Genomic DNA, 113400 nt, shown 5'->3' with positions numbered 1-113400 from the left:
CGGGCGGGGAGCCGGTGGTGCGGCTCGCCTCGGGGCGCGAGATCGACGTGGTGGGCGCCGGGACCGAGTGGGCGGCGAGCGGAACGCCCGAGCTGTCCCAGATCTACGCGGAGGCCGCGGAGATCTGACGGGCCGACCGTCCCCTAACCCAAAATACGGTTTATGTCCTGTTCGTGCGTGTCGAGGTGAAGTCCCTTTCCGGGCTGGATAGTTTGCGCTGACCTCGACACAGCGATGAGTGGGCAGGACAGCGTATGGCCGTCGATCCCTTGATCGAGCTGCGTGACGTCAACAAGCACTACGGGAAGTTGCACGTCCTCCAGGACATCAACCTCACCGTCGGACGCGGGGAGGTGGTGGTCGTCATCGGCCCGTCCGGCTCGGGCAAGTCGACGCTCTGCCGGACGATGAACCGCCTGGAGACCATCGAGTCGGGCACCATCTCCATCGACGGGCAGCCGCTGCCCGAGGAGGGCAAGGGGCTCGCCGCGCTGCGCGCCGAAGTCGGCATGGTCTTCCAGTCCTTCAACCTCTTCGCCCACCGGACCGTCCTCGCCAACGTCTCGCTCGCCCAGATCAAGGTCCGGGGCCGCAAGAAGGAGGAGGCCGACCGGCGCTCGCGCGAACTCCTCGACCGGGTCGGCCTCGCCTCCCAGGCCGACAAGCTGCCCGCGCAGCTCTCCGGCGGCCAGCAGCAGCGCGTCGCCATCGCCCGCGCGCTCGCCATGAGCCCCAAGGTCATGCTCTTCGACGAGCCCACCTCCGCGCTCGACCCGGAGATGATCAACGAGGTCCTGGAAGTCATGCAGCAGCTGGCGCGCGACGGCATGACCATGGTCGTCGTCACCCATGAGATGGGCTTCGCCCGCTCCGCCGCCAACCGCGTCGTCTTCATGGCCGACGGCAGGATCGTCGAGGACCGCACTCCCGACGACTTCTTCACCAACCCGCACAGCGACCGGGCCAAGGACTTCCTCTCCAAGATCCTCAAGCACTGAACGGGGAGTGGACGCAACCATGACGCGTACGCGACGCGCGCTGGCCGCCCTCGCACTGGTCCTGGCCGCCGCCGGGTGCGGCAAGTCGGGCAGCCCGCCGGTCAAGGGCCCCAAGGCCGACCTGCTGCCCCACTACCAGGTCATGACGGGCTTCTCACTGCCCGACTCCCCGGTGTGGCGGCGGGCGAAGAACCGCGGTCACCTGGTCGTCGGCGCCAAGGAGGACCAGCCGTACATGGGCGAGAAGGACCCGGCCACCGGCGTCTACTCGGGCTTCGACATCGAGATCGCCAAGATGATGTCCGCCTCGCTCGGCTTCGACCCCAAGACCATCGCCTTCAAGACCATCGCCTCCGCCAACCGCGAGACCGCGCTGCAGAACGGCCAGGTCGACTACTACGTCGGCACCTACACCATCAACGACAACCGCAAGAAGCTGGTCGGCTTCGCCGGGCCGTACTACCTGGCCGGCCAGGGCCTGCTGGTGCGCACCGACGAGGACGACATCAACGGGCCGCAGGACCTGAACGGCAAGCGCGTCTGCTCGGCCGCGGGCTCCACCCCGTACCAGCGGATCCAGAAGGACTACCCGAAGGCCGAACTCGTCGCGTACGACACGTACTCCGTCTGTGTGGACAACCTGCTCACCTTCCAGGTCGCCGCCGTCACCACCGACGACACCATCCTCAGCGGGTACGCGGCCAAGGTGCCCGACGAGCTGAAGGTGGTCGGCAAGCCGTTCTCCAAGGAGCCGTACGGCGTCGGCGTGCCGCGCGGCGACAACGCCCTGCGGTTCGCCCTCGACAACGCCATCGAGACCCACGAGAAGAACGGCGACTGGCAGAAGGCGTACGACGCCACGCTCGGCCTGTCGGGACGCAAGGCCGCGCCCGCCCCGCCCATCGACCGCTACCCGGCGAGCTGAGGCCCCGCATGGACGTACTGACCAAGAACTTCTCGCTGTACGGCAAGGGCTTCCTCGGCACCGTCGAGCTCACCTTCTACGCCTCGGCCGTGGCCCTCGTGCTCGGCTTCCTGATGGCCTCCTTCCGGGTCTCGCCGGTCGGCTCGTTCCGGGCGCTCGGCACCGTCTGGGTGAACGTGCTCCGCAACACCCCGCTCACGCTGCTCTTCTTCGCGGTGCTGCTCGGGCTGCCGCGCTTCGGCCTGGTGCTCCCCTTCAAGCTGTTCGCGGTGATCGCGCTCGGCTGCTACACCTCGGCGTTCATCTGCGAGGCGCTGCGCTCGGGCATCAACACCGTGCCCACCGGCCAGGGAGAGGCGGCCCGGAGCCTGGGGATGACCTTCAACCAGACCCTGTCGGCCGTGGTCCTGCCGCAGGCCTTCCGCTCGGTCATCCCGCCGGTCGGCTCCACGCTGATCGCCCTCGCCAAGAACTCCGCCATCGCGGGCGCGTTCAGCGTCACCGAGCTGCTCGGCACGTACAAGACGCTCAGCGAGCTCGGCTACGACATCATCTGGACGTTCATCTGGATCGCCCTCGGTTATCTGATCATCACGCTCACCATCAGCGCCGTCTTCAACCTCCTGGAGAAGTACTGGGGAGTCGCCCGATGACCGCACAGCTGTCCAGAGAAGCCACCGCCCTCTACGACATCCCCGGGCCCAAGACGCAGCAGCGGCACCTGCTCTACGGGATCGTCTCCACGGCCCTGATCCTCGCCCTGCTCGGCTGGATCGTCTACCTCCTGTTCGACACCGACCAGTTCACCTCCACCAAGTGGACGCCCTTCGAGTACGAGGGGATCCAGCGGCTGCTGCTGCGCGGGCTCGGCAACACGCTCAAGGCGTTCGGGTTCGCGGCCCTGTTCTCGCTGGTGCTCGGCGCGGTCCTGGCGACCGGGCGGCTCTCCGACCACCGTCCGGTCCGCTGGCTCGCCACGCTGGTGGTCGAGTTCTTCCGCGCCATGCCCGTCCTGGTCATGATCTTCTTCATCTTCGTGGCGCTGAAGGTGCAGCCGTTGCCGGCGCTGGTGGCCGGGCTGACGCTCTACAACGGCTCGGTGCTCGCCGAGGTGTTCCGCTCCGGCGTCAACTCCGTGGAACGCGGCCAGAAGGAGGCGGCATTCTCACTCGGGATGCGCAAGACGCAGGTCATGACGTACGTGCTGGTCCCCCAGGGGATCCGGGCGATGCTGCCGACCATCATCAGCCAGCTGGTGGTCGCGCTGAAGGACACCTCGCTCGGCTATCTGATCACCTATGAGGAGTTCCTGCACGCGGGGAAGCTCATCGCTTCGAATCTCGACTACGATTTGCCGTTCATCCCCGTGGTGATGGTGATCTCGCCGATCTACATCGGGATGTGCATGCTGCTCTCCTGGTTCGCCACCTGGATGGCCAGGAGACAGAAGCGCAATCCCAAGACGGAGGCCGTGGAAGTCGCCCCGGCCGAACCAGGGACGCTGCTGCCGGGAGTGCAGTAGCTAGGGGGCAAGCCCTCCCGGCAGCAGCCGGTGATCACTCTTCGCGGAGAGGGACCGTCAGATACGACGGGTCTGACGCGGGCGAGGAGAAGGTCAGCTGTGCGCCGGTCGGGTTGTGCTCGATGTAGAGCGGGTCGACGGTGTCCACCACCAGTGCCGGACGGTGGCCGGCCGGTACGTCGTACGACGTGGAGAACAGCTCCAGGTCGACGGGGAACGGCCGGCCGGGCGTTTGGCCGTGGAAGGTGTAGGGGGCGTTGCTGACCAGCTTGCCGAGGCCGAGCGGGCCCACGTCGTACAGATATGCGACGAGGGTGCCGCTCTCCTTGGTGGGAGTGACGGTGGTGTGCAGCGCGGCCGTGCCCCGGATGCGGCGCGGCGTGTCGTACCGCTCCGACTGCCAGACCGCCGCGAGCGCGCGCGGCAGCAGCGGGATCGAGGCCATCGGCGGGAGCTTGGTGAACTGGTCCAGGATGTTCGACGGGAACAGGATGCCGCCGTCGGCGCCCGAGTCGACGTTGGCGTTGCCCAGCATGACGGCGGCGCCGTTGCGGTTGATGTCGTCCGGATAGGTGAGCGGCGAGCGCTTGCGGCCCCACTCGATCATGTCCTGCTCCTTGGCCAGGTCCGAGCCGAGGAAGTCCTTGAGGGTCTGCTGGAGTTCGGCGCCGGGGCGGCCGGTGAGGGCGCCGCTGACGCCCAGCATCGCGGCGGCCTGGAGGGGCTGGGTGCGGCCGCTGTAGATCGACTGGATGAGGTCGGCCCAGCCGCTCATCGCGACGACGGCCGAGACGTCGGCGGTGTCCGGCGGGCCCGCGACCTCGATCTCGCCGCCGGAGAGCCAGAAGCCCCGGGAGGTGTAACCGACCACGGTGTGGCCCGCGTCGGCGAGCTTCTGGGCCTGGGCGATGTACTCGATCTGCGGCGAGGCCGAAGGCGACACCGGCGAAGAGGGCCGCAGCCGTGACGGTTCGGGCTGGACCGCAACCCTTGGGTTGGAAGCCCCCCACCTTGAGGTGGGGGAGCGGAGTCACGAGTGGCTCCCCGTTGCGTCGTTGCAAAGTGAACTGACGCCAACCGGGAGCCCTTACCGGAAGTAACTGGTCGGTAAGTTATGTGCGGGTAGCGATCGCTGGACGAGCTGTCAGCTGCTCGCGGTGCCCGAGGTGCCGGAGGAGGAAGCGCCGCTCAAGGCGCTCTTCTGCTGCCACTGCTCCCAGCTGAGGTTCCACTCGCCGTAGCCGTTGTTGAGCGCCTGGGGGCCCTTGGTGTCGTCGCCGACGATCTCGAACGGGTCGCCGACCTGCACCGTGCCGTACAGCTCCTTGGCGTTGGCGTCGCTCATGCCGATGCAGCCGGAGCTGTGGTTGGTGTTGCCGAAGTACGAGGCGTTCCAGGGCGCGGCGTGCGCGTACATCCCGGACCAGGTGAGGCGCATCGAGTAGTCGACCATCTTGTTGTAGGCGTTGCCGAGGCCGACCGTCTCGGAGTTCATGTTGATCGTGCCCTCCTTCGCCATCAGGACGGCCTTGCCGCGCCAGGACCGCTTGTCGCCGCCGGGCGTGCCTCCCGACACCGGGATGTCCTTGACCACGGCGCCGTCGCGGTACAGCTTGAGGCGGTGGTTGTCGAGGTCGACCTTGACGACCTGGTTCCTGCCGACGGTGAAGCCGGTCTTGTAGTCCTTGACGAACCAGCCGCTGCCCGAGTCGACGCCGTTGAGGTCCGCTTCGAGGGTGACCTTCGTCCCGGACTTCCAGTACTCCTTGGGCCGCCAGTCGACGCGGGACTTGCCCGAGTAGTCCTCCATCCAGCCCCAGGACCCCGCGGTGTTGTCCGAGGTGGTCACCTTGAGCTGCTTCTCCACCGCCGCCTTGTTCTTCACCGGGTGGTCGAAGACGATCGACAGCGGCTGGGCGACGCCGACCGTGGTGTCCTTGCCGGGCGCGAGCGACAGCTTGTTCACCTTGTCGGCGGCGGCGGTCGTGAAGCCGGCCTTGGCGGTGGAGCCCTTCTCGTCCTTCGCCTCGACCGCGTACGTGGTGCCGGGCGCGGCGACCCGGTCCGAGGTCCAGGTCCTGCCGTCGGCGGCCGTCTTCCCCGCCAGCTTCCCGCCCTTGCCGTCGGTGACCGTGACCTGCTGGAGCTTGCCGGCGGCCAGGGTGACCTTCACCGGCTCGCCCGCCTTCGCCTGCTGCCCCGTCAGATTCACCGATATCTCGGCCTTCTTGCCCGCGCCCGCCAGATCGGCGGCGCCCCCCTTGCCGTCGCCGGACCCGCCCGAGCCACCGGAGCAGGCGGTGAGGGCCGCGGCGAGGACAGCGGTGCCGACGATCGCGGCGTTACGGACCGGGCGGCGGCGGAGCGGGGTGTGGCGGCGTATGCGGCTCAACTGGAAAACCTCCGTAGCAATGCTTCTCCATAGGAGAGAGTCGGTAACTCGACTCTAGGTTGCGGAAAGTGCGGGGAATCTCGGGAATTCGTTTGTGACGGGGACCGCAGAGGAACCGTCACCGTCCGGTCACATGCGCCGCGCGGCCCGGTCACGGTCCGCTGTGAGCATCCTGTGCATCCCCGCGGCACCGACGGCGGGGCGCACTTGGGAGGTCACTCACGTGTCCGCACTGCTCGTGACCGGCGACCGCGACCAGGACCTGCGGGTGCACGGTCTCTCCGTCGCCGAGTACCGGTCCTATCTGGCGGGCCGCACCGGCGTGAGTTTTCTGCAGTACCCCTCGTGGGCCGAGGTGAAGGACCAATGGTCCGCGGAAAGGGTCGGCTGGCACCTTGACACGGGTGAATTGAAGGGTGCGGCCCTCGTGCTCTACCGGCAATTCCCGGGCACCCGGAAGTACTTCGCCTACCTCCCCGAGGGGCCGGTCGCGGACTGGGCCGATCCCGACATCGACCGCTGGCTGGGGCCGTTGCTGCGCCATCTGCGCAAGGCGGGCGCCTTCGCCGCGCGCATCGGGCCCTCGCCCGCCTACCGGCGCTGGGACGCCGCCCTGCTGAAGTCCGCGACCGGGCCCGGCCGCAAGGTCGGCGATGTGCTCGCCACCGAGGTGGACCCGCTCGGCTCGGCCGTCGCCGAGCGGCTGCGGGCGCGCGGCTGGCGGCGCTGCGGGGGCGACGACGGCGACGCCGACGCCCAGCCGCGCCACGTCTTCCAGGTCGGGCTGGCCGGGCGCACTCCCGATCAGCTCTGGTCCGGGCTCAACCAGGAGTGGCGCCGCAACGTGCGCACCGCCAAGAAGGCGGGCGTCGAGGTCGTCACCGCGGGCGCGGCCGATCTGCCCGAGTTCTACCGGTTGCTGCGGATCACCGAGGAGCGCGACGGCTTCCGGCTGGGCCGGTCGCTTGCGTACTACGAGCGCCAGTACGCGGTGCTCAACGCCGAGCAGCCGGGCCGGATGCGCCTCTACCTCGCCGTCCACGGCGGCGAGGTGCTCGCCGCCCACACCATGATCACGGCCGGGCGGCGGGTCTGGTACCAGACCGGCGCCTCCGCCGACCACCGCCGCGAGGTGCGGCCCAGCAACGCCCTGCAGTGGCAGATGATGCTCGATGCCCACGCCCTCGGCGCCGACGTCTACGACATGCGCGGGGTACCCTCCACCCTTGATCCACAAGATCGCCCGTTCGGCCTGCTGCGCTGGAAACTCGGCACCGGCGGACAGGTGGTCGAGACGCTGGGGGAGTGGGAGACACCGATGAGCGGCACCGCCAACCACGCGCTGTACCGCGCGTTCCAGGCCTATCTGGCCCGCCGGTGACGGCCCCCGTCCACGCCGGGCCCCGCCACGCGGCCAAGGCGTCGGTGGCGCGCAGCGGCGCGGTGATGGCCGCCGGGTCGATCGTCTCGCGGGCGACCGGGTTCGTACGCTCCGCCGTGGTGGTCGCGGCCCTCGGCACCGGGCTCGTCGGCGACGGTTTCACGGTCGCCAACACCATCCCCAACATCCTCTACACCCTGCTCATCGGCGGCACCCTCAACGCGGTCTTCGTGCCCGAACTGGTCCGCGCCGCCAAGGAGCACGCCGACGGGGGCAAGGCCTACACCGACCGGCTGCTCACCGCGTGCACCGCGGCCCTGGTGGCCATGACGGTCCTCGCGGTGCTCGCCGCACCGCGGATCGTCGACTTCTACACCGACTACACCGGCGCCCAGCGGGACCTCACGGTCGCCTTCGCCCGCTACTGCCTGCCGCAGATCCTCTTCTACGGCCTGTTCACGCTCTTCGGGCAAGTGCTCAACGCGCGCGGCCGGTTCGGCGCGATGATGTGGACGCCGGTCCTCAACAACCTCGTCGTCATCGCGGTGTTCGGGCTCTACCTGTGGACCGCCGGGACGTCCGGCTCGACGCTCGGTGCCACCGACACCCGCGTCCTGGGCTGGGGCACCACCGCCGGGATCGTGGTGCAGGCGCTCGCCCTGTTCCCGGCGCTGACCGCGGCCCGGTTCCGCTGGCGGCCGCGGTTCGACTGGCGCGGCAGCGGCATCACCCGCCCGCTGCGCTCGGCGGGCTGGCTGGTGCTGCTCGTCCTGACCAACCAGGCCGCGTACTGGGTGGTGACCCGGCTCTCCACCACCGCCGGGCAGCACGCCCACGACCAGGGCGTCGCCGGCGGCGCGGGCTACACCGCGTACACCAACGCGTACATGCTCTGGGTGGTGCCGCACGGCATCGTCACCGTCTCCATACTCACCGCGCTGATGCCCCGGATGAGCCGGGCGGCCGCCGAGGCGGACCCGGCGGCGGTGCGGCGCGACCTCTCCCACGGGCTGCGCACCAGCGCCGCGATGATCGTTCCGGCCGCCTGCGCGCTGCTCGCGCTCGCACCCTGGCTGATGGGCGCGGTCTTCGGGTACGGCAGGACGTCTCCGGCCGATGTGACGGTGATGGCGGGGATGCTGATGGCGTTCGCGCCCGGGCTCATCGCCTTCTCCGGGCAGTACGTGCTCTCGCGCGGGTTCTACGCGCTGAGCGACACCCGCACCCCGTTCGTCCTCAACCTGGTGATCGCCGGGTGCAACGCGGGTCTGTCCGCCCTCGCCTATGTGCTGCTGCCCGCGCGCTGGGCGGTCACCGGGATGGCCGGGGCGTACTCGCTCGCCCTGTTCGCCGGGTGGGCGGTCACCGCGTACACCCTCGACCGCAGGCTCGGCGGCGGCGGGCTGCTGCGCTCGCCCTCGCTCGCCGCCCACGGCCGACTGCTGGTCGGCTGCGTGCCCGCCGCGCTGATCGGGTACGCGACGGCCCGCGCGGCCGAGGGGCTCGGCGACATCGCGGCGACCGGGGCCGGGACGGCCGCGCTGCTCGTGGTGCTCGCACTGCTCGCGCGGCCGCTGCGGCTCGACGGCATCAACGACATGATCGGCAAACTGCGGGGCGGCCGGGGCCGCTGACCGGCCCCCGGCCGCCCGGCCGTACGAGACCTCTGCGGCACCTGAGACCACTGCGCCATCCGAGACCCCTGAGACTGCTGGGATACTGACGCTCATGCCACGCGTGCTGCTCATAGAGGACGACCCCTCCGTACGGGAAGGGGTCGAGCTCGGTCTGCGCCGGCGCGGCCACGAGGTGCGCGCGGCCGAGACCGGTGAGGCGGGTCTCGCGGCGCTCAAGACCTTCCAGCCCGAGCTGGTCCTGCTCGACCTGATGCTGCCCGGCATCAACGGCGTGCAGGTCTGCACCCGCATCCGGGAGACCAGCCAGCTGCCGATCATCATGCTCACCGCGCGCGGCGACGACTTCGACGTGGTGGTGGGCCTGGAGGCGGGCGCCGACGACTACATCGTCAAACCCGCCCGCACCGAGGTCATCGAGGCCCGCATCCGGGCCGTGCTGCGCCGCCTCGCCGACCCCGGGGTCCGGCCCGGCCTTGAGTTCCACGGCGAACTGGCTCTGGACCGGGCCGGCCTCACCGCCGCCAAGTCGGGCGAGCGGCTTCAGCTCGCCCCCTCCGAGCTGAAGCTGCTGCTGCACCTCGCGGCCTCGCCCGAGCAGGTCTTCAGCCGCCAGCAGCTCCTGGAGTCGGTGTGGGAGCACAGCTACCACGGCGACGCGCGCCTGGTGGACGCGTGCGTGCGGCGGCTGCGGAACAAGATCGAGGACGCGTCGGGGAGCCCCCGCTACATCCAGACCGTCCGCGGCTTCGGCTACCGCTTCGGACCGCTGCGGTGATACGCGCGCTCAAGCGGCTCGGGCGGATCGGCCTGCGGGCCCGGCTGGTGGCCGCCTTCCTCCTGGTCGCCGTGATCGCCGCGGGCACCACCGCCACCCTCATCTACCAGGAGGCCCGCTCGGCGATCCTCAAACAGGCCCAGGACACCGCGGTCGACCAGCTGCGCGAGCAGATCGGCGCCCAGAAGGTCACGCTGCCGATGAACCGCGACTCCCTGCGCAAGCTGAGCCTCACCGTGGGCCGCCAGGGCAAGCCGCACCCCTGGTCCGTGTACGCCGAGTACGGCACGCTGCGCGCCTCCAACGTCAGCAAGCCCACGTCCGCCGTCCTCACCGAGGAGCTGCGCCGCCGCGCCCGCGCCAATCCGCACGGCACCTTCCAGCGGGTGGTGAAGGACGGCAGGCCCTGGCTGACCATGGGCATGCCGGTGAGGCTCGGCGTGGAAGGAGTGCAGCCGACGCAGCCCAGCGGGATCATGATCTACGCGGTGATGCCGCTCGGCCCCGAGGAGGACACCGTCCAGGCGATGGTCAGCGCCGCCCGCGACGGCGCGCTGCCCGCGCTCGCCGTCGCGCTGGTGCCCGCGCTGCTCGCCGCGCGCAGCGTGCTGCGGCCGGTGCGCGATCTGCGCCGGGCCGCGAGCAGCATGGGCAAGGGGCGCCTCGACACCCGTATCGAGGTGAAGGGATCGGACGAACTGGCCGATCTGGCCTGGACGTTCAACGAGTCGGCCAAGGAGCTGGAGCGGTCCGTCGAGGAGCTCCAGAAGGCCGAGGCCAGGGCCCGCCGGTTCGCCGCCGACGTCTCGCACGAGCTGCGCACCCCGCTCGCCGGGATGCTCGCCGTCACGGAGGTGCTCGACGAGGACGCCGACCGGCTCGACCCCGACACGGCCGCCGCCGTGCGGCTCGTCTCCGCCGAGACCGGCAAGCTCGCCACGCTCGTCGACGACCTGATGGAGATCTCCCGCTTCGACGCCAAGGCCGCCGCGCTCAACCTCGACGAGGTGGACGTCGCCGAGACCATCGCCAAGACGCTCCAGCGCAGGCGGTGGGAGGAGGAGGTCGTCGTCGAACTCCCCGGCGGGATACGGGCGATGCTCGACCCCAGGCGCTTCGACATCGTCGTCGCCAACCTCGTCGGCAACGCGCTGCGGCACGGTGCCGCGCCGGTCCGGGTGACCCTGCGCACCGAGGAGCTCCCCGAGGGCCCGCGGGTGGTGACCGAGGTCCACGACAGCGGCCCCGGACTCGCCCCGGACGTGCTGCCGCACATCTTCGACCGCTTCTTCAAGGCCGACGCCGCCCGGACCCGCTCGGTGGGCAGCGGCCTCGGCCTCGCCATCACCCTGGAGAACGTCCGGCTGCACGGCGGCACGGTCCGGGCGGCCAACCGTCCCGGCGGCGGCGCCGTGTTCACCGTGGCGCTGCCGCCGCGCCCGCCGGTCGCGGAGCCGGTGCCATTGTCGGCGGAGCCGGTGTCATGAGGCGGTCGAGGGCCGGCGCGATCGCGCTGCTGCTGCCCGCCGTGCTGGCGCCGGCCGGGTGCGGGGTGCGGCCCTCCGGGGTCGTGGAGGTGGGCGACCCGGCGATCGTGCAGACGGTGCCGGACTCCGCCCTGGGCGGCGCGGCCGTCTACCTCAAGGGCCCCGACGGAGTGCTGCCCGTCATCCGGGCCACCGGCGAGAAGGCGACCCCGGGCGCGGCGATCATGAGGCTCCTCGACGGCCCCACGGACGCCGACCGGGCGGCAGGACTGACCTCCGACGTGCCCAACTACTACGGCGGAGTCGCGATCAACGTGGAGGACACGACCGTACGGGTCACGCTGACCCGCCCCGTACGCGACTTCTCCGCCGTGGCCCGGCAGCAGCTGGCGTGCACCGCGGCCCACGCGACGGCGGACAGCGGCGCGGTCACGGTGGTCCTGCGGGGCAGCGACACCACCCTCGCCCCCGAGCACTGCCCCTTCTGACCCGGGCACTCTTGTCGCGGGCCTCCGGTTGCCGTCACCTTGGTGCGATGAGTGATCTGCCGGACGTCTTCGACCCGCGCCGGTACGCCGCCGGGCCGCCCCACGACGACTACCGGGAGCTGCGCGAGCGGCACCCGGTGGCCTGGCAGGAGGAGTACGAGGTGCTGGGCTGGCCCGCCGGGCCCGGCTTCTGGGCGGTCACCCGCCACGCCGACGTCGTACGGGTGCTGAAGGACCCGGTCACCTACTCCTCCACGCTCGGCGCCACCCAGATCCGCGACCCCGACCCCGACGACCTGCCGTTCATCCGCCGCATGATGCTCAACCAGGACCCCCCGCACCACGGCAGACTGCGCCGCCTGGTCAGCCGCGCCTTCACGCCCGGCCGCACCGACCGGTTCGCGGCGGCGGTACGGGCCCGGGCGCGCACCCTGCTCGGCGCGGCCCGCGACGGCGCCGAGGACGGGGTCTTCGACCTGGTCACCGAGGTCACCGACGACTACGCGCTGCTCAACCTCGCGGATCTGCTCGGGGTGCCCGGCAGCGACCGGGGGCTGCTCCTCGACTGGACCGAGCGGGTCATCGGCTACCAGGACCCGGACGAGCCGCCGGTGCTCGGCCCCGACGGGCGGCCGGTCAACCCGCGCTCGCCCGCGATGCTGCGCGAGATGTTCGCGTACGCCCAGGAGCTCGCCGCGTACAAGCGGCGCGAGCCCGCCGACGACATCATGACCTCGCTGGCGCACTCCGAACTGGCCGACGCCGAGCTGGAGATGTTCTTCTTCCTGCTGACCGTGGCGGGCAACGACACCGTGCGCAGCGCCGCGCCCGGCGGCTTCCTGGCCCTGGCCGAGCACCCGGACCAGCGGCGGGCGCTGTACGAGGGCGAGGCGTCCCTGGACACGGCCGTGGACGAGCTGCTGCGGTGGCACCCGCCCGTCCTCACCTTCCGCCGCACCGCCGCCCGGGACACCGTGCTCGCCGGTCAGCGGGTGCGCGCGGGCGACAAGGTGGTGGTCTTCCACGCCTCGGCCAACCACGACGAGCGCGTCTTCACCCGCCCCCAGCAGCTGGACCTCACCCGCACGCCCAACCCCCACGTCTCGTTCGGGGACGGCCCGCACGTCTGCCTCGGCGCCCACTTCGCCCGGCTCCAACTGCGCGTGCTGCACGAGGAGGCGCTGCGGCTGCTGCCCGGCCCGGAGCTCGCCGGGCCGCCGCGCCGACTGGTCTCCAACTTCATCAACGGGGTCAAATCGCTGCCGCTCCGGCTGCCGGGGCCGGGGTCAGGGCCGCGCGGGTGACGTCGGCGACGACCTCCACCACGTCCGGGCCGTACGCCAGGGAGTTGACGACCTTCAGGAGCAGGCAGAAGGTGCCGTTGCCGTGCTTGCGGGCCAGCTTCTGGTGGTTGCGGGCGAGGTAGCGGGTGGCCGCCTGGTTGGTTATCGCGCGCTGGCCGCAGAACAGGAACACCGGCCGCTGACCCTGGCCCGCGGTGACCCGGGCGAGGATCACGTACTCGGTGACCCCGCCCTCCACCCGGTACTTCTCGCCGCCGATGGTGAACGCGCCCCGGTCCGGAACGGGCTCGGTGTCCACGTTCATCGTCACGCCCGGCAGCAGCGCGGAGAGGTGCGCCGCCATACGGCGATTCGAGTACGGGCCGCCCAGGCAGAACTCCGTGCGCTCCCCGAAGCCCTGCTGGGTCAGATCGTGCTGGACGATCCGTGCGTGGGCCCCGCAGTCCTTGATGAGCGAGGCGAGTTCGAGGAGCGCGAACACGTCGAACCGGTGCACCGCGCCCTCCGCCCCCGCGTCGCGGTTGACGACGAGCAGGCACTCGGAGTGGGTCGGCAGCCCGAAGAACGCCTGCTTGCGGCGGAGCCTGCGGTTCCAGAGAGAGGTGCGGGTGAGCCAGCCCAGGGCGGCGCTGATGCCCGCGGCGACCACTCCCAGCACGATGTTGCGCACGTCGTCGTTCATGGGCGGGCATGTTAGCGGGAGTTCGATGTCGTGTTCGTGTCGCGTGCGATGACGGTCCTGACGCGACGGCGGGTGCGGCGCTACGCTGCGCGGACGTTCGCACCCAGGAGGTACGCATGCGTCGCTCCGCCGTCCGCAGTCTCTCGTTACTGGCCGTCGCCGCGGCCGTGGCGACCTCGGTCGCGGCCGCCCCGCCGAGCACCGCGCCCCCGCCCGCCAAGACGCCCGAGGCGATCGGCTACGGGGGCGCCGTCGCCAGCGTCGACGCGGACGCCACCGCCGCCGGCATCGAGGTCCTCAAGCACGGCGGCAACGCGGTGGACGCCGCCGTCGCCACGGCCGCCGCCCTCGGCGTCACCGAGCCGTACTCGTCGGGCATCGGCGGCGGCGGATTCTTCGTCTACTACGACGCCAAGTCCCGCACCGTGCACACCATCGACGGCCGCGAGACCGCGCCGCACTCCGCGACCTCGTCCCTGTTCCTGGAGAACGGCAAGCCGCTCCCGTTCCCGGACGCGGTGACCAGCGGGCTCGGCGTCGGCACCCCCGGCACCCCGGCCACCTGGGACGCGGCCGTCGACGCCTGGGGCTCCAAGCCGCTGCGCCGGCTCCTCGAACCCGCCGAGCGGATCGCGCGCGACGGCTTCACCGTCGACGACACCTTCCGCCAGCAGACCGCCGACAACCAGGCGCGGTTCGCCGACTTCCCGGACACCGCGAAGCTCTTCCTGCCCGGCGGACAGCTCCCGGTGGTCGGCTCGAAGCTGAAGAACCCCGATCTCGCCCGCACCTACGAGGAGTTGGGGCGCGCGGGCGTGGACGCCGTCTACCGCGGCGACCTGGGACGCGACATCGTACGGACCGTCCGCAAGCCCCCCGTCGCCTCCGGCTCGACCCGCATCGCGCGCCCCGGCGACCTCACCGAGAAGGACCTGCGCTCCTACGCGGTCAAGCGCCAGGCCCCGACGAAGGTGGACTACCGGGGACTGAAGGTCTACGGCATGGCGCCCTCGTCCTCGGGCGGCACCACGGTCGGCGAGGCGCTCAACATCCTGGAGCACACCGACCTGTCGAAGGCGTCCGACGTCCAGTATCTGCACCGCTACATCGAGGCGACCCGGGTGGCCTTCGCGGACCGGGGCCGCTGGGTGGGCGACCCGGCCTTCGAGGACGTACCGACCAAGGGGCTGCTCTCGCAGCGGTTCGCGGACTCGCGGGCCTGCCTCATCAGCGACACCAAGGCCCTGACCAGCCCGCTGGCGCCCGGCGACCCCCGCCACCCGGCGCCGTGCGCCACCTCCGGCCAGGCCTCGCCCACCACGTACGAGGGCGAGAACACCACGCATCTGACGGTGGCCGACAAGTGGGGCGACATCGTCTCGTACACGCTCACCATCGAGCAGACCGGCGGCAGCGGCATCACGGTGCCCGGTCGTGGCTTCCTGCTCAACAACGAGCTGACGGACTTCTCGTTCGCCCCGGCGAACCCGGCCGTCCACGACCCGAACCTGCCGGGTCCGGGCAAGCGGCCGCGCTCCTCCATGTCGCCGACGATCGTCCTCGACGGTCACGGCAGGCCGGTGCTCGCGCTCGGCTCGCCGGGCGGCGCGACCATCATCACCACGGTGCTCCAGTCCCTCGTCGGGCACCTCGACCGGGGCCTGTCGCTGGTCGACGCCATCGCGGCCCCGCGCGCCAGCCAGCGCAACGCGGCGACCACGGAGCTGGAGCCCGGGCTCTACAGCAGCCCGCTGAAGGCCCAACTGGAGGCGCTGGGGCAGAAGTTCACGCTCAACCCGATGATCGGCGCGGCGACCGGCGTGGAGCGGCTCGGTGACGGCCGCTGGGTGGCGGCGGCCGAGAAGGTCCGGCGCGGCGGCGGTTCGGCGATGGTGGTGCGCCCAGCCGGGTGACACTTCGCCAGAACCGTCCGCCGGGCGGGTGAAGCGGGCGCGGCCCTCGTCCCTGTGGGGACGGGGGCCGCGTTTCATTTGATGGGCCAAGGTTGACGCGCTCATGTAAACGGGTCAGATGTGTTTGGGTCGGGTAAGGAAACTTGCCTAACAGAAGGGTCCCCACGTGCGCACTCGAACGCTCGCCGTCGCCGCCGCTTCCGGTGCCGCCCTGCTCGCCGCGGCGGCCCTCCCCGCCACCGCGCAGAACACGGCCCGCGCCGCCGACGCCCCCACCCCTACCGGGGAGGGCTCGGTCGGCGCGGCCGAGCTGCTGGCCAAGGTGAAGACCTGTTCGCAGATCTCCAGCGGCAAGTACAGGACCGACAGCGCGAAAGCCGCGACGGTCCCGGTCTGCGGCAAGAACGGCGCCGTGTTCTGGAAGGCCGACCTGGACGTCGACTGCGACGGCCAGACCACCACCGCCTGCAACCGTGACACCGACCCGTGGTTCCAGGGCGACACCGCCTTCCACCAGTCCAACGGCAGACCGCTGAACGCCGAGAAACTGCCCTACGTCGTCGTGCCGGGCTCCAGCTCGATCTGGAACTACTCCTCGGCCGGGATGAAGGGCGGTGGTGTGGTGGCCGTCATCTACGACAACAAGGTCGAGTACGCGGTGGTGGGCGACACCGGCCCCTCCAGGATCATCGGCGAGGCGTCCTACGCCACCGCCAAGGCGCTGGGGATGGACCCCGACCCGGAGACCGGCGGCGCCGAGTCCGGCGTCACGTACATCCTCTTCAGGGACTCGCAGGCGAAGCCGATCGAGAGCCACAGCGCGGCGGTCGCGCTCGGCGACGAGCTCGCCAAGCGGTTCGTCGCCGACAACTGACGGGGTGCCGGGCGGCCCGCGTGCGCGCTACTTCGGCGGGCACACCTTCCACGAGAAGTGGTAGACGGTGTTGATGCTGGCGTCGGTCGAGTCCATGCTGATGAAGCTGGTGGTGTTGACCGTGTCGGAGGTGCCGGCCCCGGCCCGCAGTTCGGTGTTGATGTTCAGATAGCGCTCCTCGCCGCAGGGCTTGTAGACGAGGGCGGAGACGTCCGTGGTGTCGTTGGTCTGCCAGTCGTCGGAGAACGGCCCCTTGAACGGGTGCGTGATGGAGGCCGTCTGGGGCATGCCCTGGAAGTAGTAGTTCGCCCGCTCCTGCGCGGTGGCGCCCTGCGCCAGATGGGCGAAGCCGCGGTAGTCGGCCGAGGCGATCGCGTAGGTGAAGCCCTGCGGCACGTGGACGTTCAGCGCGAGCTGGCAGTTCTTCCTGATGTCGGTCGGCGCGGAACCCTTGCCGACCTGTGCCAGGTAGGTGCTGTACGTGACGGTGAACGCGGTGTTGTCGGGTGAGACAGCGACGGCCGCCGTACCGGCCGGACACCCCGAGCCGTTGACGGTCACGAGGTCGATCACGATCTTGTCGGGCGGCGGGGTGCCCCAACCGCCGGGGGCATGGGCGGAGGCGCTGAGCGGGGCGGCCAGCAGGACGGCGGACGCGCCGCCGATGGCCAGTGCGTTGAACATGACGCTCCCTTCGGTCATGTCGCCAGCCCGGGTTCTCCTGTGGGGGGTTGGCGGGACCATGACAGCAGAACGTTACGTTCCGGGACAGGTACGGACCAGCCAGCGTAGGGCCGTTCCGGGCCCGTACCGGTGGCCCGAAGCGGGCGTCGACTTCCGGCCACGGGGCGGAAGTCAACGCCCTCCGTCAACGCCTAGAGCCGGGTCAGGATCCGCGGGCCCGCGTCCGTCACGGCGACCGTGTGCTCGGTGTGTGCCGCGCGGACGCCGGTGACCGTGCGCAGCGTCCAGCCGTCCCGGGCCGGGTAGTACCCGTCGGTGCCGTCCGCGATCAGCATCGGCTCGATCGCCAGGACCATGCCGTGCCGCAGCACCATGCCCCGGCCCGGGCGGCCCTCGTTGGGCACCCCCGGGTCCTCGTGCATCCGGCGGCCGATGCCGTGGCCGCCGAAGTCCTCCGGGATGCCGTATCCGGCGCCCCGGCACACCGTGCCGATCGCGTGCGCGATGTCGCCGATGCGGTTGCCCACGGTCGCGGCCGCGATGCCCGCCTCCAGAGCCTCGTACGCCGTGGAGATCAGCCGGACGTCCTCGGCCCGCGCCCGGCCCACCGTGAAGCTGATCGCCGAGTCCCCGGCCCAGCCGTCCAGGACCGCGCCGAAGTCGACGCTGACCAGGTCGCCGTCGCGCAGCCGGTAGCCGTCCGGGACGCCGTGCACGATGGCGTCGTTGACGGAGACGCAGGCGACGGCCGGGAACGGCACCGGCGCGAAGCCCGGGTGGTAGCCGAGGAACGGTGAGGAGGCGCCCGCCGCGCGCAGCACCTCGTGGGCCGCCGCGTCGATGTCCAGCAGGCTCACGCCCACGTCCGCCGCGTCCCGCGCCGCGGCGAGCGCCCGCGCGACCACCCGCCCGGCCTCCCGCATCGCATCCATCTGTGGGTCCGTCTTGATCTCTACCATTCCAATTACTATACCGGTCGGGTGGAGCGGTCGCGCAGACGGCCGTACGGGTGACACGGGCTGAGGAGACGTCAGAGGGCTTCCAGGACCGTGGCGTTGGCGAGTCCTCCCGCCTCGCACATGGTCTGGAGGGCGTACCGCGCCCCGCGCTGCCGCATCGTGTGCACCAGCGTGGTCATCAGCCGGGTGCCGCTGGCGCCCAGCGGGTGGCCGAGCGCGATCGCGCCGCCCCGCACGTTGACCTTCGCGGGGTCGGCGCCGGTCTCCTGCTGCCAGGCGAGCACCACGCTCGCGAAGGCCTCGTTGACCTCGAAGAGGTCGATGTCGGAGAGGCCGAGTCCCGCTTTGCGCAGCACCTTTTCCGTCGCCGGGATGACTCCGGTGAGCATCAGGATCGGGTCGGAGCCGGTCACCGCGAAGCTGTGCAGCCGGGCGAGCGGGCGCAGCCCGAGCTTCGCCGCGGTCTCGCTGGAGGTGATCAGGACGGCGGAGGCGCCGTCGTTGGTGGGGCTGCTGTTGCCCGCCGTCACCGACCAGTCGATCTGCGGGAACCGCTCGGCGAAGTTCGGGTCCACGAAGGACGGCTTCAGCCCGGCGAGGATCTCCGGGGTCGTCGTCGGACGCACGGACTCGTCCCGCGTCAGCCCCGCGATCGGCGCGGTCTCGGCGTCGAAGAGTCCGGCGTCCCAGGCCGCGGCGGCCTTCTGGTGCGAGGCGGTGGCGAATTCGTCCATCCGCTCGCGCCCGATCGACCACTTCGCCGCGATCAGCTCGGCGCTGATGCCCTGCGGGACGAGGCCCTCCGGGAAGCGGGCGGCCACGCCCGGGCCGAACGGGTCCTTGCCGGCCGGCACGTTGGACCACATCGGCACCCGGCTCATCGACTCGACCCCGCACGCCACGACCAGGTCGTACGCCCCCGAGATCACGCCCTGGGCGGCGAAGTGCACGGCCTGCTGCGAGGAGCCGCACTGGCGGTCCACGGTCGTCGCGGGGACGGTGTCGGGGAACCCGGCGGAGAGCCAGGCGTACCGGGTGGTGTTCATGGCCTGCTCGCCGACCTGGTCGACGGTGCCGCCGATCACGTCGTCGACCAGCGCCGGGTCGACACCGCTGCGCTCGACGAGGGCGCGCAGGGTGTGGGCGAGCAGTTCGACGGGGTGCGTCTGGGAGAGCGCCCCGCCCGGCTTTCCCTTTCCTATCGGGGTACGGACGGCTTCCACGATCACGGCGTCACGCATCGCGTGCTCCTCGGTTCCGCTCGGGTCCCACCCGCGCTACCGGCGAGTAGGTTGGAAAACTGGATCTACTGTAGCCCGATGGGTTGGAAAATCCAATGCACTGCCGTTCCTGGCTTACCGTGGAGCCATGACGACGTCGCAGAAGAACTCCCGGCCCTGCTCGATCGCCGACGCGCTGGCGGTCGTGGGGGAGAAGTACGCGCTGCTCGTCCTGCGCGAGGTCTTCTTCGGTGTGCACCGCTTCGACGCGATCGCCCGCAACGTGGGTGCCCCCCGCGACATCCTCACCGCCCGGCTGCGCCGGCTCGTCGACGCGGGCGTCCTGGAGAAGGTGCTCTACAACGAGCGCCCGGCGCGGTACGAGTACCGGGCCACCGAGGCGGGGCAGGAGCTGCGCCCGGTGCTGCTGATGCTGATGCGCTGGGGCGACCGCCACCTGGCGGACGTGCCGCCGACGGTGTGGCGGCACGCGTGCGGGGCGGACCTGGACCCGGCGATCATGTGCCGCTCCTGCGGCGAGGAGGTCCATCGCCGGGATGTGACCCCGCGGTTCCAGGTGCCGGGGTGGGGCGCGGAGGGGGCGGAGGCCCCGTAGGGGGGCGAGCTTGGTGGAGTGGGGTGCGCATGGCCCCCTCGGGGCGGGCCTCGCGGAGTGGGGTAGGCACGGCCCCCTAGGGGCGCGGGGAACTGCGCGACCGGCCACGCACGGTCCGCAGACGAACCGCCACCGGCGAAGTGCTTACGCCGCCAGCGGCGTGCAGTGCCCCGCGACCTCGTCCAGCGAGAGGCCGAGCACGGAGGCGAGCGCGGCCACGGTGAAGAACGCCGGGGTCGGCGCGCGGCCGGTCTCGATCTTGCGCAGGGTCTCGGCGGAGAGACCGGCGGCCGCGGCGACCTCGCTCATGCTGCGCCCGTCCCGCGCGGCCCGCAGCAACCGGCCGAGCCGTTCGCCGCGCTCGCGCTCTTCGGGGGTGAGAGGGGTCCGGACCATGGGGCGAGTCTAGTCCCGTACCCCCTTCGTTCGTCTGCGGACCGTGCGTGGCTGGTCGCGCCCACGCGGCGGAGCCGCAAAATGTCACAGCCCCGCGCCCCTAGGAGGCCGTGCGCACCCCACTTCGAGAACGCCTCCCAGGCGTACAGCCGGTCGGCCCAACAGATCCTGCGGGCGGCCGGGGGCGGCGCCACCGTGGAAGCGTGCTCAAGCCGTCCACCCCGAAGTGGCCCCGCCGCGCCGCCACCCTCGCCGCCTGGGGCGCCCTCGCCCTCGCCGCCTGCACCCCCGCCTCCCGCGTCTCCGCCACCGCCGACCACGACACCGTCACCGCCTTCCACCACCCCGGCGTGGTGATCGGCAGGAGTCAGCTGGACGCCGTACGGACGCGGGTCCGGGCCGGGCGGGAGCCGTGGCACTCGGCGTACGAGAAGATGCGCACCAGCCGGTACGGCTCGCTCGCGTACACCCCGCACCCCGCCGAGACCGTCCCCTGTCCGCCGAACGCCGGGCCGCCCTCCTGTCTGGCCGAGCGCGAGGACGCGATCGCCGCGTACACCCAGGCGCTGCTCTGGTCCGTCGACGGCGACGAGGCGCACGCCCGCAAGGCCGTCGAGATCATGGACGGCTGGTCGAAGGTGATGAAGGAGCACACCGAGGGCAACGCGGGCCTGCAGACCGCCTGGGCGGGCTCCTCCTGGGCGCGCGCCGCCGACATCGTGCACGCGGGCTATCCGAAGTGGGGCGCCGCGGACGTCCAGCGCTTCAAGTGGATGCTGCGCAAGGCCTATCTGCCCGCCGTGACCGCCAAGGTCCCCGACTACAACGGCAACTGGGAACTGGCGATGACCGACGCGGCCATCGGGATCGCGGTGTTCCTGGAGGACCGCGAGCTGTTCACCGAGTCCCTGGGCCGCTACCGGGCGCGGGTCCCCGCGTACTTCTACCTCGGCTCCGACGGGAAGCTGCCCGTGCCGCCGCCCGGCGGCACGATGAACACCCCGGAGAAGCTGGCCGCGTACTGGTTCGGGCAGCGCACCTACGCCGACGGGCTCGGCCAGGAGACCTGCCGCAACTTCATGCACATCGGCTATTCGCTGGCCGCCTCCGCGCACATCGCGGAGACCGCCTGGCAGCAGGGCGTCGACCTGTACGGGCCGACGGCCGAGCGGCTGCGGGCCGCCCTGGAGTTCCACGCCCGCTACCAACTGGGTGAGGCGGCCCCGCCGTGGTTGTGCGGCGGCAAGGTGGAGCGCACGATGGGTCCGGACGTGGAGGTCGCACTCAACCATCTGCGCAACCGGATGCACCTGAAGCTCCCCGAGACCGAGAAGCTCGCCGAGCGGCAGCGCCCGGCAGGGACCGACGACCTGTTCGTGGCCTGGGAGACGCTGACGCACGCGGACAACCCGGGTCGGGGTGCGGCGGTGTGACGGGAGCGGGGCGCGCGAGGGGCGCCGCTCGGGGGCGCGCGACTTCTTTCATCACCACCCCGTTCGGCGCGCGGCCACACGCCGGTATCGCGGCGAAGACCTCGGCGTAACACGGGCGCAATACGGCGGGTATCGAATGCCCACGGACCGTGGGGGTTCAGTCGAGCGGTTGGGGGATCGCGCCATGACGGTGAATCAACTCCCGGTGGACATCGGGGTGTTCGTGCAGTACATGGGCCGGATGACGGCCCTGCTCGACCGGTACGGCGGCTGGTACGGGGTCTTCTCGCAGCGCGACCCCGACGGCATGGCGGCCTGTCTCGACGGCAGCGAGGTCCCGCCCTGGGACGTGGTCGAATCGCTGCTCCAGGACCTCGCGCCGACGCACGGCCCGGAGGCGGTGGCCCGCGAGGCGGTACGGGCGCGGGCGCTGCACACCGCGGCCGCCGCCGCGTACGACACCCGCCCGGGCGGCCGCGAGGCGCTGCACGAACGGCTCGCCCTGATGCTCCGCGAGCAGGCGTACGCGGCCGACCGGCTGCCCGGCGCCGCCCCGGACGAACTGGCCTGGATCCAGGACGACCTGGCCCGGGCGACGGCGCGCTGCGCCGAACTGCGCGCCCGCATCGCCGCGTTGGGCCCGGAGGTCCCGAGGGGCTGGTTCAGCGAGCGGGCGGTGGCGCGGCCCAGGGAGGCGGCCGAGGGGGAGGGCGGCCCGGTTGGGCGGGGCGGACCCGACGGTCCCGGCCGACCGGGCGCGTCCGGTGAACCCGGCGGGCCCAGTGGATCCAGTGGACCCGGGGGACCCGGTGGACCGGCTGCCGACCCGGCGCCCCGCGTCCCCGCGCCCCGGCCCGCCGCGCGGCGCATCTCGCGCGGGGCCCGGTTCGCCGGGATCGAGGCCGACGCGGACGGGGCGGAGGACGGCGGGCCCTTACTGCCGCCGGTCGTCGCCGCCGCGCCCACCGGGGCCCGGTTCGGCGGCGGTTGGCACACCCGCAGGCAGCCCGGGCACGCCCGGGGGAAGAACGAGCAGCGGCAGGACCGGGCGGACGACCGCGACCAGCGCCGGAGCGTCCGCGAGGCCGTCGTCCGGCTGGTGCGGCTGCGCGCCCGGGGCCGCACCGGCGAGGCGCACGCCGTGCTGTGCGAGGCGGCCGCAGGACCCGCCGCCCTGCTGCCGCTGTTCGCGGGCGAGCTGCACCGCGCGGGACTGGGCGCCGACTGGGCCACCCTGCTGTGGGAGGCGGCCTCGCTGCCGCCCGACCGGCTGGCCGCCGCGGCCGACGCGCTCGCCGCTGCCGGGCAGGGCGCCGACTGCCACCGGCTGCTGCGCCAGGGCGTGAGCCGGCCCGCCGAGCAGATCGCGGACGCGGTGCTCGCGCTGGGTGACGCCGGGCGCGAGCGCGAGGCGGACGCGCTGCTGAGCGCCTTCGTCCGGGTCCGCACGCCGGAGGACGCGGCGCATCTGGCCGCGCACGCCCCGGCGCGCCTCGGGCCGCAGCTCCTCGCCGCCGCCGGTGCGGTCTCCGAGGGACGACGACGGGACGTCATCCACGCCTTCCGGGTGGCCAGAATTGCAACAGAACGTTGAAAATTCTGGATTGAGGTGAGGGCGCGGCTGGGCAGGGTCCGTACCGATGGACATGGACTCCCGCGCAGCCCGCCCGCGTACGCCCCGGCTCCGTACGCCCACCGCCGCCGCGTTCTTCGACGTCGAGGGCACGCTCCTGGCCGTGCCCGAGCTGCCCGAGCCGCACCGCGACGGCCCCGGGCCGCCGCTCGGCCGCCTCTGGCACGCGCCGGTCCTCGCGGCCCTGCACGACCACGCCGCCCGGGGACACCTGGTGGTCCTGGTGACGCAGGCGTCCGCCGGGGCCGTCGCGCCCCTCGCCCGCGAGCTGGGCGCCGACGCCGTGCTCTGCGCCCGGCCGAGGGCCCCGATGAGGGGCCAGGGCAAGGGATACGCGGCCCGCGCCCTGCTGCGCGAGCACGCCCTGCTCGCCGCCGACTGCTACGCCTACGCGGACGAGGCGGCCGACCTCCCGCTGCTCGCCGAGGTGGGCCATCCGGTGGTCGTCGGCGACGACCCGGTGCTGCTGAGGCACGCCCGGCGGGGCAACTGGGCCCGGCTGCCCGCCCCCGTACCGAGGGAAACGTGATCGACTTCGTGGCGTAACGGCGATGGTCTTGCCACGGTGCGTGACGGGCTCTACGGTCTCTCCACACGCGGTCTACGCGTGTGGATGCCTGGCTGACGGCCCGTCTAAGGAGCAGCTCATGGCCACTGTTGTCCGCGCCGCACTGGTCCAGGCCAGTTGGACCGGCGATACCGAATCCATGATCGCCAAACATGAGGAACACGCCCGCGAGGCGGCCCGGCAGGGCGCGAAGATCATCGGATTCCAGGAGGTCTTCAACGCCCCGTACTTCTGCCAGGTGCAGGAGCCCGAGCACTACCGGTGGGCGGAGCCGGTGCCGGACGGGCCGACCGTGCGGCGGATGCAGGAGCTCGCCCGCGAGACCGGGATGGTGATCGTCGTCCCGGTCTTCGAGATCGAGGGCTCCGGTTTCTACTACAACACCGCGGCCGTGATCGACGCCGACGGCAGCTACCTGGGCAAGTACCGCAAGCACCACATCCCCCAGGTGAAGGGGTTCTGGGAGAAGTACTACTTCAAACCGGGCAACCTGGGATGGCCGGTCTTCGACACCGCCGTGGGCCGGGTCGGCGTCTACATCTGCTACGACCGCCACTTCCCCGAAGGCTGGCGGCAGTTGGGCCTCAACGGTGCCCAGCTCGTCTACAATCCGTCGGCCACCTCGCGTGGACTTTCGGCCTATCTGTGGCAGCTGGAACAGCCCGCTTCGGCGGTGGCCAACGAGTACTTCGTGGCCGCCATCAACCGGGTCGGCCGCGAGGAGTACGGCGACAACGACTTCTACGGCACCAGCTACTTCGTGGACCCGCGCGGCCAGTTCGTCGGCGAGCCCGCCAGCGACAAGGAGGAGGAACTCCTCGTCCGGGACCTCGACTTCGGCCTCATCGACGAGGTGCGCCAGCAGTGGGCGTTCTACCGCGACCGGCGGCCGGACGCCTACGAAGGGCTGGTGAAGCCGTGACCGCCCTCTTCGACCGCCACCGCGCGGTCCTGCCCGACTGGCTCGCGCTCTACTACCGGCACCCGATCGAGATCACCCACGGCGAGGGCCGCCACGTCTGGGACGCCGAGGGCAACCGGTACCTCGACTTCTTCGGCGGCATCCTCACCACGATGACCGCCCACGCCCTGCCCGAGGTCACCAAGGCCGTCTCCGACCAGGCAAGCCGGATCATCCACTCCTCGACGCTCTACCTCAACCGCCCGATGGTGGAGCTCGCCGAGCGGATCGCCCACCTCTCCGGCATCCCGGACGCCCGGGTCTTCTTCACCACCTCCGGCACCGAGGCGAACGACACCGCGCTGCTGCTCGCCACCGCCTACCGCGGCTCCAACCAGGTCCTGGCGATGCGCAACAGCTACCACGGCCGCTCGTTCAGCGCGGTTGGCATCACCGGCAACCACGCCTGGTCACCGACGAGCCTGTCGCCGCTGCAGACGCTGTACGTGCACGGGGGCGTCCGCTCCCGAGGCCCTTACGCGGAGTTGAGCGACCGTCAGTTCATCAACGCGTGTGTGGCAGACCTGGAGGACCTGCTCGGGCACACCCGCGAGGTCGCCGCGCTCATCGCCGAGCCCATTCAGGGCGTCGGCGGCTTCACCTCGCCGCCCGACGGGCTCTACGCCGCCTTCCGCGAAGTCCTCGACCGGCACGGCATCCTGTGGATCAGCGACGAGGTCCAGACCGGCTGGGGCCGCACCGGCGACCACTTCTGGGGCTGGCAGGCGCACGCCGAGAACGGCCCGCCGGACATCCTCACCTTCGCCAAGGGCATCGGCAACGGCATGTCCATCGGCGGTGTGGTGGCGAGCGCCCGCGTCATGAACTGCCTGGACTCCAACTCCATTTCGACCTTCGGCGGCTCCCCGGTCACCATGGCCGCCGGCCTCGCCAACCTCTCGTACCTCGTCGAACACGACCTCCAGGGCAACGCGCGCCGCGTCGGCGGCCTGCTCATCGAGCGGCTGCGGGCCGTCGCCGCCCAGCTCCCGCTCGTACGCGAGGTGCGCGGCCGGGGCCTGATGGCGGGCATCGAACTGGTGAAGCCGGGCACCGACGAGGCCCATCCGGAGGCCGCGGCCGCCGTGCTCGAAGCGGCGCGCGAGGGCGGCCTGCTCATCGGCAAGGGCGGCGGGCACAACACCAGCGTGCTGCGGATCGCCCCACCGCTGACGCTCACGGTCGCGGAGGCGGAGGAGGGCGCGGCGATCTTGGAACGAGCACTACGAGTCGTGTAGCACCTGCACTTTCAAGGTGCCGCGCTCCCGTCCCCCAGGGGCGCGGGGGACTGCGCGACCAGCCCGAGGCGGCCCGCAGACGAGCAACAACGCCCCACGCGGAGCGCGCACGTACGTGTACGAGAGGGACACACCCATGAGTACCCGCACAATCATCCGCGGCGGCCTGGTGATCACCGCCGCCGACGAGATCCACGCCGACGTCCTGATCGAGGACGGCCGCATCGCCGCCCTCGCCGCGCACGGGTCGAGCGCGGCGGGGAGCTGGAGCGCCGACCGTACGATCGACGCGTCCGACAAGTACGTCATCCCGGGCGGAGTCGACGCCCACACCCATATGGAGCTCCCCTTCGGCGGGACCTTCGCCTCCGACACCTTCGAGACCGGGACCCGGGCCGCCGCCTGGGGCGGCACCACCACCATCGTGGACTTCGCCGTGCAGTCGCCGGGCCACGCGCTGCGCGAGGGCCTGGACGCCTGGTACGCCAAGGCGGACGGCAAGTGCGCGATCGACTACGCCTTCCACATGATCCTCTCCGATGTGAACGAGCACACGCTGAAGGAGATGGACCTGCTGGTGGAGGAGGGCATCACCTCCTTCAAGCTGTTCATGGCCTACCCCGGCGTCTTCTACAGCGACGACGGCCGGATCCTGCGGGCGATGCAGCGCTCCGCCGCCAACGGCGGGCTGATCATGATGCACGCCGAGAACGGCATCGCGATCGACGTCCTCGTCGAGCAGGCGCTCGCCGCCGGCCGCACCGACCCGCGCCATCACGGCGAGGTGCGCCGCGCCCTGCTCGAAGCCGAGGCCACCCACCGGGCGATCCAGCTGGCCCGGGTCGCCGGGGCGCCGCTCTACGTCGTCCACGTGTCGGCCGAGGAGGCGGTCGCCGAGCTGGCGGCCGCCCGGGACATGGGGCTTCCGGTCTTCGGCGAGACCTGTCCGCAGTACCTCTTCCTCTCCACCGACAACCTGGCCGAGCCCGGCTTCGAGGGCGCGAAATACGTCTGCTCGACGCCGCTGCGGCCCGAGGAGCACCAGGCCGCGCTGTGGCGGGGGCTGCGCACCAACGACCTCCAGGTGGTCTCCACCGACCACTGCCCGTTCTGCTTCGTGGGGCAGAAGGAGCTCGGCCGGGGCGACTTCTCCAAGATCCCCAACGGTCTGCCGGGCGTGGAGAACCGGATGGACCTGCTCCACCAGGCGGTGCTCGACGGCCACCTCACCCGGCGCCGCTGGATCGAGATCGCCTGCGCCAGCCCGGCGCGGATGTTCGGGCTGTACCCGAAGAAGGGCACCATCGCGCCGGGCGCCGACGCCGACGTCGTCATCTACGACCCGCACGCCGAGCAGACCATCTCCGCCGAGACCCACCACATGAACGTGGACTACTCGGCGTACGAGGGCAGGCGGATCACCGGCCGCGTCGAGACGGTCCTCTCGCGCGGCGAACTCGTCGTCCACGAGCGGCAGTTCACTGGCCGCGCCGGACACGGCGTCTACACCCCGCGGGCCACCTCCCAGTACCTCGGCCAGTAACCAGGAGCAGCACCACATGGACTTCGGACTCGTCCTGCAGACCGACCCGCCCGCCTCGTCCGTCGTCGGCCTCATGCGCCGCGCGGAACGCAACGGCTTCCGCTACGGCTGGACCTTCGACTCGGCGGTCCTCTGGCAGGAGCCGTTCGTCATCTACAGCCGCATCCTGGAGCACACGCGGCAGATGCACGTCGGCCCGATGGTGACCAACCCGGGCACCAGGACCTGGGAGGTCACCGCCTCCACCTTCGCCACCCTCAACGACATGTACGGCAACCGCACGGTGTGCGGCATCGGGCGCGGCGACTCCGCGATGCGCGTCGCCGGGCGCAAACCCAACACCCTGGCCCGCCTGGGCGAGGCCATCGGCGCCATCCGCGACCTCGCGGAGGGCCGCGAGGCCGAGGTCGACGGGCAGCGCCTGAAGCTGCCCTGGGTCAGGGACGGCAAGCTGCCCGTCTGGATGGCGGCGTACGGACCGAAGGCGCTGGCCCTCGCCGGGCAGAAGGCCGACGGCTTCATCCTCCAGCTCGCGGACCCGTTCCTGACGGAGTGGATGGTCAAGGCGGTCCGCACGGCCGCCGTGGAGGCCGGGCGCGACCCCGCCTCCGTGACCATCTGCGTCGCCGCCCCGGCCTACGTAGGCGACGACCTCGGCCACGCCCGCGAGCAGTGCCGCTGGTTCGGCGGCATGGTCGGCAACCACGTCGCGGACCTGGTGGCCCGGTACGGCGAGCACTCGGGCCTGGTACCGGAGGCGCTCACCGACTACATCAAGGCGCGCCAGGGCTACGACTACAGCCACCACGGCCGCGCCGACAACCCGGACACCGCCTTCGTCCCCGACGAGATCGTCGACCGCTTCTGCCTCCTCGGCCCGATCGAGGCGCACATCGAGAAGCTGAAGGCGCTGCGCGACCTGGGCGTCGACCAGTTCGCGGTGTACGCGATGCACGACGCGCGGGAAGCGGTCATCGACGCGTACGGGGAGCGGGTGATCCCGGCACTGAGCTGAGGCGTCCGGGGGCGCCCGTCCCGCACCGGGCGCCCCCGTTCCCGTAACCCGCCCCTCCCCACGGCCCGTTCGCCCTCCCCCCTCGTCCCCCGAACGAATGGCCCGCCCATGACCGACACCGCCATACCCGCGGACACCGCCCCGCCGGACAGCCGCTTCTCCAACGACGACCTCCGGCCGGTGCCGCCCGAGGAGCGCCGCTGGACCACGTACAACTTCGCCGCCCTCTGGGTCGGCATGGCGCACAACATCCCCTCCTGGACGCTCGCCTCCGGTCTGGTCGCCCTCGGCATGGACTGGAAGCAGGCCGTGTTCACCATCGCGGTCGCCAATGTGATCGTGCTCGTCCCGATGCTGCTCACCGGGCACGCGGGACCGAAGTACGGCATCCCCTTCCCGGTGCTCGCCCGCGCCTCCTTCGGGCTGCGCGGCGCCAATCTGCCCGCGCTGATCCGCGCGGCGGTCGCCTGCTGCTGGTTCGGCATCCAGACCTGGATCGGCGGCCAGGGCGTCTTCGTCCTGCTCGGCAAGGTCTTCGGCGGCTGGGCCGACGCCTCCGAGATCGGCGGCGAGCCCTGGACGCTGTGGCTGTGCTTCGTCCTGTTCTGGGCCCTGGAACTGGCCATCATCCACCGGGGGATGGAGACCCTGCGCCGGTTCGAGAACTGGGCGGCGCCGTTCGTCCTGGTCGGGGCCGTGGTGCTGCTGGTCTGGATCGCCCACAAGGCGGGCGGCTTCGGCCCGCTGCTCGACCAGCCCTCCAAGCACGGCTGGGGGCGGGACTTCTGGCCGGTCTTCTTCCCGTCGCTGATGGGCATGATCGGGTTCTGGGCGACGCTGTCCCTGAACATCCCGGACTTCACCCGCTTCGGCAAGGGCCAGCGCGCCCAGGTCTGGGGCCAGACCCTCGGCCTGCCGACCACCATGACGGCCTTCGCCCTGCTGTCGGTGCTGGTCACCTCCGGTTCGCAGGCGGTGTACGGGGTGGCGATCTGGAACCCGGTGGACCTGGTGGCCCGGACCGACAACGTCTTCGGGCTGCTGTTCGCGCTGCTCACGGTCCTGATCGCGACGATCTCCGTCAACATCGCGGCGAACGTGGTCTCCCCGGCGTACGACCTCGCCAACCTGGCGCCCCGCTTCATCACCTTCCGCAGGGGCGCGCTGATCACCGGCGTGGTCGGCGTCGTGATCTTCCCGTGGAAGCTGACGTCGACGCCCGAGCTGTACATCTTCACCTGGCTCGGGGTGGTCGGCGGCCTGCTCGGCACGGTCGCGGGCATCCTGATCGCCGACTACTGGATCATCCGCCGCACGGTCCTCGACGTGGCCGACCTGTACCGGCCGGGCGGCCGCTACTGGTACCGAGCGGGCTGGAACTGGCGCGCGGTCGCCGCGTTCGCCGTCGGCGGTGTCCTGGCGGTGGGCGGCTCGTACTCGACGGTCGACCCGAAGGGGAAGAAGCTGGGCCCGTTTCCGGTGGACGGCTTGATCCCGGTACTCAAGCCGCTCGCGGACTATGGGTGGGCTGTGGGGTTGGGGGCGGCGTTGGTGGTCTATACGGGGCTGATGGGACTGGGGAGGCGAAAAGCCGGGGCGGACGTCGGCTGAGCGGCTCTGTGGCAGTGCGATGCGGACCCGGCGCCCTTTAGGGGCGCGGGGAACTGCGCGAGCAACCCAGCACGGTCCGCAGACGAAAACCGGGCCTCCCAGCGAAGCGGTCAGGGCACTCGCGCAGTCCACTCCGAACTGGAGAACTTCGTCTCCGCCAGCTTCCGCGCGCGGGACATCTCCTCGTCCGTGACCTTGCCCTCGGCCAACCCGTACCGCCCCCGGAACGAGGCGATCATCCGCTCGATGACCGCCTCACGGGGCAGACCCGTCTGGCGGCGGAGCGGGTCGACGCGCTTCTTCGCGCTCTTGGTGCCCTTGTCCGAGAGCTTCTCGCGGCCGATGCGCAGGACTTCCAGCATCTTGTCCGCGTCGATGTCGTACGCCATCGTCACGTGGTGCAGCACCGCGCCCTCGTCCGCGACCACCCGCTTCTGCGCGGCGCCCGCGATCTTGCCCGCGTCCGTGGCGATGTCGTTCAGCGGCTGGTACCAGGCCTTCACCCCCATGTCGCCGAGCGCGCCCAGGACCCAGTCGTCCAGGTAGGCGTAGCTGTCCGCGAAGGACAGGCCCTGGACCAGGGCGTCGGGGACCGAGAGCGAGTACGTGATGGTGTTGCCCGGCTCGATGAACATCGCGCCGCCGCCCGACACCCGCCGCACCACCGTGATCCCGTGGCGCTCGGCGCCCTCCGGGTCGACCTCGTTGCGCAGCGACTGGAAGCTGCCGATCACCACCGCCGGGGCGCCCCACTCCCACACCCGCAGCGTCGGCGGGCGGTGCCCGGCCGCGACCTCGGCGGTGATCACCTCGTCCAGCGCCATGTGCAGGGCGGGGGACTGGGGGCCGTCGTGGATCAGCTGCCAGTCGTAGTCCGTCCAGTCCGTCGCGTGCGCGAGCGCGCGGCGCACCGCGATGCCGATGCCTTCCGACGTCAGTCCGTACATCGTCGTGCCCGGCGGCAGCGCCGCGTCGATACGGGCCGCGAGCCCGGCGGCGTCCGTGTCGGCCGGGGCGCCCTCCAGCGCGCTGTTGATCGCCAGGATCGCCTCGTCCGGTTCGAGGAAGAAGTCGCCCGCCACCCGCACACCGCTCAGGACGCCGTCCTCGACGTCCAGATCCACCACCACGAGCTTGCCGCCGGGGACCTTGTACTCACCGTGCACCGCTGCTCCTCCATCCGTTCCGAGCAGAATCAACCGTAGACGGGGGGTCTGACATTCCACGGCGGGCGTCGCTAGCCTGCCGGGATGGCCGATCACATAGCCCATGCCGTGTTCGCCGGAGAAGCCGTGAACGCCGCGGATCCGTACGCCGCGCCCCCGTTCACCACCCGGCCCACCCTCCAGGGCACCTTCGGGATGGTCTCGTCGACCCACTGGCTCGCCTCGCAGTGCGCGATGGCCGTGCTGGAGGACGGCGGGAACGCCTTCGACGCCGCCGTCGCCGCGGGCTTCGTCCTCCACGTCGTCGAGCCGCACATGAACGGCCCGGCCGGCGAGGTGCCGATCCTGCTCGCCCCGGCCGGGGGCGCGGTGCGGGTGCTGTGCGGCCAGGGGCCCGCGCCCGCCGGGGCGACGGCCGCCCACTACCGCTCGCTGGGCCTGGACCTCGTGCCCGGCACCGGCCCGCTCGCGGCCGCCGTGCCCGGCGCCTTCGACGCCTGGATGCTCCTGCTGCGCGACCACGGCACCAAGCCGCTCGCCGACGTACTGAAGTACGCCATCGGATACGCCGAGGACGGGCATCCGCCCGTCGAGCAGGTCGGGGAGACCGTGGACGGGGTGCGCGCGCTCTTCGAGAGCGAGTGGCACTCCTCGGCCGAGGTGTATCTGCCGGGCGGCCGCGCCCCGCGCCCGGGGCGGCTGCTGCGCAACCCGGCCCTGGCGCGCACCTGGCGCCGCCTCCTCGCGGAGTCGGCCCCCACGCGCGCGTCCGCGGCCGGTGACGGCCGGGTGCGGCAGATCGAGGTGGCCCGGCGCGTCTGGCGCGAGGGGTTCGTCGCCGAGGCGCTGGTCGCGCAGGCACACCGCCCCGCCCTGGACACCAGCGGCGAGCGGCACACCGGCACCCTGACGGCGGCCGACCTCGCCGGGTGGTCCGCGACGTACGAGGACCCGGTGACGTACGACTGGAACGGCTGGACCGTCTGCAAGGCGGGCGGCTGGAGCCAGGGCCCGGCGTTCCTGCAGCAACTGGCGCTGCTTCCGGACGAGTTGCCGCCGTACGGCTCCGCCGAGTACGTCCACCTCCTCGTCGAGGGGTGCAAGCTCGCCATGGCCGACCGGGAGGCCTGGTACGGGGACGCGGCCGGGGTGCCGCTCGCCGAGCTGCTCTCGGACGGCTACAACGCGGCCCGCCGCGCGCTCGTCGGCGCGACGGCCTCGTACGAGCTGCGGCCCGGCAGCCCGGGCGGGCGCCCGCCCCGGATCGCCCGCGAGGCACTACGCGCGCGTGGCTCGGACGCCGACGTACGGGCGGCGGGCGCCGGGGAGCCGACCGTCGCCCCGAACGGCGCCACCCGGGGCGACACCTGCCACCTGGACGTGGTCGACCGCTGGGGGAACATGGTCGCCGCGACGCCGAGCGGCGGCTGGCTCCAGTCCAACCCGGTCGTCCCCGAGCTCGGCTTCCCGCTCGGCACCCGGCTCCAGATGGCCTGGCTGGAGGAGGGCCTGCCGAACACGCTGACCCCGGGGCGCCGCCCCCGTACGACGCTGTCGCCCGCCCTGGCGCTGCGCGACGGCGTACCGGTGCTGGCGTTCGGCACGCCCGGCGGGGACCAGCAGGACCAGTGGCAGCTGCACTTCTTCCTCGCCGTCGCCCTCGGCGCGGGCGAGCGCGGCGGCCTCGGCCTCCAGGGCGCGATCGACGCCCCGAACTGGCACAACGACTCCTTCCCGAGCTCGTTCTACCCCCGGGCGACCCGGCCCGGCAGCGTCACGGTCGAGGCGCGGACCGCCGAGGAGGTGGTGGCGGGGCTGCGGCGGCGCGGGCACCGGGTCACGGTCGGCGGGGCCTGGTCGGAGGGGCGGCTGTGCGCGGTCGCCCGCGACCCGGGGACCGGGATCCTGTCCGCCGCCGCGAATCCGCGCGGGATGCAGGGGTACGCGGTGGGCCGCTGACCCGGCCCGCCCGCCGACGTCACCTCGATGATGCCCGGAATTGGGACCACGTTCGCCGATTGTCAGTGGGGCATGTTTTGCTGGACGCATGATCGAAGGGTTGCTCGCAGAGTTTCTGGAAGACCGGTCGTCCGACGTCGAAGAGGCGGTCCGCAAGGCGGCGGCCGTCGAGATCATGCCGCGCTTCCGCCAGCTCGCCGCGCACGAGGTACTGGAGAAGAGCGGCCCGCACGACCTGGTGACGGTCGCCGACCGACGCGCCGAGGAGTTCCTCACCAAGGCCCTGACCGAGCTGCTGCCCGGCTCGGCCGTCGTGGGCGAGGAGGCCGTCGCGGCCGACCCGTCGGTGTACGACGCGCTGGGCGGCGACGCGCCGGTGTGGATCGTCGACCCGGTCGACGGGACCCGCCAGTTCGTGCGCGGCGAGGAGGGCTTCTGCACGCTGGTGGCGCTCGCGCACCGCGGCGAGGTGCTGGCGTCGTGGACGTACGGGGCGGCGCTCGACGTCATGGCGGTCGCGGTCCGCGGCCGGGGCGCGACGTTCAACGGCGCGGCGATACGGTCCGGGGCGCCCGCGCCCGGCGCGGTGATCGAGGTCGCCACCTCCCACCCGGACTACACGACGGACGATCAGAAGCGCGCGCTGCTCGGGCTGCGCACCGACGGCGTCAGCCCGCGCCCGTGCGGCTCGGCCGGGCTCGAATACCTGGCGGTCGCGCGCGGCGAGCTGGACGCGGTCGCGTTCTCCTGGGAGCTGGCCTGGGACCACGCGGCGGGCCTGCTCCTGGTGACCGAGGCGGGCGGGGCCCATACAACCGTGACGGGCGAGCCGTTCCGGATAACCGGCGGCAACGCACTGCCGTTCACGGCCGCCCGGGACGCGGCGACGGCGGAGCGGGTGCGGGGGTTGCTGGCGGGGGAGTGAGCGGGCGCGGGGGCTGCTGGGGGGTGCGGTCGAACGCCCGCCCCGGGCCGCCGCGCGGCCTCGTGGCGCAACCGCGCCCACCCCGGGCCTGATTGTCCGTGGCCCGGAATATGCTGGGTGTCTTGGCCACAAGGGCGTGAGGAGTCCGAAGGTGCCGTCGATGCTCGATGCCGTCGTCGTGGGGGCGGGGCCCAATGGACTGACCGCCGCGGTCGAACTGGCCAGGCGCGGTCTGTCCGTTGAGGTCTTCGAGGCCAAGGACACCATCGGGGGCGGCGCCAGGACCGAGGAGCTCACCCTCCCCGGCTTCCGCCACGACCCCTGCTCCGCCGTGCACCCGCTGGGCATCGGCTCCCCGGCCTTCCGCCGGATGCCGCTCGACCGGTACGGACTGGAGTGGCTGCACCCCGAACTGCCCATGGCGCACCCCTTCGACGACGGCACCGCGGCCGTGCTCGCCCGCTCGGTCGCCGAGACCGCCGCGTCGTTCGGCCCGCGCGACGCGGGCACGTACCGCAGGCTGGTGGCGCCGTACGTGGGCAAGTGGGACGTCCTGGCACGCGACTTCATGTCGCTGCCGCTGACCGCCCTGCCCCGCGACCCGATCGGCCTCGCGCGCTTCGGCATCGACGGGCTGCCGCCGTACGCGTGGACGATGCGCCGCTTCCGCGACGACCGGGCGCGCGCCCTGATGGCCGGGCTCGTCGGCCATGTCATCGCCCCGCTGAGCGGGGTGGCGACCTCCGCCGTCGGCCTGGTCTTCGCGCTCGCCGCACACGCGAACGGCTGGCCGCTGCCGCGCGGCGGCTCGCAGTCGATCTCGGACGCGCTCGCCGCGTACCTGCGCGACCTGGGCGGCTCGGTCCACACCGGCTTCGAGGTGAAGCGGCTCGACGACCTGCCGCCCGCGCGCGCGTACGTCTTCGACACCTCACCGACCGCGCTCGCCCGGATCGCGGGCCTGGGCCGCGCGTACGAGGGGTATCGGTACGGCGCGAGCGTGTTCAAGATCGATTACGCGCTGGACGGCCCGGTGCCGTGGACCGCGGCCGAGCCGCGCCGGGCCGGGACCGTGCAGATCGGCCCGTCCAGCCGCGAGATCGGCGCCGCGCTGAGCCAGGCGTCCGGGGGCACCGCCCCCGAGACCCCGTTCCTGATCACCGCCCAGCCCAGCCTGGTCGACCCCTCGCGGGCGCCGGAGGGCAAGCATGTGTTCTGGGCGTACGGACACGTGCCGAACGGGTGGGACGGCGATCTCACCGACGCGATAGAGCGCCAGATCGAGCGGTTCGCGCCGGGCTTCCGCGACCGGGTGCTCGCGCGAGCCACGGCGGGGCCGCCGCAGCTCGCGGCGCACAACGCGAACTATGTGGGCGGTGACATCGCGTGCGGCGCGGCGCGCGGGTTGCAGCTGCTGCTGCGGCCCACGCTGTCGCTGTTCCCGTACACGACCCGGCACCCGTCGGTGTTCCTCTGCTCCTCCGCGACCCCGCCGGGTCCGGGGGTGCACGGCATGTCCGGGCACAACGCGGCGAAGGCGGTCTGGCGGGCGCTGCGGAAGGCGGACCGGCGATGACGGGTGTGTCCGGCGGTTCCCGGCTTGAGATCGTGCTCGTCCGGGGCGACATCACGGACCAGTCCGTGGACGCGATCGTCAACGCGGCGAACTCCTCGCTGCTGGGCGGGGGCGGGGTCGACGGTGCGATCCACCGGCGGGGCGGGCCGGAGATCCTGGCCGAGTGCCGCCGTCTGCGCGCGTCCCACTACGGCAAGGGCCTGCCGACGGGTCGCGCCGTGGCCACGACCGCCGGTCGGCTCTCCGCGCGGTGGGTGATCCACACGGTGGGCCCGGTCTGGCGGCCCGACGAGGACCGCTCGGCCCTGCTGGCCTCCTGCTACCGGGAATCCCTGCGGGTGGCGGGGGAGTTGGGGGCTCGGACGGTGGCGTTCCCGGCGATCTCCACGGGGATTTATGGGTGGCCGTTGGATGACGGGGCGCGGATCGCTGTGCGCGCGGTGCGGGAGGCGGCGGCCGCCGCCGGTTCTGTGGAGGAGGTCCGCTTCGTCCTCTTCGACGAGACGGCGTACCGGGCGTTCGAGGGGGCGGTGGGGTAGGAGGCGGGTTCGGCTGAGGGTCGTCTGTGGCTGGTCACGCAGTTCCCCGCGCCCCTTTTTGGCCCGGGGTTCGTCTGCGGGCCGGTGGGGGCTGGTCGCGCAGTTCCCCGCGCCCCTTGCGGGGCCGTGGCTAGGGGGCTGCGATGCCCAGGAGCAGGGGTGCTCCCCCCCCGGCAACCTCCGCAGGGCCACTGCTGCCCCGCACCTTCTCAGCGCCCATGGCCGCCCCCGGAGCCTCTCGGTCGCCAGGACCCCAACCCCCTAGGGGCGCGGGGAACTGCGCGACCGGCCCACGACGGCCCGCAGACAAACACCGGGCCAAAAAGGGGCGCGGGGAACTGCGCGACCAGCCCCCACCCACCCGCAGACGAAGAACCCCGCCCCCCGAAACGTTGATGTCGGATTCCTGCCAGCGGCAACCCCCCACCGTGGCCGATGCTGGGCCCATGAACCCCGTCGCCACCGCCCCCGCGGCCCCCGCCGCCACGCACACCGACACCGAGCGCTGCGTGCGGGCCGTTCAGTCCAAGGACGCCCGTTTCGACGGGTGGTTCTTCACCGCCGTTCTCACCACCCGGATCTACTGCCGGCCCAGCTGCCCGGTCGTGCCGCCGAAGGTCGAGAACATGGCCTTCTACCCGAGCGCCGCCGCCTGCCAGCAGGCGGGGTTCCGGGCCTGCAAGCGGTGCCGGCCGGACACCACGCCCGGCTCGCCGGAGTGGAACGCCCGGGCCGACTCCGTGGCCCGCGCCATGCGGCTCATCCGGGACGGCGTCGTCGACCGCGAGGGCGTGTCGGGGCTCGCCGCGCGGCTCGGCTACAGCGCCCGCCAGATCGAGCGCCAGCTGCGCGCCGAGCTCGGCGCCGGACCCCTCGCCCTGGCCCGCGCCCAGCGCGCCCAGACCGCCCGGATCCTCATCGAGACCACCGCGCTCCCTATGGCCGACGTCGCCTTCGCGGCGGGCTTCGCCTCCGTGCGCACCTTCAACGACACCGTCCGCGAGGTCTTCGCGCTCGCCCCCACCGAGCTGCGCGCCCGCGCCGCGCGGGGCATCGCCCGCCAGGCCCCCGGCTCGATCGCCCTGCGGCTGCCCTACCGCGCCCCGCTCAACCCGGACAACCTCTTCGGGCATCTGGCCGCCACAGCGGTTCCCGGTGTGGAGGAGTGGCGCGGCGGCGCGTACCGCCGCACGCTGTCCCTCCCGTACGGGCACGGCATCGTCGAACTCACCCCCGGACCCGACCACATCGGCTGTCTGCTCTCGCTCACCGATCTGCGCGACCTCACCATCGCCATCAGCCGCTGCCGCTGGATGCTCGACCTCGACGCCGACCCGGTCGCCGTCGACGACCGGCTGCGCGCCGACCCGCTGCTCGCCCCGCTGGTCGACAAGGCCCCCGGACGCCGGGTGCCGCGTACCGTCGACGCGGCGGAGTTCGCCGTACGGGCGGTGCTCGGCCAGCAGGTCTCCACGGCCGCCGCCCGCACCCACGCGGCCCGCCTCGTGACCGCGCACGGCGAGCCGGTCGAGGACACGGCGGGCGGGCTGACCCATCTGTTCCCCACCCCCGAGGCACTGGCCGGGCTCGATCCCGAGTCCCTGGCCCTGCCGCGCAGCCGCCGTGCCACCCTCACCACGCTCGTCGCCGGACTGGCCGACGGCAGCCTCGCCCTGGGCATCGACACCGACTGGGACCGGGCGCGCGCCCAGCTCCTGGAGCTGCCGGGCTTCGGCCCCTGGACCGTCGAGGTGATCGCGATGCGGGCGCTCGGCGACCCGGACGCCTTCCTCCCCTCCGACCTCGGCGTGCGCCGCGCGGCCCGGTCGCTCGGCCTGCCCTCCTCGCCCGCCGCCCTCACCGCGAGCGCCGCCGCCTGGCGCCCGTGGCGGGCCTACGCCGTCCAGTACCTCTGGGCCACCGACGACCACCCCATCAACCACCTCCCCGCGTGAGGACGTTCGCGATGACCACCACCCACACCGTCACCGACAGCCCGTACGGCCCGCTCACCCTCGTCGCCGAGGACGGCGTGCTCAGCCGCCTCTACATGGAGGGCCAGCGCCACCGCCCGCCCCAGGAGACCTTCGGCGAACCCGACGACGGCGGACCGTTCCCCGAGGTGATCCGCCAGCTCGGCGCGTACTTCGCGGGCGAACGCACCGAGTTCGACCTGGACCTCGACCTGCGCGGCACCGACTTCCAGCGCGCGGTGTGGGACCAGCTGCGCCGCATCCCGTACGGCGAGACCCGCGCGTACGGCGAACTCGCCCAGGCCCTCGGCAACCCCGGTGCCTCCCGCGCCGTGGGGCTGGCCAACGGCAAGAACCCGGTGGGCATCATCGTCCCCTGCCACCGCGTGATCGGCTCCACGGGGAGCCTGACGGGGTACGGCGGCGGCCTCGACCGCAAGCAGCGGCTGCTGGCCTTCGAGAAGGGGGCGGCGGAGGACGCGCTGTTCTGACATCACCGCTCGACTGCCCTCAGTCCTCCACCAGCAGCGCCCCCAGGCGCAGGAACGCCTTGTACGTCTCCGGGGCCAGCCACGACAGTTCGACCGTGCTGCCGGTCGTCAGATGGCCGTCGCGGGGGACCGTGAGGACGCCCCGGCAGCGGGAGCCCAGGCCGCGGATGGCCGCCGCGCCCAGGGACCATCCGGCCTCCGGGCGGCTGTGGTTGAGGACGATCACCGTGTCGGTGACCAGGTGGCGCAGGCCCAGCGTCACGAGGCGGTCCAGGGCCCGCTCCGCCTGGGTCACTCCGGCCGGGTCGGCGCGGGAGACGATCACCACACGGTTGGCCCGCTCCAGTACCGTCTGCGGGTACTTGTCGGTGTCGGTGAGGGTGATGCCGAAGTACGGCGACGTCACGTCCAGCACCGTGCCGTATTCGCCGTCGGAGAACTGGGCCGGTGTCGGCGGGTGGGACACCGAGTCGTTGGCCAGGACCATCAGTCCGGAGCGGTGCTGGGAGAGGAAGAGGCGCAGGACCTCGAAGTTCTCGATCTCGTGGCTGGAGTGGGCCAGTTCGGTCAGGCGTGCCGCGGTGGCCCGGTAGACACGACGGGCGATCCGGATGTGGCCGCCCGCGTGCCGGTCGGCGTCGACCGCGAGGACCGGCTCCTGCCGCTGCTCGGCGAGGACGGCGCCCAGCACCGTGGTGGTCGTGGTGCACCCCGCCCGCTCCTTGACGCCGAGCACGGCGATCCGCAGCTGCTGCCGCAGCGGCGCCCGGATCGTCCGGATCCACTGCGCGCGGTCGCTCTCCTCCTCCGCGGTCCCCTCGTCGTCGGCCACCGCGTCGTCCGGCTCGTCCTCCCACTCCACCGGCACCGGCAGCAGCGTGCCGAACGCCGTCGCCATCTCGCGTGCCGTCGGCCGGGCCTCCGGCTCCTCGTCCACGGAGCGCAGCAGCAGATCGCGCACGCTCTCGTCCAGGCGGCGGAACAGGGGGTGCTGTTCCAGCGTGGCGAGCTCGTACCACCGCCAGTGCCGCCCGGTCACCGCCTCCAGCAGGATCGCCCCGACCGCGTACACATCGCCCGCCGCGATCCGGGACTCTCCCCACGACGTCACCTCGGGTGCCCGGTAGGGCGAATGGGTGGGCATGGCGACGGAGGAGGCGCTGGAGGCGCCGTCGATGCGGGCCGATGCCCAGTTGATGACGTGCAGGGTCCGCTCGGTGACCAGGACCGTGCCGGGGGTCAGCGATCCGTGCACCAGGCCCTTGCGGTGGCAGCGGGCCACCGCGCGGGCCAGGCTCCAGCCCAGCCAGGTGAACAGGGGCGAGTCGTACAGCAGCCCGGCCGCGTGGAGCACGGCGCGCAGGCTGGGCGCGGGCAGACCCGTGCTGAGCGAGTCGAGCCGCAGCGCGATCCACGGCATCGCCCCGTCCAGATCGCTGTCGACCACGGCCGGGGCGTACACCCCGTCCATCCGCCGCAGCGCCCGGCGCTCGGTGTCGAGCAGTTCGCGGGCGTTGAGCCGGTCGGAGGTGTGGGCGACCCGCAGCAGCACCTGCCGGCCGTCGACGTCCTCCCCGATGTACGCGACGGGCCTGCCGCCGGTCATCTCCCGCATCCGCAGCTCGTACGGGCCGATGGTGCGCAGGTCCATGGGCCGCAGCGGCTGCCACGACGGGGCCTCGTCGAGCCCAGACGGCAGCCGCACCTCCTCGTACTCGGTGACCGCCGGGGGCGGCGGCACCGACGTCATCGGCCGCGCCCCCAGATGCGTGAGCAGCCGGTCCTCCAGCCAGGCGAACGGCCGGGTCCCCGGCAGGAGTTCGCCCGTCCCCGACGGATGGGCGAGCCAGGCCGGGAAGTCGGGGGAGCGGCCCACCAGCGTGGCCAGGCGGTCGGTGACCGCGCGGGTGGTGCGCAGCAGGTCGATCGGGGAGGCGGTGTCGAGCAGGATCTCCTGGACGCCGTCGAGGAAGCCGAACCGGCGGTGCTGGGCGGGGAGTCCGGGGCCGGGCGGGTCGGCCTGGCGCATCAGCCCGCCGAGGAACACCTCGGCCAGGTGCGCGGTGTCCGAGCGCCACGGCACGGCCGCCTGCACCAGCCGCATCACCGGCACCGTCAGCGGCGAGATGGCCGCGAGGTGCGCGGCGAGCCGGTACGCCTGCGGGGACGCCGCGTCCCGGAACCGCAGCACCGCGTCGGCCGGGTCCGTGCCCCGGGTCGCCGCCTCGCCCCGCAGGCCCCGCACGCCCGGCGGCGCGAGCAGCGGCAGCTCCGCACTGGCCCCGGGCGAGGCCACCAGGCGCGCCCAGGTGGCGACGGCCGGGGGATACGGCTCCAGTACGGGGACGGGCACCCCGGGGAAGCGGTCGCCGAGCCCGGGCGGCAGCAGCGGGTCGGTCACTTCCCAGGTGTGGTTGGCCGCGCCGCGCCGCCGCGTCGTCACCGACCACTGCTCCGAGCGGATGCCCGAGGCGTCCCACATGTGGGAGGGCAGCGCGTGCACCACCGCCGTCGGGCCCTGCCGGGCCCAGCGCTCCAGGGCCGCGTGCATCCGCCCGTCCCGCCAGCACGCCCCCACCCCGTCGCTGATCACCAGGACCAGGGTGCGGCCCGACGGGTCGGCGGCGGACGCGGGGGAGAGCAGCGGGCCGCCGGGGTCGAAGGGGCGGACCTTGAGGCCGGGCGCGTCGGCCGAGCGGGCGTCCAGGCCGTGCACCCGGATGTCCCGGAAGGCGCCCAACCGCTCGAAGACGGACCGCAGTTCGGTGGCCAGCCTGCGCCACAGCAGCATCGAGAGGCCGTCGTCGATGAGCAGGGTGAGATCGAGCCAGCGCCGCCGTGCGGGCCGCAGCACCACGTCGGGAAGGCCGCTCTCGGCCATCGCGGTGGCGGTCGCCTCCTCGTCGAACTCCCAGAAGTGCGAGCCCGTATGGGGCTGCTTCAGCAGTCGCAGGGAGCGGCTCAGGCGCAGCTCCCCGTCGCCGAGCGCCTTCTCCTCGGGCACCCGCACCGGCAGCGCCCCGGCGCCGCGCGCCGGGCGGGGCGGCGAGGCGGCCGCACCGGTGAACTCGGGGGCGCTGCGGGCGGCGGCCGCCGCGTGCAGGGCGCCCAACAGCTGGGTGGGCAGCGGCGGTTGGGAGCTCTCGCCCTCCTTGGCGTCGCCGTCGGGTCCGTCGGGCGGCACCGCCGTGCCCTCGGGCGGCGTGCGCGCCCCCTCCCACACATCCGGGCCCGGCTGCCGCATCCGGTCCGGTGCCAGGGCGCTCGCCAGCGGGGCGGCGGCGCCGCTCGGCAGCCGGGCGGCCAGCCACAGCGTGTCCAGGAGCTCGTGCGTGGACAGCTCGTGGCCCACCAGGGCGGCGAGTTCGGCCAGGGCGTCGGAGGGCTCCGCGCGCGGCACGGCTAGACCGATCCGCCCAGCCGGTGGAGCACCGCGTCCAGCAGGCCCTCGGCGTTCAGGTTCACCCCGCCCTTGCGCAGGAACACCGCGTTGAGCAGCTGGTCCGTGGCGAGCTCGCCGGGCGCGCGGCGGTTCAGGAACGCGTGCAGCAGGTCGTCGACGCCTTCCAGGGCCCGCTCGCCCAGATGCGCGGCCACGATGTCCCGCAGCCGCTCCTCGTCCGGATCCGGCAGGTCGAGGCGGACGCAGCGCCGCAGGAACGCGGGCGGGAAGTCCCGCTCGCCGTTGCTGGTGATCACCACCACCGGGAACTCGCGGCAGCGCACCACGCCCCGCGTGACCGTGACCCGGCCGCCCTCGGGGTCATGGGTGAGCACCGGCACCTCGGACTGCGCCTCCGGCAGCCGCGACAGCTCGGGGATCTCGAACTCGCCCTCCTCGAACACCGTCAGCAGGTCGTTGGGAAGATCGACGTCGCCCTTGTCGAGCTCGTCCACCAGGAGCACCCGCGGCCGCTCGCGCGGGACGAGCGCGGTGCCCAGCGGTCCGAGCCGGACGAAGGTGCCGATGTCGGGCTCGGGCGCGCCGCGCTCCTGGCGCAGATGGGTCTCGCGCAGCCGCCCGATGGCGTCGTACCCGTACAGCGCGTCCTTGAGCACGGACCGGCTGTTGACCGGCCACTGGAGCACCGGGCCCAGCGACAGCTCGTGCGCCACGGCGTGCGCCAGCGAGGATTTTCCGGTGCCGGGGTGCCCGGTGACCAGGAGCGGGCGGCGCAGGTGCAGCGCGGCGCTCACCACGTCGGCCTCGGTGCGGCCGATCAGATACGGGCGGTGGCGCACCCGCGTCCCCGGGGCGCCGCCGTTGGCGAACTGCCGCCACGGCGGCGCCTCGGGGAAGTCCACCTGGCGGGCCGTGCGGTCGCCGCGGAAGAGCCGCCACCCGTCGTTCTCCGTCATGTCGCCTGATCCGTTCCTTCCGAGGGGCGGGCGATTCCTTCCGGTCCCCGCGAGGGGTCGGCGAGCTGCAGCTCGTCGGGGAGCGGCAGCTCGGCGTCCTCCCACACCAGCGCCGGCCGTGCGGGCACCTCGGGGTCCATGTAGGCGCGGACCCTGAAGTGCCGGACTCTCTCCGGGAGTTCGTCGACGGGGCCGTACGGACCCGCCCCGTCGAGCCGGGCGGCGTCTCCCGGCTCCCCGGCCGCACGGTCCCACAGGACGATCGGCACCCCCATCGCCAGACAGAAGTGCAGCAGCCGCGTCCGGCTGCCGGGGGGCCCGTGCACGATGACGCGGGCGGCGTCGTAGTGGGTTGTCTTGAGCAGCCGGATGAGCTCCATCTCGTCGGAGATCCGGTGGTCCGCGACGAGCGGTTCGCTCTGGTGCCGGGCGCCCCAGCGGCGCTTCAGGTCGCCCGCGCCGGTGCGCGAGCGGCGTCTGATCTGCGGGCAGCGCAGCACCAGGTGGAAGTCCTCGCCCAGCGGCGCCGGGAAGAACTCGTCGGCGCTCGCCCCGTCCCACTCGTCCACCGCCAGGTGCAGCGCGTCCGGGGCGACGGACACCGCGACCAGCGCCACGTTCTGCCCGGCGCCCTCCGCGCCCCCGGCCACCTCGCGCACCAGGCGGGCGATCTCCCGCCCGGTGCGCGGCCGTTCGGTGCCGGTGGCGGTGCGGGCGGCCGTGCCGTCGGCGCGCATCCGCCACACCGCGCACCGGTAGCGGTCGGCCGGGTCCTTGGGGTGGCGGCTGAGCTCCACCAGGACGCGGACCCCGGTGCCGGCCGACCGGTTCGACCAGCGTGCCGCGTCCGCCCGGCGCTCGCCCAGGGCCGAGGGGTGGATGCCGAGGCGGGCCGCGACCCGCCCGCTCCACTCCTGGAGCGCCTGGCAGGCGATGCCGCCGGTCTCCGCGGCCGCGTACTCCACGACCCGCAGCAGGGCGGGCAGCCGGGGCGTCTCGTCCGGCACCGGCGAGCCGTCGCCGGGCCACTCCTCCAGCTCGCGCACCGCGCCGGGCACGTCGTCGGGGTCGAGCCGCGCGGCCGTCAGCGACCGGGGCAGGTCCACATAGGGCAGCGCCGCCGTCGCCGCCCGGGGGAGCAGCCCCGGGTCCTGGCGGGTGAGGTGGTCCCACTTCACCAGCAGCGCCCGGTGCTCGGCGACGGAGAGCAGCCCGGCCGCGTCGGTGAGCCGGCCGAGCGCGAGCAGCCGGTCCAGGTGGGCGCGACCCCGCGCGTCGCTCAGGGACGGGGCGAGCGACTCGGCCAGCGTGGGCAGTGCGCGCTCGACCGTGCACAGCAGCACCGCCAGCTCCTCCACCGACGGCGCCGTCCCGTCCGCCCGGGTGCGCAGCCCGAGGGCCGCCCCGAGCGCGGTGGAGTGCGCCGCCCGTACGGTCGGATCGCCCAGCAGGGTGTGCAGCGGGCCGACCATCATGTCCCGCACCGACTCGTCGCCGCCGGCGGGTTCGCGCGCGCCGGGCGGCGCCGGGTCCGGGGCCGCCCCGACCCGTAACAGCTCCTGGCGGACCGACTGCCAGCTCAGGCCCCAGCTGCGGCGCACGGTGTGCTGGGTGTCGAACTCCCCGTCCGGTGCGGTGATCCGGCCCATCACCAGGCCCACCGCGGCGCCGTCGGCGGGCGACCACAGGGGCCCGCCGCTGTACCCGTCGTCGACGGCCGCGCCGGAGAGCTGCCCGTCGAGGTAGCCGATCCGCCCGTCGCACGAGCCGACCTGGACGTCCGCGTACGAGAAGGGCTGGCCGCCGCCGTACCAGGCCCGCACCAGCTGTCCGGCCCGCATGTCCAGCCAGCGCACCGGGCCCACCGGGGGCGGCGGTTCCTCGTCCAGCTCCAGTACGGCCAGGTCGCCGCCCCACTCCAGGGAGCCGTCCGCCACCGGCCCCTGGTGGTCGGCGGCGCGCGGTGGCACCCAGGCCACCAGGCGCGCCTGCCGGGCGCCCGAGGTGCCCGGGGACAGCGCCGGGAAGGAGACGTCGAGGGTGACCGCGCCCGGGTCGCGCGGGCTCAGCATCCGCAGGCCAAGCGCGGCGTTGACGACGTGCGCGCAGGTCAGCAGTCTGCGGCCGGCGAGATAGACGCCCGCGCCCGCGGTCCGTCCCCGGTCGGCCGAGAGCACCCGCACGAGCGCGCCGCGCGCGTCGGCGGAGGGGTCCGCGCCGGGTGCCTTGAACCAGCCCACGGGTCAGTTTCCGCCGTTGGCGCCCTCGGCGCCGCTGGTTTCGCCGGGGCGCAGTTGCCAGGTGGCCGAGACGGTCATGCTGGCCTGGCCGTTGGCGCCCACGATCCCGAGCTTGAGGTCCTGGCCGATCTGAAGGCCGAAGCCGACGTCGAGGGAGTCGGGCGGGTTCGGGATCCCTCGTACGGAGTCGTGCACCTCCTGGAGGAAGGGGCCCAGCGGTCGCAGTACGGCCGCGAGCGTGTCCGTGGCGAGCGCGGCGACCCGCTCGCCGCCGCGGCCGACGGGCGTCGCCCCGCCGATCCCGCCCGGCAGGTCGTCGTCCGCCCCCGGGGCCGTCGGTCTCGGCTCGCCGACGGGCGTGAGCCCGACTCTGACCCGGGCCCCGTCGTCGAGGATGAGTTCCATGTAGTCGTCTCGCGGCACGGGGACATTGTGGGGCCAACTGGCTTTGGTGGCAGCATGGTTGACGGAATGCGCAGACGTAGATCCAGTGGTCTTCAGCCCACTGGTCGGCCGTTCTCCAGCTCGGCCGTGCCCGTCCCTGCCGTCAGCACGTCGAGCGCGGCGAGGGTGCGGTGGCCCAGCTGGCCCGGCAGATACGCGGTGATCTCCTCGCGCGGGACCAGCCGCCAGTCGATCAGCTCCTCCTCCTGGAGGCGGATCGCCTTCAGCCGGTCCTCGGTGAGGACGCCGCCGTCGTACAGGTACGCGGCGATCGGCGGCCGGTCCGGGCCCGGCACCCAGTCGACCGCGAGCAGCCGTCCGGGGCTCACGTCCAGGCCGATCTCCTCCAGGGTTTCGCGCCGGGCCGCCTGGCGGGGGGTCTCGCCCTGGTCGGACTCGATGGTGCCGCCGGGGAGGGCCCAGCCGTCGCGGTAGTTGGGCCGGACGAGGAGGACGTGGCCTCGGTCGTCGCGGATGAGGGCGGCTGCGCCGGCGAGGATGCGGGGGAGTGCGGCGATGTACTTTGCGTAGTCGTCGGTGGTCACGCGGCCAGCGTATGTGCCCGGGGTTCGTCTGCGGGCCGTCGTGGGCTGAGCGCGCAGTTCCCCGCGCCCCTAAAAAGGCACCTCCGGCGTTCGGGGGACAGGGCCGCAGGCCCGTCCTTCAGGGGCGCGGGGAACTGCGCGAGCAACCACCCACCGGCCCGCAGACAAACCCCGGGCCCCTCACGGCGCCAACCGCGCCAGCCGGGCCGTGCGTTCCGCCAGGTCCGTGATCCGTACGCCGTCGAAGCCGAACACCGCGCTGCTCACCCGGTCCTCCAGCGGGGCCGTCCACTGGGGTGGGATCGCCGAGGCGCCGCACAGGACCCCCGCCACCGAACCCGCCGTCGCCCCGTTGGAGTCCGTGTCCAGGCCGCCTCGGACCGTCAGGGCGATCGTGCGGGTGAAGTCGCCTTCGCCGTACAGGAGTCCGGCCGTCAGGACCGCCGCGTTCGGGATCGTGTGGATCCAGCCGAGTCGGGCCGTGTCGGCCGTCAGTTCGTCCAGGGCCTCGGACCAGGCGACGCCCGCCGTGTGCAGGGAGAGGGCACGGCGGACCGTGCGGGCCAGGCGGCTGCTCGCCGGGATGCGGAGCAGGGACGTCTCGATCGCCTCGCGCGGGCCGTCCGCCGTGAACGCCGCCGCGACCAGCGCCGCCGCCCACATCGCCCCGTACACCCCGTTGCCGGTGTGGGACAGGACCGCGTCGCGGCGGGCCAGGGCGGCGGCCCGGCGGGGGTCGCCCGGCGAGGTCCAGCCGTAGACGTCCGCGCGGATCAGCGCGCCGATCCACTCCTGGTACGGGTTGTCGTACGTGGCCGTCAGCGGCGGCTTCAGCCCGTTCGCCAGATTGCGGTACGCGGCCCGCTCTGCCGTGAACGTCTGGAGGTAGGGAAGGCGCAGCAGCCACAGCTCGCCCACCTGCTCGGTCGTGAAGGCGAAACCGTGGGTCTCCAGGAGGTGCAGGCCCAGCACCGCGTAGTCCACGTCGTCGTCCCGGCAGCTGCCGTGGACGCGGCCGCGCACGCACTGCCGCCACTCCGGCCGCAGCTCGAACTCGCCCGGAGCGGCGGGCGGCAGCAGGTCGGGGTCCGGGAGGTAGTCGGTCAGCGGGAGCGCGTCCGCGCGGCGCAGATAGCGGTCGATGCGGTCCCGCGTCCAGTAGTCCCCGCGCTCCACCGGCTTGCCGAGCATGTTGCCCGCGATCCGCCCGAGCCATCCGCCGAGGATCCGGTCCGCCAGCTCTGTCATCCTTCTGGTGTACCCGATGGAGTGCCGGAACCGCCGTCACCCGTACGGTACTTGGCCGTACGGCGGCCCTGCTCGGTGAGCGCCTCGCCCACCATGGCCCGCACCGCGTCCCGCACCCCGTGCAGCGCGTGGCCGCGCGCGGGCCCGGCGCCCGGGTCCTCGCGCAGCTCCTTCAGGAGCGCCCAGCACAGCCCGAGCATCACCAGGACGAACGGCAGCGCCACCAGGATCGTGGCCGTCTGGAGCGATTTCAGGCCGCCCGCGACGAGCAGCACCGCCGCGACCGCCGCCATCAGCACGCCCCAGAGCACCACCAGCCAGGTCGGCGGGTGCAGCGAGCCCCGGCTGGTCAGCGAGCCCATCACCAGCGAGGCCGAGTCGGCGCTGGTGATGAAGTACGTCATGACCAGGACCATCGCGAGGTACGAGGTCACCGTGCCGATGGGCAGCGCGTCCAGCATCGCGAAGAGCGAGGCCTCGGCGCCGTCCTTCACCTTGGCCGCCAGATCGGCCGTCCCCGTGGAGTCGAGGCGGATCGCGGTCCCGCCCATCACGCAGAACCACAGGACGGTCGCCCCGCTCGGCACGAGCAGCACCCCGACCAGGAACTCGCGGACGGTGCGGCCGCGCGAGATCCGCGCGATGAAGGTCCCGACGAACGGCGCCCAGGACAGCCACCACGCCCAGTAGAAGATCGTCCAGGCCCCCAGCCAGGTCCGGTCGGTGAAGGCGCCGGTGCGGCTGGCCATCGGCAGCAGCTCGTGCAGGTAGCCGCCGAGGGATGCCGGGATCGTGTCCAGTACGTACACCGTCGGTCCGAGCAGGAACACGAACACCATCAGGGCGGCGGCGAGCACGATGTTCACCGTCGACAGCCACTTCACGCCCTTGTGCAGCCCCGAGAACGCGGACAGAACGAAGGCCGCCGAGAGCGAGGCGATGATGATCAGCTCGGTGGCCGTGGAGTCGTTCACGTCCGCCGTGATCTCCAGGCCCTTGGCGACCTGGAGCGCGCCGAGGCCGAGGCTGGTCGCGGTGCCGAAGACGGTCGCGAAGACCGCGAGCAGGTCGATGCACCGGCCGGGCCAGCCGTCCGCGCGCCGGGCGCCGATCAGCGGCACGAAGGCGGCGGAGAGCCGGTTGCCGCGCGCCTTGCGGAAACCGGCGTACGCGAGGGCCAGCCCCGCCATGCCGTAGATCGCCCAGGGGGTGAGCGTCCAGTGGAAGAACGAGTACTCCAGGGCCGTGCGCGCCGCGTCGCCGGTCCGGGGCGCGGCGCCGCTCGCGGGCGGCGGGGTCAGGTAGTGGGTGAGCGGCTCGCCCACCCCGTAGAACATCAGGCCGATGCCCATGCCCGCGCTGAACATCATCGCGATCCACGCGAGGTTGGTGAACTCGGGCTCGGAGTCGTCGGCGCCGAGCCGGATCCGCCCGTACCGGCTGATCGCGAGCACCACGCACAGCACGAGGAAGATGTCGGCGGCGATCACGAACAGCCAGGCGAAGTTGGCGAGGACCCAGGCCAGGGCGGTGGCGGAGGCGCTGTCGAAGGAGTGCTTGCCGAGCGCGGCCCAGGCGACCACGGCCGCCACCGCGGCCACCCCGATCGCGACGACGGTGAGGTCGGGGGCGGGGCTCTCGGCCTCGCCGGGCGGGGCGCCGGGCCCGGAATGATCGATCGAATCCGTGCTCATGCCGCCCCACTATGGTCCGCGATATGGAGGTTTCGTGGGGTGGCACGCCGTCCCGCCGTGCATGACACCTATGGGCAGGGGCGCGTACGGCGGATAGGGTCGGAGCGGCGCGACTGCCTGTTCGATAGCAAGGGATTAGCAAGGTGACGGACGGAGCAGTTTTCGAATCCGCGCGCGTGCTGGTGGCGGCGGACAAGTTCAAGGGCTCGCTCACGGCCGTACAGGTCGCGGAGCGGGTGACGGCCGGGCTGCGGCGGATCGTGCCCGGTCTGGCGGTGGAGACCCTGCCGGTCGCCGACGGCGGCGACGGCACGGTCGCGGCGGCGGTCGCGGCCGGGTTCGCCCGCCGCGAGGCCCGGGTCACCGGCCCGCTCGGCACCCCGGTCACCGCGGCCTTCGCGGTACGGGACGGGGTGGCCGTGGTCGAGATGGCGGAGGCGTCCGGCCTCCAGCACCTCCCCGAGGGCGTCTTCGCCCCGCTGACCGCCACCACGTACGGCTCGGGTGAGCTGCTGCTCGCCGCGCTCGACGCGGGGGCGCGCACGATCGTGTTCGGGGTGGGCGGCAGCGCCACCACGGACGGCGGCGCGGGCATGCTCTCGGCGCTCGGGGCGCGCTTCCTGGACGCGGCGGGCGAGCCCGTGGCGCCGGGCGGCGGCCCTTTGGCGACGCTGGCCGCGGCCGACCTCTCCGGCCTGGACCCCCGTTTCGCCTCGGTCGACCTGGTGCTGGCCAGCGACGTGGACAACCCGCTGACGGGGCCCAAGGGGGCGCCAGCGGTGTACGGGCCGCAGAAGGGCGCCACGCCCGAGGACGTGGCGACCCTGGACGCGGCGCTCGGCCGCTTCGCCGAGGTCCTGGAGGAGTCCGTGGGCGCCCGTGCGGCCGAGGCGGCCCTCGCCCCGGGCGCGGGCGCGGCGGGCGGCATCGGGTACGGCGCGCTGGTGGCGCTGGGGGCCACGTTCCGGCCCGGCATCGAGGTCATGCTGGACGTCCTCGGCTTCGCCCCGGCCCTGGCCCGGGCCACCCTGGTGATCACCGGCGAGGGCTCGCTGGACGAGCAGACCCTGCACGGGAAGGCTCCGGCGGGTGTGGCGGCGGCGGCCCGGGCGGCGGGCATCGAGGTGGTCGCGGTCTGCGGACGCCTGGCCCTGCCCCCGGAGGCCCTCGGCAAGGCGGGCATCCGCCGCGCCTACGCCCTCACGGCCCTGGAGCCGGACCCGGCGCGGTGCATGGCGGAGGCGGGGCCGCTGCTTGAGCGCACGGCGGAGCGGATTGCCCAGGACTTCCTGACCTGACCGCTTCGGCTGCGGGCCGTCTCTGGTTGCTCGCGCAGTTCCCCGCGCCCCTGACCCCCAGGGGCGCGGGGAACTGCGCGCTCGGCCACGCACGGTCTGCTGACGCGAGGGTCGTTCTTCGTCCGCGGCCCGGTGGGGGGCCGGTCGCGCAGTTCCCCGCGCCCCTAGGGGGCACCCCAGCCGCCCGGCACGGCAAGAAGGGCCCCGGACCAAGTGGTCCGGGGCCCTTCGCGTACAGGCACAGCGCGTAGCGCTACGGCAACTGGGCCGCCCGCGCCTCGCGGCGGTTGTCGCGGATCGAGTTCACCCGGCGAGCCGTGGCGAACAGGGGAATCACCGCGCCCAGGACGACCTGGAGCACACAGCCCGTCTGGAGCAGCAGCTGACCACCGGGCGCGTCGAACGCCCACGCCGCGAGCAGCCCCATCGCGCCCACGATCCAGCTGAGCATGGCCACCGCGAGGATGCCCCGCGGCTTCGGGTACTCGACCCGGCTGACCATCAGCCACGCGACCCCTATGACGGCGAGCAACGTCGGCACGAACGGGAGCTCAAGGAGCACGATCGAGACGACGGTCAGCGCGCCGAAGGGGCTCGGCATGCCCTGGAACATGCCGTCCTTCATCGTCACGCACGAGAATCTCGCCAGCCGCAGCACCACCGCCAGCAGCACCGTGATCGCCGCCACGGCCGCCACCCGCTGATGGGCGTCGTCCGCGACCATGCCGTACACGAGCACGAAGTACGCCGGGGCGAGCCCGAAGCTGATCAGGTCCGAGAGGTTGTCCAGCTCGGCCCCCATCGGCGAGCTCCGCAGCTTCCGCGCGACCAGGCCGTCGCAGAGGTCGAAGATCGCCGCGAGCAGCATCAGGATCACGGCGGTCGCGGCGGAGTGCCGCGCCATGCCGGACTCGGCGCTGCCCGACAGGTGCGGGATGAGGATTCCGGTGGTGGTGAAGTACACCGCCATGAACCCGCAGGTCGCGTTGCCGAGCGTGAGGGTGTCCGCTATCGACAGCCGCAGGGAGAGGGGCATCTCCTCCGCGTCGTCGGCGTCCGCGCCCGGCACCCAGTCGGTCTGGGTGTCCGGATCAATCACGGTCAATTCGAGTCACCCCCGCAGTGGTCTTCTGCCCGACCTCGACAGCGACCTCGACCCCCTCCGGAAGGTAGATGTCGACGCGGGAGCCGAACCGGATGAGACCGATCCGCTCGCCCTGCTCCACCTTGGTGCCCTGGGGGATGTAGGGGACGATCCGCCGCGCCACCGCACCCGCGATCTGCACCATCTCGATGTCGCCGAGCTCGGTGTCGAAGTGCCAGACAACGCGCTCGTTGTTCTCGCTCTCCTTGTTGAACGCCGGAACGAACCCGCCGGGCACGTGCTCGACGGACGTCACCGTGCCGGCCAGGGGCGCGCGGTTGACGTGGACGTTCAGCGGGCTCATGAAGATCGCGACGCGGGTGCGTCCGTCCTTCCACGGCATGATGCTCTGCACCACGCCGTCGGCGGGGGAGATGACCCGCCCGGTAGCGATCTCGCGCTCGGGGTCGCGGAAGAACCACAGCATGCCCGCCGCGAGCGCGGTGGCGGGCACGGCCACGGCCTTGGCGGCGCCGGAGCGGCGCGCGCGGGCGAGGCTGAGGGCTGCGGTGGCGACGGTCGGCAGAAGCCACGGCGATGCTCCGCGAGCAAGACGTCCCTGGAGGAAACCGTCGCGAGATGCAGAGGTTTGGCTGTGGGGCATGGATGACCTTCGTAGCGGATGATGCCGCGCTGGCAAGTGGGGGACGGCGGCTGGTTTACCAGCGATGCTATCGGTTGCGAGCCGCAACTGGGAAAGCCAGAAGCCGAGTCGGTCGGCCGGAAGCCCTTAGGAAACGCTTACAGGGTGTGATGTTCTTCGCGGCCGAACCGACCTAAAAGCGGCAATCAACCCTGGAATCGGTACTCTTCGAGAAGCCGACGCCCAATGATCATTTTTTGGATCTCGGCGGTACCTTCACCGATGAGCAGCATCGGCGCCTCGCGGTACAGGCGCTCGATCTCGTACTCCTTCGAGAAGCCGTAGCCACCGTGGATACGGAAGGCGTCCTCCACGACCTCCTTGCAGTATTCGGAGGCGAGGTACTTCGCCATCCCTGCCTCAAGGTCGTTTCGTTCCCCGGAGTCCTTTTTGCGTGCTGCGTTGACCATCATGGCATGAGCGGCCTCGACCTTGGTAGCCATCTCGGCCAGCTTGAACTGAATTGCCTGGTGCTGGGCGATCGCCTTGCCGAAAGTGTGACGTTGCTGGGCATACGAGACACCCAGCTCAAATGCACGCTGAGCGACGCCGCAACCACGCGCCGCGACGTTGACGCGGCCGACCTCGACTCCGTCCATCATTTGGTAAAACCCTCGGCCGGTGACCCCGCCGAGGACCCGATTGGCCGGAATGCGCAGTCCGTCCATGATGAGTTCGGTCGTGTCGACGCCCTTGTAACCCATCTTGTCGATCTTGCCGGGGATGGTCAGGCCGGGTCGGACCTCGCCGAAGCCGGGCTCCTTCTCCACCAGGAAGGTCGTCATCGACTTGTGGGGGGCGGTGCCCTCGGGGTGTCCTTCGTCACTCCGGCACAGAACGGCCACGAGCGATGACGTTCCGCCATTGGTCAGCCACATCTTCTGGCCGTTCAGGACGTACTCGTCGCCGTCCTTGACGCCCTTGGACGTGATCGCCGACACATCCGAGCCGAGCGCCGGCTCCGACATCGAGAACGCGCCGCGCACCTCGCCCAGCGCCATCCGGGGCAGGAAGGTGTCCTTCTGCTCCTGGGTGCCGTGCTGCTTGAGCATGTACGCCACGATGAAGTGCGTGTTGATGATGCCGGAGACCGACATCCAGCCGCGCGCGATCTCCTCGACGCAGAGCGCGTACGTCAGGAGCGACTCGCCCAGACCGCCGTACTCCTCGGGGATCATCAGCCCGAACAGGCCGAGCTCCTTGAGGCCTTCGACGATCTGCGTCGGGTACTCGTCCTTGTGCTCCAGCTGCGTCGCGACCGGAATGATCTCCTTGTCGACGAAGTCCCGGACGGTGGCCAGGATTTCCTGCTGGACGTCGGTCAGACCGGCGGTCTGCGCGAGACGGGCCATGGCTACTTCTCCTGCGACTTGAGCTGGGGGCGGCCGGGCTGCTCGCCGCCGCGCTCCTTGATGTACGTCTCGGTGGGGACCATCACCTTGCGGCGGAACACGCACACCAGCGTGCCGTCCTGCTTGTAGCCCTTGGTCTCGACGTGGACGATCCCGCGGTCCGACTTGGACTTGGAGGGCGTCTTGTCGAGGACCGTCGTCTCGCCGTAGATCGTGTCGCCGTGGAAGGTCGGCGCCACGTGCTTGAGCGACTCCACCTCCAGGTTGGCGATCGCCTTGCCGGACACGTCCGGCACGCTCATACCGAGCAGCAGCGAGTAGATGTAGTTGCCCACGACAACGTTCTTGCCGAAGTCGGTGGTCCGCTCCGCGTAGTTGCTGTCCATGTGGAGCGGGTGGTGGTTCATGGTGAGCAGACAGAACAGGTGGTCGTCGTACTCCGTCACCGTCTTCCCGGGCCAGTGCTTGTACACGTCGCCGACGGTGAACTCTTCGTAGGTGCGGCCGAACTGCATGGTGTTACGCCTCCGGGATCTCGAACTTCGACGTGCGCTGCATACCGGCCGCCCGGCCCTTGCCCGAGATGACCAGCGCCATCTTGCGGCTGGCCTCGTCGATCATCTCGTCGCCGAGCATCGCCGAGCCCTTCTTGCCGCCGGCCTCGGAGGTGAAGTACTCGTACGCGTCGAGGATGAGCTCGGCGTGGTCGTAGTCCTCCTGCGAGGGCGAGAAGACCTCGTTGGCCGCCTCGACCTGGCCGGGGTGCAGCACCCACTTGCCGTCGAAGCCGAGGGCGGCGGCACGCTGGGCGACCGCCTTGTAGCCGTCGATGTTCTTGATCTGGAGGTAGGGGCCGTCGATCGCCTGGAGGTTGTTGGCGCGGGCGGCCATCAGGATCTTCATCAGGATGTAGTGGTAGGCGTCCGCCGGGTAGCCGGGCGGCTGCTCGCCCACGACCAGCGACTTCATGTTGATCGACGCCATGAAGTCGGCCGGGCCGAAGATGATCGTCTCGACGCGCTGGGAGGCCGTCGCGATCTCGTTGACGTTGTTCAGGCCCTGGGCGTTCTCGATCTGCGCCTCGATGCCGATCTTGCCGACCTCGAAGCCCATCGTCTTCTCGATCTGGGTCAGCAGGAGGTCGAGGGCGACGATCTGCTGGGCGGTCTGCACCTTCGGCAGCATGATGCAGTCGAGGTTGTGCCCCGCGCCCTCGACGACCGTCACGACGTCGCGGTACGTCCACTCGGTCGTCCAGTCGTTGACCCGCACGACCCGGGTCTTGCCGGTCCAGTCGCCCTCGTTGAGGAACTTGACGATGGTGTGCCGGGCCTCCGGCTTGGCGAGCGGGGCACAGGCGTCCTCCAGGTCCAGGAAGACCTGGTCGGCGGGGAGGCCCTGCGCCTTCTCCAGGAAGCGCGGGTTCGAGCCCGGGACGGCCAGGCACGAACGGCGCGGGCGCAAACGAGAGGTGTCGGCCCGCAGGGACGTCGTTTGAGGGTGGTGGTGGGAGACGGGAGGGCGGTTGACGGTCATGCGGGGACCTCCAGAGGGTCGAGCTTGTTCGCTTTCCGGATCTCGTCGACGATACGGCCGATGATCTCCGTGATACCGAAGTCCTTCGGGGTGAATACGGCGGCCACACCCGCCTTGCACAGCTCCTCGGCGTCCGCCGGCGGGATGATCCCCCCGACGATCACCGGGATGTCGGGAGCGCCGGCCTCGCGCAGCCGCGCCAGCACGTCCGGGACCAGCTCGGCGTGCGAGCCGGACAGGATCGAGAGGCCCACGCAGTGCACATCCTCCGCCAGGGCGGCGTTGACGATCTGCTCGGGGGTCAGCCGGATCCCCTGGTAGACCACCTCGAAACCGGCGTCACGCGCGCGTACGGCGATCTGCTCGGCGCCGTTGGAGTGCCCGTCCAGGCCCGGCTTGCCCACCAGCAGGCGCAGCCGGCCGGAGCCGAGCTCGTCGGCCGTACGGGTCACCTTCTCGCGCACCAGAGCCAGCGGCGTGCCCGCCTCGGCCGGGACCGCGACCGGAGCCGAGGAGACCCCGGTCGGCGCCCGGAACTCGCCGAAGACGTCGCGCAGCGCCCAGGACCACTCGCCGGTCGTGACGCCCGCGCGGACGCACTCCAGGGTCGCGGCCATCAGGTTCTCGGACCCGGCGGCCGCCTTCTTCAGGGCCGCCAGCGCCTCCGACGCCCGGGTCTCGTCCCGGTTGTCGCGCCACTCGTGGAGCTTGGCCACCACCCGCGCCTCGTTCGCCGGGTCCACCGTCATGATCGCGGTGTCCAGGTCGGAGGTGAGCGGATTGGGCTCGGTCGACTCGTAGCAGTTGACGCCGACGATCTTCTCCTCGCCGCCCTCGATACGGGCCCGGCGCTCGGCGTGCGAGGAGACCAGCTGCGACTTGAGGTAGCCGGACTCGACGGCCGCCATCGCGCCGCCCATCTGCTGGATCCGCTCGATCTCGGCCAGGCACTCCTCGACCAGCGACTCCACCTTGGCCTCGATGACGTGCGACCCGGCGAAGATGTCCTCGTACTCCAGGAGGTCGCTCTCGTGGGCGAGGACCTGCTGGATGCGCAGCGACCACTGCTGGTCCCAGGGGCGCGGCAGACCGAGCGCCTCGTTCCAGGCGGGGAGCTGGACGGCCCGCGCGCGGGCGTCCTTCGACAGCGTCACGGCCAGCATCTCCAGGACGATCCGCTGGACGTTGTTCTCCGGCTGCGCCTCGGTCAGGCCCAGCGAGTTGACCTGGACGCCGTAGCGGAAGCGGCGCTGCTTGGCGTCCTCGATGCCGTACCGCTCGCGCGTCACCTTGTCCCAGATGCGGCCGAACGCCCGCATCTTGCACATCTCCTCGATGAACCGGACACCCGCGTTCACGAAGAACGAGATCCGCGCGACCACCTCGCCCTTGCGGTCCTCGGGCACCTGCCCGGACGCGAACACCGCGTCGAGCACGGCGATCGCGGTGGACATCGCGTACGAGATCTCCTGGACCGGGGTGGCCCCCGCCTCCTGGAGGTGGTAGCTGCAGATGTTGATCGGGTTCCACTTGGGGATGTGGTTGACCGTGTACGTGATCATGTCGGTGGTCAGCCGCAGCGACGGACCGGGCGGGAAGACGTGCGTCCCGCGCGACAGGTACTCCTTGACGATGTCGTTCTGCGTCGTGCCCTGCAGCCGGGTGATGTCGGCGCCCTGCTCCTCGGCGACCACCTGGTACATGGCCAGCAGCCACATCGCGGTGGCGTTGATGGTCATCGAGGTGTTCATCTGCTCCAGGGGGATGTCCTGGAACAGCCGCCGCATGTCACCGAGATGGGACACCGGGACCCCGACCCGGCCCACCTCGCCGCGGGCGAGGATGTGGTCCGGGTCGTAGCCGGTCTGCGTGGGCAGGTCGAAGGCGACCGACAGGCCGGTCTGGCCCTTGGCGAGGTTGCGCCGGTAGAGCTCGTTGGACGCCTCGGCGGTCGAGTGGCCGGCGTACGTCCGCATGAGCCAGGGCCGGTCCTTGTGACGCTCAGTCATGTGTCGCTCCGTGCTCAGATGTTGCGGAAGCGGTTGATGGCGTCGAGGTGCTGGGCGCGGAGTTCGTGGTCGCGGACGCCGAGGCCTTCGCGGGGGGCGAGGGCGAGGACGCCGACCTTGCCCTGGTGGAGGTTGCGGTGGACGTCGTAGGCGGCCTGCCCGGTCTCTTCGAGGCTGTAGACCTTGGAGAGGGTGGGGTGGATCTTGCCCTTGGCGACGAGGCGGTTGGCCTCCCAGGCTTCGCGGTAGTTGGCGAAGTGCGAGCCCACGATCTTCTTCAGCGACATCCACAGGTAGCGGTTGTCGTACTCGTGGTTGTAGCCGGAGGTGGAGGCGCAGGTGACGATGGTGCCGCCCTTGCGGGTGACGTACACGCTGGCGCCGAAGGTCTCGCGGCCCGGGTGCTCGAAGACGATGTCCACGTCCTCGCCGCCGGTCAGCTCGCGGATGCGCTTGCCGAAGCGCTTCCACTCGCGCGGGTCCTGGGTGTGCTCGTCCTTCCAGAACTTGTACCCCTCGGCGTTGCGGTCGATGACCGCCTCGGCGCCCATGGCGCGGCAGATGTCGGCCTTCTCCGGGCTGGAGACGACACAGATCGGCGTGGCGCCACCGGCCAGCGCGAACTGCGTGGCGTACGAGCCCAGGCCGCCGCTGGCGCCCCAGATCAGGACGTTGTCGCCCTGCTTCATGCCTGCGCCGTTGCGGGAGACGAGCTGGCGGTAGGCGGTGGAGTTCACCAGACCGGGCGCCGCCGCCTCCTCCCAGCTGAGGTGGTCGGGCTTGGGCATCAGCTGGTTCGACTTGACCAGCGCGATCTCCGCGAGGCCGCCGAAGTTGGTCTCGAAGCCCCAGATGCGCTGCTCGGGGTCGAGCATGGTGTCGTTGTGGCCGTCGCTCGACTCCAGCTCCACCGACAGGCAGTGCGCCACGACCTCGTCGCCGGGCTTCCACGCGTTCACGCCGGGGCCGGTGCGCAGGACCACGCCCGCCAGGTCCGAACCGATCACGTGGTACGGCAGGTCATGCCGCTTGGTCAGCTCGCTGAGCTTGCCGTAGCGCTCCAGGAACCCGAACGTCGAGAGCGGCTCGAAGATCGACGTCCACACCGAGTTGTAGTTGACCGAGGAGGCCATGACGGCCACCAGGGCCTCGCCGGGGCCGAGTTCGGGGACCGGCACCTCGTCGAGGTGCAGCGACTTGCGCGGGTCCTTGTCCCGGGTGGCGAGCCCGGCGAACATCTCCGTCTCGTCCTTGTGCACGGTGATCGCGCGGTACGACTCGGGGATCGGCAGAGCCGCGATGTCCGCGGCCGTACTGTCCTGCGACTGAATCGCGTCCAGGATTTCCTTCACGGTGGTGCCTCCGGCGAAGCGCGTTGGGAACGCTGAGGGGACTGCTGCTGTGGAGGTGTGCCGTCGGTTCGGCGGTACTACGGGATCGGCGGCGCCTGGTGGGCGCGGGAGGGTGCCTGTGACGCAGGCGTCCGGGCGCGCTCGCTGGGGAAGCTTGCGGGGACAGCCGGCGTACGAGAGGTCTCTGCACGCCGGCCGCCCGGACAACATCAACGTATGGCACGCAGTGCCAGTCGGCAAGACACCGCGTGCCAACAATTTCTCTCAATTGCGTAATGACCTGCACGAATGAGCGATGATCGATCGGATGCCACCTCGGAGAACGCGAAAGGCCCGCCCCGAACGGGGGCGGGCCTTCACTTTTCGGACAGGTCAGCGCTGCCGGAGCGCCTTCTTGATCGACTGCATGATCTCGTCCAGCGGCGCGTCCGTACGCGCCACCGCGACCAGCACCTCGTCGCTGGTGGAGACGGACGCGGCGGCGGGCTTCGGCTCGGCCGTGCGCCCCGCCCCGATCCCGGAGCCGAAGGTGTCCCGGACGATCGCGAAGGCGTGGTCGAGCTGGGTCTCCACATCGCCCTGGCCGCCGGCCCGCAGCCAGCGCCGCAGCACGTGGTTGTGCGCGGTGACGACCGCCGAGGCGGCCACCTCCGCGAGCAGCGGGTCGTCGTTCCCGGCGTGGTGCTCGTGCTCGTCGAAGTGGCCGAGCAGATACCGGGTGAAGAGCCGCTCGTAGCGGGCCACCGAGGCGATCTCGGCCTCCCGCAGGGTGGGCACCTCGCGGGTCAGCTTGTAGCGCGCCACGGAGACCGAGGGGGAGGAGGCGTACATCTTCATGACCTCCTTGATCCCCCGGCACACCGTGTCCAGCGGATGCTCGTGCGGGGGCGCGGCGTTGAGCACCGCCTCGGCCCGTACGAGGGTGTCGTCGTGGTCGGGGAAGATCGCCTCTTCCTTGGAGCGGAAGTGGCGGAAGAAGGTGCGGCGGGCGACCCCGGCGCGGGCCGCGATCTCGTCGACCGTGGTGGCCTCGTACCCCTTGGCCGAGAAGAGCTCCATTGCCGCGGCCGCCAGCTCGCGGCGCATTTTGAGCCGCTGGGCGGCCGCGCGGCTGCCGGCGGCACTTTCCGGGGCGTCGGGCGTGGCGGACGTTCGGGTCGGCCGTTTCGATGAGGCAGCGGGCTGGGGCATGGACCGAACGTACTGCATGTGTGCAGGAAGTCGCGCTCGCGGGGGCGGACCGCCCGAGGGATCGAGCAGCCCGCCCCAGCCCTCCCCCGGCCGGTGGACGGGGGAGCCCCACGGGTCAGCGGCGGGCATACTCGCGGAATCCACGGCCCGTCTTGCGGCCCAGGCACCCGGCCGCGACCAGGTGCTCCAGGAGCGGGGCGGGCGCCAGGCCCGGGTCGCGGAACTCGGCGTGCAGCACCTTCTCGATGGCCAGGGACACATCGAGGCCGACCACGTCGAGGAGTTCGAACGGCCCCATCGGGTAGCCGCCGCCGAGCCGCATCGCCGCGTCGATGTCGTCGAGCGAGGCGTAGTGCTCCTGGACCATCTTGATCGCGTTGTTGAGGTACGGGAAGAGCAGCGCGTTCACGATGAACCCGGCCCGGTCCCCGCAGTCCACCGGGTGCTTGCGGATCTTCGCGGTGACCTCGCGGACGGTGGCGTGCACCTCGTCCGAGGTGAGGACCGTGCGGACCACCTCGACCAGCTTCATCGCGGGCGCCGGGTTGAAGAAGTGCATCCCGATGACGTCCTGCGGGCGCGAGGTGGCGCGGGCGCAGGCGACGACCGGCAGCGAGGAAGTGGTGGTGGCGAGCACCGCGCCCGGCTTGCAGATCTTGTCCAGGGACGCGAACAGCTGCTGCTTGACCCCCAGGTCCTCGGCGACCGCCTCGACGGCCAGGTCCACCTCGGCGAAGGCCTCAAGGGCCCCGGCCGGGGTGATGCGGGCGAGCGTCTCGTCGCGGGCCTCGGCCGTCATCCGGCCCTTGTCGACAGAGCGCGAAAGCGACTTGGCTATACGGGACTTGGCGGTCTCGGCCTTCTCCAGGCCGCGCGCGGCGAGGACCACGTCGTACCCGGCCTTGGCGAAGACCTCGGCGATGCCGGAGGCCATGGTCCCGGAGCCGGCCACGCCGACCGAGCGGATCTCGCGGCCGACGCCCGTGCCCGCCGCCGCGGTGCGCGTCTGCGCGTCCGGCACCACGGTCGCGCTGCCCGGTGCCTCGTACGTGTAGAAGCCGCGGCCCGCCTTGCGGCCGGTCAGGCCCGCCTCGGTGAGCTGGCCGAGGATGGGCGCGGGGGCGTGCAGCCGGTCGTGCGAGTCGGTGTACATCGCCTCCAGGACCGTGCGGGCGGTGTCGATGCCGATCAGGTCGAGCAGCTCCAGGGGGCCCATCGGCAGCCCGCAGCCCAGCTTCATCGCCGCGTCGATGTCCTCGCGGGAGGCGTACTTCGACTCGTACATCGCGGCGGCCTGGTTGAGGTAGCCGAAGAGCAGCCCGTCCGCGACGAAGCCCGGGCGGTCGCCGACCGCGACCGGCTCCTTGCCGAGCGCCAGGGCGAGCTGGGTGACCGCGTCCACGGCGGGCGGCGCGGTGAGCACCGAGGAGACCACCTCGACCAGCTTCATCGCCGGGGCCGGGTTGAAGAAGTGCAGGCCCAGGACGCGCTCGGGGTGCGCCGACTCGGCGGCGAGCCGGGTCACCGAGAGGGCGTTGGTGCCGGTCGCCAGGATCGCGGTGGGCGCGACGATCGCGTCGAGCGCGGCGAACACCTGCTGCTTGAGCTCGTACGACTCGGGCACGACCTCGATGACCAGGTCGGCTTCGGCCGCCGCCTGGAGGTCGGTGAAGGTGCGGAACCGGGCGAGGACGTCGCGCCGCTCCTCCTCGGTGATGCGCTCGCGGGCCACGGCCCGGGCGGTGGACGCCTCCAGGGAGGCCACGGCCCGGCGGGCGGCCTGCTCGCTGATGTCGATGCCGATGACCTCGCGGCCCGCGCGGGTGAGCACGTCGGCGATGCCGGTGCCCATGGTGCCGAGACCGACCACGGCGACGGTGTTCAGGGGGGTGTCCATCACGGGACTCCAGGGTGAGTGACGACTGAGGAGAGGGCGCACGCGACCGGCATCCGGCTGTCGCGAAGGCGTCAGTGAAGACGCGGGTGCGCGCGGCGGCGCACGGCGTGCGGAAGGTGTGTCGTGGTGGTGCTGAGGGCCGACGGACCCGGTCCCGGGGCCACGCCGTGAAACTGCCGAACCGACGAACACTCGCGGTGGCTGCGTCACCAGGCCACCGGAGTTCGCGGGGGGTACCCGCTCACTTGAGATTAACTGGTGAGTAACGAGCGCGCCATAGCGCGGAGCCAGCGAGTCCATGTGATCTGGCTCGCCATCGCGTGCAGCCGGGGGCCGTGCCGTCGTTCGCCCGCGGACCGTGGTGGGTTGCTCGCGCAGTTCCCCGCGCCCCTGACTACCCAGGGGGCGCGGGGAACTGCGCGACCAGCCACAGACGGCCCGCACAGGTCCGGCAACCCAGGGGCGCGGGGAACGGCGCGGCCAGTCACGTCCCGCAGCCGAGTCCGGCCCGGCCCACTACGCTTCCCGCATGGACGAGGAGCTGCGGTCCTTGGCGGACCGGCTGCGGGGCGAGGCCAGGGCGTCGGGCGCGGTGCCGGCGTACGAGCGGCTGCTCTCGACCGACGACCGGGACGAGCTGGCGGCCGTGCTCACCGAGCGCGAACGGCCCCTGTGGGCGCGGGAGGTCGCGGCCTTCCGGCTCGGCTGCGCGGGGGACCGGCGCGCCTTCGAGGCGCTGGTGCTACTGCTCAACCACCGGGACCCGGAGCGCTGTGTCTCCGCCGCGCACGCCCTGGCCCGGCTCGGCGACCCGCGCACGGCACGGGCGGCGGCCGCGCTCGCCACCAACCAGCTGCGCACCGCCTACGCCCTGCACCCGGTGCGGCTGCTCACCGCACTGCGCGCCCCCGAGGCCGTACCGGCGCTGATCACCACCCTGCGGCCGCTGCTCTCGCCCGACACCCCTTACTGGCGGGTGGCACTGGCCTGTGTGGAGGGGCTGGGGGAGCTGGGCGACAAACGGGCGGTCGAGGTCCTGGAGACGGCGCTGGCCCGCCCCCGCCTCGCGTCGGCGGCCGCCGTGGCGCTCAGGCGCATCGCGTAGCGCACCTCGGGCACCGCGACCCCGTCCACGACGAAGTCCTCCTCGGCGCCGTCCGGGGCGAAGCCGGCGCGCTCGTAGAACCGTCTGGCCCGGTCGTTGGCCTTCAGGACCCACAGCAGCAGGTGCGGATACCCGTCGGCGGCCACGCGGGCGGTCAGCTCGGCCGCCAACAGCCGCCCGGCGCCCGTGGACCAGTGGTCGGGGTGCACATACAGGGCGTACAGCTCGCTGTCGGCCGTCCGCGCGCCGTCGTCCTCCCGGTACGGCCCGTAGCACCCCCAGCCGATCACCTCGCCCGCCCGCCCGCTCCGCGACCACGTTCACCACCGAGCCGTCGCCGTGGGCCAGCTGCTCCCGGCGGCGCTCGGCGTCCTGCTCCACGCTGAGGCGGTCCAGATACGACTGCGGCATCAGCCCCCGGTAGGCGGTCCGCCAGCCCTCGACGCGGACGGCCGCGACCGCCCCGCAGTCGGCCGCGGTCATGTCCCGTACGCCGATACCCCTGGTCAACGGTCGGCGACCACCGCGAACGCCTCGATCTCCATCAGGAGTTCGGGGCGGAACAGCGCCGCGACCTGCACCGCCGAGCTGGCGGGGAGCCGGCCGCTGTCGAGGTGTGCGTCCCGGGCCTCGCGGATCGCGGGCAGATGGGCGATGTCGGTGACGAAGACGGTCAGCTTCACCACGTCGTCGAAGGTCGCCCCCGCGGACTCCAGGCAGCGGCGCAGATTCTCGAAGATCTGCCGCGCCTGCGCCACCGGGTCGCCTTCCCCGACCACGTTCCCCTTCTCGTCCAGGGCGCACTGGCCGGATATCGCGATGAACCGGCCCGTGCCCCACACCACATGGCTGTAGTTGACGCCGGGTGCGAGGCCGTCCGGGGTGGCGATGTGCGTCAGCGAAGTCATGCGTCCATCCTGAACCATGCCACTGACAATCGGGCAGCGGGTTTTGGTCAGAGCAGGGTGAGCTGGGTCGGACCGGCAGGTTCCGGCTCCACACGCCGCGGAATGAGCCGGGCCGCGCCCCGGTGCGCCGGTCCGATGCCGAACTCGGTGGCCAGCTCGTGTACTTGGCGGGTGATCCGGCGCTGGTACCACTTCGGCGCGTACGCGCCCTCCGCGTACAGCCGCTCGTACCGCCGCACCAGATGTGGATGGTGCTCGGCGAGCCACCCCATGAACCACTCGCGCGCCCCCGGCCGCAGATGCAGCACCAGCGGGGTCACCGAGGTCGCGCCCGAGGCGGCGATCGCGCGGACGGTGGCGCGCAGCTGGTCGGGGTGGTCCCCGAGGAAGGGGATGACCGGCGCCATCAGGACCCCGCAGCCGATGCCGTGCTCGGTCAGCGTCCGTACGACGTCGAGGCGCCGCTCGGGCGCGGGCGTGCCCGGCTCGACCGTGCGCCACAGCGCGTGGTCCACGAACCCCACGGAGACGGAGATGCCGACGCGGGTGACCTCGGACGCCTCCTTGAGCAGCTCCAGATCCCGCAGGATCAGCGTCCCCTTGGTGAGGACGGAGAACGGGTTGGCGTGGTCGCGCAGCGCCTCGATGATCCCCGGCATCAGCCGGTAGCGGCCCTCGGCGCGCTGGTAGCAGTCGACGTTGGTGCCCATGGCGATGTGCGCGCCCTCCCACCGCCTGGAGGAGAGGTGGCGGCGCAGCAGCTCGGGCGCGTTGACCTTGACGACGATCTGCGAGTCGAAGCCGAGCCCGGTGTCGAGGTCGAGATAGCTGTGCGTCTTGCGGGCGAAGCAGTACACGCACGCGTACAGCCGTGAGTCACAACCGGTGGCTCTGACGGGTGCCCTAACCGATCGTCGCAGGTTAGGGGCATGATCCTATGGAACCCATGAGGGTCTTCACATACCGCCGCATCTCCCGCGTGACGGAGCGCACCACCAGCATTGAGCGCCAGGGCGAGCACTGCGCCGCTGAGTGCGACCGTCGCGGCTGGAAGATCGTGGACGACTTCGCGGACGAGGGGATCAGCGGAGCGACGGACCCGGAAGACCGTCCGGCAATGTCCAAGATGCTGGCCAGGCTGGATGAGGTAGACGCGATCGTGTTCTACAAGCTGGATCGTCTGTCACGGTCCACGCTCGCGTTCGCTGAGCTCATGGAGCGCTGTCAAAAGGCAGGGGTCGCTCTCGTGAGCTGCACGGAGCCGCTTGACCTGTCGTCCCCGATGGGTGTGGCCATGGCGGAGATCATCGCCGTGTTCGCCAAGCTTGAGCGCGCCATGATCCGTGAGCGGTCGATGGACGCGCGGCGCAAGGGGTTGGAGGACAACAAGTTCGTCGGGGGGCGCTTCCCGTACGGGCTGACCCCGGCGCCGCACCCGTCCGGGAAGGGACGCACGTTGGTGCGGGACCCGGAAGCAGTGAAGGTGATCCGGCGCATGGCGTCGCTGATCACCGACGGACACTCCGCTACGGCCGTGGCCAAGATACTCAATGACGACGCGGTACCCACGTCCCGGCAGCAAGGGGCTACCGCGAAGCGTGCGGGTGGACATGAGGCGCGTGACACGTACTGGCGGGGCAACGCCGTGCGCGCGATTCTCCGCAATCAGGTCCAGTTGGGGTATCGGGTGGGGAAGAACGACCGACCCGAGACAGGAGCGGACGGGTTGCCGCTGATGGCCTGGGAACCGGTGCTGACCTGGGAGGAGTGGGAAGCCGTGCAAGCGGCTCTCGACACCATGGAAGTGACCCGTACGCAGCGTCATGACGCGCACTGGTTGCAGGGGGTCACGCGCTGCGGGGTGTGTGACGCCAGGCTGACTCAGACGGTGGCTCATGGGCGCACAGGGCTCAAGTGCTCACGGCCCAACGAGCAGCGTCACAGGCCCGCGCCGTTCATCCGGGTCGATGACCTTGACGAGTGGGTGAACGAGCGCATGACGACCGTCTACGGACGTATGCGGGTCGTTGAGAACGTCTGGCACCCCGGTAGCAGCAACCGACAGGAACGGCTGGCCGTGGCGGCAGCGATCAAGTCCATGCGTGCCGACCGTGAGGCAGGGCTCTACCAAGGCGCGGAGGACGAAGCGGAGTACCGCGAGAAGATGACCGCGCTACTCGCGCGCCGTGACGTGTTGGGCGCAACGCCGGATGTTGAGCCGCACTGGGAGACGCGCTACACGGGGCGGACCTTCGGGGAGGTCTGGGAGTCGTCCACCCTGACAGCACGCGCGGCCCTCCTCGCCAACGCTGGGCTCGTGGTCCGGGTCGAGCCTGCCGGGGGCAAGCGTCTGCCTGTGGGCGAGCGCGCCCGGATCGAGCCGGAGGATCCGGAAGCGGCGGAGCTTGCCGGACACATGGACGACGAACCGATTCGTGCGCCCGCTCCGCTGACAGAGGAACAGCACGAAGAGATCCAGCGGGACCTGTTGGACGACATCGCACACCAAGAGGGGCTGTTGTAGGCCCGTCTGAGCGTCGTTCACGGCCCGTCGCTGGGGAAAAACCCGGTGGCGGGCCGTTCGGCGTTCCTGGCAGCGTGTACGGCTCTTGGGGGTGTTGTCAGTGGGGGTGCCTAGGGTCGGGGACAGCTTTGAGGTGTCCACCGGCATGCCCGACAGGCAGCACCCCCGAGTACCGACCTATCCACCTATGGCAGATGGAGATGCCCGCTTGACCAACGAAAAGGAAGACATGATCAACATCCCCGAGGTTGCCGCCCGCCACGCCCCCGAGGTTCCCACCCGCTACGTTCCCCCGGCGGACCCGCGCCGGGGTCCCGGCTATCTGGTGATCTCCTGCCCGCACTGCGGGGCACGCCACCAGCACGGTGCAGGCGACCCTGATGACCCGTCCTACGGCCACCGTGTGGCGCACTGCCGGAGCGGCCCGCGCGGCGGGTACATCCTGATACCGGAGGGCCAGGCATGACCGAACAGCCCGTGCTGCCCCCCGATCTGCTCGACGCCATCGCCGCTCATGTCCAGGCGGCGAACAATGACTTTGGTGGGCACAGCGACGACGAGTTGGCACAGGCGCTCTTCGAGTACCTGGGCGGGAACGTCCGGTTCGACAGGGCCACCGGATGGGCGCTGTTCCCCCAGGGGGCGCATGCCTGGCAGCTCAGCCCGAACGGACTGCCGATCAAGCAAGCGGCACAGAACTACCTGCGGACCGTGCGGGCGAAGACGAGTAACGAGAAGGCCGCCAAGGGGCTGGGCTCCCGTGCCCGCCGCGATGCCGTGGTGGACATGCTCAGCACGCTTCCCGGCGTACTCACCAGCGGGCAGCAGTGGGACCAGAACCCGGACCTGCTGGCCTGTGCGAACGGTGTGGTGGACCTGCGCACGGGGATACTGCACCCGGGCGAGCCGGACCAGATGATCACCCGCAGCGTGGCGACCGCGTACGACCCCGATGCGCGCTGCCCGCGCTGGATGCGGTTCCTGGGCGAGATCTTCCCCGGTGACCCGGAACTGCCCGCCTACGTTCAGCGGCTGATCGGCTACGGCATCACCGGGCACACGTCGGAACAGGTCTTTGCGGTGCTCTACGGCGAGGGAAGCAACGGCAAGAGCGTCTTTCTGAACACGCTGCGTGCCCTGTTCGCCGAGCATGCCGCAACGGTGCCGTTCGACATGTTCACCAGCACCGGCAACAAGCGGGGCGGAGCCGATGCCGAACTCCTGCGCGGCGCCCGTCTCGCGCTGGCCAGCGAGACCAATCGGGGTGCCGTGCTGGACGCGGCGGCCATCAAGAACGCGACCGGCGGAGAGGAGATGAGCGTCAACCCGAAGTACCGCGATCCGTACAGCTTCAAGCCCGAGGCGCTGATCCTGCTGGCCACGAACTACCGGCCCGAGGTACGCGAGCAGGACCACGGCACGTGGCGGCGCGTGAAGCTGCTCCCCTTCGAGCGCAAGTTCAGCGCAGCCGAGCGCGACAGCACCCTTGATGAGACGCTGCGCGGCGAGTTCCCGGGCATTCTCGCCTGGGCCGTGCGCGGTGCCCGCGAGTGGTACAGCCACGGACTTGGCGAGACGCCGAGCGTGGTGCAGGCAACAGCGGAATATCGGGAGGACTCCGATCCGCTGGCCGGGTTCTTCCCCGGCACGTTCGTAGCCGACCCGGCAGCGGAGACGCCCATCGCCGACCTGTGGGAGGCGTACAAGTGGTGGGCGGAGGCCGAGGGCATCCCGCCGTTCAAGTCGTCCAGGACACTGGTCTCCGCGCTCATCGAGCGGGACAGCACGCTACGACGGGGGCGGACCAGCAAGGCCAAGACCCTGATCGGCCTGAAGCATGCCGATGACCGACCGGCCGACGCGGGGCCGGGGATCTTCGCCGGATAGCCACCGTCAGACAGCGTGAAGGGGTGGCCGGTGACCACGTTCGGTCACTCGGTCACCTTCGGTCATTCCTGTACGCACTCTCTGACCTGTGGTTATGACCCAAGTGACTCAGGTGACCCAAATCTAAGAAAAGTATTCATAGGTACCAGTAGCCTCCAGAAGTTTCCCGAACCCCCTCGGTCACGGTCATTCGGTCACGGCTAACCCCGGTGGGCCGTCTGCCCTGGGGGTGACCCCGTGCGCCACGCTCCGTTGACCGTTCAGGTGCTGGCGCGCTCCCCGCGTACGGGTCTGGAGGAAGCGTGACTGCACGACCCAGGGGGGCACTCCCCTCTACCCGTACCCCGGCTCGTCTGGGAGCGGAGCCCGCAGACCCGCTACTGACGCTGTTTGCGCGGGGTGCAGGAACGGGGCTCGGCCTGGTGTGACTGGTGCTTGGGCGACTTCCCCGCCGATGGGGTGGACGTTGACCATGTACGTCCGCTGTCCCTCGGGGGTGAGGACATAGACAGCAACGTTCAGGTGCTGTGCCACGGCTGCCACGGGCTTAAGCCCCGGACAGAGTTCGGGGCGGGGTCAGCGCGACTCGGGAACCAGCGAAGGAAAGTACTTTTCGAGCGGCGGAGAATTCTTTAGAAATCCGACGCGAAGTTTCAGCAAATCACTACTCCGCGGAAATGCCACTTGAACCAGCGCCCAGCGACCCTCGTTTGTCTGAACGCAAATACTTTCGCCGTTGAGAGAGCGAATGATGACGCCAGTGGTAAATTCCGCCCGCGTTGAACAATGCGGGATATCGGAATCATCAATGATCCCGATCTTCGAACCCTCGTCGAGCTTGCTATTCACTGGATATTTCGACACGAAGCCCGCAATGTGGACGATATCAGTACTGCGATTTGCGTACGCAGTCACCACCCTTCCGTCAATATCCAATGTCCCTTGTGTTGGCAAGGAGACGCTGTATACCCCTGTCATGAACTGGTCGTTCGCTCGAATATCCGGAGTTGAACTCGGATCTACCGTCGCTGAGTGGCCGTCATTTGGTGACCTGCTGGTGCGAACGGAAGGAGATGTTGCCTCGGCGGAGGGTTTGGCGGGGTCTGGCCCTGGGCCGCCACTCGCTATCAGTAGGGGAATAACGATCGCCATTATTCCCACTATGATCGATGTCCAGCCGATAAACGTGGGTGAATGAAGCAATCTCCTAGGGAGGCTCGTGTCTGTATCCCCGTGATTGTTGGTGCTGTCGTCCCCCATGCTCATGAGGCGCCCCCGCCGTTCCCACTTGCGATGGCGTCCATCCTGGCACGTCCACAATGGCGCTAACCAGACTTTGCAGGACCATTACTTAGGGCCCTTCTCGTTCTTGACCTGGAGTGCATACCCCCCCTCACGTCAGGAGGTGATCCCCCATGCCGCGTAAGCCCCGTCCCCCGTGTTCTGTCCCCGGATGCCCTGAGCTGACCGCCCGTGGTGGGCGCTGCGAGAAGCATCGACGCGAGGCCGAGCAGCAGCGCGGCACGGCTGCCGAGCGGGGCTACGACACACGGTGGCAGCGCATCCGACGTGCCTACCTGTAGCGCAACCCGTGGTGTCTGCTGTGCGGTCGCACGGCGACGGTCGCCGATCATTTCCCGCTGTCACGACGGCAGTTGGTTGCGCAGGGCGTAGCCGATCCGGACGCGGCGAACAGGCTTCGGCCGTTGTGCACGACGTGTCATAACCGCGAGACCGCGAAGCGTCAGCCGGGCGGTTGGGCATCGGCGAACGCGAAGCCAATTCGGTCTTAACGCGCAGCCCGACCAGGGGGGGTACTCCTCTCCTCCCGCCCAAAAGATCGGCAGGGAGGGAAAACAGTTGCATGGCTCATCTGAGTGTTTCTGCGGGTGCGTGGGCGCGCGCGTGGAGTGACGCCTTTGCCCTCCTTGTCACTCTCGGCCCGTACGGGTCTGGCAGTGTCAGAGGCGCCATGCATGATGGCGTCATGGACTCCATTCATAAGATCACCAGCCTTGACGAGACCTGGCAGCCCGGGGATGTGGTGCTCGACGCTGAGGGGATTCTCCGCGTCCGCTCCGACCACCCCAAGTGGGTGTGGGACTCCCCCGGCGAGGGGGACACGCGAAGCAGCGCCGGGGGCCCGTACGTGCCGGAAGGCGGCCTGGAGGACAGCAAAGTTCCTCGTCCGCTGATCCTGCTCGTTCGCGACGGGCGGGCGGTGGCCGGACGTCCCATTGAAGAGTGACCCCAGGGTTCTTGGCGGCGCTGGGGTGGCGGAGGGTGACCATCGCAAGTCGTCTCGCAATCGATGGTTTATGAGACAGCTGGGGCCCGAGTTGCGGGGTGTCTGTTTCACCCCCACTCAGGCGTCTCTAAACTCGTCTCAAAACAGCGGGCCGGACTCTAGATTGTGAGATACCTTTGTGAGACGGTCTGGGCATGACGACGAGCCACGCGAACGCCGCTTCCCCCGCTGATCTGACGGAGCGCCACGACTGCCCCAAGTGCACAGCCCCCGCTGGGAATCCGTGCCGGACCGGATCGGGCAAGGTCGCCGCGAGCTACCACACGGCCCGCTTCGCGCTGGTCCCGTTACTGAAGGTGGAACTTGCGGTGAAGACTCCGGCGGACCGGTCCCCGGGGAAGGCGTGGAAGGCCCTGAACGCCCCCGTGGCCGTCCCGGAGGTGGCGCCGGGCGCTCCGATCCGCATCGGCTACGCGCGCTGCTCCACGGCCGCTCAGGAGCTTCAGTCTCAGTTGGACATGTTGGCGCGAGCGGAGTGCACCAAGGTGTTCTCCGAGAAGATCTCGACCCGGGTCAAGGTGCGCCCGGAGTTCGAGGCGGCGCTGACGCTGGCAAGGGACATCAAGGCGGCTTCGCCCCATCAGCCGGTGATCTTGACCGTGGTGGAGATGAAGCGGCTCGCTCGTGGCGCTGCGGAGTTGATGACGCTCGGGGCGACGCTTCAGGCGGACGGCATCCAACTGGAGATCCTGTCGGGCCCCCTTCAGGGCATCCACGACCCGCACGGCTCGGGTCAGATCGTGTTCGCGGTCCTGGCCGTGGCCGCCGAGGTGGAGCGGGAGGGCATCCGGGAAAAGACCATGGAGGGACTGGATACGGCCGCCAGCAACGGGCGCCACGGCGGACGGCCCACGGTCATGGACCCGGACAAGCTTGCCGCCGCTCGGGCGCGCCACGCGGGCGGGGAGAGCGTGACGGCCATTGCGAAGGCTCTCGGGGTGTCGCGGGCGACGATGTACCGGGCGCTTGCCGACGACGAGGGGTGAGATCACCTGGTGCTGACGAGGGTGCCGCAGGAAGGCGCACAGAGGCGTCACAGAGGCAGCAGAGGGGAAGCAAGCATGTCCGAGTACGTGGACGAGTTCCTGGCGGATCGAGTCAAGGAGGGGGGCGCGTTCGATGGGAGCGAAGTGGTACAGCTCATCGTCGACAGGTACAGCGAAGCCCTGAATCGCAGGAATTGGCCTGCCACAAAGGCTCTGGGTCAGCTCATGCTTGAACTGGCGAAGCCCTTCAAGGATCACCCTGATTACCGGGGCGACTGGCAACCGTAACCAGTCCGCGTCACTTCCGCTGCGGGCCGTCTGCCAGCCATGATGGACGGCCTCAGCCGTATCCCGCCCCAGGGGTGAGCGCCCAAGAAGTTCCCGCGCACTGCCCGCCAGCGATCCCGGCCCAAGCTCGACGTACGCGCGCTGGGTGTGAACCTTTTTCCGCGCCCCCCAATAGCGCTGAGCTGCGAGTATGCCGACGCAACGGGCTGAAAACGACCTCGTGAAGGGGTGAGGAACGCCCCCATAAGGGCAGTTAGGGCGCCAGAACGTGACAGCAGCGCGTTCCTCGTACGGCTCAGGGCTGTCGGGGCTCAGCCCGCTCCCACAGTTCCTCGCTGTGCTCCGCAAACCGATCGAACATGCCCCCGTCCCCCTGGCGACGCAGATGCAACATGGGTGAGTCGTGGCCGACCAGGCGCGCCAGATGGGGGGTGACGAGTGCATCGTGGTCGAACCGGAAGACGGACAGGCTCACGTGATTGATCGCGTCGGGAGGGGACGAGAACCGCGTCTCCATGCCCTCCACGGGACCGAGGCGGTCAAGGTGCTCCAACGTGGTCCTGATGCGCGTGGATACGGTCAGCGCCACATCCTCGATGGCCTCACGCTGGCGCGTGACTTCGCCCTCGGGGTCGCCGAGCAGGAAGCGGACCCGGCACCCCGCCTCGGCCTTCCGCCGGATCGTCTCGGAGAACTGGGGAACTTGGGTCCAGAAGAAATAGTTGGTGAAACCGGCGAAAAACAGTTCGGCCGTCGCGCCTTCGACGAGGTCGGCCCACACGGTCGATGGGCAGGCGGACCGATAGGGGTAACTGTGAACCATCTCCCGGTCGTTGCCGGTCTTGATCCGGTCCTTCACTGCCTGCGGCCACAACATTTCTTCATCGGCTCCCAGCGCCCGAGCGGCATCCTCGCGGTTCCGTAGGTGCGGTGTCAGTTCCGCGTCCGCGAGCCATCGTTCCACTTGCTTCAGCGATACCCCTACCCGGTGTGCCAACTGGCGGGGCGTCACACCCGCATCGTCCATGGCGGAGCGTAAGGCGGTGTTCAAGTCAACCCCTTCGACGCGGACGTTCGGGCCTTCTGAAGACCGTACCGACGAACGCTCCAACTGTCCCCGGATGATGCGGCGATAGGTCCAGAAAGGTGCGCCACGATGCGACGCATGGCCACAAGGTGCGCTCCGGAGAAGGCGGGTAGCAAATGAGAACCCCTGATGTGCTGAGCAAGACCGTTCGCCTTGGGGGTCCGCCTTCCGCGCACCGTCGAACCGTATCCGCGCGAGGGGACGGCGAACGCTGATGACCGACAGAGCCACATGGAAGCCCGGGACCCCGGTGTACGACATGGCCAGTCAGATGGTGGGGGAGGTACGCGAGCAGCGCGGGCTCATGCTGACGCTCACCCGCCCGTCCGGCCTTCGCTGGCACACGCGGGCTATCGCGGTGCGGGAGGCCAATGCCCGAGAGCTCCTCCAGCTGAGAGCTCTGCGCCAGCATCACCGCAACTCCCGACGACTCCCGCGTTCCTAGACTCCTCGCCCGGCCGCACACCGCCGTGAAGCGGAGTCGGCCGGGTGAGGTCCAAGTGCTCGCCCCGGCTGGTGGAAACCCTGGACAGGTCGAGCAACCAGGGCGGGCTCCTATCAGGGAGGTACCGCACATGCGCGATGCACGGACACTGCTGACCCCTGACGGGTTCGGTGGTGTGGTCGCAACAGTCCGCGACAACAACCCCGACGTGCCCGACGCTACGGCAGAGCGGATCGTGACGGAAGCGATCAAGTTCGTTGCGACTGCTGCCCAGTTCCCCATGGTGAAGATCACCCCGTCCAACGTCGTCGACGAAGGATGGCACGCGCTCATCCTGCACACGAACCTGTACGAGAAGCTGTGTGACCGGCTCGGCCGATTCGTACATCACTGGCCTGAGCGCCCCGACCGGGAACGCCACGACCCCCACGCGCTGACCCGCACAGTGGCGCTGATCGAACAGGCCGGGTACAGCGTGGACTGCGAGCTGTGGACGGGGCCGACCAAGGCTCTGGTGGCCGTGGCCGCGAACTGCTCGCACACGCCAAAGCCGGGAGGGTGCGGGCCAATCAACCCCGGGAAGTGCGCTTCGCACTGCTCGGGCGGAAGCGGAGGCGGAGAAGGCGGCGATAGCTAGGCTGCCCCCACGCACAGCTGAGAGGTGAAGGGCATGGACGCGGAAGAGGCCCGACAGATGGACGTCAAGCTGCGGCGGATGGGTATCCCGTGGGTGGTCGCGCCGGTAGATCCGCAGGCCCCGGCGGGAAAGTGGGGCGTGTACGACAGCGCTGACCCATCGACTCGCAAGCCCATTTCCGCCAACGCACTGGGGGATGTCATGGCAAAGCTCCGCACGCCCCCCGCTGAGCCAGCAGCGAAACGGGCCCCTATGCGGGGATTCATCCTCCCGCCCAAACAGGACTGAGCTGGTACGGGCCCCGGTCGGCGTTCTCCCCCGAGCGCTGGCCGGGGTTTCCGTATGGGCGGCACATCCGTTGTGAGACGATCCACTACGGGCACGCGTGCGTGCAGCCCCGGTACGGGTTGACGGTCCACTCGAACGGCATCCGGGACGCCCCGGGCACCCGGTTGACGATCGAACGCGCGCGGACCTCGTGGAAGGTGACCCCGCGGAACTCTGGGGTGTCGAAGGTGCGGGTGACCACCGCGTCCGCGTCGAACAGCGCGGCCGCGCCGCCCGCTCCCGGCCCCGGTGAATCGGTCTCGGCCAGATTGTCCCAGCGCATGAACGCCTCCTCGGGCCTCTTCCGTAGCACTGACCCCAGAATAGAACACCTGTTCCCATGATCGCGGCAACCCCGATTTTGGGGGCCCGGACCCGAGGTGATTGGCTTTGCCCACCCCGAATCCGGGCGTACCCCCCGGATGTCACGAGTGCTGGAGGAAGAGCCATGGCGCAGGTCGAGGCCACCACGGAGCGGATCATCGCGGCGAGCCCGGAGACGGTGTTCGACACCGTGGCCGACTACAAGGACAGCCGTCCCAAGCTCCTGTCCGAGCACTTCAGCGAGTACCAGGTGCGCGAGGGCGGCGACGGCGAGGGCACCCTCGTCCACTGGAAGCTCCAGGCCACCAGCAAGCGCGTGCGCGACTGCCTGCTGGAGGTCTCCGAGCCGACCGAGGGTCGGCTCGTCGAGAAGGACCGCAACTCGTCCATGGTCACCACCTGGACGGTCACCCCGGCCGGGGAGGGCCGCTCCAAGGTCGTCGTCACCACGGTGTGGAACGGCGCCGGCGGCATCGGCGGCTTCTTCGAGAAGACCTTCGCCCCCAAGGGCCTCAACCGCATCTACGACACCGTGCTCGGCAAGCTCGCCGCCGAGGTCGAGAAGTAGGCCCGGGCCGACAGGCAGCCCCTGCGCGGTCACAGTCACCGGTTCGAGTGGTTTTCACGGCGGCCCGGTGGTGCGCCCGCGCGTCCCGGGTCGTGTGAAACACGCTGATGGGGCGGTGGACGCGCGCCCCTCCAGGGCGAGTTGTGCGCCCCGCCCCACTCCTCTTCCGCTTGCTCCCCATTAGCGCCCGATGCGCAGTATGTACGCCGCGCAGGCGAATCAGGCGGCGCGGTGAGGGGAGCAGACGTGGGTGGGATCACTCTGGTGAAGGACCCGGCGCAGAACGGGCCTTCGGGGGAACGGCGGTGGACGCGGCGGGCCGCTCAGGAGCCGGCCCCGGAGTTCTCCGACGCGGTGCCGGTGGACGGGCCGCCGGTGGACGACCCGTCCGAGGCCCCCGTGGGGCTCACCCCGCGCCGGGTGCGGCTGGTCTTCGTCGGCCTGATGCTCACCATGCTGCTCGCGGCGCTCGACCAGATGATCGTGGCGACCGCGCTGCCGAAGATCGTCGGCGATCTGCACGGCCTCGACAAGGTCTCCTGGGCCGTCACCGCGTATCTGCTGGCCTCCACCATCGGGCTGCCCATCTACGGCAAGCTCGGCGACCTCTTCGGCCGCAAACCCGTCTTCCAGTTCGCCATCGTCGTCTTCGTGATCGGCTCGGCACTGGCCGGCTGGTCGCGGACCATGGACGAGCTCATCGCCTTCCGCGCGATCCAGGGAATCGGCGGCGGCGGGCTCATGATCGGCGTGCAGGCGATCATCGCGGACATCGTGCCGCCCCGCGAACGCGGCCGCTTCATGGGCCTGATCGGCGCCGTCTACGGCCTGGCCTCGGTGGCCGGACCCCTGCTCGGTGGCTTCTTCACCGACCACACCTCCTGGCGCTGGTGCTTCTACATCAACGTCCCCTTCGGTCTTCTCACCCTCGCCGTCATCGCCGTCGTCCTCAAGCTGCCCCGGCCCGCGGCCCGCCCGCGCCTGGACGTCCTCGGCTCGCTCCTGCTCGCCGCCGCCTCGACGTGCGTGGTGCTGCTGACCAGTTGGGGCGGTACGGAGTACGCCTGGGGCTCGCGCACCATCCTGGGGCTGGCCGCCGGAGCCCTCGGCACGACCCTGCTCTTCGTCGTCGTCGAGAACTACGCGCGCGAACCGGTCATCCCGCTGCGGCTGTTCCGCGACTCGATCTTCAACATCTCCGGTCTGGTGGGCGCGGTCATCGGCGTCGCGCTCTTCGGCGCGGCCAGCTATCTGCCGACCTTCCTCCAGATGGTGGACGGCGTCAGCGCCACCGAGTCCGGGCTGCTCGTCCTGCCCATGATGGGCGGCATCGTCGCCGCCTCGATCATCTCCGGACAGCTCATCAGCCGCACCGGCCACTACACGATCTACCCGGTCCTCGGCAGTGCCGTCTCGGCCGTCGGCATGTGGCTGCTCTCCCGCCTTGAGGCCGACACGCCCCGGCTCGACTACAGCGTCTGGATGGCCGTCCTGGGCATCGGCATCGGCCTGGTGATGCCCGTGCTCGTCCTCGCCGTGCAGAACGCCGCCGACCCCGCCGACCTGGGCACCGCCACCAGCGCCAACAACTACTTCCGACAGATCGGCGGCAGCGTCGGGGCCGCCGTCTTCGGCACCCTGTTCACCAACCGCCTCGCGCACTCCCTCACCGAGCAGTTCCCCGCGGGCGCCCGCCTCCCCGACCCCGAGTCGATCACCCCGCAGCTGGTCCACACCATGCCGCCCGCCCTGCGCGACGGCTACATCCGCGCGTACGCCGAGGCGATGCCGCGGATCTTCCTCTATCTGGTGCCCGTGCTCGTGCTCGGCCTCCTGCTCGCCTTCTTCCTCAAGGAGAAACCGCTGGTGTCCCAGAACGCCCCCGCCGCCGAACCCGCACCCGTACCCCACGCACGCACCCCCAACGCCCCGTATACGAGCGGAGTTCCCGTCTGCGGAACCGTCCAGCACAGCGACGGGACCACCGTGCCGCGCGCCGCGCTCACCCTCGTCGACGTACGCGGACAGCAGGTCGGACGCGGCGGCAGCGGCGAGGACGGGCGGTACGCGCTGAGCGTCCCGGGCTCCGGCTCGTACGTCCTGATCGCCGCGGCCGGCGGGCACCAGCCGCAGGCCGTCTCGGTGACCGTCGGCGAGCGCCCGGTCGAGCTCGACGTGGTCCTCGGCGGCGCCGGACGCCTCGCCGGATCCGTGGTCACCGCCGACGGCACCCCCGTCCGCGACGCCGCCGTCACCCTCACCGACGTACGCGGCGAGGTCGTCGCCACCACCCGCAGCGGACGCGAAGGCGCCTATGTGATCAGCGAGTTGGTGGCCGGTGAATACACCCTGGCCGCCAGCGCGCCCGCCTTCCGGCCCGCCGCCCTCCCGGTGAGCGTGCAGGCCTCGCGCGAGACCCGGCAGGACATCGAGCTCGCGGGCGGCGCGGTGCTGCGCGGCACGGTCAGGGCGAGCGGCGGACGGCCCGTCGAGGACGCGCGCGTGACGCTGCTCGACGCCGGCGGGAACGTGGTCGACACCCTCACCACCGGCCCCGACGGCACCTTCCGCTTCGTCGACCTCTCCTCCGGCGAATACACGGTGATCGCGGCCGGGTATCCGCCGGTGGCCACGGTCCTCCAGGTCGCGGGCGGCGGACGCACCGAACGCGACCTCCAACTGGGCCACGAGGACTGACTATTCTTCAACCAAATGCCCGGTACACGCGGGCGTGCGCCCTATTCCGGCGTTGCCCCGCGCGGGGCCTTCGCATGGCCGTACGGTAGGTGGCACAGCCGCAGATCCTTGCGGCGGGGAAGGAGCCTCCACCCATGGACAGTGGCACTCCGCCGACGCTGCCGCGGCAGTCCGCCGCGGCCGGACGGATTCCGCTTGCCGTGATCGTCGTGGACGGCGACGGGCTGGTGTCGCACTGGTCGACCGGTGCGCGCCGGCTCTTCGGACCCGCCCGCGAGGAGGCGGTCGGCCGACCCGCCCTCGACCTGCTCCCGGTCTCCGGCGCGCTGCGCGAGGACCGGCCAGGCGACGTCCTGCGGGAGCTGGACGCCTACGACGCGTTCGGCCCCGGTCTGGACGCCTCGCTCAACGGACTGACCTCGTACCCGACGGCCGGGCGGGCCACCCTCTCGGATCCCGGGCGGCCGCGCGTCGATGTGCTCTGGTGGGCGTATCCGCTGGTCGGGCCGGGCTCCGAGCGCCTCCTCGTGCTGGCGGCGGACGCGCGGCAGCTGCACGCCGAGCACCCGGGGCCGGGCCGGGGTCCCGTGGAGCGGATAGCACCCGGCTTCGGCCTGCACACCGAGTTCCAGGGCGCCGACGAGCTGGCCCGGCGGCTGCCCGAGATCCTGCCCAGCATGAGCGTCGGCGAGAGCTCCCGGATCGTCTCGCAGGTGCTCGAACTCGGCTATCCCGTCCTGGAGTTCAGCCAGCACGACCGGGTGCCCGTGACGCCCGACTGGGGTGTGCCCCGCCGGGCCGAGCGCAGGACAGCCGGGAGCGGCGAGCAGACACCGGCCGCCGCCGGTTCGGCGCCCGCTCCCGAGTTCGCGCAGGATCTTGAGTACGCAGCCGTGCGCGAGCGGCTGGAGTTCCTCAACGAGGTCAGTGGCCGAATCGGTTCCTCCCTCGATCTGTCCCGGACGATCCAGGAGGTGAGCGCCGCCGTGGTGCCGCGCTTCACCGATGTCGCGGGCACGTATCTCCGTGAACAGGTCATCGCCGGTGAGGGGTTCCCGGACGGGCCGCCGGACGAGACCACGATGTGGCACCGGGTCGCCGTCGAGCACGTCGACGCACCCGGGCGGTGGGACGACGTCGTACCGGTCGGCGAGTCCATGCCGTTCCCCGCGCACACCCCCTTCTTCCAGTGCATGACCTCCGGCGAGCCCGTGCTCGTCCCGCGCATCAGCGAGCAGATGGGCACCGCCATCGCCTCGCAGTTCGAAAAGCGCGACATCCGGCCTCTGATCAACGGCCGGTCGATGCTGGTGGTTCCCCTCAAGGCGCGCAATGTGGTGCTCGGCTTCATGATCCTGCTGCGCCACGCGGAGCGCGCCGAGTTCAACGACATGGACCGGGTGACCGGCGCCGAACTCGCCGCCCGCGCCGGGCTCGTGCTCGACAACGCCCGTATGTACACGTACCAGGAGAGCGTCGCCGAGACCCTCCAGGACTCGATGCTGCCGCAGGTCACCCCGCAGATGACCGGCTGCGACACGGCGACGCGCTATCTGCCCGGCACCCTGCTCGGCCGGGTCGGCGGCGACTGGTTCGACTCCATCAAGCTGCCCGGCTCCCGGATCGCCCTCGTGGTCGGGGACGTCATGGGTCACGGCCTCAACTCGGCCGCGATGATGGGCCAGTTGCGCACCGCCGTCCAGACCATGGCGGCCCTCGACCTGCCGCCCGCCCAGCTCCTGCGCAACCTCGACGACCTGGCCCAACGGCTCGGTGAGCACTATCTGGCGACCTGTCTGTACGCGGTCTACGACCCCATCGAGGGCGAGCTCCTGCTGGCCAACGCGGGCCATGTGCCCCCGGTCCTGGTCCGCGCCGCCGACGGCCGCAGCGAACTGCTCGACCTGCCGACCGGGGCGCCCATCGGTGTGGGCGGGGTGCCGTTCGAGACCGCGCGCGTACGCGTCGAGCCGGGCGACCGGCTGGTGATGTGCACCGACGGCCTGGTCGAGGTGCGGGGCGAGGACATCGGCGTCGGGCTTGCGACGCTCTGCGAGTCGGCAGCGCACCCGGCCGCCTCCATGGACGACGCCTGCGACACCATCATCCGCGCCCTCAACACCCGGGGCGGCCGCAAGGACGACGTCGCCCTCCTGATGGCCCGGCTCAACGGCATCGCGCGCGAGGACGTCGCCGAGTGGCCGCTCGCCATCGACGCGCGCGAGGTGGCCCGGGCCCGCCGCCTGGTGGTCGGCCGACTCCGCGAATGGGGTCTGGAGGAGGCGGCGGAGACCGTGGAGCTGCTGGTCAGCGAGGTCGTCACCAATGCCGTACGGCACGCGCACAGCCACCAGGTGCGGCTGCGGATGGTGCGGGCCGAGTCGCTGCGCTGCGAGGTCGTCGACGACGACCACACGCTTCCGATGCTGCTGCACGCCGGACCGCTCGACGAGGCCGGGCGCGGACTGCGGGTGGTGAGCAGGCTGGCCCGCGAGTGGGGCACGAGCCGTACGGGCGAGGGCAAGACCGTGTGGTTCGAGGTGTCGCTGCCGCGCAAGGGGCGCACGAGGCGCTGAACCGGCTCGAACGCGGGGTGAATGATTGCGCCGGGTGCTTGTCGGCGTGCCCCCGGAGCGATAGACCGATCTTGACACTGTGCGTGCCAGCCTGGGGAGTCGGTCATGAGCGTGACGAGTCGGTACAAGGACGCCTGGGAAGGGTTCTGGAACGAGGCCCCCGACGAGACGGGCGCGGTCTTCTGGGACGCCGAACCGGCCTTGACGGCGGGCCCCCACCTGGCGCTCTTCGAGCCCCATCTGGCCGATCTGGCGCTGCCCATGGTCGACCTGGGGTGCGGCAACGGCACTCAGGCGCGCTTCCTCGCCGACCGCTACGACAGCGTCGTCGGCGTCGACCTCTCGCCCGCCGCGGTCGAGCGGGCCAGAAGCCAGGACCCTGACGGGCGCGTCCGGTTCGACCAGCTGGACGCGACCGACGAGAAGGCCGTCCAGGAGCTGCACGCACGCCTCGGCGACGCCAATGTGTATGTGCGCGGGGTGCTCCACCAGTGCGAACCGGCCGACCGCCAGCCCCTGGCCGACGCCGTCGCCACGCTGGTGGGGACGCGCGGCCGGGCCTTCCTGGTGGAGCTCGCGGAGGCGGCCAAGCCGGTCCTGATGGGGCTCGCGCAGGACCCGGCCGGGGCGCCGCCGAAGCTCCGCCCGGTCTTCGCCCACGGCCTCACCCCGGGCGAGGTGGCCGACGCGGCCGTGCCCGCCCTGCTCGGCGCGGCCGGCCTGACGGTCGTGGCCCGCGGCGAACTGCCGCTGACCACGACCGAGTACCGGCCGGACGGCACCCGGATCGCGCTGCCCTCCAAGTGGTGGGTGGTGGGGCGCACCGGGTGAGATCGGGCGGGCGGGCCGGAAAGCCCGCCGTGTCGGTGCTGGTTCAGGAGTCCTTGCGTCGGCGCAGCAGCAGCACACCGCCGGCCAGGACGCCCGCCATGGAGACCGCCGCGACGGGCTGCGCCGCCGCGCCGAGGGCGAACGAGTCCTTCGACGGCGTGCCGCCGCCGTGCCCGTGGTGGCTGACGGTCGACTTGGCCGCGCCCGCGTCGATGCTCTGCTGGCTGGGCGCGGAGGGCTGGGCCGCGGCCTGCTCGGACTTGCCGTACACGACGTCCGAGCAGCTGTAGAACGCCTCGGGGCTGTCGTTGCGCTGCCAGATCTTGTAGATGATGTGGCGGCCGGTGCGCCCGGGCAGGTTCCCGGTGAAGTTGTAGTAGCCGTCGGTGGCGGTCCTCGCCGTGGCGTACGTGGCGACCGGCTGGGGATCCAGGTCGGACCACTTGAGCGGCTTCGTCGGGTCGAAGCCCTCCTTGGTGATGTAGACCGTCATCGTCCCCGAATGCGGTGCGGTCACCCGGAGCTTGAACCCGAAGGAGCCCGCCGCCACGCCGGTGGACGGCCAGTCGGTACGGGCCCAGTCGAGCGCGCGGTACTTCTCGCGGTTGGCCGAGCACAATTTGCCGTCGGGGATGAGCTGTTGATGGTGCCCGTCGGCATTGGCGATGTTGACCTCGTTCCAGTCGTAGAGCGGCTGGGTGCCGGAGTCGGCGACCAGGTCCTTGCACACTTGCGACTTGGGCGTCTCGGGGCCTTCCGCGTAACAGGCGGCGACCCGGCTGACCGGGTTGAACACGGCGCCGTGCGCGGCGGCGGGCGACACGGCGACGGAGAGCAGTGACGCGGACGCCACACCGAGAACACCGAGCGAGGCTGCTGTGCGTCGTACGGACATGTGGGGGCTCCTTCTCAGCTGGTTCGGACCAGAGGCTGGCATTGGTCTGGACCAACATGCAAGAGGTCTGCACCAATTGGCTCGATCGCCGACGAGCGGAGGGAGGCGCCCGGGGACACGCGCCGAGGGTTATCCACAGGGCTGGTGAGGGCGTTCCGCGACGCGTACGGTTTCGTGGCATGAAGATCCTCATCAGCGCCGACATGGAGGGCGCCACCGGTGTCACCTGGCCCGCCGACGTGCTGCCGGGCACCCCGCAGTGGGAGCGCTGCCGTGCCCTGTTCACGTCCGATGTGAACGCGGCGGCGCTGGGTTTCTTCGACGGCGGCGCCGACGAGGTCCTCATCAACGAGGCGCACTGGTCCATGCGCAATCTGCTGCTGGAGCGACTGGACGAACGCGTGGAGATGCTCACCGGCAGGCACAAGTCGCTGTCCATGGTCGAGGGCGTCCAGCACGGCGACGTGGACGGGATCGCGTTCGTCGGCTACCACACGGGGGCGGGAACCGAGGGCGTGCTGGCCCACACCTATCTCGCCAACTCCATCACGGGCGTCTGGCTGAACGGGATCAGGGCGAGCGAGGGTCTGCTCAACGCGCACGTGGTCGCGGAGTACGGAGTTCCGGTGGTCCTGGTCACCGGCGACGACCTGACCTGCGCGGACGCGGAGGGGTACGCACCGGGGGCGCACAAGGTGGCGGTCAAGGACCACGTCTCGAGGTACGCCGCGGTGTGCCGCACCCCCACGCGCACGGCTGCCGACATCAGGGCCGCCGCCAAGGAGGCGGCGGGTCTGGCGGTGCGTCACGACCCGCTGCGGGGCGGGCCGTTCACCGTGGAGATCGAATTCGACGCGGAGCACCTGGCGATGGCCGCCACGGTGGTCCCGGGCGCCGAGCGGACCGGGGAGCGCCGCGTCGCCTACACCAGCGCCACCATGTACGACGGCATCCGCACCTTCAAGGCGGTCACCACGATCGTCTCGTCCGCGGTGGAGGAGCAGTATGGCTGAGCACATCGACGGGCGGGCCCTTGACGAGGTGGTGTCGTTCACCTCGGAGCTCATCCGGATCGACACCACCAACCGCGGCGGCGGGGACTGCCGCGAGCGCCCCGCCGCCGAGTACGTGGCGGAGCGGCTCGCCGCCACCGGTCTGGAACCCACCCTCCTGGAGCGGACGCCGGGGCGCACCAACGTGGTGGCGCGCATCGAAGGCACCGACCCCTCCGCCGACGCCCTCCTGGTCCACGGTCACCTCGACGTGGTGCCCGCCGAGCCCGCCGACTGGGGCGTGCACCCCTTCTCCGGGGAGGTCCGCGACGGCGTGGTGTGGGGGCGCGGCGCCGTGGACATGAAGAACATGGACGCGATGGTCCTCGCGGTCGTACGGGCCTGGGCGCGCGCGGGGATCCGCCCCCGCCGGGACATCGTCATCGCGTACACGGCGGACGAGGAGGCCAGCGCGATCGACGGCTCCGGCTTCCTCGCGGACCACCACCCCGCCCTGTTCGAGGGGTGCACCGAAGGCATCAGCGAAGCCGGCGCGTTCACCTTCCACGCGGGCCCCGGCACGGCCCTCTACCCGATCGCGGCGGGCGAGCGCGGCACCGGCTGGCTGAAGCTCACCGCGCACGGCCGGGCGGGCCACGGCTCCAAGGTGAACCGGGCCAACGCGGTCACCCGCCTGGCCGCCGCGATCGCCCGGATCGGCGAGCACCAGTGGCCGGTCCGGCTCACCCCGACGGTCCGGGCGGCCCTGGCCGAACTCGCCGGGCTGTACGGGATCGAGGCCGACCCGGCCGCCCCCGACTTCGACGTGGACGAGCTCCTCGGCAAGCTCGGCCCGGCCGCCGCCCTGGTCGAGTCGACCGTGCGCAACAGCGCCAACCCGACGATGCTCGAAGCCGGTTACAAGATCAATGTGATTCCGGGGCATGCCACCGCGTATGTGGACGGGCGGATCCTGCCGGGCGGCGAGGACGAGTTCCGCGACACGCTCGACCGGCTCACCGGCTCGGACGTCGACTGGGAGTTCCACCACAAGGAGGTCGCCCTCCAGTCCCCGGTCGACTCGCCGACGTACGCCAAACTGCGCGCCGCCGTCGAGAAGTTCGCCCCCGAAGGGCACGTCGTGCCGTACTGCATGTCCGGCGGCACCGACGCCAAGCAGTTCTCCCGGCTCGGCATCACCGGCTACGGCTTCTCGCCGCTGAGACTGCCGCCCGGCTTCGACTACCCGGCGCTGTTCCACGGCGTCGACGAACGGGTCCCGGTGGACGCGCTGCACTTCGGCGTGCGCGTCCTCGATCACTATCTGCGCTCGGCGTAGGGGGAGTTGGAACACATGGTGCCCATCGGGCCTTACGGAACCTGGCCGTCGCCCATCGACGCCGAGCTCGCCGCCGGCCGCGACGGGGCGCCCGACTTCGTCGGCGTCGTCGGCGAGGAGGTGTGGTGGACCGAGCCGCGCCCCACCGAGGGCGGCCGCCGCGCCCTGGTCCGGCGCCGGGCGGACGGCGCCGCGCGGTCGCTGCTGCCCGAGCCGTGGAACGTGCGGACGCGGGTCATCGAGTACGGCGGCCAGCCCTGGGCCGCCGTCCCGCGCGGCGGCGGGGGCCCGCTGGTGGTGTTCGCGCACTTCCCGGACCAGCGCCTGTACGCGTACGAGCCGGACGGCACCGGGGAGCCGAGGCCGCTCACCCCGCTCTCGGCGGTGGGGGAGGGGCTGCGCTGGGCCGACCCGGTCCTCGTGCCGGAGCGGGGCGAAGTCTGGTGCGTCCTGGAGGAGTTCACCGGCGACGCGCCCACCGACGTCCGCCGGGTGCTCGCGGCCGTGCCCCTGGACGGCTCGGCCGCCGAGGACCGCGGCCGGGTGCGCGAGCTCTCCGACGGGCGGCACCGCTTCGTCACCGGCCCCCGGCTCTCCCCGAACGGCTCCCGCGCGGCCTACCTCGCCTGGGACCACCCGAACATGCCGTGGGACGGCACCGAGCTGATCCTCGCGGACATCGGCGACGACGGGGTCTTCGCGGGGGCGCGACCGGTCGCGGGCGGGCCCGGCGAGTCCGTCGCCCAGGTCGAGTGGGCGCCCGACGGCCGGCTGCTCTTCTCCTCCGACCGCACCGGCTGGTGGAACCTCTACCGCGCCGACCCGGCCCCCGCTGTCTCGCCCTCCTCCCACCCGGCGGACCGCGAGGGCGCCGCGGTGCCGCTCTGCCCGCGCGAGGAGGAGTTCGGCGGGCCGCTCTGGCAGCTCGGCCGCCGCTGGTTCCACCCGCTGGAGAACGGACTGGTCGCCGTGGTCCACGGCAGGGGCGCGACCGCGCTCGGCATCCTCGACCCGGAGAGCGGCGAGGTCGTGGACGCGGCCGGACCCTGGACCGCCTGGCACTGCACGCTCGCGGTGCACGGCAGCAGGGTCGTCGGCGTCGCCGCGAGCCCGCGCACGGCGCCCGAGGTCGTCGAGCTGGACACCCGCTCGGGGCGCACCCGCGTGGTGGGGCGCGCCCACGACGACCCGGTGGACCCCGCGTACTACCCGGAACCGCAGATCCGCACCTTCACCGGCCCGGGCGGCCGCGACATCCACGCCCTGGTCTACCCGCCGCACCACCCCGGCCGGATCGCGCCCGCCGACGAGCTGCCGCCGTACGTGATCTGGGCGCACGGCGGCCCGACCAGCCAGGTCCCGCTCGTCCTCGACCTGGAGATCGCCTACTTCACCTCGCGCGGCATCGGCGTGGCCGAGGTCAACTACGGCGGCTCGACGGGCTACGGACGGGAGTACCGCGACCGGCTGCGCGAGCAGTGGGGCGTCGTCGACGTCGAGGACTGCGCGGCCGTGGCGCGGGCGCTCGCCGACGAGGGCACCGCCGACCCCCGGCGGCTCGCGATCCGGGGCGGCAGCGCGGGCGGCTGGACCTCGGCGGCCTCGCTCGCCACCACCGACGTCTACGCCTGCGGCACCGTGCTCTACCCGGTCCTCGACCTCACCGACTGGTCCTCGGACGAGGGCACGCACGACTTCGAGTCGCAGTACATGGAGTCCCTGATCGGCCCCCGCGCCGACCTCCCCGGCCGGTACGCGGAGCGCTCGCCGATCACCCACGCCGAGCGCATCAGCGTGCCGTTCCTGCTGCTCCAGGGGCTCGACGACGTGATCTGCCGGCCCGTACAGTGCGAACGGTTCCTGGCCAGAACGGCGGGCCGCGGCATACCGCACGCGTACATCGCCTTCGAGGGCGAGGGACACGGCTTCCGCCGGGCGGACACCATGATCCGCGCCCTGGAGGCCGAACTCTCCCTGTACGCCCAGACGTTCGGCATTGACCGGCCCGACGTCCCCCTCCTGGAGCTGAAGAAGTGACCTCGACGCACCACGCCCCTGTCCCGCTCACCCGGCCCGCCCGGCTGCGGCCCGGCGCCCGGGTGGCGGTGGTCGCCACCAGCGGGCCCGTGGTGGGGGAGCGGCTCGACGCGGGCCTGGACATCCTGCGCGGCTGGGACCTCGAACCGGTCGAGACGCCCCATGTCCGCGACCGGCACCCGGAGTTCGGCTATCTCGCGGGCGGCGACGAGGGCCGGGCCCGCGACCTCCAGGAGGCGTGGTGCGACCCGTCCGTCGATGCGGTGCTCGTCGCACGCGGCGGCTACGGCGCCCAGCGCATGGTGGACCTGCTCGACTGGGACGCGATGCGCGCCGCCGGGCCCAAGGCGCTGGTCGGCTACAGCGACGTGACGGCGCTGCACGAGGCGTTCGCGATACGGCTGGGGCTCTCCACCCTGTACGGGCCGATGGTGTCGGCCGCGACCTTCCTCAAGGACGAACCGACCCAGCGCTCCCTGCGCACCACGCTCTTCGAGCCCGAGGCGGCCCGCGCGCTCGCCCCGGAGGGCGCCCGCCCGATGGTGCCCGGCCGGGCCCGCGGGGTCACCGTGGGCGGCTGCCTCGCCCTGCTCGCCGCCGACCTCGCCACCCCGCACGCCAGGACGTCGGTGCGCGGCGGACTGCTCTTGATCGAGGACGTCGGCGAGGAGGACTACCGGATCGACCGCATCCTCACCCAGCTGCTGCGCTCGGGGTGGCTGGACGGGGTCGCCGGGGTGGCGCTCGGCTCCTGGGAGGAGTGCGGGCCGTACGAGAAGGTGCGGGCCGTGCTGTACGAGCGGCTCGCCCCGCTCGGGGTGCCGGTGGTCGAGCACTTCGGCTTCGGCCACTGCGCCCCCTCGCTGACCATGCCGCTGGGGGTGCCCGCGGTGCTCGACGCCGACGCGGGCACGCTCACGCTGGAGGTGCCCGCGCTGGTGTAGCGCGTACGCCACGGAGGCGTACGGCATGGAGGCGTACGCCGTCCGCTACAGGGCGGCGTAGCCCGGGCGGACCAGCTCGTCGATGATGCGGCGGCGCTCCGGCAGCGGCAGGAACGCGGCCTCCACGGCGGCGACGGTGAACTGCTCGAACACCTCGGGCCCGTAGCCGAAGGCGTCCACCATGTGCTGGAACTCCTCGCTCATGGTGGTGCCGGAGACCAGCCGGTTGTCGGTGTTCAGGGTGACCCGGAAGCCGAGGCGGCGCAGCAGGTCGATCGGGTGCGAGGCGTAGTCCTTGGCCGCACCGGTCTGGAGGTTGGAGGTCGGGCAGACCTCCAGGGCGATGCGGTTGTCGCGCAGATAGGAGGCGAGGTGGCCCAGGTCGGCCGTGCCGTCCTCGCGCACCGTGATGTCGTCGGTGATCCGCACACCGTGGCCGACGCGCTCGGCGCCGCAGATCTGCACGGCCTCGTGGATCGACTCCGCGCCGACGGCCTCGCCCGCGTGGATGGTGAAGTGGCAGTTCGACCGCTTCAGGTGCTGGAAGGCGGGCAGGTGGCGGGCCGGCGGGTTGCCGATCTCGCCGCCCGCGATGTCGAACCCGGCCACCCCGCGCTCGCGGTGGGCCACGGTCAGCTCGGCGATCTCCAGGGAGCGGTCGGTGTGGCGCATGCCGGTGAGCAGCGCGCGGACCGCGATCTTCCCGCCGGCGCGGTGCTCGCCCTCGCGGAAGCCGGCGTTCACCGCGTCGACGACCTCGTCGAGGGTGAGCCCGCGCTCCAGGTGCTGCTCGGGCGCGTACCGCACCTCCGCGTAGACGACCCCGTCCGCCGCCAGGTCCTCGGCGCACTCCGCCGCGATCCGCTCCAGCGCCTCGCGGGTCTGCATCACCGCGCAGGTGTGGGCGAAGGTCTCCAGATAGCGCTCCAGGGAGCCGGAGTCGGCCGCGTCGCGGAACCAGACCGCGAGCGCCGCCGGGTCCTCGGTCGGCAGGCCCTCGTAGCCGCACGCGCGGGCCAGCTCGACGATCGTGGCGGGGCGCAGACCACCGTCGAGGTGGTCGTGGAGGACGGCCTTGGGCGCGCGGCGTATCCAGTCGGCGACGGGCTGGGCGGCAGGGTTGTCAGACAAGTGCATGACCGGGGAGTGTACAGCCCTAGCCGCTGTGCAGTACGGGCAGTGCCGGGGACCCGGTCGGCAGCATGTGCTTGGCGGCGAGGACGGGGGTGCCCTCCACCCGTACGACCTGCGTGATCAGTACGGCCGGGGTGTCGGCGGGGCGGTCCAGCTGCTCGCCGCGGCGGCGGCCGAGGAGGGTCGCAGTGACCCCGCTGTGGGCGGTCAGCGGCACGCCCCGGGAGGCGTCCGTCAGCACCGCGAGCATCGAGCGGGCGGGCTCGTCGGCCAGGGCGGCGGCGAACGCCGGGTGCAGCCGTTCGAGCACGTCCTGGGGCGCGGCCCACTCGTGGCAGAGCGCCACCGCCAGCGCCTCGCCGACCAGCACCGTCTCCCAGAACCGCAGCTCGGCACCGGCGGCGGGGAGCAGGTGCTGGGTGGTGAAGTCGGTCGGCTCCTCGACGCTGCGCAGCAGGGCGCGCACCCGCACCGGGCCGCCCGTGCCGAGCAGCTCCTCCAGCGGCTGGAGCTGCTCGAAGCCGCGCCGGGGCGGCCGGTCGTTGACGGTCCGGCCCACGCCCCGGCGCACCGAGAGCAGCCCGTCCTCCTGGAGCAGCAGCAGCGCCTCGCGCAGCGCCGGGCGGCTCACCCCCAGCTCGCCCGCGAGCCGGGGCTCCGAGGGCAGGGTGGAGCCCGGCGGATAGGTGCCGTCGTGGATCGCGTCGGCGATCCGCTCGTACAGGGCGACGACCGGCCTGCGCTGCTGTCCGCTGACTGCCATGCCGCAAGCATGGCCCGGCCGCTACTTGTCTGACAAGGCGGGCTCGGGTGTGCGGTGACGCGCTGGGCCGGACGCGGATGCCCGGCTCACCCGTACGGACCGCTCCAGGGCCGCTTCTCGTACGTGATCGGCCCATCCTGTACGGAAGGGGTGTCCACCACCCCTCGAAGGCACGCACCCAGCACCACCCTCAGAAAGGGCCGGGTCATGAGCCCCAAGGACGCGTCGGGCGGGACGAAGGGCGGCACGGGGTTCGGGGGTGCCCTCACGCCGTCGCGGGTCGCGGTCATCACGATCGCGGTCCTCGCCCTGATCTTCATCTTCGAGAACACCCGCCAGGTCAAGATCCGGCTACTGATCCCCGAGGTCTCCATGCCGCTCTATCTGGCGCTGCTCGCGGTGTTCGTGGTCGGGGTGATCTGCGGCGGTTACTTCATCCGCCGGCGGGGCAAATGACCGCGCCCGGATGATCGTCAACTCGCGGTATATCGTGGCCGGTTGACACGGCATACACGGTGGGACGAGGAGTGCGAGCATGAAGTTCAAGGCCACGGTCATCCCGTCCGGGAACGCGCTGGGCGTCGAGGTGCCGCAGGAGGTCATCGACGAGCTGGGGCAGGGCAAGCGGCCCCCCGTGGTCGTCGCGATCAACGGCCACTCCTGGCGCACCAGGGTCGCCGCCATGCGCGGCCAGATCCTCATCGGCATCAGCGCGGCCAACCGCGAGGCGAGCGGGGTCGACCTGGGCGAGGAGATCGAGGTCGACCTCCAGCTCGACGACGAGCCGCGCGTGGTGGAGGCGCCGGACGACCTCGCGGCCGTGCTCGACGCGGATCCCGCGCTGCGGGGGGCGTACGAACGGATGGCGTTCAGTCTGAAGCGCAAGCAGGTGGGGGAGATCGAGAGCGCGAAGAGTCCCGAGACGCGGCAGCGGCGCATCGACAAGCTGGTGGAGTCGCTGCGGGGCAAGTAACGGTTTGCCGCCGCCCCGTTTTGGCCCGGTGTTCGTCTGCGGGCCGGTGGTGGGCTGGTCGCGCAGTTCCCCGCGCCCCTTCTCGGCCCGGTGTTCGTCTGCGGATCGTGCTGGGTTGCTCGCGCAGTTCCCGCGCCCCTGGAAGCGCGCCCCTCCGGGGCGCCCAGGGGATGCCGCGCAGCGGCACTCTTAGGGGCGCGGGGAACTGCGCGACCAGCCCCCACCGGCCCGCAGACGAACACCGGGCCCACCCAGCCCGTACCCTGGCCCCGTGTCCGACAAGATCACTTACCTCGCCGAGGGCCCCCGCGTGGGCATCCGGTACTTCTCGTACGAGGACGCGGGGGAGTTCACCGCGCTCGCGCGGGAGAGCCGGTCCCTGCATGCGCCGTGGCTCTTCCCGCCGACCGACCCCGACGCGTACGCGACCTACGCGGGGCGGCTGATGGAGGACCCGGCCCGGTACGGGTTCCTGGTCTGCACGCGGGAGGACGACCGGATCGCCGGGTTCATCAACATCAACAACGTCGTCCAGGGCGCCTTCCTGAGCGGGGCCCTCGGCTACGGCGCCTTCGCGCACGCCGCCGGGCGCGGGCTGATGGGCGAAGGGCTGGACCTGGTCACCCGGTACGCGTTCGGCGCGCTCGGTCTGCACCGCCTGGAGGTGAACATCCAGCCCGGCAACACCGCCTCCATCGCCCTGGTCCGCCGCGCCGGATACCGCCTGGAGGGCTTCTCGCCGGGCTTCCTCTTCATCGACGGCGCCTGGCGCGACCACGAACGCTGGGCGATCACGGCGGAGATGGTCGAGCCGCGCTGACCCCCGCCGGGCGGACGCCTTTTGCGCAATCCTGACCAGGGGATCCTCTGGTCAGTGCGGCGCGCGCCGTGTTCCATGGTCACGGGGCGGCCGCAAGGACGGGGCGGCCGACCGCGCGAGGGAATGAGGTTGTCTTGGCCACGACCGTGCGACGTGCCGTACTGACCCTGCCCGCCGCCCCGTTGGGGCCGCCCAACCCGCTGCCCGCGCTGCGGCCGCTCGACGAGGTGCACACCCTCGACGAGCGGACCCGCGAGGACCTGCCGCGCGACATGGCCCGGCAGATCGGCTACCAGCCGCTGGAGACGGTCCTGCCGGTACGGATCCTCGACGGCTACGGCCGCGAGCGCACCCCCACCGAGCTCGACACCCTCGTCCTGGAGAACTCCCGGCTGCGCGTCACCGTACTGCCGGGCCTCGGCGGCCGGATCCGCTCCCTCTTCCACAAGCCGACCGGACGCGAACTCCTCTACGTCAACCCCGTGGTGCAGCCCGCCGACTTCGCCCTCAACGGCGCCTGGTTCTCCGGCGGGATCGAGTGGAACATCGGCGCCACCGGCCACACCACCCTCTCCTGCGCACCCGTGCACGCGGCCGTCGTCCACGCCCCCGACGGCGGCGAGATGCTGCGCCTGTGGGAGTGGGAGAGGCTGCGCGACCTGCCGTTCCAGGTGGACCTGTGGCTGCCCGAGGACTCCGACTTCCTGTACGTGGGCGTCCGTATCCGCAACCCGCACGAGCGGACCGCGCCCGTCTACTGGTGGTCCAACATCGCCGTGGAGGAGGGCGAACGCACCCGCGTCCTGGCCCCCGCCGACCGTGCCTGGCACTTCGGATACGAACGCACGCTGCGGCAGGTGCCGGTGCCCGAGTGGGACGGTGCCGACCGTACGTATCCGCCGCGCGGCGAGTACCCCGCCGACTACTTCTACGAGGTGCCCGACGGCGCCCGCCGCTGGATCGCCTCGCTCGACGCGTCCGGGCAGGGCCTGGTCCAGACGTCGACCGATCTGCTGCGCGGGCGCAAGCTGTTCCTATGGGGCTCGGGCCGGGGCGGGCGGCGCTGGCAGGAGTGGCTGACCGAGCCCGGGACGACCGGTTACGCGGAGATCCAGGCGGGCCTGGCGCGCACGCAGTTGGAGCATGCTCCGCTGGAGGCGGGCGCGGAGTTCGCCTGGCTGGAGGCGTACGGCCCGCTCGCCGCCGCGCCCGGACTCGTACACGGCGACGACTGGCCGGCGGCGCGCGGCGAGGTGGCGGAGCGGCTGGAGGCGGTGCTGCCGCGCGAGCGCGTCGAGGAGGCGTACGCGGCCTGGCGCCCGTACGCCGACACCGAGCCCACCGAGTCGCTGGCCACCGGGTCCGGGTGGGGGGCGCTCGAAGTGCTGCGGGGGAGCCTGAAGCTGCCGGGCACGCCGTTCGCCGAGGCGACGCTCGGCGAAGAGCAGGCGCCCTGGCTGGAGTTGCTGCACGCCGGGGTGCTGCCCGAGCCGCGCCGGGTCGTCCCGCCGGGGCCGACCCTGGTGGCCCCGCACTGGAGGGACATGCTGGAGACGGCGCCCGCGTCCCCGCTCACCGAGTACCACCTCGGGGTCGCGCAGTGGCACGCGGGCGACCGGGCGCAGGCCGTACGCAGCTGGGAGCGCGGGCTGCCGCTCGCCCCCTCGCGGTGGCCGCTGCTGCGGTGCCTGGCGGTCGCGGACCGGCTCGCGGGCAACACGGACCGGGCCGCGTCGTTGTACGCGGAGGCGTTTGACGACCTGTGTGAGGAGCGGCGGGACGGGGAGCAGTGGGTCGCCGCGACCGCCGCGCTCGGGCGGGAGGCGGTGGGGGCGCTGCTCGGCGCGGGGCGCGTTGGGGATGCGCGTGCGGTGTGGGATCGGCTGCGGTCCCCTGTGCAGGAGCGGGGGGCGTTTCGGCTTCTGGAGGTGCAACTGCTGCTCGCCGAAGGCGACTTGGCGGGTGCGCGTTCCGTCTTCGACGAGGGGTTCGAGGTGGCTGATCTGCGTGAAGGCGCGGAGGTGCTGGGTGAGGTGTGGGGCCGGATCACCGACGAGCCGCTGCCGGAACGGTATGACTACCGGATGCGGCCGGAGCCCCGGTAAGGGGCGCGGATTTCGGGTGCGGGCCGGTGGGGGCCGGTCGCGCCCACGCGGCGGAGCCGCACAATGTCACAGCCCCGCGCCCCTAAAGGGGCGCTGGTCGCGTCCAGAACGGCACAGCCCGCCCCCTGTAGGGCCACCCCACTACGCCGACTTGTGGTCCACGTACTCGAACACCGAGCCGTCCGGGTGTACCGCGATCAGGTTGCGGCCCACCGGGGTGGGGACCGGGCCCGCGATCACGCGGGCGCCCACCCCGGTGAGGGCTCGGTAGGCGTCGTCGACGTCCTTCACGGCGATCGTGGCCGAAACCTTGCGCAGGATCTCCAGCTCCGACTCCGGACCGCTCATCAGCAGGAAGCAGCCGACCGCGGCGACCGAGACTCCGCCGCGTTCGAAGCGCAGGGCTTTGCTCCCGGTGAGGCGTTCGTAGAAGACCACCGAGGTCTCCAGATCGTCGACGCAGATGCGCAGTGTGGTTCCGAGGATCTCCATACGTACGAGCCTAGTTGGTGACCGTCACACGCGGCAGAGGATCTCGCCGTGGGGGACCATGAACCACGCGTCGTCGTCGGCGCCCCACTCCCGCCATCCCTCGGCGATCGCCGCCAGCGCGGCCCCGGTGGTGTGTCCGCCGTCCACCGCGAGCTTCGCGTACGAGGACGTCACCGTGCGGTCCGCCCACAGGCCGCTCCACCAGGCGCGCTCGTCGGGCGTCGCGAAACACCAGGTCGAGGCGGTGGAGGTGATGTCGGTGAACCCGGCCTCGCGTGCCCAGGACCGCAGCCGCCGCCCGGCGTCCGGCTCGCCGCCGTTGGCCCGGGCGACCCGGTGGTACAGCTCCAGCCAGGTGTCCAGGGCCGGGACTTCGGGGAACCAGGTGAAGGCGCCGTAGTCGCTGTCGCGCACCGCGACCAGACCGCCCGGCCGGGTGACCCGGCGCATCTCGCGCAGCGCCCGGACGGGGTCGCCCACGTGTTGCAGCACCTGGTGGGCGTGGACGACGTCGAACGAGTCGTCGGGGTGGTCGAGGGCGTGGACGTCCGCGACGGCGAACGCCATGTTGGACCGCCCGCGCTCCTCGGCGTACGCCCGCGCCTGCTCGACGATGCCGGGCGCCGCGTCGACGGCGGTGACATGGCCGTCCGGGACCAGCGCGGCCAGGTCGGCGGAGATGGTGCCGGGTCCGCAGCCGATGTCCAGAACCCTTGCGTCCGGCTTGAGTTCGCCGATGAGGTACGCGGCGGAGTTGGCCGCCGTGCGCCAACTGTGCGAGCGCAGTACGGACTCGTGGTGGCCGTGGGTGTAGACGGCGGTCTCCTTCGACATGACCGGCTCCCTCTCTCGACGTTCTCGCGGTCGGTACCGTCACCGTACGCCGACGTGTCGGATGGTGAGACCTGCGTTTCGCCATGTGGACAGCGCGGCGTCGTCCGCCGGGCGCGCTCCGGGGCAGCCGGGCCCCGTCGAGTCGGCACTACCGCCGGGGTGGAACAAGCCGTAGCGTCGGGTGCGTTACCCCTGCCGAGCAAGGAAGATCACTTGGGAGGGCACTATGGGCGAGGTATCGATCCGGTACGTGGGCGGGCCGACCGCCGTCGTGGACATCTGCGGCTTCCGGCTGGTCACGGACCCGACCTTCGACGCCCCGGGCGACTATCCGATCGGCACCGACCGCAAGCTGGTCAAGACGGCGGGACCGGCGGTCGAGGCCGACGAGACCGGGGCCGTGGACGCGGTGTTGCTCTCGCACGACCAGCACCCCGACAACCTGGACGAGTCCGGGCGCGCCTATCTGGCGCGGGTGCCGCTCGTCCTGTCGACGCCCGCCGCGCACGGCAGGCTCGGGGACGCCGTGACGGCGCTGGCCAACTGGGAGACGTACGAGCTCGGCGAGCGGCTGCTGATCACCGGTGTGCCCGCGCTGCACGGGCCCGAGGGCGCCGAGGCGCTGGCCGGCGAGGTCACCGGGTTCGTCCTGCACGGCGACGCGGTGCCGACCGTCTACGTCAGCGGTGACAACGCCTCGCTGGACCACGTCCGCGCGGTCGCCGAGCGCTTCGGCCCGGTCGACGTGGCGGTGCTCTTCGCCGGGGCCGCGCGCACCCCGCTCTTCGACGGCGCCCCGCTGACCCTGACCAGCGAGGCCGCCGCCGAGGCCGCCCAGATCCTGGGCGCCCGCCATGTGGTGCCGCTCCACTTCGAGCACTGGGGCCACTTCAGCGAGGGCGCGGACACCCTGACCGAGGCGTTCGCCGCCGCCGGTCTCGGCGAGCGGCTGCGGCTGCTGAAGCCGGGGGCGACCTTCACGGACTAAGCTCCGCTGGACATGAGGTTCATCGGCTGCGGGCTGTCTGTGGCTGGTCGCGCAGTTCCCCGCGCCCCTGGGGGACCCGCGGTAGCGCATGACGCCTCCACAAGTCCGCTTAGCAGGGACGGTACACCGTCAGCGCCTCCGGCAGCTTGTCGACCGTCAGCTCGCCCTCTATGCGGGCGACTTCACCGTCGTATGCCACCGGCGTGCCCGGCGCGAGGCCGCCCACGCGCAGTCGGCGCATCCGCTGGGCCGCATGGACGGGGGAGCGGCTGAGCGGTCCGGCGAGCGCGGCCGCCAGCAGCCGGAGCCCGGGCAGTCGGCCGCCCTGCACCACGCGGACGTCGAGCAGCCCGTCCGCCAGGTCGTAGCGGTGGGCCGGGGCCGGGCCGAGGCGCTGGTAGATGCAGTTGCCCGCGAACAGCAGCCACAGCGCGTGCGGTCTGCCGCTCAGCTCGGCCTCCAGGGGGCGCTCGCCGCGCAGCACCTCGTACGCCGCGAGCACCCCGGCCGGCCAGCCGCCGATCCGGGGCGACCAGCGTTCGCGCAGCCGCACCAGCTCCGGGTAGACGCCGAGGCTGAAGGTGTTGACGAAGTACCCGGCGGCGGCGCCGTCCGGGCCCGGCGCGAACCGGCCGAGGTCCACCTTGACGGCGTCGCCCGAGGCCAGCGCGCGGGCGGTGTCCTGGACCTCCTCGATGCCCAGGTCGTACGCGAAGTGGTTGAGGGTGCCGCCGGGGAACACCGCGAGCGGCACGCCGTGCCGGACGGCCGCCACCGCCGCCAGGTTCACCGTGCCGTCGCCGCCGCACACCCCGAGCGCCCGGCCGCGTCGGGCCGCCTTGTCGAGCGCCGCCGTGAGGTCCTCGGGGGCGCACTCCACCACCTCGGCGAGCGGCAGCGCGTCGCGCACCGCCGCGGTCTTGGCGGCGGCCGTGCCGGAGGCCTCGTTGACGACGACCACCAGGTGCTCGCCGCCGGGCAGCGCGGGCGCGTCCGTGTACGGCCGCCCGGGCGCGGGCAACTGGCGCCGGGTGGGCACCAGGCCCCGTACCGCGAGGGCCGCGCCGACGCCGAGGGCCGCGCCCACCAGGACGTCGCCCGGATAGTGCACTCCCGTGTACACGCGGGACGCGGCCACCGAGAAGGCGACCGGCGCCACCGCCGCGCCCCAGCCCAGCGACTCCAGGGCCACCCCGGTCGCGAAGGCGGCCGCCGAGGCGGAGTGCCCGGACGGGAAGGACGTGGTGATCGGCTGGCGCTTCAACTGCCGTACCAAAGGCACCAGTTCGAGTATCGGCCGAGGCCTGCGCACCGACCGCTTGACCGCCGTGTTGACGGTCGCCGAGGCGAGCGCGAGCGAGGCCACGCCGCGCAGCGCCGCCCGGCGCGCCCGGGGCGAGCCGGTGGCCGCCATCGCGGCGGCGGCGCCGAACCACAGCAGCCCGTGGTCGGCGGCCCTGCTCAGCCGGGGCAGCACGGCGCGGGCGCCCGGCCAGTTCCGGTCGGCGGCCACCCGGAACAGCGCGCGGTCATGGGCGCTCAGCCGGTGGGGCACGGTCCACACGGGCCGCGCGGCGGAGGCGGACGGCAAGGGCGGCAGGGACGGGAAAGACATGGGCCATGGGTACCCGTACGCAGTCGGCGCAATCCGTGGCAATCCGCGCTTGAGCCGTACGCCCCGGTCCGGGAGAGTGGCCCCATGGACTCTTCTGCGTCTGCGGACCACGCCCAGCTCCTCGACCGCCACCGCGAGGCCATCGCCTTCTTCGGCTCCCGCGTCCACGCGGTACGGGCCGACCAGTGGGACCTGCCCACTCCGTGCACCGAGTGGACGGTGCGGGACCTCGTCAACCATCTGGCCGTCGAGCAGCTGTGGGTGCCGCCGCTGGTCGCGGAGGGCCGCACCATCGCCGACGTCGGGGACGCCTACGACGGCGATGTGCTCGGCGCGGACCCGGTCGGCGTGTGGGAGTCGGCGCAGGCCGCCGCGGTGGCCGCGTTCGCCGGGCCGGGCGCCCTGGACGGCACGGTCGAGCTCTCGTACGGCAAGACGCCCACCGCCGCGTACTGCTCGCAGATGGTGGCGGACGCGGTGGTGCACGCCTGGGACCTGTCCCGGGCGATCGGCGCGGACGAGCGGCTGCCGCAGGCCCTGGTCGACGCGGCGGCGCGGGAGTTCGGCGGGTACGCCGACCAACTGCCCCGCAGCATGTTCGACGCGCCGGTGGCGGTGGCCGAGGGGTCCGATGCCCAGACGCGGCTGCTCGCCCTGCTGGGCCGGGCCGTCTGACGCCGGATCAGAGCGCTTGAGGGGGGCCGGTGCGGTCGCCCGGTCCCTCCTGTCGCGGCACCTCCGGCCGGCTCTGCGAGGCCGCCCGGCTGATGTCCACGAGTGTCGAGCGGGGTTCCTGATGGGCGGCGACGTCGCCGAGGCTCACCATGCCCAGCGGCCGCCCGCCCTCGACCACCGGCAGCCGGCGCACCGCGTGCCGCCGCATCAGCCGCACCGCCGTCACCACCTCGTCGTCGGGGCCCACGCACACCGGTGAACGGGTGCACACGGACTGGACGCTGACGGTCAGCGGGTCGGCGCCGTCGGCCACCGCGCGCAGGGTGATGTCCCGGTCGGTGAGCACCCCGATCAGCTGGTCGCCCCGCGCGACCAGTACGTTCCCGATGTCCTGGGCGCGCATCAGCTGGGCCGCTTCGACCAGCGAGGCGTCGGGCCGTACGGCCGCCACACCCGCCGTCATGACTTCCCGGACGTACCGTGCCATCGCTGTCCGCCTCGTCTCCTTCTCGGCTCTGTCCCGGCGCAGTACCCCGCCCCGCCCCGTCCATGCCGGACCCGGGGCGTTTGGGGTGAGCGACCCTGGGCAGGCGCTCCTCGTGCTTCGGACCGGAGGCACGTCCGTGGGAGCGGCTGTCCGCTCCGGGCGTGCCCCGTGCCGTCGGCCGGGGCACCCGGCGCAGCCCTCCCAGCGGTGACCACCATCCGAGACCACCGTTCAGGGAGCTGTCCCGCATGCGTACGCACGCACAGGCCACAGCCAAGCACCCGCACGACGACGCACCCGATACCGCCGCCGCGTTCGCGCGGCTGGCCGCCCTGCCCGCCGGACCCGAGCGGCACGCCCTGCGCCAGGACCTGGTCCGGGCCTGGCTGCCCATGGCCGAGCGGCTGGCCGGCCGGTTCCGCAACCGGGGCGAGGCCCTCGACGACCTGCGCCAGGTGGCCGCCCTCGGCCTCGTCAAGGCCGTCGACCGGTACGACCCGGAGCGCGGCGCCGCGTTCGAGAGCTTCGCGGTGCCGACCGTCACCGGTGAGCTCAAGCGCCACTTCCGCGACCACATGTGGACCCTGCACGTGCCGCGCCGGGTCCAGGACCTGCGCGGCCGGGTCCGCGCCGCCCGCCAGGAGCTCATGCAGACCGCCGGCGCCCGCAACCCCTCCGTGGCGGACATCGCCGCGCACACCGGCATGACCGAGGACGAGGTCAAGGCCGGTCTCGAAGCGCTCGACAGCTTCTCCGCGCTCTCCCTCGACGCCGAACTGCCGGGCGCCGAGGACGGCTACAGCCTCAGCGACTCGCTGGGCGCGCCCGACCCGGCGCTCGACGTCGTCGTCGACCGCGAGGCCGTCAAACCGGGGCTGCGCCGGCTCCCGCCGAGGGAGCGGCAGATCCTCTACATGCGGTTCTTCCGCGACATGACGCAGAGCAGGATCGCCGAGGACCTGGGCATCTCCCAGATGCACGTCTCCCGGCTGATCAGTCGCTGCTGCACTCGGCTGCGGGATCAGGCCCTGCGGGAGCAGGCTCCGGCCGATCGTCAGCAGGTGGAGCGGGACGCCGCATAGCCAGCGCCACATGACGGGACATCACGTCCATCGCCTGCGCCTCGGCCATCGAGAACGGCCGGGCCGGCCCCGTACGGAAGAGCGTGAGCACGCCCTGTACGGGGCCGGGCGCGCCGAGCGGCACGCACAGCAGGGACGTCACGTCCGCACGAGCCAGGACCGGCGCGCCCGAGGGGTCGTGGCCGAACCCGTCGGTGTCCTCGGGCTGCACCTGGAGCGAGGTCGCCCCGGCCCGGGCCGCCTCCGCGACGAGCGGGGCGCGGGCCGGGTCCTGCCCGGCGACCGCGTGGCGCAGCGCGGCGTCCTCCTCGGCCGCCGGCCCCAGGACGGCGACGCGCCGCAGCCCGCCCTCCACCACATCGGCCACCACCCACTGGGCGAAGCGCCCGCACAGCACCCGGGCGGCCGTGGCGAGCACCTCGACGCGGTCGCCCGGCGGCAGCCGCAGCAGCGCCGCCGCCATCGTGTCCACCAGGTCCATCAGCCGGGCGTGCCGCGTCGACTCGGCGAGATCGGGCACCTCGGGCGGCGGGGCGGCGGCCGAGGCCGCCCGGGATATCCCCGGCTGGAAGACCACCAGGACGGCCGGGTGCGGCTCGTCCGGCGGCCGCAGCGCGGTCAGGGTGGCGAGTAGCGGCTCCTCCGGGCGCTGCTGGAGCCGCACGGTCAGTCCCCGGTCGCCCTCGCCGCGCGCCACGGCCGCCGCCTGCGAGCGGAACGCGGCACGGTCGCCCGGCATCAGCAGCGCGGCCAGCGGCCGTCCGGTCGCGTACCCGGCGCGGGCGCCGGTCAGACCGGTGGCCGCGAAGTTCAGCCTGCGCACCACGGTCTCGCGGTCGACGAGCGCCACCGGCAGCGGCATCCGCTGGAACAGCGCCTTGAGCAGCAGCCGCTCCTGCCGGTCGCCCGGCGAGCCGGGCGCGCCCGCCGCGTCGGCGACGAACTGCTCGTACCGGGGCCACAACTGCTCGACCACGTGCTGGAGTTCGAAGAGCGCGGCGTCGAGGACGGTCAGCCGCTCCCCGCCGGACTGCGAGCGCGCGGTGCGCAGCTCGCCCACCCGTCTGACGAAGTCCGCCAGTTCCTCGCCGAAATCGTCCGCCGTCTGCGTCATAGCAGCAAGTTAGCCGCTCGGACCGTTTCCCGGACCGGGCGCAGGGCAGGCGCGGTTCAGGAGGTTCACCCATGCTCTCCGAGCCGGAACGTCGACGACCGCACTCCGTCTCCCCCGTGGGCCGGCTCTCCCGGCTCGCCGAGCAGTCGGTGCGCTGCGCGCCCGCCTCCTGCGGCGCCGTGGCGACCCTCGCCGACAGCGGTCCCGACCGCCGGGTCACCGCCACGCACCCGGACCTCGCGCCGCTCGCGAGCGTCCAACTGGCCTGCGGCGACGGGCCCATCCCGACCGCGCTGGACGTCGGCGCCCCGGTGGACACCGAGGACCTGCTGACGGAGAGCCGCTGGCCCGGCTACCGCGCCCTGGCCCTGGAGTCGGGCGTACGGTCCTGTGTCACCCTCCCCTTCCGCCGCTCCGGCATCGAAGTCACCCTCAGCCTCTACAGCTTCCGCCCCGGCTCGCTGGACGACGCCGTGCGCGGCCCGGTGAGCATCCTCGGCGAGGAGACCACCGCGGGGCTCGTCCGCGACCGCCGCTACCACGCGGCCCTGGCCGAGGTGGAGCAACTGGAGACGGCGTTGCGTTCCCGCCCGGTGATCGACCAGGCCAGCGGCATCGTGATGCACGTGCTCGGCTGCGACGCGGAGGAGGCCTTCGCGGTACTGCGCACCGTCTCGCAGCACGCCAACCGCAAGCTGTCCGAGGTCGCCGAGGGCGTGGTCCGCACCAAGGGCCGCGGCCTGGAGGACGAGCTCGCCGCCGTTCCCCGCCCCGTCTGACCGCCGCCCGCCCTGACCCCGTCCGGCACATCCCCGTACGCATGCGGAGCGGCGCCGCTGAGCAAACCTCCGTATAAAGGGCTCAAGGGGCCGAAACGATAAAGGGCTCAAGGGGCCGAAACGGCGGACCGCAGGGTGCGAAGGAGGCGGCGCATGCACGGGACGGTGGCGGAAGGCCGGGGACCCGTCCGCTACGGACCGCCCGCACCCGGCACCGGGCTGCCCGTCCTGCCCGAGCTGGCCGGGGTCCTGGCAGCCGCCGCCGGACGCACCGCACCCGAACCGCCCGGCGGCGGACCCGGCCTTCGCGAGGCCGCCTGCGGCTACTGGCGGCGGCGCGGACTGCGCGGCGACCCCGAGCTCGTGGCCGCCGCTCCCGGCGCCCAGCCGCTCCTGTTCGCCCTGCTCGCCTCGTACGGGGGCGACGTCCTGCTGCCCCGCCCCTGCCCGGCCTGGTGGACCCCGCAGGCCCGGCTTCTCGGGCGGCCCGCCTACCACGTGCCGACCCCGGCGGAGTGCGGCGGCGTCCCCGACCCGTATGCCCTCCTGGAGACCGTGCGCCGGGTGCGCACCGAGGGCGGGGTGCCCCGGCTCCTGGTGCTCTCCGTCGCCGACGACCCGACCGCGACGGTCGCGCCGCCCGAGACCGTACGGGAGGCGTGCGAGGCGGCCGTGGGCGAGGGGCTGCACATCATCAGCGACGAGACCTGGCGCGACACCCTGCACCACCCGCACGACACGGTCCTGTTCAGCCCGGCCGAGATGTGCCCCGACGACGTCACCGTCCTGTCCGACCTGTCGGGCGCGCTCACCCCGGCCGGGTGGCCCGCCGCCGTCGCCCGCTTCCCGGCCACCGAGCGCGCGGGCAGGGCCAGGGCCCGCACCCTCGACGTCCTCACCGCGCTCGGCTCGGTCGTGGCGGGCCCGGTCGCGGAGGCCGCCGCCTACGCCCTGGGCGAGCCGGACCCGGTCGCGGCCCGGATGCGCCGGGCCGCCGCGCTGCACGGCGCCCTCGCCGAGGCGGCCCACCGCGCGGTCCTCGCCGCCGGGGCCTTCGCCCGGCCCCCGCAGGCGGGCCGCCACCTCTACGCCGACCTGGGCCCCCTCCGCAACCGGCTGGCCGCACGCGGGGTCACCGACTCGATGGAGCTGGAGGACTGCCTGACCGGCCGGCTCGGCGCCCCCGCTCCCGGCGGCCACCGCTTCGGCGACGAACTGGGCGCGCTGCGCGCCCGGCTCGCCACGGGGCCGCTGCTCGGGGCGACCGAGGAGGAGTGCGCGCGGACGCTGGACGCGGCGGACCCGCTGGAACTGCCGCACGTGCGGCGGGCGTTGGCCGCGTTCGGGGAGGCGCTCGACGGGCTGTGACCCCGCCGGGGCCAGCGGAGAGCCCGCCGCCGCAGACAGGACGCCATCGAAATGGACCGCCACCGGACAGGAGCCGCCTCGATGACGGAACGGACGGGACAGACGCAGGAGACGGACCGGGCCCGGCGTCTGCGGACCGCCCCGCCGGTCACCGCGCCGCCCCCGCGCCCGCTCGGCGAGCACCGCCGCTGGCCCCGGTCGTTCGCCGACCGCCTCTCCGCCCCGCTGCCCGGCGTGCGCGCGATGGCCCGCCTCGCCAGGGAAGGGGCGCTGCGGCCGTCCCCGCAGGGGCTGCGCGGCATCGCCGAGCTGCCGTTCGCGCCCGGGCCGCTGCCCGCCGTGGACACCGCGACGGTCGCCGTGACCTGGGCCGGGCACGCCAGCTGGGTGGTGCGGATCGGCGGCCTCACCGTGCTGACCGACCCCGTCTGGTCCCGCCGCATCCTGGGCACCCCGGCCCGGCTCACCCCCGTCGGGGTGCGCTGGGAGGACCTGCCGCCGGTCGACGCGGTCGTCATCAGCCACAACCACTACGACCACCTGGACGCGCCGACCCTGCGCAGGCTCCCGCGCCGCACCCCGCTGTTCGTCCCGGCGGGCCTGGCCCGCTGGTGCAGGCGCCGCGGGTTCACCCGGGTCACCGAGCTCGACTGGTGGGAGGCGGCCGAACTGGCCGTGCCCGGACGGGAACCCGTGCGGTTCGACTTCGTCCCCGCCCACCACTGGTCCAAACGCTCCCTCACCGACACCTGCCGCTCGCTGTGGGGCGGCTGGGTGCTCGGCGACCGCCGGGGGCAGCGCGTCTACTTCGCCGGGGACACCGGCTACGGCCACTGGTTCGAGGAGATCGGCCGCCGCCACCCGGACCTCGACCTGGCCCTGCTCCCGATCGGGGCGTACGCGCCGCGCTGGTGGCTCGGCGATGTGCACGCCGACCCGGAGGAGGCCGTCCAGGCGTGCGAGGACCTGGGCGCGCGGCGGATGGCGCCGATGCACTGGGGCACCTTCGTGCTCTCCGCCGAGCCGGTGCTCGAACCGCTGGCCCGGGTGCGGGCGGCCTGGGAGCGGACGGGGCGGCCGCGCGAGCGTCTGTGGGACCTGCCGGTCGGCTCCTCCCGGGTGCTGGCCGCCTGACCTACTTCGGGTGCGGGGCCTCGGCCGGTTCGGCCGCCGCCCCGTGCCGCAGTCTGCGCCACACCGTCGGGGCCGCGCTGATCAGCAGCGTCAGCACGACCGCCGCGACCACGCCCTGCCACGGCTCCGGGAAGAGCGAGCCGCCCAGGATGCCGATCAGTCCGTACGCACCGGCCCAGGCCACACACGCGGGCACGTCGCCGCGTACGAACGTGCGCAAGGGCATCCCGCCGAGCAGACACGCCAGCATCACCGGGATCCGGCCCGCCGGGACGAGCCGGGAAAGGACCAGGACCGCCGCCCCGTGCCGGTCCAGCTTCTCCTGGGCCTGCTCCAGGCGGTCCGGCGCCGCCCGCTCCCGCAGCGCCGCCAGCCACCGCGACCCGCCGCGCGAGCGCACCCCGCGCTGCCCCAGCCAGTACAGGCCGACGTCCCCCAGGAACGCGGCGAGCGCGCCCACCGCGAAGACCAGCAGCAGCGAGAACCACGCCGTCTGGTGGAAGGCGACCACCGCGGCCGTCGACACCAGCGCCCCGGTGGGCACCACCGGCACCAGTGAGCCCAGCACCACCAGGATGAACAGGGACGGATAGCCGAGCGCCTGCTGGGTCGACTCCGGCGGCACCTGGCCCGCCGCCCGCGCCAGGAACGCGGCGATCACCGGGCGACCTCGGGCCGTACGCTCTCGCCGTGCGCGAGCCGGTGCACCGTCACCCCGGGGGCGAGCCGGGCCGCGTGGCGGACGAAGTCGTCGCCGGGCGCGTGGAACTCGTGCGGACGCACCCCGTCGAGCCCGATCGGCCAGTACGTGCCGTAGTGCACCGGCACCGCGGCCCGCGCCCCGAGCCGGGCCAGGGCCTGGGCGGCGCGGCCCGCGTCCAGGTGCCCGGGGCCGAGGTGGGGGCCCCAGCCGCCGACCGGGAGCAGCGCCACGTCGATGGGGCCGACCTCCTCGGCCATCTCGTCGAAGAGCCCGGTGTCCCCGGCGAAGTAGGTGCGCGCCCGGCCCTCGATGACATAGCCGAGCGCGGGCGCGCGGTGCGGCCCGAACGGCAGGCGCCGCCCGTCGTGCCGGGCGCTCACCGCCCGTACGCGCAGGTCACCGGCGTCGACCAGATCCCCGGCGCGCACCTCGGTGAGGCGAAGGCCGAGCTTGCGCAGGCCCGGCACGGCCCGGACCGCGCCGTGCGGCACCACGAGCCGGGTGCCGGGTGCGAGCCGGGCGAGGGAGGGCAGGTGCAGATGGTCGGAGTGCAGGTGCGAGACCAGGACCACCTCGGCGACGGCGGCCTCGGGCGGCGGCACCGCCCCCCGCCGTCTGCGCAGATGCGCCAGACGCCGGGCGAAGAGCGGATCGGTCAGCACCCGCACCCCGGAGTCCTCGACCGTGCAGGTGGCATGACCCCACCAGGTGATCTCCACCGGCACCCGAAATCTCCTCCGCTCGAAAACCACCGCGCGCGCTGTTGTGTACGAGCCTAAGTGTCGTGGGGCGCACCGGACGGGGTCCGGGGTAGGCATCGGTCCACGAAGGGAAGGCCCGGCATGATCATGCACTCGGAGCAGTGCCCCCGCTGCGGCGGGATACTCGCGGTGACCCAGGACGGCTGGAAGATCTGCCACTCATGCGGCTACTCCTCGCCGCCGTGAACCAGGAGTAGGGTCGGCACCACAACGAAGGGCATGGGGGTCGGTCATGGGTGACGTGCGAGTGGCGGCGATCGCCAGTCTGACCCCGCTGGAGGAACTCGACCTGGACCCCTTCCTGGTGGACACCCGCAGCCAGCACGAGATGTGCGCGCGCTGGGCCGCCGACAAGGGGTACGTGGTCACCCGGCAGCTGCTCTTCTACGGCCTGCGCCCCGACCACCTCGGACTGTGGGCGGACGTGGACGCGGGCCAGGTGGACCTGTTCGTCGCCCCCAACGAGCGCGTCCTGGAACGGGCGTTGACGTCCGTGCCGGACTTCTCCGCCGAGTGCGAGCGGCGCGGGGTGCGCCTGGAGACGGCCGGGCTCGACGAACCGTCGTACGACGCGGCCAAGAAGGCCCACATCCACCGCAGGCTCTCGATGCCGACCGCCGGGTACGACGGCTGCTGACGCGGCCGCCGCCTGCCGGAATCAAATGCGTCGGCCGGTTTCCGCCCCTGTGACACGCTGGGAGGGAACGGCGAGGCGAGAGGCAGTGACGAGCGGCGTGAGCACAGGGCGATGGCGGACGGCGGGCAGTGCCCTGGTGCGGGTGGTCGTCGTGTGGGCGGTCTCCACCCTCACGATGATGGTGCTCGCGGGGATCCTGCCCGACTTCCGGCTGAAGTCCGCGGGCGGCGACAGCATCACCCGCGTCGCGCTCACCGCCGCCTGGGGCGCGGGGGCGTTCGGTCTGCTCAGCGCCCTGGTGTGGCCCCTGGTGGTGCGCGCGTTCCTGCTGGTCCCGGCCCTGGTCCTGGGCCTGTTGGTGTTCTTCCTCAACGGCTCGCTGCTGCTGATCGCGCTGAGCCTGATCCCCAGCGGGCGCGGCGCGGCCCAGCCGGAGACCGCGGTGGTGGTGGCCGCCGCGATGTCGGCCGTCGCCTCCGCCACCTCCACGGCGCTCGCGGTCCGGGACGACAACGCCTACCGGCGCAGGCTCTCGCGCCTGGCCGACCGGCGCCGCCGCAGGCGCGGCGGCGAGGACCGGGGCCCCGAGACCCCCGGCACGGTCTTCCTCCAGCTCGACGGCGTCGGCCACGACGTGCTGTGCCACGCGGTCGGCGCCGGTCTGATGCCGACCGTCGCCGGGTGGCTGGAGCACACCCACCGGCTCACCCCGTGGCGCACCGACTGGTCCAGCCAGACCGGCGCCAGCCAGCTCGGCATCCTGCACGGCTGCACCTTCGACGTGCCCGCCTTCCGGTGGTACGAGAAGGACACCGGCGAGCTGATGGTCTCCAACCGCCCGGCCTCCGCGGTCGAGCTCCAGCGCCGGGCCGTGGAGCGCACCGGCGACGGGGGCCTGCTCACCGTCGACGGCGCCAGCCGCGGCAACCTCTTCTCCGGCGGCGCCGACCAGCTCGCCCTGGTCCTGTCGATGGCGGCCCGGCGCGGCCGCCGCAACCGGTCCCGGGCGGGCTACTTCGCGTACTTCTCGGATCCGGCCAACGCCGTGCGCACCGCGCTCTCCTTCGTCGCCGAGGTCGGCCGCGAGATCGGCCAGTCCACCCGCGCCCGGCTGCGCGGCGACGCGCCGCGCGTGCGGCGCGGCGGGCTCTACCCGTTCATCCGGGCGTTCGCGACCGTCGTCGAGCGCGACGTGGTGGTCGCGGCGGTGATAGGGGACATGCTCGCCGGGCGCACCGCCGTCTACGCCGACCTGGTGGCGTACGACGAGGTGGCCCACCACTCCGGGCCGCGCGGCCGGGACGCCCAGAAGGTCCTGGAGCGCCTGGACCGGTCGATCGCGCTGCTCGCCAAGGTCGCCGAGCACGCCCCGCGCGCGTACCGGATCGTGCTGCTCTCCGACCACGGGCAGAGCCCGGGCGAGACGTTCCTGGGTGCCTACGGGCTGACCCTGAAGGACCTGGTGCGGGCCGGGTGCGGGCTGCCCGTGCCGCGCAGCGCCGGGCGCACCAAGAGCGGCGCGGAGGCGCGGGACGCGGTGCGGGTGGCGCTGCACCGGCCGGTCGCGGAGAACGGGGAGGCGGGGCCCGACTCCGACCCGATCGTGCTCGCCTCCGGCAACCTCGGGCTCGTCTCCTTCCCGGACACCGAGGGGCGGCTCAGCCGGGAGGAGATCGACCGCCGCCACCCCGCGCTCCTGCGCACCCTCGCCGGGCATCCCGGCATCGGGTTCCTCCTGGTGCGCAGCGAGGAGCACGGCGCGCTGGTCATCGGCGGCGCGGGCACGGACCGGATCCACGAGGTGCCGATCGCGGAACTGGAGGACGGGAAGGGCCCGTTGACCGGGTTCGCGCCCGGTGCGGCCGACGCCGTGCGGCGCACCGACACCTTCCCGCACACCGCCGACATCATGGTCAACTCCATGTACGACCCGGTCACCGGCGAGGTGCACGCCTTCGAGGAGCAGATCGGCTCGCACGGCGGACTCGGCGGCGAGCAGGCGCACCCGTTCCTGCTGTCGCCGCGCGAGCTGTCGGTGCCGGTCGCCGACGGCGGGCGGCTGGTGGGTGCCGAGCAGGTGCACCACGTGCTGCGGCGGTGGCTGCGCGAGTGCCTGGGGCCGCAGGTGCCGGTTTCCCCGGCCACGCAGATTCCCCGGTCCGAGAGCGAAGCGGACGGACCTTTTCCGGTTGAAGGGGCGGCTGTGCGGGACAAATCCGCGTGATTTTGAGCGGGGCCCTCCGTACCCGACCATGAACGGGTTTTGGCACGGAGAGAGGCGCACCACCCCATGACCACGCAAGAGACCCAGAGCAGGCATGCCCGGCAGTTCGGATTGCCGGTGGCGACCGCTCTGGTCATGGGCAACATCATCGGCGGCGGGATCTTCCTGCTGCCGGCGTCGGTCGCCCCCTTCGGCACCATCAGCCTGCTCGCCTTCGCGGTCCTGACCGTCGGCGCGATCGCGCTGGCGCTGGTCTTCGGCCGCCTCGCCGAGCGGCTGCCGCGGACCGGCGGACCCTACGTCTACGCACGCGAGGCGTTCGGCGACTTCGCCGGGTTCCTCGCCGCCTGGTCGTACTGGATCACCACCTGGGTCTCCAACGCGGCGCTGGCCGTGGCGGCCGTGGGCTACCTCGACGTGCTGATACCCCTGCACGGGAACAAGGCGGCGACCATCGCGGCGGCGCTGGCCCTCCAGTGGCTCCCGGCGCTCGCCAACCTCGCGGGCACCCGGTACGTGGGCGCGGTCCAACTGGTCTCCACCGTCCTGAAGTTCGCGCCGCTGCTGCTCGTCGCGGTCGGCGGGCTCTTCTTCTTCGACCCGGCCAACCTCGGCCCCCTCCAGGCCGACGACCGCAGCGCGATGGGCGCCGTCTCCGCCTCGGCCGCGATCCTGCTCTTCAGCTACCTGGGCGTCGAGTCGGCCGCGGTCAGCGCGGGCGAGGTCCGCGACCCGCGCCGCAACGTCGGCCGCGCCACCATCCTCGGCACCGTCGGCGCCGCCCTGATCTACCTCCTCGGCACCCTCTCCGTCTTCGGCACCGTGCCGCACGACCGCCTGGTGACCTCCACCGCGCCGTTCACCGACGCCGTCGACGCCATGTTCGGCGGCGGCTGGGGCGGCACCGCGGTCGCCGTCGCCGCGCTGGTCTCCATGGTCGGCGCCCTCAACGGCTGGACCCTGCTGAGCGCCCAGACCCCGTACGCCGCGGCCAAGGACGGGCTGTTCCCCCAGGCCTTCGCCCGCAAGAACCGGGGCGTGCCCACCGTAGGCGTGCTGGTGACGGTCGTCCTCGCGTCTTCCCTCACCGTCTACAACTACACGGCGGGCTCCAAGGGCGTCTTCGAGATGCTGGTCCTGGTCACCACCTTCACGGCGACCGTCCCCTACCTGCTGTCCACCGCCGCCCAGATCTACTTCCTCGCCTCCGGCCGCGCCGACCGCGTCCACCGCGGCCGCCTGATCCGCGACGGCCTGCTCGCGGGCCTCGCCGCCGCCTTCTCCCTGTGGCTGGTCGCCGGCTCCGGCTACGAGGCGGTCTACCAGGGCGTGCTGTTCCTCTTCGCGGGCGTCCTGGTGTACGCCCTGCTCGCGGCCCGCAAGCAGCGCCCGCAGGAGGACGCGGCGGCGGACGCGGTGGAGCTTCCCGAGCAGGCCGTACGGGAGAGCGCCCGCGCGTAAACGGGTGCGGGGCGCTGGCGTTCACCCCCAAGGGGCCGGTGTTCCGGGTGCGCTGACGGGCGTTCACCCGGGAGGGGGGATCTCGCCCGGATCCTGGCGGTTCATGGGGTTTTGCGGGCAAGGTTGAGCCATGCCGCCCGTTCTCCTCGCCGCCCTGCGCCGCGCCGTCCTGGTGCTGCTCGTGGTGGCCGCGCTGCTCGGGGCGGCGCCGGGGGCGGAGGCGGCGGGTCCGCCCGCCGTGGAGCGGGTGGCCGTGTCCTCGATGGTGCCGGGCCCGGTGGGCGAGGAGCAGCAGGACGAGGCCGCACCCGCGCCACCGGTGTCGGCCCGCGCGAGCCGCCCTGCGCCGGACGCCCGTTCCGTACGGGTGGCGCCCCGGCCCGTCGTACGCGGGCCCCGTGGCCCGGGCCCTGGGCGGCCGACTTCCCTCGATGCCGTGCGCTGTGTGGTGCTGCGCTGCTGAGCGTGCCGTGCTCTGCGAGCTCAGCGGTACGTCAACTCACCAGCACGACGAGGTGGTTCAGCCATGCCCATCGACCCCTTCGCGGCGCTCAACGCGATGCTGCGCGCCGAGGCCGCCCGGATCCGGCCCCCGGCCCCCGCGACCCCCGACCGCGAGGACCCCGAACCCGGAGAGGAGCAGCGCCGAGCCCCGGCGGACCCGCACGGCAAGTAGCCGGGGGCGACACGGCAGGGCGGTGGACGGGCTCCGGCCGCCGCCCTGGTGACCTGCTGTTCTCACAGGGAGTGACGACAGCGGGCGATCCGTCGTGCGGTACTCCGTTCGGCGGCTTACGTTTGCTGCGGGGGCACCCCGACCGAAAGGTCTGCCATGCGCGGACGTACGACAGCGGGCGCCGCCGGTGCGGCGATGGCGCTGCTCGCCCTTGCGGTCCCGGCCGTGGCGGACGGCCGCAAGCCCGATCTGACCCGCTTCTACACCCAGCACCTGACCTGGGGCGGCTGCACGGTCCAGGACGCGCCCAAGGGCATGGAGTGCGCCGAGCTGACCGTGCCCATCGACTACGCCCGGCCCGAGGGCGGCACGATCGCGCTGGCGGTGGGCCGTGTACGGGCGGCCGAGTCCGGCGAGGGCCCCACCGGCACGGGCACCGGGGCGGGCACGGCGTCCCCGACCGGCGCGGCCTCCCCGACCGCCCCCAAGGGCTCGCTGGTCTTCAACTTCGGCGGCCCCGGCGAGTCCGGCCTCAAGGGCCTCGGCGGCTTCACGGCGGACACCGCGCGGCTCGCCCCCGCGTACGACCTGGTGAGCTTCGACCCCCGGGGAGTGGGCCGCAGCGCTCCCGTGCGCTGCGGCGCCAAGGCCGAGCAGGACATCGAGAGCTCCTCGGACAACGCCACGGCCGACGACGCCGAGGGCCGGGCGCAGCTCGTCGACGAGCTGAAGTCGGTGGCCGAGGAGTGCCGCAAGACCACCGGCAAGCTGCTCCCGCACGTGGGCACCATCAACGCCTCGCGCGACCTGGACGTACTGCGCCAGGCGCTCGGCGACAAGAAGCTGAACTACTTCGGCATCTCCTACGGCACCCGGCTCGGCGCGGTCTACGCGGCCCAGTTCCCCAAGCGGACCGGGCGGATGGTCCTGGACGCCGTGGACTCGCTGACCGCGAACGCGGCGGAGTCGGCGCTCGCCCAGGCCACCGCGTTCCAGAAGGGCCTGGACACCTTCCTGGCCGACTGCGCCGCCCAGGGCGCCGGCTGCCCGCTCGGCGCCACCACTTCCAAGGCGACGAGCACGCTGGACGCGACCGTCGCCCGGCTCGACCGCGAGAGCGCCAGGACCGCCTCCGGCGCCGACTTCACCTCCGCCGACCTGCGTACCGCGATCACCAACTCGCTCTACGCCGAGCAGCTGTGGCCGACCCTCGCGCAGGGCATCGCCACCCTCCACGACAAGGGGGACCCGGCCGTCCTCGACGAGATCAACAAGCAGTTCGCGGGGGAGGACGCGCAGGGCAACCGCGCCGACGACGACAACAGCCGCGAGGCGCTCCTCGCGGTCAACTGCGCCGACGACCCGGAGCGCGCCAAGGACCCGGCCGCCGAACTCGCCTCGTTGGAGAAGAAGTTCGCCAAGGCCTCCCCGATGTTCGGCCCGGACCAGGTGGGCGCGGCGATCTCCTGCACGGGCTGGCCCGCCGGTACGGACTACATCCGCAGGATAGACAAGACCGGCGCGCCGCCCATCCTGCTCATCGGCACCAAGGGCGACCCCGCCACCCCGTACCAGTGGGCGGCGGAGACCGCCCGCCACCTGGGCAAGGGCGTGGTCCTCACGTACGAGGGCGAGGGGCACGGCGGGTACACGGCCTCGCAGTGCGTCCGCGACCAGGCGGACGCCTTCCTGCTCGACGGCGTCCTGCCCGACGAGGGGACGTCCTGCCCCCGCGAGACGCCGCCCCCGGAGCACTGAGCGCGGTCGGCCGGGCGCTCAGTTGCTCATGGCGGCCGACATGGGGGCCGCCCTGGCCCATCGCCCGATCGCCGTCTCGGCCGTGATGCCGGGGCCGAAGCCCGCGATGAGCCCGCCCGCACCGTCCGCCGCGCCGCCCTCGTCGAAGAGCCGGGCCAGCGCGTCGAAGACCACGGAGCTGGCGATGTTGCCGCGCTCGGTGAGGGTGGCCCGGCTGAAGCGGAACATCTCCGGCGGCAGGTCCAGGAAGTGGCACAGGTCGTCCAGGATGCGCGGCCCGCCCGCGTGGACGATGAAGAAGTCCATCTGCGGGATCTCCCAACTGTGCTGCGCCACCAGCGCCTTGAGCGCGGGCGCGAGCATCTCCATGGTGCCCGGGACGCGCTTGTCGAGCAGGAAGTGGAACCCGGTGTCGCGCACGGCGTACGAGATCCAGTCCTCGGTGTTGGGCACCAGGTGCGAGCCGTTGCGCTCGATCCGCATCCCGGTGCCGCCCTCGCCGCGCACCACGGCCGCCGAGATCGCGTCCCCGAACAGACCGTTGGAGAGCAGCGAGCCGACGCCGATGTCGGTCGGCTGGTAGCAGAGCGAGCAGAATTCGCAGGACACGATCAGCACGTTGGAGCGCGGGTAGGCCGTGCAGAAGTCGTGTGCGCGGTTGATCGCCGCACCTCCGGCGGCGCACCCGAGCTGGGCGATCGGCAGCTGCCGGGTCTCGGTCCTGAACCCCATCGTGTTGATCAGCCAGGCGGTCAGCGACGGCATCATGAAGCCGGTGCAGGACACGTAGACGATCAGGTCGATGTCCTTGGGCTCCACCTCGGCGTGGGCCAGCGCCTGCCGTACGACACCGGGCACCCGGGCCTTGGCCTCCGCCTCGTACAGCAGGTTGCGCTCCTCGAAGCCGGGGTGCTTCAGGGTGGCCTCGATCGGCTGCACGATGTGGCGGGTGCGGACCCCGGTGTTCTGGATGAGGCGCAGGACGAGGTCCCGCTGGGGATGGTCGGCGTGCGTCTCGCGGGCGAGCGCGAGCGTCTCCTCCTGCGTGATCACATGGTCGGGTACGGCTACTGCGGGGCGGCACAGGGTGGCCATGGAACTTCCTTGTCTCCTGCCGGGCGGACGCCTGCGGTTTCCACGCGGGTGCTCCAGGGGCGGGCGGTCGTGTGCCTGTCACGTATCCCCGACCGTGGTCATGGGCATGTTCCCGAAAGGGGTAATTAACCGATTAGAGGGAGATTCCGGATCGGTTAGCTCGTTCGGGTGACGTGATACG

100 protein-coding genes and 3 pseudogenes (1 of these 103 cut by a window edge) are annotated in these 113400 nt (G+C 72.1%); 62 read left to right on the top strand and 41 right to left on the bottom strand.

What is annotated here, in order from left to right:
- The 5 genes from QIY60_RS01800 to QIY60_RS01780 all read left to right on the top strand — a co-directional run.
- A protein-coding gene (locus QIY60_RS01800) for a DUF6278 family protein (protein WP_283140778.1) crosses the window boundary here: on the top strand, window positions 1–128 show its 3' portion. The gene continues 307 nt to the left of window position 1, outside the view; only the last 128 of its 435 coding nucleotides appear in the window; the start codon falls outside the window, past its left edge; its stop codon occupies window positions 126–128.
- Window positions 129–254: 126 nt separating this feature from the next.
- Complete coding sequence (locus QIY60_RS01795) at window positions 255–998, top strand: amino acid ABC transporter ATP-binding protein (protein WP_283140777.1); 744 nt, start codon at window positions 255–257, stop codon at window positions 996–998.
- 19 nt (window positions 999–1017) lie between these two features.
- Window positions 1018–1923, top strand: coding sequence for a glutamate ABC transporter substrate-binding protein (locus QIY60_RS01790; protein WP_283140776.1), 906 nt, complete (start codon window positions 1018–1020; stop codon window positions 1921–1923).
- 8 nt (window positions 1924–1931) lie between these two features.
- Window positions 1932–2576 (top strand): amino acid ABC transporter permease, encoded by a 645-nt coding sequence (locus QIY60_RS01785; RefSeq protein ID WP_283140775.1) that lies wholly within the window; start codon window positions 1932–1934, stop codon window positions 2574–2576.
- On the top strand, window positions 2573–3445 hold the full coding sequence (locus QIY60_RS01780) for an amino acid ABC transporter permease (protein ID WP_283140774.1): 873 nt from the start codon (window positions 2573–2575) through the stop codon (window positions 3443–3445). Before QIY60_RS01785 ends, QIY60_RS01780 begins: the two co-directional genes overlap by 4 nt.
- Before the next feature lie 34 nt (window positions 3446–3479).
- On the opposite strand, the pseudogene QIY60_RS01775 reads toward QIY60_RS01780, so the two are convergent.
- Window positions 3480–4376, bottom strand: a pseudogene (locus tag QIY60_RS01775) (CocE/NonD family hydrolase C-terminal non-catalytic domain-containing protein); the annotation flags it as partial.
- Window positions 4377–4589: 213 nt separating this feature from the next.
- Window positions 4590–5828, bottom strand: a complete 1239-nt coding sequence (locus QIY60_RS01770) for an Ig-like domain-containing protein (RefSeq protein ID WP_283145789.1) — start codon at window positions 5826–5828, stop codon at window positions 4590–4592.
- Window positions 5829–6060: 232 nt separating this feature from the next.
- On the opposite strand from QIY60_RS01770, the gene QIY60_RS01765 reads away from it, so the two are divergent.
- From QIY60_RS01765 to QIY60_RS01740, 6 genes are all read left to right on the top strand, one after another.
- Entirely contained in the window at window positions 6061–7218 is a 1158-nt protein-coding gene (locus QIY60_RS01765; protein ID WP_283140773.1) for a peptidoglycan bridge formation glycyltransferase FemA/FemB family protein, read from the top strand.
- A complete protein-coding gene (gene murJ / locus QIY60_RS01760) occupies window positions 7215–8852 on the top strand; it encodes a murein biosynthesis integral membrane protein MurJ (protein WP_283140772.1) in 1638 nt (545 codons plus the stop codon). The genes QIY60_RS01765 and murJ overlap by 4 nt, the downstream gene beginning before the upstream one ends.
- Before the next feature lie 94 nt (window positions 8853–8946).
- Window positions 8947–9630: a response regulator transcription factor gene (locus tag QIY60_RS01755; RefSeq protein WP_283140771.1), complete on the top strand. Its 684-nt coding sequence runs from the start codon at window positions 8947–8949 to the stop codon at window positions 9628–9630.
- Window positions 9627–11117, top strand: coding sequence for an ATP-binding protein (locus QIY60_RS01750; RefSeq protein WP_283140770.1), 1491 nt, complete (start codon window positions 9627–9629; stop codon window positions 11115–11117). The genes QIY60_RS01755 and QIY60_RS01750 overlap by 4 nt, the downstream gene beginning before the upstream one ends.
- Window positions 11114–11605: a hypothetical protein gene (locus QIY60_RS01745; protein WP_283140769.1), complete on the top strand. Its 492-nt coding sequence runs from the start codon at window positions 11114–11116 to the stop codon at window positions 11603–11605. The genes QIY60_RS01750 and QIY60_RS01745 overlap by 4 nt, the downstream gene beginning before the upstream one ends.
- Before the next feature lie 47 nt (window positions 11606–11652).
- Window positions 11653–12909, top strand: a complete 1257-nt coding sequence (locus tag QIY60_RS01740) for a cytochrome P450 (RefSeq protein WP_283140768.1) — start codon at window positions 11653–11655, stop codon at window positions 12907–12909.
- Here the strand turns inward: QIY60_RS01740 and QIY60_RS01735 are convergent.
- Window positions 12857–13591, bottom strand: coding sequence for a hypothetical protein (locus tag QIY60_RS01735; RefSeq protein WP_283140767.1), 735 nt, complete (start codon window positions 13589–13591; stop codon window positions 12857–12859). The two genes, QIY60_RS01740 and QIY60_RS01735, sit on opposite strands and share 53 nt — an antisense overlap.
- Before the next feature lie 116 nt (window positions 13592–13707).
- Between QIY60_RS01735 and ggt the strand changes: the two genes are divergently transcribed.
- Window positions 13708–15504 carry a gamma-glutamyltransferase gene (gene ggt, locus QIY60_RS01730; protein ID WP_283140766.1) on the top strand — a complete coding sequence of 599 codons (1797 nt, stop codon included), beginning with the start codon at window positions 13708–13710 and terminating at the stop codon, window positions 15502–15504.
- A gap of 166 nt (window positions 15505–15670) precedes the next feature.
- The gene (locus QIY60_RS01725; protein ID WP_283140765.1) at window positions 15671–16378 is read left to right on the top strand and encodes a glycoside hydrolase family 75 protein; all 708 of its coding nucleotides are present in this window, start codon (window positions 15671–15673) and stop codon (window positions 16376–16378) included.
- 27 nt (window positions 16379–16405) lie between these two features.
- Here QIY60_RS01725 and QIY60_RS01720 read toward each other — a convergent pair whose 3' ends face one another.
- The 3 genes from QIY60_RS01720 to QIY60_RS01710 all read right to left on the bottom strand — a co-directional run bounded on the left by QIY60_RS01720 (window position 16406) and on the right by QIY60_RS01710 (window position 19262).
- Window positions 16406–17062, bottom strand: coding sequence for a DUF4360 domain-containing protein (locus tag QIY60_RS01720; protein ID WP_283140764.1), 657 nt, complete (start codon window positions 17060–17062; stop codon window positions 16406–16408).
- A gap of 191 nt (window positions 17063–17253) precedes the next feature.
- On the bottom strand, window positions 17254–18021 hold the full coding sequence (map, locus tag QIY60_RS01715) for a type I methionyl aminopeptidase (protein WP_283140763.1): 768 nt from the start codon (window positions 18019–18021) through the stop codon (window positions 17254–17256).
- A gap of 71 nt (window positions 18022–18092) precedes the next feature.
- On the bottom strand, window positions 18093–19262 hold the full coding sequence (locus QIY60_RS01710; RefSeq protein ID WP_283140762.1) for a thiolase family protein: 1170 nt from the start codon (window positions 19260–19262) through the stop codon (window positions 18093–18095).
- Window positions 19263–19389: 127 nt separating this feature from the next.
- On the opposite strand from QIY60_RS01710, the gene QIY60_RS01705 reads away from it, so the two are divergent.
- Complete coding sequence (locus tag QIY60_RS01705; protein WP_283140761.1) at window positions 19390–19857, top strand: helix-turn-helix domain-containing protein; 468 nt, start codon at window positions 19390–19392, stop codon at window positions 19855–19857.
- Between the two features lie 144 nt (window positions 19858–20001).
- Here the strand turns inward: QIY60_RS01705 and QIY60_RS01700 are convergent, their stop codons facing one another.
- Entirely contained in the window at window positions 20002–20253 is a 252-nt protein-coding gene (locus QIY60_RS01700) for a helix-turn-helix transcriptional regulator (RefSeq protein WP_101390849.1), read from the bottom strand.
- A 350-nt stretch (window positions 20254–20603) separates the two neighbouring features.
- Between QIY60_RS01700 and QIY60_RS01695 the strand changes: the two genes are divergently transcribed.
- The 8 genes from QIY60_RS01695 to QIY60_RS01660 all read left to right on the top strand — a co-directional run bounded on the left by QIY60_RS01695 (window position 20604) and on the right by QIY60_RS01660 (window position 30255).
- Window positions 20604–21686, top strand: coding sequence for an alginate lyase family protein (locus tag QIY60_RS01695; protein WP_283145788.1), 1083 nt, complete (start codon window positions 20604–20606; stop codon window positions 21684–21686).
- Between the two features lie 184 nt (window positions 21687–21870).
- Window positions 21871–23280 (top strand): hypothetical protein, encoded by a 1410-nt coding sequence (locus tag QIY60_RS01690; RefSeq protein ID WP_283140760.1) that lies wholly within the window; start codon window positions 21871–21873, stop codon window positions 23278–23280.
- A 46-nt stretch (window positions 23281–23326) separates the two neighbouring features.
- The gene (locus QIY60_RS01685) at window positions 23327–23848 is read left to right on the top strand and encodes a haloacid dehalogenase-like hydrolase (protein WP_283140759.1); all 522 of its coding nucleotides are present in this window, start codon (window positions 23327–23329) and stop codon (window positions 23846–23848) included.
- Between the two features lie 118 nt (window positions 23849–23966).
- Window positions 23967–24809 (top strand): nitrilase-related carbon-nitrogen hydrolase, encoded by an 843-nt coding sequence (locus QIY60_RS01680; protein ID WP_283140758.1) that lies wholly within the window; start codon window positions 23967–23969, stop codon window positions 24807–24809.
- On the top strand, window positions 24806–26086 hold the full coding sequence (locus tag QIY60_RS01675; RefSeq protein ID WP_283140757.1) for an aspartate aminotransferase family protein: 1281 nt from the start codon (window positions 24806–24808) through the stop codon (window positions 26084–26086). Before QIY60_RS01680 ends, QIY60_RS01675 begins: the two co-directional genes overlap by 4 nt.
- Window positions 26087–26222: 136 nt before the next feature.
- Window positions 26223–27629 carry a dihydropyrimidinase gene (gene hydA / locus QIY60_RS01670; RefSeq protein ID WP_283140756.1) on the top strand — a complete coding sequence of 469 codons (1407 nt, stop codon included), beginning with the start codon at window positions 26223–26225 and terminating at the stop codon, window positions 27627–27629.
- A 16-nt stretch (window positions 27630–27645) separates the two neighbouring features.
- Entirely contained in the window at window positions 27646–28644 is a 999-nt protein-coding gene (locus QIY60_RS01665) for a TIGR03842 family LLM class F420-dependent oxidoreductase (RefSeq protein ID WP_283140755.1), read from the top strand.
- 108 nt (window positions 28645–28752) lie between these two features.
- Window positions 28753–30255 carry an NCS1 family nucleobase:cation symporter-1 gene (locus QIY60_RS01660; protein WP_283140754.1) on the top strand — a complete coding sequence of 501 codons (1503 nt, stop codon included), beginning with the start codon at window positions 28753–28755 and terminating at the stop codon, window positions 30253–30255.
- Window positions 30256–30365: 110 nt separating this feature from the next.
- On the opposite strand, the gene QIY60_RS01655 is transcribed toward QIY60_RS01660, so the two are convergent.
- The gene (locus tag QIY60_RS01655) at window positions 30366–31421 is read right to left on the bottom strand and encodes a biotin/lipoate A/B protein ligase family protein (protein ID WP_283140753.1); all 1056 of its coding nucleotides are present in this window, start codon (window positions 31419–31421) and stop codon (window positions 30366–30368) included.
- Window positions 31422–31616: 195 nt separating this feature from the next.
- On the opposite strand from QIY60_RS01655, the gene QIY60_RS01650 reads away from it, so the two are divergent.
- The 6 genes from QIY60_RS01650 to QIY60_RS01625 all read left to right on the top strand — a co-directional run bounded on the left by QIY60_RS01650 (window position 31617) and on the right by QIY60_RS01625 (window position 38884).
- The gene (locus QIY60_RS01650) at window positions 31617–33380 is read left to right on the top strand and encodes a gamma-glutamyltransferase (protein WP_283145787.1); all 1764 of its coding nucleotides are present in this window, start codon (window positions 31617–31619) and stop codon (window positions 33378–33380) included.
- Between the two features lie 88 nt (window positions 33381–33468).
- The gene (locus QIY60_RS01645; protein ID WP_283140752.1) at window positions 33469–34305 is read left to right on the top strand and encodes an inositol monophosphatase family protein; all 837 of its coding nucleotides are present in this window, start codon (window positions 33469–33471) and stop codon (window positions 34303–34305) included.
- Window positions 34306–34456: 151 nt separating this feature from the next.
- Entirely contained in the window at window positions 34457–35881 is a 1425-nt protein-coding gene (locus tag QIY60_RS01640; RefSeq protein ID WP_283140751.1) for an NAD(P)/FAD-dependent oxidoreductase, read from the top strand.
- Window positions 35878–36420: an O-acetyl-ADP-ribose deacetylase gene (locus QIY60_RS01635; protein ID WP_283140750.1), complete on the top strand. Its 543-nt coding sequence runs from the start codon at window positions 35878–35880 to the stop codon at window positions 36418–36420. The genes QIY60_RS01640 and QIY60_RS01635 overlap by 4 nt, the downstream gene beginning before the upstream one ends.
- Window positions 36421–36866: 446 nt before the next feature.
- Window positions 36867–38375 carry an AlkA N-terminal domain-containing protein gene (locus QIY60_RS01630; RefSeq protein ID WP_283140749.1) on the top strand — a complete coding sequence of 503 codons (1509 nt, stop codon included), beginning with the start codon at window positions 36867–36869 and terminating at the stop codon, window positions 38373–38375.
- Window positions 38376–38386: 11 nt separating this feature from the next.
- On the top strand, window positions 38387–38884 hold the full coding sequence (locus tag QIY60_RS01625) for a methylated-DNA--[protein]-cysteine S-methyltransferase (RefSeq protein ID WP_283140748.1): 498 nt from the start codon (window positions 38387–38389) through the stop codon (window positions 38882–38884).
- Between the two features lie 19 nt (window positions 38885–38903).
- On the opposite strand, the gene QIY60_RS01620 is transcribed toward QIY60_RS01625, so the two are convergent.
- From QIY60_RS01620 to QIY60_RS01590, 7 genes are all read right to left on the bottom strand, one after another.
- Window positions 38904–42284: an SAV_2336 N-terminal domain-related protein gene (locus tag QIY60_RS01620; protein ID WP_283140747.1), complete on the bottom strand. Its 3381-nt coding sequence runs from the start codon at window positions 42282–42284 to the stop codon at window positions 38904–38906.
- Between the two features lie 2 nt (window positions 42285–42286).
- Entirely contained in the window at window positions 42287–43243 is a 957-nt protein-coding gene (locus QIY60_RS01615) for a MoxR family ATPase (RefSeq protein ID WP_283140746.1), read from the bottom strand.
- Window positions 43240–45483: a trypsin-like peptidase domain-containing protein gene (locus tag QIY60_RS01610; RefSeq protein WP_283140745.1), complete on the bottom strand. Its 2244-nt coding sequence runs from the start codon at window positions 45481–45483 to the stop codon at window positions 43240–43242. The genes QIY60_RS01615 and QIY60_RS01610 overlap by 4 nt, the downstream gene beginning before the upstream one ends.
- A 3-nt stretch (window positions 45484–45486) precedes the next feature.
- Entirely contained in the window at window positions 45487–45906 is a 420-nt protein-coding gene (locus QIY60_RS01605; RefSeq protein WP_283140744.1) for a CU044_2847 family protein, read from the bottom strand.
- Between the two features lie 74 nt (window positions 45907–45980).
- Window positions 45981–46472: an NUDIX hydrolase gene (locus QIY60_RS01600; protein ID WP_283140743.1), complete on the bottom strand. Its 492-nt coding sequence runs from the start codon at window positions 46470–46472 to the stop codon at window positions 45981–45983.
- A gap of 180 nt (window positions 46473–46652) precedes the next feature.
- Window positions 46653–47720, bottom strand: coding sequence for an ADP-ribosylglycohydrolase family protein (locus tag QIY60_RS01595; RefSeq protein ID WP_283140742.1), 1068 nt, complete (start codon window positions 47718–47720; stop codon window positions 46653–46655).
- Window positions 47717–49414 carry a BCCT family transporter gene (locus QIY60_RS01590; protein WP_283140741.1) on the bottom strand — a complete coding sequence of 566 codons (1698 nt, stop codon included), beginning with the start codon at window positions 49412–49414 and terminating at the stop codon, window positions 47717–47719. Before QIY60_RS01590 ends, QIY60_RS01595 begins: the two co-directional genes overlap by 4 nt.
- A gap of 143 nt (window positions 49415–49557) precedes the next feature.
- Between QIY60_RS01590 and QIY60_RS01585 the strand changes: the two genes are divergently transcribed.
- Window positions 49558–50712: a glycerate kinase gene (locus QIY60_RS01585; RefSeq protein ID WP_283140740.1), complete on the top strand. Its 1155-nt coding sequence runs from the start codon at window positions 49558–49560 to the stop codon at window positions 50710–50712.
- A gap of 253 nt (window positions 50713–50965) precedes the next feature.
- Here the strand turns inward: QIY60_RS01585 and pssA are convergent, their stop codons facing one another.
- The 9 genes from pssA to QIY60_RS01540 form a co-directional block, all read right to left on the bottom strand.
- Window positions 50966–51817: a CDP-diacylglycerol--serine O-phosphatidyltransferase gene (pssA, locus tag QIY60_RS01580; protein ID WP_283140739.1), complete on the bottom strand. Its 852-nt coding sequence runs from the start codon at window positions 51815–51817 to the stop codon at window positions 50966–50968.
- Entirely contained in the window at window positions 51804–52460 is a 657-nt protein-coding gene (locus QIY60_RS01575) for a phosphatidylserine decarboxylase (RefSeq protein ID WP_067166206.1), read from the bottom strand. The genes pssA and QIY60_RS01575 overlap by 14 nt, the downstream gene beginning before the upstream one ends.
- A 185-nt stretch (window positions 52461–52645) precedes the next feature.
- A complete protein-coding gene (locus QIY60_RS01570) occupies window positions 52646–53851 on the bottom strand; it encodes an acyl-CoA dehydrogenase family protein (RefSeq protein ID WP_067166208.1) in 1206 nt (401 codons plus the stop codon).
- Window positions 53852–53853: 2 nt separating this feature from the next.
- Window positions 53854–54366: a MaoC family dehydratase gene (locus tag QIY60_RS01565; protein WP_283140738.1), complete on the bottom strand. Its 513-nt coding sequence runs from the start codon at window positions 54364–54366 to the stop codon at window positions 53854–53856.
- A 4-nt stretch (window positions 54367–54370) separates the two neighbouring features.
- Window positions 54371–55387: a CoA ester lyase gene (locus tag QIY60_RS01560; protein WP_283140737.1), complete on the bottom strand. Its 1017-nt coding sequence runs from the start codon at window positions 55385–55387 to the stop codon at window positions 54371–54373.
- Complete coding sequence (locus tag QIY60_RS01555; protein WP_283140736.1) at window positions 55384–57396, bottom strand: protein meaA; 2013 nt, start codon at window positions 57394–57396, stop codon at window positions 55384–55386. Before QIY60_RS01555 ends, QIY60_RS01560 begins: the two co-directional genes overlap by 4 nt.
- A 14-nt stretch (window positions 57397–57410) precedes the next feature.
- On the bottom strand, window positions 57411–58748 hold the full coding sequence (gene ccrA / locus QIY60_RS01550; protein ID WP_283140735.1) for a crotonyl-CoA carboxylase/reductase: 1338 nt from the start codon (window positions 58746–58748) through the stop codon (window positions 57411–57413).
- Window positions 58749–59120: 372 nt separating this feature from the next.
- Window positions 59121–59939 carry a TetR family transcriptional regulator gene (locus QIY60_RS01545; protein ID WP_257583987.1) on the bottom strand — a complete coding sequence of 273 codons (819 nt, stop codon included), beginning with the start codon at window positions 59937–59939 and terminating at the stop codon, window positions 59121–59123.
- A 115-nt stretch (window positions 59940–60054) separates the two neighbouring features.
- Window positions 60055–61836 (bottom strand): 3-hydroxyacyl-CoA dehydrogenase, encoded by a 1782-nt coding sequence (locus QIY60_RS01540; protein WP_283140734.1) that lies wholly within the window; start codon window positions 61834–61836, stop codon window positions 60055–60057.
- Window positions 61837–62365: 529 nt separating this feature from the next.
- On the opposite strand from QIY60_RS01540, the gene QIY60_RS01535 reads away from it, so the two are divergent.
- Window positions 62366–62941 (top strand): adenylosuccinate lyase, encoded by a 576-nt coding sequence (locus tag QIY60_RS01535; RefSeq protein ID WP_283140733.1) that lies wholly within the window; start codon window positions 62366–62368, stop codon window positions 62939–62941.
- Here the strand turns inward: QIY60_RS01535 and QIY60_RS01530 are convergent.
- The 3 genes and pseudogenes from QIY60_RS01530 to QIY60_RS01520 form a co-directional block, all read right to left on the bottom strand.
- Window positions 62935–63424, bottom strand: a pseudogene (locus QIY60_RS01530) (GNAT family N-acetyltransferase); the annotation flags it as partial. The gene QIY60_RS01535 and the pseudogene QIY60_RS01530 overlap by 7 nt on opposite strands.
- 23 nt (window positions 63425–63447) lie before the next feature.
- Window positions 63448–63849 (bottom strand): RidA family protein, encoded by a 402-nt coding sequence (locus QIY60_RS01525; protein ID WP_283140732.1) that lies wholly within the window; start codon window positions 63847–63849, stop codon window positions 63448–63450.
- A 47-nt stretch (window positions 63850–63896) separates the two neighbouring features.
- A complete protein-coding gene (locus QIY60_RS01520; RefSeq protein ID WP_349253982.1) occupies window positions 63897–64769 on the bottom strand; it encodes a radical SAM protein in 873 nt (290 codons plus the stop codon).
- A gap of 17 nt (window positions 64770–64786) precedes the next feature.
- Here QIY60_RS01520 and QIY60_RS01515 point away from each other — a divergent pair, with 17 nt between their 5' ends.
- The 4 genes from QIY60_RS01515 (at window position 64787) to QIY60_RS01500 (ending at window position 68896) form a co-directional block, all read left to right on the top strand.
- A complete protein-coding gene (locus QIY60_RS01515) occupies window positions 64787–66373 on the top strand; it encodes a recombinase family protein (RefSeq protein WP_349253892.1) in 1587 nt (528 codons plus the stop codon).
- Window positions 66374–66581: 208 nt separating this feature from the next.
- A complete protein-coding gene (locus tag QIY60_RS01510) occupies window positions 66582–66839 on the top strand; it encodes a hypothetical protein (RefSeq protein WP_283140730.1) in 258 nt (85 codons plus the stop codon).
- Window positions 66836–68260, top strand: a complete 1425-nt coding sequence (locus QIY60_RS01505) for a DNA primase family protein (RefSeq protein ID WP_283140729.1) — start codon at window positions 66836–66838, stop codon at window positions 68258–68260. The genes QIY60_RS01510 and QIY60_RS01505 overlap by 4 nt, the downstream gene beginning before the upstream one ends.
- A 399-nt stretch (window positions 68261–68659) precedes the next feature.
- On the top strand, window positions 68660–68896 hold the full coding sequence (locus QIY60_RS01500; protein ID WP_349253981.1) for an HNH endonuclease signature motif containing protein: 237 nt from the start codon (window positions 68660–68662) through the stop codon (window positions 68894–68896).
- Here the strand turns inward: QIY60_RS01500 and QIY60_RS01495 are convergent.
- Entirely contained in the window at window positions 68837–69412 is a 576-nt protein-coding gene (locus QIY60_RS01495; RefSeq protein WP_283146143.1) for a hypothetical protein, read from the bottom strand. The two genes, QIY60_RS01500 and QIY60_RS01495, sit on opposite strands and share 60 nt — an antisense overlap.
- Before the next feature lie 835 nt (window positions 69413–70247).
- Between QIY60_RS01495 and QIY60_RS01490 the strand changes: the two genes are divergently transcribed.
- The 3 genes from QIY60_RS01490 to QIY60_RS01480 all read left to right on the top strand — a co-directional run bounded on the left by QIY60_RS01490 (window position 70248) and on the right by QIY60_RS01480 (window position 71842).
- Window positions 70248–70508: a hypothetical protein gene (locus QIY60_RS01490; RefSeq protein ID WP_283140728.1), complete on the top strand. Its 261-nt coding sequence runs from the start codon at window positions 70248–70250 to the stop codon at window positions 70506–70508.
- Window positions 70509–70702: 194 nt separating this feature from the next.
- Window positions 70703–71554 (top strand): recombinase family protein, encoded by an 852-nt coding sequence (locus QIY60_RS01485; protein WP_283140727.1) that lies wholly within the window; start codon window positions 70703–70705, stop codon window positions 71552–71554.
- 75 nt (window positions 71555–71629) lie between these two features.
- Entirely contained in the window at window positions 71630–71842 is a 213-nt protein-coding gene (locus QIY60_RS01480; protein WP_283140726.1) for a hypothetical protein, read from the top strand.
- 295 nt (window positions 71843–72137) lie between these two features.
- On the opposite strand, the gene QIY60_RS01475 is transcribed toward QIY60_RS01480, so the two are convergent.
- A complete protein-coding gene (locus QIY60_RS01475; RefSeq protein ID WP_349253980.1) occupies window positions 72138–72719 on the bottom strand; it encodes an XRE family transcriptional regulator in 582 nt (193 codons plus the stop codon).
- A gap of 785 nt (window positions 72720–73504) precedes the next feature.
- On the opposite strand from QIY60_RS01475, the gene QIY60_RS01470 reads away from it, so the two are divergent.
- Window positions 73505–74011 (top strand): hypothetical protein, encoded by a 507-nt coding sequence (locus QIY60_RS01470; protein WP_283140724.1) that lies wholly within the window; start codon window positions 73505–73507, stop codon window positions 74009–74011.
- A gap of 379 nt (window positions 74012–74390) precedes the next feature.
- On the opposite strand, the pseudogene QIY60_RS01465 reads toward QIY60_RS01470, so the two are convergent.
- Window positions 74391–74621: pseudogene (locus tag QIY60_RS01465) on the bottom strand (radical SAM protein); the annotation flags it as partial.
- Between the two features lie 165 nt (window positions 74622–74786).
- Here QIY60_RS01465 and QIY60_RS01460 point away from each other — a divergent pair.
- The 4 genes from QIY60_RS01460 (at window position 74787) to QIY60_RS01445 (ending at window position 81334) form a co-directional block, all read left to right on the top strand.
- Window positions 74787–75230, top strand: a complete 444-nt coding sequence (locus QIY60_RS01460) for an SRPBCC family protein (RefSeq protein WP_283140723.1) — start codon at window positions 74787–74789, stop codon at window positions 75228–75230.
- 354 nt (window positions 75231–75584) lie between these two features.
- Window positions 75585–77927: an MFS transporter gene (locus tag QIY60_RS01455; protein ID WP_283145785.1), complete on the top strand. Its 2343-nt coding sequence runs from the start codon at window positions 75585–75587 to the stop codon at window positions 77925–77927.
- A 134-nt stretch (window positions 77928–78061) separates the two neighbouring features.
- Window positions 78062–80503, top strand: coding sequence for a SpoIIE family protein phosphatase (locus tag QIY60_RS01450; protein WP_283140722.1), 2442 nt, complete (start codon window positions 78062–78064; stop codon window positions 80501–80503).
- A 105-nt stretch (window positions 80504–80608) separates the two neighbouring features.
- Complete coding sequence (locus QIY60_RS01445) at window positions 80609–81334, top strand: class I SAM-dependent methyltransferase (protein WP_283140721.1); 726 nt, start codon at window positions 80609–80611, stop codon at window positions 81332–81334.
- A 43-nt stretch (window positions 81335–81377) separates the two neighbouring features.
- On the opposite strand, the gene QIY60_RS01440 is transcribed toward QIY60_RS01445, so the two are convergent.
- On the bottom strand, window positions 81378–82229 hold the full coding sequence (locus QIY60_RS01440) for a lytic polysaccharide monooxygenase (RefSeq protein ID WP_283140720.1): 852 nt from the start codon (window positions 82227–82229) through the stop codon (window positions 81378–81380).
- A 179-nt stretch (window positions 82230–82408) separates the two neighbouring features.
- On the opposite strand from QIY60_RS01440, the gene QIY60_RS01435 reads away from it, so the two are divergent.
- The 4 genes from QIY60_RS01435 to QIY60_RS01420 are packed head-to-tail and all read left to right on the top strand — an operon-like array spanning window position 82409 to window position 87541.
- Complete coding sequence (locus QIY60_RS01435; RefSeq protein WP_283140719.1) at window positions 82409–83242, top strand: M55 family metallopeptidase; 834 nt, start codon at window positions 82409–82411, stop codon at window positions 83240–83242.
- A complete protein-coding gene (locus tag QIY60_RS01430; RefSeq protein ID WP_283140718.1) occupies window positions 83235–84560 on the top strand; it encodes a M20/M25/M40 family metallo-hydrolase in 1326 nt (441 codons plus the stop codon). The genes QIY60_RS01435 and QIY60_RS01430 overlap by 8 nt, the downstream gene beginning before the upstream one ends.
- Before the next feature lie 15 nt (window positions 84561–84575).
- On the top strand, window positions 84576–86597 hold the full coding sequence (locus tag QIY60_RS01425; protein ID WP_283140717.1) for a prolyl oligopeptidase family serine peptidase: 2022 nt from the start codon (window positions 84576–84578) through the stop codon (window positions 86595–86597).
- Window positions 86594–87541, top strand: a complete 948-nt coding sequence (locus tag QIY60_RS01420; RefSeq protein WP_283140716.1) for an LD-carboxypeptidase — start codon at window positions 86594–86596, stop codon at window positions 87539–87541. The genes QIY60_RS01425 and QIY60_RS01420 overlap by 4 nt, the downstream gene beginning before the upstream one ends.
- 45 nt (window positions 87542–87586) lie before the next feature.
- Here the strand turns inward: QIY60_RS01420 and QIY60_RS01415 are convergent, their stop codons facing one another.
- Both QIY60_RS01415 and QIY60_RS01410 read right to left on the bottom strand, forming a co-directional pair.
- Complete coding sequence (locus QIY60_RS01415; RefSeq protein WP_283140715.1) at window positions 87587–88678, bottom strand: adenosine deaminase; 1092 nt, start codon at window positions 88676–88678, stop codon at window positions 87587–87589.
- Window positions 88679–88697: 19 nt separating this feature from the next.
- Window positions 88698–89438: a GntR family transcriptional regulator gene (locus QIY60_RS01410; protein WP_283140714.1), complete on the bottom strand. Its 741-nt coding sequence runs from the start codon at window positions 89436–89438 to the stop codon at window positions 88698–88700.
- A 207-nt stretch (window positions 89439–89645) separates the two neighbouring features.
- On the opposite strand from QIY60_RS01410, the gene QIY60_RS01405 reads away from it, so the two are divergent.
- From QIY60_RS01405 to QIY60_RS01390, 4 genes are all read left to right on the top strand, one after another.
- Complete coding sequence (locus QIY60_RS01405) at window positions 89646–89894, top strand: LapA family protein (RefSeq protein ID WP_283140713.1); 249 nt, start codon at window positions 89646–89648, stop codon at window positions 89892–89894.
- Window positions 89895–89973: 79 nt separating this feature from the next.
- Complete coding sequence (locus tag QIY60_RS01400; RefSeq protein WP_283140712.1) at window positions 89974–90411, top strand: YdeI/OmpD-associated family protein; 438 nt, start codon at window positions 89974–89976, stop codon at window positions 90409–90411.
- A gap of 271 nt (window positions 90412–90682) precedes the next feature.
- Window positions 90683–91231 (top strand): GNAT family protein, encoded by a 549-nt coding sequence (locus QIY60_RS01395; RefSeq protein ID WP_283140711.1) that lies wholly within the window; start codon window positions 90683–90685, stop codon window positions 91229–91231.
- 134 nt (window positions 91232–91365) lie between these two features.
- Window positions 91366–93336, top strand: a complete 1971-nt coding sequence (locus QIY60_RS01390; protein WP_283140710.1) for a DUF5107 domain-containing protein — start codon at window positions 91366–91368, stop codon at window positions 93334–93336.
- 141 nt (window positions 93337–93477) lie between these two features.
- Here QIY60_RS01390 and QIY60_RS01385 read toward each other — a convergent pair whose 3' ends face one another.
- The gene (locus QIY60_RS01385; RefSeq protein ID WP_283140709.1) at window positions 93478–93828 is read right to left on the bottom strand and encodes a VOC family protein; all 351 of its coding nucleotides are present in this window, start codon (window positions 93826–93828) and stop codon (window positions 93478–93480) included.
- 24 nt (window positions 93829–93852) lie between these two features.
- A complete protein-coding gene (locus QIY60_RS01380) occupies window positions 93853–94662 on the bottom strand; it encodes a methyltransferase domain-containing protein (RefSeq protein ID WP_283140708.1) in 810 nt (269 codons plus the stop codon).
- Window positions 94663–94888: 226 nt separating this feature from the next.
- Here QIY60_RS01380 and QIY60_RS01375 point away from each other — a divergent pair, with 226 nt between their 5' ends.
- Entirely contained in the window at window positions 94889–95650 is a 762-nt protein-coding gene (locus tag QIY60_RS01375) for an MBL fold metallo-hydrolase (protein ID WP_283140707.1), read from the top strand.
- Between the two features lie 109 nt (window positions 95651–95759).
- Here QIY60_RS01375 and QIY60_RS01370 read toward each other — a convergent pair whose 3' ends face one another.
- Complete coding sequence (locus QIY60_RS01370) at window positions 95760–97265, bottom strand: bifunctional phosphatase PAP2/diacylglycerol kinase family protein (protein ID WP_283140706.1); 1506 nt, start codon at window positions 97263–97265, stop codon at window positions 95760–95762.
- Between the two features lie 84 nt (window positions 97266–97349).
- On the opposite strand from QIY60_RS01370, the gene QIY60_RS01365 reads away from it, so the two are divergent.
- Entirely contained in the window at window positions 97350–97940 is a 591-nt protein-coding gene (locus QIY60_RS01365) for a TIGR03086 family metal-binding protein (RefSeq protein ID WP_283140705.1), read from the top strand.
- A gap of 7 nt (window positions 97941–97947) precedes the next feature.
- On the opposite strand, the gene QIY60_RS01360 is transcribed toward QIY60_RS01365, so the two are convergent.
- Complete coding sequence (locus tag QIY60_RS01360; protein WP_283140704.1) at window positions 97948–98427, bottom strand: CBS domain-containing protein; 480 nt, start codon at window positions 98425–98427, stop codon at window positions 97948–97950.
- A 248-nt stretch (window positions 98428–98675) separates the two neighbouring features.
- Between QIY60_RS01360 and QIY60_RS01355 the strand changes: the two genes are divergently transcribed.
- Window positions 98676–99509 (top strand): RNA polymerase sigma factor SigF, encoded by an 834-nt coding sequence (locus QIY60_RS01355; protein WP_283140703.1) that lies wholly within the window; start codon window positions 98676–98678, stop codon window positions 99507–99509.
- Here QIY60_RS01355 and QIY60_RS01350 read toward each other — a convergent pair.
- On the bottom strand, window positions 99421–100623 hold the full coding sequence (locus QIY60_RS01350) for a PAS domain-containing protein (protein ID WP_283140702.1): 1203 nt from the start codon (window positions 100621–100623) through the stop codon (window positions 99421–99423). The genes QIY60_RS01355 and QIY60_RS01350 overlap by 89 nt on opposite strands.
- 71 nt (window positions 100624–100694) lie before the next feature.
- Here QIY60_RS01350 and QIY60_RS01345 point away from each other — a divergent pair, with 71 nt between their 5' ends.
- The 3 genes from QIY60_RS01345 to QIY60_RS01335 all read left to right on the top strand — a co-directional run bounded on the left by QIY60_RS01345 (window position 100695) and on the right by QIY60_RS01335 (window position 103904).
- Window positions 100695–101402 carry a GAF and ANTAR domain-containing protein gene (locus QIY60_RS01345; protein WP_283140701.1) on the top strand — a complete coding sequence of 236 codons (708 nt, stop codon included), beginning with the start codon at window positions 100695–100697 and terminating at the stop codon, window positions 101400–101402.
- Between the two features lie 153 nt (window positions 101403–101555).
- On the top strand, window positions 101556–102770 hold the full coding sequence (locus tag QIY60_RS01340; protein ID WP_283140700.1) for an aminotransferase class I/II-fold pyridoxal phosphate-dependent enzyme: 1215 nt from the start codon (window positions 101556–101558) through the stop codon (window positions 102768–102770).
- 81 nt (window positions 102771–102851) lie between these two features.
- Window positions 102852–103904 (top strand): MBL fold metallo-hydrolase, encoded by a 1053-nt coding sequence (locus QIY60_RS01335; protein WP_283140699.1) that lies wholly within the window; start codon window positions 102852–102854, stop codon window positions 103902–103904.
- A gap of 1 nt (window position 103905) precedes the next feature.
- On the opposite strand, the gene QIY60_RS01330 is transcribed toward QIY60_RS01335, so the two are convergent.
- The gene (locus tag QIY60_RS01330) at window positions 103906–104562 is read right to left on the bottom strand and encodes a VTT domain-containing protein (protein ID WP_283145784.1); all 657 of its coding nucleotides are present in this window, start codon (window positions 104560–104562) and stop codon (window positions 103906–103908) included.
- Window positions 104562–105332 (bottom strand): MBL fold metallo-hydrolase, encoded by a 771-nt coding sequence (locus tag QIY60_RS01325; protein ID WP_283140698.1) that lies wholly within the window; start codon window positions 105330–105332, stop codon window positions 104562–104564. Before QIY60_RS01325 ends, QIY60_RS01330 begins: the two co-directional genes overlap by 1 nt.
- A gap of 268 nt (window positions 105333–105600) precedes the next feature.
- Between QIY60_RS01325 and QIY60_RS01320 the strand changes: the two genes are divergently transcribed.
- The 6 genes from QIY60_RS01320 to QIY60_RS01295 all read left to right on the top strand — a co-directional run bounded on the left by QIY60_RS01320 (window position 105601) and on the right by QIY60_RS01295 (window position 112124).
- Window positions 105601–106005: a hypothetical protein gene (locus tag QIY60_RS01320; RefSeq protein ID WP_283140697.1), complete on the top strand. Its 405-nt coding sequence runs from the start codon at window positions 105601–105603 to the stop codon at window positions 106003–106005.
- A 97-nt stretch (window positions 106006–106102) separates the two neighbouring features.
- Window positions 106103–108229 (top strand): phage holin family protein, encoded by a 2127-nt coding sequence (locus QIY60_RS01315; protein ID WP_283140696.1) that lies wholly within the window; start codon window positions 106103–106105, stop codon window positions 108227–108229.
- 66 nt (window positions 108230–108295) lie between these two features.
- Window positions 108296–109690, top strand: a complete 1395-nt coding sequence (locus tag QIY60_RS01310) for an amino acid permease (protein WP_283140695.1) — start codon at window positions 108296–108298, stop codon at window positions 109688–109690.
- Window positions 109691–109820: 130 nt separating this feature from the next.
- Window positions 109821–110153 (top strand): hypothetical protein, encoded by a 333-nt coding sequence (locus QIY60_RS01305; protein ID WP_283140694.1) that lies wholly within the window; start codon window positions 109821–109823, stop codon window positions 110151–110153.
- A gap of 63 nt (window positions 110154–110216) precedes the next feature.
- Window positions 110217–110366: a hypothetical protein gene (locus tag QIY60_RS01300; RefSeq protein WP_283140693.1), complete on the top strand. Its 150-nt coding sequence runs from the start codon at window positions 110217–110219 to the stop codon at window positions 110364–110366.
- A 156-nt stretch (window positions 110367–110522) separates the two neighbouring features.
- Window positions 110523–112124, top strand: coding sequence for an alpha/beta hydrolase (locus QIY60_RS01295; protein ID WP_283140692.1), 1602 nt, complete (start codon window positions 110523–110525; stop codon window positions 112122–112124).
- An 18-nt stretch (window positions 112125–112142) separates the two neighbouring features.
- Here the strand turns inward: QIY60_RS01295 and QIY60_RS01290 are convergent, their stop codons facing one another.
- Complete coding sequence (locus QIY60_RS01290) at window positions 112143–113219, bottom strand: type III polyketide synthase (RefSeq protein WP_283140691.1); 1077 nt, start codon at window positions 113217–113219, stop codon at window positions 112143–112145.
- Window positions 113220–113400: the final 181 nt, after the last annotated feature.

The organism is Streptomyces sp. BPTC-684 (assembly GCF_030028635.1).
Lineage (GTDB): Bacteria > Actinomycetota > Actinomycetes > Streptomycetales > Streptomycetaceae > Streptomyces > Streptomyces noboritoensis.
The sequence above is the reverse complement of the archived record's forward strand: the minus strand, read 5'-3'. Positions and strand labels throughout refer to the sequence as shown.

Bases quoted from the DNA above. Each gene is read 5' to 3' on its own strand.
- QIY60_RS01795 (WP_283140777.1), top strand. From the start codon at position 255: ATGGCCGTCGATCCCTTGATCGAGCTGCGTGACGTCAACAAGCACTAC.
- QIY60_RS01790 (WP_283140776.1), top strand. From the start codon at position 1,018: ATGACGCGTACGCGACGCGCGCTGGCCGCCCTCGCACTGGTCCTGGCC.
- QIY60_RS01785 (WP_283140775.1), top strand. From the start codon at position 1,932: ATGGACGTACTGACCAAGAACTTCTCGCTGTACGGCAAGGGCTTCCTC.
- QIY60_RS01780 (WP_283140774.1), top strand. From the start codon at position 2,573: ATGACCGCACAGCTGTCCAGAGAAGCCACCGCCCTCTACGACATCCCC.
- QIY60_RS01755 (WP_283140771.1), top strand. From the start codon at position 8,947: ATGCCACGCGTGCTGCTCATAGAGGACGACCCCTCCGTACGGGAAGGG.
- QIY60_RS01745 (WP_283140769.1), top strand. From the start codon at position 11,114: ATGAGGCGGTCGAGGGCCGGCGCGATCGCGCTGCTGCTGCCCGCCGTG.
- QIY60_RS01740 (WP_283140768.1), top strand. From the start codon at position 11,653: ATGAGTGATCTGCCGGACGTCTTCGACCCGCGCCGGTACGCCGCCGGG.
- QIY60_RS01735 (WP_283140767.1), bottom strand. From the start codon at position 13,591: ATGAACGACGACGTGCGCAACATCGTGCTGGGAGTGGTCGCCGCGGGC.
- ggt (WP_283140766.1), top strand. From the start codon at position 13,708: ATGCGTCGCTCCGCCGTCCGCAGTCTCTCGTTACTGGCCGTCGCCGCG.
- QIY60_RS01720 (WP_283140764.1), bottom strand. From the start codon at position 17,062: ATGTTCAACGCACTGGCCATCGGCGGCGCGTCCGCCGTCCTGCTGGCC.
- map (WP_283140763.1), bottom strand. From the start codon at position 18,021: ATGGTAGAGATCAAGACGGACCCACAGATGGATGCGATGCGGGAGGCC.
- QIY60_RS01710 (WP_283140762.1), bottom strand. From the start codon at position 19,262: ATGCGTGACGCCGTGATCGTGGAAGCCGTCCGTACCCCGATAGGAAAG.
- QIY60_RS01705 (WP_283140761.1), top strand. From the start codon at position 19,390: ATGACGACGTCGCAGAAGAACTCCCGGCCCTGCTCGATCGCCGACGCG.
- QIY60_RS01700 (WP_101390849.1), bottom strand. From the start codon at position 20,253: ATGGTCCGGACCCCTCTCACCCCCGAAGAGCGCGAGCGCGGCGAACGG.
- QIY60_RS01690 (WP_283140760.1), top strand. From the start codon at position 21,871: ATGACGGTGAATCAACTCCCGGTGGACATCGGGGTGTTCGTGCAGTAC.
- QIY60_RS01685 (WP_283140759.1), top strand. From the start codon at position 23,327: ATGGACATGGACTCCCGCGCAGCCCGCCCGCGTACGCCCCGGCTCCGT.
- QIY60_RS01680 (WP_283140758.1), top strand. From the start codon at position 23,967: ATGGCCACTGTTGTCCGCGCCGCACTGGTCCAGGCCAGTTGGACCGGC.
- hydA (WP_283140756.1), top strand. From the start codon at position 26,223: ATGAGTACCCGCACAATCATCCGCGGCGGCCTGGTGATCACCGCCGCC.
- QIY60_RS01665 (WP_283140755.1), top strand. From the start codon at position 27,646: ATGGACTTCGGACTCGTCCTGCAGACCGACCCGCCCGCCTCGTCCGTC.
- QIY60_RS01660 (WP_283140754.1), top strand. From the start codon at position 28,753: ATGACCGACACCGCCATACCCGCGGACACCGCCCCGCCGGACAGCCGC.
- QIY60_RS01650 (WP_283145787.1), top strand. From the start codon at position 31,617: ATGGTCTCGTCGACCCACTGGCTCGCCTCGCAGTGCGCGATGGCCGTG.
- QIY60_RS01645 (WP_283140752.1), top strand. From the start codon at position 33,469: ATGATCGAAGGGTTGCTCGCAGAGTTTCTGGAAGACCGGTCGTCCGAC.
- QIY60_RS01635 (WP_283140750.1), top strand. From the start codon at position 35,878: ATGACGGGTGTGTCCGGCGGTTCCCGGCTTGAGATCGTGCTCGTCCGG.
- QIY60_RS01630 (WP_283140749.1), top strand. From the start codon at position 36,867: ATGAACCCCGTCGCCACCGCCCCCGCGGCCCCCGCCGCCACGCACACC.
- QIY60_RS01625 (WP_283140748.1), top strand. From the start codon at position 38,387: ATGACCACCACCCACACCGTCACCGACAGCCCGTACGGCCCGCTCACC.
- QIY60_RS01615 (WP_283140746.1), bottom strand. From the start codon at position 43,243: ATGACGGAGAACGACGGGTGGCGGCTCTTCCGCGGCGACCGCACGGCC.
- QIY60_RS01595 (WP_283140742.1), bottom strand. From the start codon at position 47,720: ATGACAGAGCTGGCGGACCGGATCCTCGGCGGATGGCTCGGGCGGATC.
- QIY60_RS01590 (WP_283140741.1), bottom strand. From the start codon at position 49,414: ATGAGCACGGATTCGATCGATCATTCCGGGCCCGGCGCCCCGCCCGGC.
- QIY60_RS01575 (WP_067166206.1), bottom strand. From the start codon at position 52,460: ATGCCCCACAGCCAAACCTCTGCATCTCGCGACGGTTTCCTCCAGGGA.
- QIY60_RS01570 (WP_067166208.1), bottom strand. From the start codon at position 53,851: ATGGCCCGTCTCGCGCAGACCGCCGGTCTGACCGACGTCCAGCAGGAA.
- QIY60_RS01565 (WP_283140738.1), bottom strand. From the start codon at position 54,366: ATGCAGTTCGGCCGCACCTACGAAGAGTTCACCGTCGGCGACGTGTAC.
- QIY60_RS01560 (WP_283140737.1), bottom strand. From the start codon at position 55,387: ATGACCGTCAACCGCCCTCCCGTCTCCCACCACCACCCTCAAACGACG.
- QIY60_RS01555 (WP_283140736.1), bottom strand. From the start codon at position 57,396: ATGACTGAGCGTCACAAGGACCGGCCCTGGCTCATGCGGACGTACGCC.
- QIY60_RS01545 (WP_257583987.1), bottom strand. From the start codon at position 59,939: ATGCCCCAGCCCGCTGCCTCATCGAAACGGCCGACCCGAACGTCCGCC.
- QIY60_RS01540 (WP_283140734.1), bottom strand. From the start codon at position 61,836: ATGGACACCCCCCTGAACACCGTCGCCGTGGTCGGTCTCGGCACCATG.
- QIY60_RS01535 (WP_283140733.1), top strand. From the start codon at position 62,366: ATGGACGAGGAGCTGCGGTCCTTGGCGGACCGGCTGCGGGGCGAGGCC.
- QIY60_RS01525 (WP_283140732.1), bottom strand. From the start codon at position 63,849: ATGACTTCGCTGACGCACATCGCCACCCCGGACGGCCTCGCACCCGGC.
- QIY60_RS01515 (WP_349253892.1), top strand. From the start codon at position 64,787: ATGGAACCCATGAGGGTCTTCACATACCGCCGCATCTCCCGCGTGACG.
- QIY60_RS01505 (WP_283140729.1), top strand. From the start codon at position 66,836: ATGACCGAACAGCCCGTGCTGCCCCCCGATCTGCTCGACGCCATCGCC.
- QIY60_RS01495 (WP_283146143.1), bottom strand. From the start codon at position 69,412: ATGGCGATCGTTATTCCCCTACTGATAGCGAGTGGCGGCCCAGGGCCA.
- QIY60_RS01490 (WP_283140728.1), top strand. From the start codon at position 70,248: ATGGACTCCATTCATAAGATCACCAGCCTTGACGAGACCTGGCAGCCC.
- QIY60_RS01485 (WP_283140727.1), top strand. From the start codon at position 70,703: ATGACGACGAGCCACGCGAACGCCGCTTCCCCCGCTGATCTGACGGAG.
- QIY60_RS01480 (WP_283140726.1), top strand. From the start codon at position 71,630: ATGTCCGAGTACGTGGACGAGTTCCTGGCGGATCGAGTCAAGGAGGGG.
- QIY60_RS01475 (WP_349253980.1), bottom strand. From the start codon at position 72,719: ATGTTGTGGCCGCAGGCAGTGAAGGACCGGATCAAGACCGGCAACGAC.
- QIY60_RS01470 (WP_283140724.1), top strand. From the start codon at position 73,505: ATGCGCGATGCACGGACACTGCTGACCCCTGACGGGTTCGGTGGTGTG.
- QIY60_RS01460 (WP_283140723.1), top strand. From the start codon at position 74,787: ATGGCGCAGGTCGAGGCCACCACGGAGCGGATCATCGCGGCGAGCCCG.
- QIY60_RS01450 (WP_283140722.1), top strand. From the start codon at position 78,062: ATGGACAGTGGCACTCCGCCGACGCTGCCGCGGCAGTCCGCCGCGGCC.
- QIY60_RS01445 (WP_283140721.1), top strand. From the start codon at position 80,609: ATGAGCGTGACGAGTCGGTACAAGGACGCCTGGGAAGGGTTCTGGAAC.
- QIY60_RS01440 (WP_283140720.1), bottom strand. From the start codon at position 82,229: ATGTCCGTACGACGCACAGCAGCCTCGCTCGGTGTTCTCGGTGTGGCG.
- QIY60_RS01435 (WP_283140719.1), top strand. From the start codon at position 82,409: ATGAAGATCCTCATCAGCGCCGACATGGAGGGCGCCACCGGTGTCACC.
- QIY60_RS01430 (WP_283140718.1), top strand. From the start codon at position 83,235: ATGGCTGAGCACATCGACGGGCGGGCCCTTGACGAGGTGGTGTCGTTC.
- QIY60_RS01425 (WP_283140717.1), top strand. From the start codon at position 84,576: ATGGTGCCCATCGGGCCTTACGGAACCTGGCCGTCGCCCATCGACGCC.
- QIY60_RS01415 (WP_283140715.1), bottom strand. From the start codon at position 88,678: ATGCACTTGTCTGACAACCCTGCCGCCCAGCCCGTCGCCGACTGGATA.
- QIY60_RS01410 (WP_283140714.1), bottom strand. From the start codon at position 89,438: ATGGCAGTCAGCGGACAGCAGCGCAGGCCGGTCGTCGCCCTGTACGAG.
- QIY60_RS01405 (WP_283140713.1), top strand. From the start codon at position 89,646: ATGAGCCCCAAGGACGCGTCGGGCGGGACGAAGGGCGGCACGGGGTTC.
- QIY60_RS01400 (WP_283140712.1), top strand. From the start codon at position 89,974: ATGAAGTTCAAGGCCACGGTCATCCCGTCCGGGAACGCGCTGGGCGTC.
- QIY60_RS01385 (WP_283140709.1), bottom strand. From the start codon at position 93,828: ATGGAGATCCTCGGAACCACACTGCGCATCTGCGTCGACGATCTGGAG.
- QIY60_RS01380 (WP_283140708.1), bottom strand. From the start codon at position 94,662: ATGTCGAAGGAGACCGCCGTCTACACCCACGGCCACCACGAGTCCGTA.
- QIY60_RS01375 (WP_283140707.1), top strand. From the start codon at position 94,889: ATGGGCGAGGTATCGATCCGGTACGTGGGCGGGCCGACCGCCGTCGTG.
- QIY60_RS01370 (WP_283140706.1), bottom strand. From the start codon at position 97,265: ATGTCTTTCCCGTCCCTGCCGCCCTTGCCGTCCGCCTCCGCCGCGCGG.
- QIY60_RS01365 (WP_283140705.1), top strand. From the start codon at position 97,350: ATGGACTCTTCTGCGTCTGCGGACCACGCCCAGCTCCTCGACCGCCAC.
- QIY60_RS01360 (WP_283140704.1), bottom strand. From the start codon at position 98,427: ATGGCACGGTACGTCCGGGAAGTCATGACGGCGGGTGTGGCGGCCGTA.
- QIY60_RS01355 (WP_283140703.1), top strand. From the start codon at position 98,676: ATGCGTACGCACGCACAGGCCACAGCCAAGCACCCGCACGACGACGCA.
- QIY60_RS01350 (WP_283140702.1), bottom strand. From the start codon at position 100,623: ATGACGCAGACGGCGGACGATTTCGGCGAGGAACTGGCGGACTTCGTC.
- QIY60_RS01345 (WP_283140701.1), top strand. From the start codon at position 100,695: ATGCTCTCCGAGCCGGAACGTCGACGACCGCACTCCGTCTCCCCCGTG.
- QIY60_RS01340 (WP_283140700.1), top strand. From the start codon at position 101,556: ATGCACGGGACGGTGGCGGAAGGCCGGGGACCCGTCCGCTACGGACCG.
- QIY60_RS01335 (WP_283140699.1), top strand. From the start codon at position 102,852: ATGACGGAACGGACGGGACAGACGCAGGAGACGGACCGGGCCCGGCGT.
- QIY60_RS01320 (WP_283140697.1), top strand. From the start codon at position 105,601: ATGGGTGACGTGCGAGTGGCGGCGATCGCCAGTCTGACCCCGCTGGAG.
- QIY60_RS01310 (WP_283140695.1), top strand. From the start codon at position 108,296: ATGACCACGCAAGAGACCCAGAGCAGGCATGCCCGGCAGTTCGGATTG.
- QIY60_RS01305 (WP_283140694.1), top strand. From the start codon at position 109,821: ATGCCGCCCGTTCTCCTCGCCGCCCTGCGCCGCGCCGTCCTGGTGCTG.
- QIY60_RS01300 (WP_283140693.1), top strand. From the start codon at position 110,217: ATGCCCATCGACCCCTTCGCGGCGCTCAACGCGATGCTGCGCGCCGAG.
- QIY60_RS01295 (WP_283140692.1), top strand. From the start codon at position 110,523: ATGCGCGGACGTACGACAGCGGGCGCCGCCGGTGCGGCGATGGCGCTG.
- QIY60_RS01290 (WP_283140691.1), bottom strand. From the start codon at position 113,219: ATGGCCACCCTGTGCCGCCCCGCAGTAGCCGTACCCGACCATGTGATC.